99 protein-coding genes and 21 pseudogenes (2 of these 120 cut by a window edge) are annotated in these 110,580 nt (G+C 64.8%); 63 read left to right on the top strand and 57 right to left on the bottom strand.

All coding sequences use genetic code 11. From position 1 onward, the window contains the following. On the top strand, window positions 1-821 hold the 3' portion of the coding sequence (locus FOM02_RS14980; protein WP_027562830.1) for a prephenate/arogenate dehydrogenase family protein. Its footprint begins 115 nt before the window's first position; the window shows 821 of its 936 coding nt (coding positions 116-936); its start codon lies off the left edge, out of view; the stop codon is at window positions 819-821. Between the two features lie 122 nt (window positions 822-943). Here the strand turns inward: FOM02_RS14980 and FOM02_RS14975 are convergent, their stop codons facing one another. Continuing rightward, window positions 944-2,128 (bottom strand): DUF2125 domain-containing protein, encoded by a 1,185-nt coding sequence (locus FOM02_RS14975; RefSeq protein ID WP_027562829.1) that lies wholly within the window; start codon window positions 2,126-2,128, stop codon window positions 944-946. A 111-nt stretch (window positions 2,129-2,239) separates the two neighbouring features. Here FOM02_RS14975 and FOM02_RS14970 point away from each other — a divergent pair, with 111 nt between their 5' ends. After that, the gene (locus tag FOM02_RS14970) at window positions 2,240-2,845 is read left to right on the top strand and encodes a gamma-glutamylcyclotransferase (protein WP_027562828.1); all 606 of its coding nucleotides are present in this window, start codon (window positions 2,240-2,242) and stop codon (window positions 2,843-2,845) included. Here the strand turns inward: FOM02_RS14970 and FOM02_RS14965 are convergent. The 4 genes from FOM02_RS14965 to ftsE form a co-directional block, all read right to left on the bottom strand. After that, window positions 2,842-3,615, bottom strand: a complete 774-nt coding sequence (locus FOM02_RS14965; RefSeq protein ID WP_027562827.1) for a lysophospholipid acyltransferase family protein — start codon at window positions 3,613-3,615, stop codon at window positions 2,842-2,844. The two genes, FOM02_RS14970 and FOM02_RS14965, sit on opposite strands and share 4 nt — an antisense overlap. 11 nt (window positions 3,616-3,626) lie before the next feature. Continuing rightward, complete coding sequence (locus tag FOM02_RS14960; protein WP_027562826.1) at window positions 3,627-4,331, bottom strand: YdcF family protein; 705 nt, start codon at window positions 4,329-4,331, stop codon at window positions 3,627-3,629. Window positions 4,332-4,437: 106 nt separating this feature from the next. Further along, entirely contained in the window at window positions 4,438-5,406 is a 969-nt protein-coding gene (locus FOM02_RS14955; protein ID WP_027562825.1) for a cell division protein FtsX, read from the bottom strand. Beyond that, complete coding sequence (gene ftsE / locus FOM02_RS14950) at window positions 5,399-6,058, bottom strand: cell division ATP-binding protein FtsE (RefSeq protein WP_027562824.1); 660 nt, start codon at window positions 6,056-6,058, stop codon at window positions 5,399-5,401. The genes FOM02_RS14955 and ftsE overlap by 8 nt, the downstream gene beginning before the upstream one ends. Before the next feature lie 175 nt (window positions 6,059-6,233). On the opposite strand from ftsE, the gene FOM02_RS14945 reads away from it, so the two are divergent. Together FOM02_RS14945 and FOM02_RS14940 are read left to right on the top strand one after the other, a co-directional pair. Next, window positions 6,234-7,112 (top strand): MJ0042-type zinc finger domain-containing protein, encoded by an 879-nt coding sequence (locus FOM02_RS14945; protein WP_027562823.1) that lies wholly within the window; start codon window positions 6,234-6,236, stop codon window positions 7,110-7,112. Window positions 7,113-7,159: 47 nt separating this feature from the next. Next, entirely contained in the window at window positions 7,160-7,534 is a 375-nt protein-coding gene (locus FOM02_RS14940) for a response regulator (protein WP_027562822.1), read from the top strand. 148 nt (window positions 7,535-7,682) lie between these two features. On the opposite strand, the gene FOM02_RS14935 is transcribed toward FOM02_RS14940, so the two are convergent. Continuing rightward, the gene (locus tag FOM02_RS14935) at window positions 7,683-8,822 is read right to left on the bottom strand and encodes a DUF4175 family protein (RefSeq protein WP_027562821.1); all 1,140 of its coding nucleotides are present in this window, start codon (window positions 8,820-8,822) and stop codon (window positions 7,683-7,685) included. After that, window positions 8,810-10,735 carry a TIGR02302 family protein gene (locus FOM02_RS14930; RefSeq protein WP_027562820.1) on the bottom strand — a complete coding sequence of 642 codons (1,926 nt, stop codon included), beginning with the start codon at window positions 10,733-10,735 and terminating at the stop codon, window positions 8,810-8,812. The genes FOM02_RS14935 and FOM02_RS14930 overlap by 13 nt, the downstream gene beginning before the upstream one ends. A 166-nt stretch (window positions 10,736-10,901) precedes the next feature. Here FOM02_RS14930 and FOM02_RS14925 point away from each other — a divergent pair, with 166 nt between their 5' ends. The 3 genes from FOM02_RS14925 (at window position 10,902) to FOM02_RS14915 (ending at window position 14,507) form a co-directional block, all read left to right on the top strand. Beyond that, a complete protein-coding gene (locus FOM02_RS14925; RefSeq protein ID WP_027562819.1) occupies window positions 10,902-11,285 on the top strand; it encodes a carboxymuconolactone decarboxylase family protein in 384 nt (127 codons plus the stop codon). A gap of 248 nt (window positions 11,286-11,533) precedes the next feature. After that, complete coding sequence (locus tag FOM02_RS14920) at window positions 11,534-12,442, top strand: NAD(P)-dependent oxidoreductase (protein WP_265441853.1); 909 nt, start codon at window positions 11,534-11,536, stop codon at window positions 12,440-12,442. Between the two features lie 313 nt (window positions 12,443-12,755). Further along, on the top strand, window positions 12,756-14,507 hold the full coding sequence (locus FOM02_RS14915; protein WP_265441852.1) for a tannase/feruloyl esterase family alpha/beta hydrolase: 1,752 nt from the start codon (window positions 12,756-12,758) through the stop codon (window positions 14,505-14,507). A gap of 81 nt (window positions 14,508-14,588) precedes the next feature. Here FOM02_RS14915 and lysA read toward each other — a convergent pair whose 3' ends face one another. The 3 genes from lysA to argH form a co-directional block, all read right to left on the bottom strand. Continuing rightward, on the bottom strand, window positions 14,589-15,854 hold the full coding sequence (gene lysA, locus FOM02_RS14910) for a diaminopimelate decarboxylase (RefSeq protein WP_027562817.1): 1,266 nt from the start codon (window positions 15,852-15,854) through the stop codon (window positions 14,589-14,591). 23 nt (window positions 15,855-15,877) lie between these two features. Then, a complete protein-coding gene (lptM, locus tag FOM02_RS14905) occupies window positions 15,878-16,168 on the bottom strand; it encodes an LPS translocon maturation chaperone LptM (protein ID WP_027562816.1) in 291 nt (96 codons plus the stop codon). Between the two features lie 93 nt (window positions 16,169-16,261). Continuing rightward, a complete protein-coding gene (argH, locus tag FOM02_RS14900) occupies window positions 16,262-17,659 on the bottom strand; it encodes an argininosuccinate lyase (RefSeq protein ID WP_027562815.1) in 1,398 nt (465 codons plus the stop codon). A 100-nt stretch (window positions 17,660-17,759) separates the two neighbouring features. Here argH and tlpA point away from each other — a divergent pair, with 100 nt between their 5' ends. Beyond that, complete coding sequence (tlpA, locus tag FOM02_RS14895; RefSeq protein WP_027562814.1) at window positions 17,760-18,425, top strand: thiol:disulfide interchange protein TlpA; 666 nt, start codon at window positions 17,760-17,762, stop codon at window positions 18,423-18,425. A gap of 6 nt (window positions 18,426-18,431) precedes the next feature. Here the strand turns inward: tlpA and FOM02_RS14890 are convergent, their stop codons facing one another. The 6 genes from FOM02_RS14890 to FOM02_RS14865 form a co-directional block, all read right to left on the bottom strand. Next, window positions 18,432-18,626, bottom strand: a complete 195-nt coding sequence (locus FOM02_RS14890) for a putative motility protein (protein WP_027562813.1) — start codon at window positions 18,624-18,626, stop codon at window positions 18,432-18,434. A 207-nt stretch (window positions 18,627-18,833) separates the two neighbouring features. Beyond that, window positions 18,834-19,715: a 3-hydroxybutyryl-CoA dehydrogenase gene (locus FOM02_RS14885; RefSeq protein WP_027562812.1), complete on the bottom strand. Its 882-nt coding sequence runs from the start codon at window positions 19,713-19,715 to the stop codon at window positions 18,834-18,836. Between the two features lie 220 nt (window positions 19,716-19,935). After that, window positions 19,936-20,922, bottom strand: a complete 987-nt coding sequence (locus FOM02_RS14880) for an electron transfer flavoprotein subunit alpha/FixB family protein (protein ID WP_265441851.1) — start codon at window positions 20,920-20,922, stop codon at window positions 19,936-19,938. Continuing rightward, window positions 20,922-21,671, bottom strand: coding sequence for an electron transfer flavoprotein subunit beta/FixA family protein (locus tag FOM02_RS14875; protein ID WP_028146409.1), 750 nt, complete (start codon window positions 21,669-21,671; stop codon window positions 20,922-20,924). The genes FOM02_RS14880 and FOM02_RS14875 overlap by 1 nt, the downstream gene beginning before the upstream one ends. Before the next feature lie 181 nt (window positions 21,672-21,852). Further along, window positions 21,853-22,425 carry a cob(I)yrinic acid a,c-diamide adenosyltransferase gene (locus FOM02_RS14870; RefSeq protein WP_027562143.1) on the bottom strand — a complete coding sequence of 191 codons (573 nt, stop codon included), beginning with the start codon at window positions 22,423-22,425 and terminating at the stop codon, window positions 21,853-21,855. Between the two features lie 86 nt (window positions 22,426-22,511). Next, window positions 22,512-22,706 (bottom strand): twin transmembrane helix small protein, encoded by a 195-nt coding sequence (locus tag FOM02_RS14865; RefSeq protein WP_018646527.1) that lies wholly within the window; start codon window positions 22,704-22,706, stop codon window positions 22,512-22,514. A gap of 164 nt (window positions 22,707-22,870) precedes the next feature. On the opposite strand from FOM02_RS14865, the gene FOM02_RS14860 reads away from it, so the two are divergent. Next, the gene (locus FOM02_RS14860) at window positions 22,871-23,749 is read left to right on the top strand and encodes a YihY/virulence factor BrkB family protein (protein WP_027562142.1); all 879 of its coding nucleotides are present in this window, start codon (window positions 22,871-22,873) and stop codon (window positions 23,747-23,749) included. On the opposite strand, the gene FOM02_RS14855 is transcribed toward FOM02_RS14860, so the two are convergent. Further along, entirely contained in the window at window positions 23,691-24,953 is a 1,263-nt protein-coding gene (locus FOM02_RS14855) for an ATP-binding protein (RefSeq protein ID WP_027562141.1), read from the bottom strand. The genes FOM02_RS14860 and FOM02_RS14855 overlap by 59 nt on opposite strands. A 103-nt stretch (window positions 24,954-25,056) precedes the next feature. Next, window positions 25,057-25,392 (bottom strand): annotated as a pseudogene (locus tag FOM02_RS14850) (glutamate--tRNA ligase family protein); the annotation flags it as partial. 45 nt (window positions 25,393-25,437) lie between these two features. On the opposite strand from FOM02_RS14850, the pseudogene FOM02_RS46820 reads away from it, so the two are divergent. Next, window positions 25,438-25,641 (top strand): annotated as a pseudogene (locus tag FOM02_RS46820) (hypothetical protein); the annotation flags it as partial. A 102-nt stretch (window positions 25,642-25,743) separates the two neighbouring features. Further along, window positions 25,744-26,070, top strand: coding sequence for a LysR substrate-binding domain-containing protein (locus tag FOM02_RS14840; protein ID WP_231164421.1), 327 nt, complete (start codon window positions 25,744-25,746; stop codon window positions 26,068-26,070). Window positions 26,071-26,389: 319 nt separating this feature from the next. Here the strand turns inward: FOM02_RS14840 and FOM02_RS14835 are convergent. The 6 genes and pseudogenes from FOM02_RS14835 to FOM02_RS14810 form a co-directional block, all read right to left on the bottom strand. Next, window positions 26,390-26,575: pseudogene (locus FOM02_RS14835) on the bottom strand (DUF2274 domain-containing protein); the annotation flags it as partial. Between the two features lie 109 nt (window positions 26,576-26,684). Further along, window positions 26,685-27,110 (bottom strand): CopG family transcriptional regulator, encoded by a 426-nt coding sequence (locus tag FOM02_RS14830; RefSeq protein ID WP_027565186.1) that lies wholly within the window; start codon window positions 27,108-27,110, stop codon window positions 26,685-26,687. 6 nt (window positions 27,111-27,116) lie between these two features. Further along, window positions 27,117-27,332, bottom strand: a pseudogene (locus FOM02_RS14825) (conjugal transfer protein TraG); the annotation flags it as partial. A gap of 4 nt (window positions 27,333-27,336) precedes the next feature. Continuing rightward, window positions 27,337-28,255: pseudogene (locus FOM02_RS14820) on the bottom strand (relaxase/mobilization nuclease domain-containing protein); the annotation flags it as partial. Between the two features lie 217 nt (window positions 28,256-28,472). After that, window positions 28,473-29,645: pseudogene (locus FOM02_RS14815) on the bottom strand (GumC family protein); the annotation flags it as partial. Between the two features lie 276 nt (window positions 29,646-29,921). Continuing rightward, window positions 29,922-30,716 carry a class I SAM-dependent methyltransferase gene (locus FOM02_RS14810; protein WP_027563150.1) on the bottom strand — a complete coding sequence of 265 codons (795 nt, stop codon included), beginning with the start codon at window positions 30,714-30,716 and terminating at the stop codon, window positions 29,922-29,924. 394 nt (window positions 30,717-31,110) lie between these two features. Here FOM02_RS14810 and FOM02_RS14805 point away from each other — a divergent pair, with 394 nt between their 5' ends. Continuing rightward, window positions 31,111-32,139 carry a glycosyltransferase family 2 protein gene (locus FOM02_RS14805; RefSeq protein WP_027563149.1) on the top strand — a complete coding sequence of 343 codons (1,029 nt, stop codon included), beginning with the start codon at window positions 31,111-31,113 and terminating at the stop codon, window positions 32,137-32,139. A gap of 15 nt (window positions 32,140-32,154) precedes the next feature. Here FOM02_RS14805 and FOM02_RS14800 read toward each other — a convergent pair whose 3' ends face one another. Continuing rightward, the gene (locus FOM02_RS14800; protein ID WP_265442182.1) at window positions 32,155-33,051 is read right to left on the bottom strand and encodes a glycosyltransferase; all 897 of its coding nucleotides are present in this window, start codon (window positions 33,049-33,051) and stop codon (window positions 32,155-32,157) included. Between the two features lie 251 nt (window positions 33,052-33,302). Between FOM02_RS14800 and FOM02_RS14795 the strand changes: the two are divergent. From FOM02_RS14795 to FOM02_RS14785, 3 genes and pseudogenes are all read left to right on the top strand, one after another. Then, window positions 33,303-34,369: pseudogene (locus FOM02_RS14795) on the top strand (glycosyltransferase). A 39-nt stretch (window positions 34,370-34,408) separates the two neighbouring features. Beyond that, window positions 34,409-35,761, top strand: a complete 1,353-nt coding sequence (locus FOM02_RS14790) for an O-antigen ligase family protein (protein ID WP_027563146.1) — start codon at window positions 34,409-34,411, stop codon at window positions 35,759-35,761. Window positions 35,762-35,875: 114 nt separating this feature from the next. Continuing rightward, entirely contained in the window at window positions 35,876-37,018 is a 1,143-nt protein-coding gene (locus tag FOM02_RS14785; protein ID WP_027563145.1) for a GNAT family N-acetyltransferase, read from the top strand. Between the two features lie 4 nt (window positions 37,019-37,022). Here the strand turns inward: FOM02_RS14785 and FOM02_RS14780 are convergent, their stop codons facing one another. Further along, complete coding sequence (locus tag FOM02_RS14780; RefSeq protein WP_027563144.1) at window positions 37,023-37,562, bottom strand: RBBP9/YdeN family alpha/beta hydrolase; 540 nt, start codon at window positions 37,560-37,562, stop codon at window positions 37,023-37,025. 122 nt (window positions 37,563-37,684) lie between these two features. On the opposite strand from FOM02_RS14780, the gene FOM02_RS14775 reads away from it, so the two are divergent. Further along, complete coding sequence (locus tag FOM02_RS14775; protein ID WP_027563143.1) at window positions 37,685-38,161, top strand: Lrp/AsnC family transcriptional regulator; 477 nt, start codon at window positions 37,685-37,687, stop codon at window positions 38,159-38,161. A 108-nt stretch (window positions 38,162-38,269) separates the two neighbouring features. Then, the gene (locus FOM02_RS14770; RefSeq protein ID WP_027563142.1) at window positions 38,270-39,139 is read left to right on the top strand and encodes a protein-L-isoaspartate O-methyltransferase family protein; all 870 of its coding nucleotides are present in this window, start codon (window positions 38,270-38,272) and stop codon (window positions 39,137-39,139) included. A gap of 4 nt (window positions 39,140-39,143) precedes the next feature. Here the strand turns inward: FOM02_RS14770 and FOM02_RS14765 are convergent, their stop codons facing one another. The 4 genes from FOM02_RS14765 to FOM02_RS14750 all read right to left on the bottom strand — a co-directional run bounded on the left by FOM02_RS14765 (window position 39,144) and on the right by FOM02_RS14750 (window position 41,596). Next, complete coding sequence (locus FOM02_RS14765) at window positions 39,144-39,278, bottom strand: hypothetical protein (RefSeq protein WP_265441850.1); 135 nt, start codon at window positions 39,276-39,278, stop codon at window positions 39,144-39,146. 116 nt (window positions 39,279-39,394) lie between these two features. Further along, window positions 39,395-39,994 carry an NAD(P)H:quinone oxidoreductase gene (gene wrbA, locus FOM02_RS14760; RefSeq protein ID WP_027563141.1) on the bottom strand — a complete coding sequence of 200 codons (600 nt, stop codon included), beginning with the start codon at window positions 39,992-39,994 and terminating at the stop codon, window positions 39,395-39,397. Window positions 39,995-40,109: 115 nt separating this feature from the next. Beyond that, entirely contained in the window at window positions 40,110-40,808 is a 699-nt protein-coding gene (locus FOM02_RS14755) for a pirin family protein (protein WP_027563140.1), read from the bottom strand. A 35-nt stretch (window positions 40,809-40,843) separates the two neighbouring features. Beyond that, window positions 40,844-41,596 (bottom strand): SDR family NAD(P)-dependent oxidoreductase, encoded by a 753-nt coding sequence (locus tag FOM02_RS14750; protein ID WP_027563139.1) that lies wholly within the window; start codon window positions 41,594-41,596, stop codon window positions 40,844-40,846. A gap of 115 nt (window positions 41,597-41,711) precedes the next feature. On the opposite strand from FOM02_RS14750, the gene FOM02_RS14745 reads away from it, so the two are divergent. After that, the gene (locus FOM02_RS14745; RefSeq protein WP_027563138.1) at window positions 41,712-42,647 is read left to right on the top strand and encodes a LysR family transcriptional regulator; all 936 of its coding nucleotides are present in this window, start codon (window positions 41,712-41,714) and stop codon (window positions 42,645-42,647) included. Between the two features lie 61 nt (window positions 42,648-42,708). On the opposite strand, the gene FOM02_RS14740 is transcribed toward FOM02_RS14745, so the two are convergent. Next, the gene (locus FOM02_RS14740) at window positions 42,709-42,966 is read right to left on the bottom strand and encodes a hypothetical protein (RefSeq protein WP_027563137.1); all 258 of its coding nucleotides are present in this window, start codon (window positions 42,964-42,966) and stop codon (window positions 42,709-42,711) included. A 147-nt stretch (window positions 42,967-43,113) separates the two neighbouring features. On the opposite strand from FOM02_RS14740, the gene FOM02_RS14735 reads away from it, so the two are divergent. Both FOM02_RS14735 and FOM02_RS14730 read left to right on the top strand, forming a co-directional pair. Further along, window positions 43,114-44,100, top strand: coding sequence for a Bug family tripartite tricarboxylate transporter substrate binding protein (locus tag FOM02_RS14735; RefSeq protein ID WP_027563136.1), 987 nt, complete (start codon window positions 43,114-43,116; stop codon window positions 44,098-44,100). A gap of 95 nt (window positions 44,101-44,195) precedes the next feature. Continuing rightward, window positions 44,196-44,555 (top strand): hypothetical protein, encoded by a 360-nt coding sequence (locus tag FOM02_RS14730; RefSeq protein WP_027563135.1) that lies wholly within the window; start codon window positions 44,196-44,198, stop codon window positions 44,553-44,555. Between the two features lie 16 nt (window positions 44,556-44,571). Here FOM02_RS14730 and FOM02_RS14725 read toward each other — a convergent pair whose 3' ends face one another. The 3 genes from FOM02_RS14725 to FOM02_RS14715 form a co-directional block, all read right to left on the bottom strand. Next, window positions 44,572-45,402, bottom strand: coding sequence for an adenylate/guanylate cyclase domain-containing protein (locus tag FOM02_RS14725; protein WP_027563134.1), 831 nt, complete (start codon window positions 45,400-45,402; stop codon window positions 44,572-44,574). Window positions 45,403-45,561: 159 nt separating this feature from the next. Next, window positions 45,562-46,029: a YbaK/EbsC family protein gene (locus FOM02_RS14720; protein WP_027563133.1), complete on the bottom strand. Its 468-nt coding sequence runs from the start codon at window positions 46,027-46,029 to the stop codon at window positions 45,562-45,564. A gap of 39 nt (window positions 46,030-46,068) precedes the next feature. After that, window positions 46,069-46,800: a haloacid dehalogenase type II gene (locus FOM02_RS14715; RefSeq protein ID WP_027563132.1), complete on the bottom strand. Its 732-nt coding sequence runs from the start codon at window positions 46,798-46,800 to the stop codon at window positions 46,069-46,071. Window positions 46,801-46,982: 182 nt separating this feature from the next. Between FOM02_RS14715 and FOM02_RS14710 the strand changes: the two genes are divergently transcribed. The 9 genes and pseudogenes from FOM02_RS14710 to FOM02_RS14670 all read left to right on the top strand — a co-directional run bounded on the left by FOM02_RS14710 (window position 46,983) and on the right by FOM02_RS14670 (window position 55,735). Then, on the top strand, window positions 46,983-47,495 hold the full coding sequence (locus FOM02_RS14710; RefSeq protein WP_141263234.1) for a lipocalin-like domain-containing protein: 513 nt from the start codon (window positions 46,983-46,985) through the stop codon (window positions 47,493-47,495). Between the two features lie 29 nt (window positions 47,496-47,524). Further along, a pseudogene (locus FOM02_RS14705) lies at window positions 47,525-47,659 on the top strand (heme-binding protein); the annotation flags it as partial. A 516-nt stretch (window positions 47,660-48,175) separates the two neighbouring features. Next, on the top strand, window positions 48,176-49,396 hold the full coding sequence (soxC, locus tag FOM02_RS14700) for a sulfite dehydrogenase (RefSeq protein WP_265442181.1): 1,221 nt from the start codon (window positions 48,176-48,178) through the stop codon (window positions 49,394-49,396). Beyond that, window positions 49,383-49,925, top strand: coding sequence for a c-type cytochrome (locus FOM02_RS14695; protein ID WP_027563130.1), 543 nt, complete (start codon window positions 49,383-49,385; stop codon window positions 49,923-49,925). Before soxC ends, FOM02_RS14695 begins: the two co-directional genes overlap by 14 nt. A gap of 22 nt (window positions 49,926-49,947) precedes the next feature. Next, a complete protein-coding gene (locus tag FOM02_RS14690; protein ID WP_141263232.1) occupies window positions 49,948-50,604 on the top strand; it encodes a hypothetical protein in 657 nt (218 codons plus the stop codon). Between the two features lie 393 nt (window positions 50,605-50,997). Then, a complete protein-coding gene (locus FOM02_RS14685; RefSeq protein WP_027563128.1) occupies window positions 50,998-52,785 on the top strand; it encodes a vanadium-dependent haloperoxidase in 1,788 nt (595 codons plus the stop codon). A gap of 261 nt (window positions 52,786-53,046) precedes the next feature. Beyond that, window positions 53,047-53,592, top strand: a complete 546-nt coding sequence (locus tag FOM02_RS14680) for a hypothetical protein (protein ID WP_265441849.1) — start codon at window positions 53,047-53,049, stop codon at window positions 53,590-53,592. 636 nt (window positions 53,593-54,228) lie between these two features. Then, window positions 54,229-54,597, top strand: coding sequence for a hypothetical protein (locus FOM02_RS14675; protein WP_027563126.1), 369 nt, complete (start codon window positions 54,229-54,231; stop codon window positions 54,595-54,597). Between the two features lie 139 nt (window positions 54,598-54,736). Then, entirely contained in the window at window positions 54,737-55,735 is a 999-nt protein-coding gene (locus FOM02_RS14670; RefSeq protein ID WP_027563125.1) for an ABC transporter substrate-binding protein, read from the top strand. Between the two features lie 109 nt (window positions 55,736-55,844). On the opposite strand, the gene FOM02_RS14665 is transcribed toward FOM02_RS14670, so the two are convergent. Then, window positions 55,845-56,279: a winged helix-turn-helix transcriptional regulator gene (locus FOM02_RS14665; RefSeq protein WP_027563124.1), complete on the bottom strand. Its 435-nt coding sequence runs from the start codon at window positions 56,277-56,279 to the stop codon at window positions 55,845-55,847. An 85-nt stretch (window positions 56,280-56,364) separates the two neighbouring features. On the opposite strand from FOM02_RS14665, the gene FOM02_RS14660 reads away from it, so the two are divergent. Then, window positions 56,365-57,099: an SDR family NAD(P)-dependent oxidoreductase gene (locus tag FOM02_RS14660; protein WP_027563123.1), complete on the top strand. Its 735-nt coding sequence runs from the start codon at window positions 56,365-56,367 to the stop codon at window positions 57,097-57,099. Window positions 57,100-57,914: 815 nt separating this feature from the next. Here FOM02_RS14660 and FOM02_RS14655 read toward each other — a convergent pair. After that, window positions 57,915-58,799, bottom strand: coding sequence for an amidohydrolase family protein (locus tag FOM02_RS14655; RefSeq protein ID WP_027563122.1), 885 nt, complete (start codon window positions 58,797-58,799; stop codon window positions 57,915-57,917). 342 nt (window positions 58,800-59,141) lie between these two features. Here FOM02_RS14655 and ykgO point away from each other — a divergent pair, with 342 nt between their 5' ends. The 3 genes from ykgO (at window position 59,142) to FOM02_RS14640 (ending at window position 60,415) form a co-directional block, all read left to right on the top strand. Beyond that, entirely contained in the window at window positions 59,142-59,267 is a 126-nt protein-coding gene (ykgO, locus tag FOM02_RS14650) for a type B 50S ribosomal protein L36 (protein WP_006611362.1), read from the top strand. A 109-nt stretch (window positions 59,268-59,376) separates the two neighbouring features. Further along, a complete protein-coding gene (locus tag FOM02_RS14645; protein WP_027563121.1) occupies window positions 59,377-60,030 on the top strand; it encodes a tetratricopeptide repeat protein in 654 nt (217 codons plus the stop codon). Between the two features lie 124 nt (window positions 60,031-60,154). Then, a complete protein-coding gene (locus FOM02_RS14640; protein WP_027563120.1) occupies window positions 60,155-60,415 on the top strand; it encodes a hypothetical protein in 261 nt (86 codons plus the stop codon). 13 nt (window positions 60,416-60,428) lie between these two features. On the opposite strand, the gene FOM02_RS14635 is transcribed toward FOM02_RS14640, so the two are convergent. Beyond that, on the bottom strand, window positions 60,429-60,611 hold the full coding sequence (locus FOM02_RS14635) for a hypothetical protein (RefSeq protein WP_265441848.1): 183 nt from the start codon (window positions 60,609-60,611) through the stop codon (window positions 60,429-60,431). Window positions 60,612-60,941: 330 nt separating this feature from the next. Here FOM02_RS14635 and FOM02_RS14630 point away from each other — a divergent pair. Beyond that, window positions 60,942-61,897: pseudogene (locus FOM02_RS14630) on the top strand (alpha/beta fold hydrolase). A 118-nt stretch (window positions 61,898-62,015) separates the two neighbouring features. On the opposite strand, the gene cycA reads toward FOM02_RS14630, so the two are convergent. Further along, window positions 62,016-62,411 (bottom strand): cytochrome c-550 CycA, encoded by a 396-nt coding sequence (gene cycA, locus FOM02_RS14625; RefSeq protein ID WP_027563117.1) that lies wholly within the window; start codon window positions 62,409-62,411, stop codon window positions 62,016-62,018. 280 nt (window positions 62,412-62,691) lie between these two features. Here cycA and FOM02_RS14620 point away from each other — a divergent pair. Beyond that, a pseudogene (locus FOM02_RS14620) lies at window positions 62,692-64,184 on the top strand (FAD-linked oxidase C-terminal domain-containing protein). Window positions 64,185-64,235: 51 nt separating this feature from the next. On the opposite strand, the gene FOM02_RS14615 reads toward FOM02_RS14620, so the two are convergent. Next, window positions 64,236-64,571, bottom strand: coding sequence for a putative quinol monooxygenase (locus tag FOM02_RS14615; protein WP_027563115.1), 336 nt, complete (start codon window positions 64,569-64,571; stop codon window positions 64,236-64,238). A gap of 231 nt (window positions 64,572-64,802) precedes the next feature. Between FOM02_RS14615 and FOM02_RS14610 the strand changes: the two are divergent. The 4 genes and pseudogenes from FOM02_RS14610 to FOM02_RS14595 all read left to right on the top strand — a co-directional run bounded on the left by FOM02_RS14610 (window position 64,803) and on the right by FOM02_RS14595 (window position 69,198). After that, window positions 64,803-65,949 (top strand): annotated as a pseudogene (locus FOM02_RS14610) (FAD-binding protein). Beyond that, the gene (glcF, locus tag FOM02_RS14605) at window positions 65,946-67,268 is read left to right on the top strand and encodes a glycolate oxidase subunit GlcF (RefSeq protein WP_027563113.1); all 1,323 of its coding nucleotides are present in this window, start codon (window positions 65,946-65,948) and stop codon (window positions 67,266-67,268) included. The pseudogene FOM02_RS14610 and the gene glcF overlap by 4 nt, the downstream one beginning before the upstream one ends. Window positions 67,269-67,353: 85 nt before the next feature. Beyond that, on the top strand, window positions 67,354-67,728 hold the full coding sequence (locus tag FOM02_RS14600; RefSeq protein ID WP_027563112.1) for a hypothetical protein: 375 nt from the start codon (window positions 67,354-67,356) through the stop codon (window positions 67,726-67,728). Window positions 67,729-68,166: 438 nt separating this feature from the next. Then, window positions 68,167-69,198, top strand: coding sequence for a TorF family putative porin (locus FOM02_RS14595; RefSeq protein ID WP_027563111.1), 1,032 nt, complete (start codon window positions 68,167-68,169; stop codon window positions 69,196-69,198). A gap of 260 nt (window positions 69,199-69,458) precedes the next feature. Here the strand turns inward: FOM02_RS14595 and FOM02_RS14590 are convergent. Further along, window positions 69,459-71,220 (bottom strand): annotated as a pseudogene (locus FOM02_RS14590) (ABC transporter ATP-binding protein/permease). 318 nt (window positions 71,221-71,538) lie between these two features. On the opposite strand from FOM02_RS14590, the gene FOM02_RS14585 reads away from it, so the two are divergent. Then, window positions 71,539-73,203: an L-lactate permease gene (locus tag FOM02_RS14585; protein ID WP_027563109.1), complete on the top strand. Its 1,665-nt coding sequence runs from the start codon at window positions 71,539-71,541 to the stop codon at window positions 73,201-73,203. Window positions 73,204-73,437: 234 nt separating this feature from the next. Beyond that, window positions 73,438-73,836 (top strand): META domain-containing protein, encoded by a 399-nt coding sequence (locus tag FOM02_RS14580; RefSeq protein WP_027563108.1) that lies wholly within the window; start codon window positions 73,438-73,440, stop codon window positions 73,834-73,836. A gap of 102 nt (window positions 73,837-73,938) precedes the next feature. Here the strand turns inward: FOM02_RS14580 and FOM02_RS14575 are convergent, their stop codons facing one another. From FOM02_RS14575 to FOM02_RS14565, 3 genes are all read right to left on the bottom strand, one after another. Then, on the bottom strand, window positions 73,939-75,150 hold the full coding sequence (locus FOM02_RS14575) for a hypothetical protein (protein ID WP_027563107.1): 1,212 nt from the start codon (window positions 75,148-75,150) through the stop codon (window positions 73,939-73,941). Between the two features lie 144 nt (window positions 75,151-75,294). Beyond that, window positions 75,295-76,926 carry a chaperonin GroEL gene (gene groL, locus FOM02_RS14570; protein WP_027563106.1) on the bottom strand — a complete coding sequence of 544 codons (1,632 nt, stop codon included), beginning with the start codon at window positions 76,924-76,926 and terminating at the stop codon, window positions 75,295-75,297. A gap of 199 nt (window positions 76,927-77,125) precedes the next feature. Then, entirely contained in the window at window positions 77,126-77,422 is a 297-nt protein-coding gene (locus FOM02_RS14565) for a co-chaperone GroES (RefSeq protein ID WP_027546050.1), read from the bottom strand. A 313-nt stretch (window positions 77,423-77,735) separates the two neighbouring features. Here FOM02_RS14565 and FOM02_RS14560 point away from each other — a divergent pair, with 313 nt between their 5' ends. Beyond that, window positions 77,736-78,257 (top strand): hypothetical protein, encoded by a 522-nt coding sequence (locus FOM02_RS14560; protein ID WP_027563105.1) that lies wholly within the window; start codon window positions 77,736-77,738, stop codon window positions 78,255-78,257. Window positions 78,258-78,444: 187 nt separating this feature from the next. Here the strand turns inward: FOM02_RS14560 and FOM02_RS14555 are convergent, their stop codons facing one another. Further along, window positions 78,445-79,230 (bottom strand): protein phosphatase CheZ, encoded by a 786-nt coding sequence (locus FOM02_RS14555; protein WP_027563104.1) that lies wholly within the window; start codon window positions 79,228-79,230, stop codon window positions 78,445-78,447. 316 nt (window positions 79,231-79,546) lie between these two features. Between FOM02_RS14555 and FOM02_RS14550 the strand changes: the two genes are divergently transcribed. Beyond that, entirely contained in the window at window positions 79,547-80,359 is an 813-nt protein-coding gene (locus FOM02_RS14550) for a L,D-transpeptidase family protein (RefSeq protein WP_027563103.1), read from the top strand. A 167-nt stretch (window positions 80,360-80,526) separates the two neighbouring features. On the opposite strand, the pseudogene FOM02_RS14545 reads toward FOM02_RS14550, so the two are convergent. The 6 genes and pseudogenes from FOM02_RS14545 to FOM02_RS14520 form a co-directional block, all read right to left on the bottom strand. Beyond that, a pseudogene (locus tag FOM02_RS14545) lies at window positions 80,527-81,325 on the bottom strand (DUF2076 domain-containing protein). A gap of 125 nt (window positions 81,326-81,450) precedes the next feature. Then, complete coding sequence (locus FOM02_RS14540) at window positions 81,451-82,296, bottom strand: ChbG/HpnK family deacetylase (protein ID WP_027563101.1); 846 nt, start codon at window positions 82,294-82,296, stop codon at window positions 81,451-81,453. Beyond that, window positions 82,293-83,330 (bottom strand): glycosyltransferase family 2 protein, encoded by a 1,038-nt coding sequence (locus FOM02_RS14535; RefSeq protein WP_027563100.1) that lies wholly within the window; start codon window positions 83,328-83,330, stop codon window positions 82,293-82,295. Before FOM02_RS14535 ends, FOM02_RS14540 begins: the two co-directional genes overlap by 4 nt. 86 nt (window positions 83,331-83,416) lie before the next feature. Then, window positions 83,417-84,394 carry an ATP phosphoribosyltransferase gene (hisG, locus tag FOM02_RS14530; protein ID WP_027563099.1) on the bottom strand — a complete coding sequence of 326 codons (978 nt, stop codon included), beginning with the start codon at window positions 84,392-84,394 and terminating at the stop codon, window positions 83,417-83,419. Window positions 84,395-84,397: 3 nt separating this feature from the next. After that, window positions 84,398-85,549 (bottom strand): ATP phosphoribosyltransferase regulatory subunit, encoded by a 1,152-nt coding sequence (locus FOM02_RS14525; protein WP_028146508.1) that lies wholly within the window; start codon window positions 85,547-85,549, stop codon window positions 84,398-84,400. 190 nt (window positions 85,550-85,739) lie between these two features. Continuing rightward, complete coding sequence (locus tag FOM02_RS14520; protein ID WP_231164146.1) at window positions 85,740-85,955, bottom strand: hypothetical protein; 216 nt, start codon at window positions 85,953-85,955, stop codon at window positions 85,740-85,742. Between the two features lie 202 nt (window positions 85,956-86,157). On the opposite strand from FOM02_RS14520, the gene FOM02_RS14515 reads away from it, so the two are divergent. Both FOM02_RS14515 and FOM02_RS14510 read left to right on the top strand, forming a co-directional pair. Next, complete coding sequence (locus tag FOM02_RS14515; RefSeq protein WP_027563096.1) at window positions 86,158-86,664, top strand: hypothetical protein; 507 nt, start codon at window positions 86,158-86,160, stop codon at window positions 86,662-86,664. Between the two features lie 10 nt (window positions 86,665-86,674). Beyond that, a complete protein-coding gene (locus FOM02_RS14510) occupies window positions 86,675-87,682 on the top strand; it encodes a helix-turn-helix domain-containing protein (RefSeq protein ID WP_027563095.1) in 1,008 nt (335 codons plus the stop codon). 1 nt (window position 87,683) lies between these two features. Here FOM02_RS14510 and FOM02_RS14505 read toward each other — a convergent pair. Then, window positions 87,684-88,437, bottom strand: a pseudogene (locus FOM02_RS14505) (16S rRNA (uracil(1498)-N(3))-methyltransferase). Between the two features lie 210 nt (window positions 88,438-88,647). On the opposite strand from FOM02_RS14505, the gene FOM02_RS14500 reads away from it, so the two are divergent. Both FOM02_RS14500 and ubiA read left to right on the top strand, forming a co-directional pair. After that, window positions 88,648-89,310 carry a hypothetical protein gene (locus FOM02_RS14500; RefSeq protein ID WP_027563093.1) on the top strand — a complete coding sequence of 221 codons (663 nt, stop codon included), beginning with the start codon at window positions 88,648-88,650 and terminating at the stop codon, window positions 89,308-89,310. Further along, window positions 89,307-90,240 (top strand): annotated as a pseudogene (ubiA, locus tag FOM02_RS14495) (4-hydroxybenzoate octaprenyltransferase). The gene FOM02_RS14500 and the pseudogene ubiA overlap by 4 nt, the downstream one beginning before the upstream one ends. Before the next feature lie 114 nt (window positions 90,241-90,354). On the opposite strand, the gene FOM02_RS14490 reads toward ubiA, so the two are convergent. Continuing rightward, entirely contained in the window at window positions 90,355-90,873 is a 519-nt protein-coding gene (locus FOM02_RS14490; protein WP_027563091.1) for a DUF6101 family protein, read from the bottom strand. A 278-nt stretch (window positions 90,874-91,151) separates the two neighbouring features. Here FOM02_RS14490 and FOM02_RS14485 point away from each other — a divergent pair. The 6 genes and pseudogenes from FOM02_RS14485 (at window position 91,152) to lpxK (ending at window position 96,645) form a co-directional block, all read left to right on the top strand. Next, window positions 91,152-92,518: pseudogene (locus FOM02_RS14485) on the top strand (TldD/PmbA family protein). Next, on the top strand, window positions 92,505-93,320 hold the full coding sequence (locus FOM02_RS14480) for a 3'(2'),5'-bisphosphate nucleotidase CysQ (protein ID WP_027563089.1): 816 nt from the start codon (window positions 92,505-92,507) through the stop codon (window positions 93,318-93,320). The pseudogene FOM02_RS14485 and the gene FOM02_RS14480 overlap by 14 nt, the downstream one beginning before the upstream one ends. Window positions 93,321-93,381: 61 nt before the next feature. After that, window positions 93,382-93,630, top strand: coding sequence for a DUF4170 domain-containing protein (locus FOM02_RS14475; RefSeq protein WP_027563088.1), 249 nt, complete (start codon window positions 93,382-93,384; stop codon window positions 93,628-93,630). Continuing rightward, a pseudogene (locus tag FOM02_RS14470) lies at window positions 93,627-94,339 on the top strand (lysophospholipid acyltransferase family protein). The gene FOM02_RS14475 and the pseudogene FOM02_RS14470 overlap by 4 nt, the downstream one beginning before the upstream one ends. Continuing rightward, complete coding sequence (locus FOM02_RS14465) at window positions 94,302-95,636, top strand: 3-deoxy-D-manno-octulosonic acid transferase (RefSeq protein ID WP_092215338.1); 1,335 nt, start codon at window positions 94,302-94,304, stop codon at window positions 95,634-95,636. The pseudogene FOM02_RS14470 and the gene FOM02_RS14465 overlap by 38 nt, the downstream one beginning before the upstream one ends. After that, window positions 95,629-96,645, top strand: coding sequence for a tetraacyldisaccharide 4'-kinase (gene lpxK, locus FOM02_RS14460; protein WP_027563085.1), 1,017 nt, complete (start codon window positions 95,629-95,631; stop codon window positions 96,643-96,645). Before FOM02_RS14465 ends, lpxK begins: the two co-directional genes overlap by 8 nt. Before the next feature lie 302 nt (window positions 96,646-96,947). On the opposite strand, the gene FOM02_RS14455 is transcribed toward lpxK, so the two are convergent. Further along, window positions 96,948-97,145 carry a hypothetical protein gene (locus FOM02_RS14455; RefSeq protein ID WP_027563084.1) on the bottom strand — a complete coding sequence of 66 codons (198 nt, stop codon included), beginning with the start codon at window positions 97,143-97,145 and terminating at the stop codon, window positions 96,948-96,950. A 618-nt stretch (window positions 97,146-97,763) separates the two neighbouring features. On the opposite strand from FOM02_RS14455, the gene FOM02_RS14450 reads away from it, so the two are divergent. Next, window positions 97,764-98,072 carry a hypothetical protein gene (locus tag FOM02_RS14450; RefSeq protein ID WP_027563083.1) on the top strand — a complete coding sequence of 103 codons (309 nt, stop codon included), beginning with the start codon at window positions 97,764-97,766 and terminating at the stop codon, window positions 98,070-98,072. Window positions 98,073-98,208: 136 nt separating this feature from the next. Here the strand turns inward: FOM02_RS14450 and FOM02_RS14445 are convergent. Next, a pseudogene (locus FOM02_RS14445) lies at window positions 98,209-98,432 on the bottom strand (DUF2093 domain-containing protein). A 179-nt stretch (window positions 98,433-98,611) separates the two neighbouring features. Here FOM02_RS14445 and FOM02_RS14440 point away from each other — a divergent pair. Together FOM02_RS14440 and FOM02_RS14435 are read left to right on the top strand one after the other, a co-directional pair. Continuing rightward, window positions 98,612-99,293, top strand: a pseudogene (locus FOM02_RS14440) (dienelactone hydrolase family protein). Window positions 99,294-99,456: 163 nt separating this feature from the next. Further along, entirely contained in the window at window positions 99,457-99,606 is a 150-nt protein-coding gene (locus tag FOM02_RS14435) for a hypothetical protein (RefSeq protein ID WP_167336549.1), read from the top strand. A gap of 362 nt (window positions 99,607-99,968) precedes the next feature. Here the strand turns inward: FOM02_RS14435 and xseA are convergent, their stop codons facing one another. Then, on the bottom strand, window positions 99,969-101,585 hold the full coding sequence (gene xseA / locus FOM02_RS14430; RefSeq protein WP_027563079.1) for an exodeoxyribonuclease VII large subunit: 1,617 nt from the start codon (window positions 101,583-101,585) through the stop codon (window positions 99,969-99,971). A gap of 137 nt (window positions 101,586-101,722) precedes the next feature. Between xseA and FOM02_RS14425 the strand changes: the two genes are divergently transcribed. The 5 genes from FOM02_RS14425 to FOM02_RS14405 all read left to right on the top strand — a co-directional run bounded on the left by FOM02_RS14425 (window position 101,723) and on the right by FOM02_RS14405 (window position 106,243). Beyond that, entirely contained in the window at window positions 101,723-102,733 is a 1,011-nt protein-coding gene (locus FOM02_RS14425; RefSeq protein WP_027563078.1) for an alpha/beta hydrolase, read from the top strand. Continuing rightward, complete coding sequence (locus FOM02_RS14420; protein ID WP_027563077.1) at window positions 102,730-103,284, top strand: hypothetical protein; 555 nt, start codon at window positions 102,730-102,732, stop codon at window positions 103,282-103,284. Before FOM02_RS14425 ends, FOM02_RS14420 begins: the two co-directional genes overlap by 4 nt. A gap of 4 nt (window positions 103,285-103,288) precedes the next feature. Then, the gene (locus FOM02_RS14415; protein WP_027563076.1) at window positions 103,289-103,591 is read left to right on the top strand and encodes a winged helix-turn-helix domain-containing protein; all 303 of its coding nucleotides are present in this window, start codon (window positions 103,289-103,291) and stop codon (window positions 103,589-103,591) included. A 273-nt stretch (window positions 103,592-103,864) separates the two neighbouring features. Then, window positions 103,865-105,148, top strand: coding sequence for a phosphoribosylamine--glycine ligase (gene purD / locus FOM02_RS14410; RefSeq protein ID WP_027563075.1), 1,284 nt, complete (start codon window positions 103,865-103,867; stop codon window positions 105,146-105,148). Window positions 105,149-105,337: 189 nt separating this feature from the next. Then, entirely contained in the window at window positions 105,338-106,243 is a 906-nt protein-coding gene (locus tag FOM02_RS14405; protein ID WP_027563074.1) for an alpha/beta fold hydrolase, read from the top strand. Here the strand turns inward: FOM02_RS14405 and FOM02_RS14400 are convergent. Next, window positions 106,240-106,698, bottom strand: a complete 459-nt coding sequence (locus FOM02_RS14400; RefSeq protein ID WP_035730700.1) for a nucleoside deaminase — start codon at window positions 106,696-106,698, stop codon at window positions 106,240-106,242. The genes FOM02_RS14405 and FOM02_RS14400 overlap by 4 nt on opposite strands. A 120-nt stretch (window positions 106,699-106,818) precedes the next feature. On the opposite strand from FOM02_RS14400, the pseudogene FOM02_RS14395 reads away from it, so the two are divergent. Together FOM02_RS14395 and rsmD are read left to right on the top strand one after the other, a co-directional pair. Beyond that, a pseudogene (locus FOM02_RS14395) lies at window positions 106,819-108,759 on the top strand (pseudouridine synthase). Between the two features lies 1 nt (window position 108,760). After that, entirely contained in the window at window positions 108,761-109,315 is a 555-nt protein-coding gene (rsmD, locus tag FOM02_RS14390) for a 16S rRNA (guanine(966)-N(2))-methyltransferase RsmD (RefSeq protein WP_027563071.1), read from the top strand. 106 nt (window positions 109,316-109,421) lie between these two features. Here the strand turns inward: rsmD and mutL are convergent. After that, a pseudogene (gene mutL, locus FOM02_RS14385) lies at window positions 109,422-110,580 on the bottom strand (DNA mismatch repair endonuclease MutL); it runs 75 nt beyond the window's last position.

Below are 110,580 nucleotides of genomic sequence, written 5' to 3'. Positions count from 1 at the left end.
CGCGTTCGGAGAAGACGCGCGCGCGGGTGATGGAGCTCGGCATCGTCGACCACGTCGTGGCGACCAATGCGGAAGCGGTGAAGGACGCCGATCTCGTCATTCTCTGCATTCCCGTCGGCGCCTGCGGCGAGGTGGCGAAGGAGATCGCCGAGCACCTGAAGCCCGGCGCTGTGATCTCCGACGTCGGCTCGGTGAAGGGCGCGGTGGTCAGGGACATGGCGCCGCATCTGCCGAAGACCGTCCATTTCGTACCGGCGCATCCGGTCGCGGGCACCGAGCATTCGGGCCCGGATTCCGGCTTCGCCGAGCTGTTCATCAACCGCTGGTGCATTTTGACGCCGCCTGATGGCGTCGATGCGGCGGCGACCGATCGGCTGCGCGCGTTCTGGGCGGCGATGGGCGCCAAGGTCGAGGTGATGACGCCGGACCATCATGATCTCGTGCTCGCCATCACCAGCCACCTGCCGCATCTGATCGCCTACACCATCGTCGGCACCGCCGACGAGCTGGCGCAGGTGACGGAGTCAGAGGTGATCAAGTTCTCGGCCGGCGGTTTCCGCGACTTCACCCGCATCGCGGCGTCCGATCCGACGATGTGGCGCGACGTGTTCCTCGCCAACAAGGAAGCCGTGCTGGAGATGCTCGGCACCTTCACCGAGGATCTCGCCAAGCTCACGCGTGCGATCCGCCGCGGCGACGGCGAGGCGCTGTTCGACCATTTCACCCGCACCCGCGCCATCCGCCGCGGCATCGTCGAGATCGGCCAGGATTCGGCCGCAGCCGACTTCGGCCGGCCGCATGCGGCGCTGAAGAAGCCGTAAGCTCCGCCTGTCATTCCGGGGCACCCGAAGGGCGGGCCCGGAATCCATCGGGCCAAAACGCGTGCGGTGAAATGGATTCCGGGCTCGATGCTACGCATCGCCCCGGAATGACGACAAATCAATCAATACAGCGGCGGGATCTGGCCGACCTTGATCGGGCCGAGCAGCACGGCGCCGTCGACGAATTTCAGCGGGAAGCTGCGCGCCTTCTTGCCCTCCAGCGTGCTCTCGGTGCCGATCGAATTGATGCCGGCGGCAACGCCCGCGTTGGCGTTCTGCTTGATGACCTTACCGAGACCGGGCACGGCGCGGTCGAGCGCGCCAAAGAGATTGTTGAGGTCCTGCGATTTCACGCCGGGCGCGACGCGGTCGAGGGTCGCCTGCGGCACGCCCTCCTCCAGCATCTTCTCGATGCCGAGCGCGGGGATGACGCGCTCGAGGCCCGTCATCGTCATCTGCAATTCGCCGTCGAGCCGGCCATTGGCGGAGAGGCCGAGCGTGCCGGCCGCAACCGCGATCATCTCGCCCTGCTGGATGCGCGACTGCACGATCTCGATATGGCCGCCTGCGGCCTGGATCTCGCGGAAGCGCTGCGGCCAGGGCTTTGGCGTGAGGTCGGAAAGGCCCGTGATCTTCGCGCGCGTGTCGGCTTCGAACGGCTCGGCGAGCAAGGGGTGAACGCCCTGGATGCTGCCTTGCGCGACGTGGAGCACGGTCTCGATGACAGGGCGATCGGAGGTCGATCCGTCCGCCAGGCGCCCGTGCAGCTCGACCTGCTTGGCACGCGCGAGCGGCACCTGCACCGAATTGTCGAGCCTGTTGAGACTGGGATCGTCGAACACGAGGGAGGCACGGTCGGGCACGGCGGGCAGGCCGACCACGCTGCTGCGGCCCTTGCTCCAGTTCACCACGAAGGTGTTTTGCGTGATGCCATCGGTCAGCGTCGCCGGCGCGGAGAATTCGGCGATGACGTGCCTGGGATCGTAGACCTGGGCGACCACCAGGATGTTGTCGAGCCTCGCCGTGAACGGCGTCTTGCTGGCGTTCTGCGACACCAGGGCGACGCTGGCGCCGGAGCACTGCACCTCGAAGCGGAACGGGAAGCCGGCGATCGAGCGCTTGGCGCAATCATAGATACGGCCGGCCTTGGCCTCCTGCGCGCGCCAGGCATCGGCGGCCACCTCGGCCTGCGAGGCCGCAAAGAACCAGAAGCCGCTCCACGCGAGGGCGAGGATCAGGAGGAGAACGGGTGCGATGAAAAGGCGCCAACGGGAGCGCCGGCCTGCGGCAACGGTCATATCGGACATGCGGCGACCCCTTTGGCCCCAGATTTTGTCAAATGTAAGCGAGGTCCGGTCCCGCCGAAAGGCTGAGAATCCGCTTCGCTTGGGGGCCCGGTTCTGGTAGCCGTGCCCGAAATGTCGGAAATCACCCTCCCCTCCATCACCACAGCCAAAGGCGACCTCTGGGTGTTCGGCTATGGCTCGCTGATGTGGCGGCCGGGCTTCGAATTCGAGGAGCGCGTCCCTGCGCGGCTGGTCGGCGAGCACCGCGCGCTTTGCGTCTATTCCTTCGTGCATCGCGGCACGCCGGAGAAGCCGGGCCTGGTGCTCGGGCTCGACCGCGGCGGCGCCTGCCGCGGCATCGCCTTCCGCGTCGCCGAGACAAACCGCACCGACGTGGTCGCCTATTTGCGGGCGCGCGAGCAGGTCACCTCGGTCTATCGCGAGGTGATGCGCTCGGTGTGGCTGGAGAACGATGCGCGCCAGCGCGTCTCCGCGCTCGCCTATGTCGTCGACCGCGGCCATGTCCAATATGCCGGCCGGCTGTCGCTCGCCGAGCAGCACCGCCACGTGATCCAGGGCCACGGCCAGTCCGGCGCCAACCGCGACTACGTCACGGCGACGGTGAAGGCGATCGAGGCCGAGGGTTTTCGCGACACGCAATTGCATCAGCTCGCGACCATGCTGCATGGGGAAGCACATTCGCTGCACACGTCCGACGAAGACAGCGAAAACCGCTAGCTCGCAGACGGCGCATAGCTCGGCGCGGAGCCGATCAGTTGCTCCTGCTCTTTCCGCCCCGCTTCGACGAGGCGGCCGGTCGCGTCTTCGATCGCACTTTGCACGCGGGACAGAAACTCGTCCTTCGGCAGGCCAGGCGGCAGCGGATCGAGGAACTCCACCACCAGCGTGCCGGGATAGCGCATGAAGGTGCGGCGCGGCCAGAACAGGCCGGAATTGAGCGCGATCGGCAGACACGGCACACCACAGGACGAATAGATCTGCGCAAAGCCGGTCTTGTAATCGGGCGGCGCGCCCGGCGCGCGGCGCGTGCCTTCCGGAAAGATCACGAGCTGCTTTCCGCTGCGCACCGCCTCGCGCGCGCGCCGCGTCATGTCCAGCAGCGCCTTCACGCCGGCATTGCGATCGATCGCGATCATGCCGGTCTTGACCAGGAACTGGCCGAACACCGGGATCTGCATCAGCTGGCGCTTGAGGATGAAGATCGGGCGGTTGAAGAAGCCCGGCAACACGAACGTCTCCCAGAACGACTGGTGTTTTGCCACGATCAGCAGCGGCCCGGCCGGGATCTTCTCCGTGCCCCGGAATTCCACCTTGATGTTGCAGACCACGCGCATCAGGACCAGCGTCGCCTTCGCCCACCATTCTGCGACCGTCAGCATGGCGCGCGGCGGCAATGCGAAGGTCGGCAGCGCCACGATCGCGAGACACACCAGCACGGTGTAGAACAGCACGTTGAACACGAGCGAGCGCAGGAAAATCAGGAACATCGAGGGTCCGATCAATTGGCCTGTGCGGTGGCGGGCCGCTTCGGTTGCTGGCCCTGAGGCTGCTCCGACATCTCGGGCGAAAGGTCAATCCCGAAATCCTCCAGGCGGATCCTGATCTCGGCCGCGATATACTTGACATATTCGGACAGGAGCAGCCGCAAGGTGGACGCCGAGGTCCACCACGGCTCCTCGCGCCATTTCTCGCCGACGACCGCGAACGGGATCAGCGTCGTCTCCGGCATCGCGTGGGAGAACTCCACCAGCGCGCGCGGCATGTGATAGTTCGAGGTGACCACGATCAGCGACTTGAAGCCGCGCCCCTCGGCCCAGCGCCGCGCCTCCGCCGCGTTGCCGCGGGTCGAGACCGCGGTGCGGTCGAGATCGACGCAGCAATGCATGAAGGACTGGTTCTCCGGCAGAGTCCGGGAGATGTCACTCGCGGTCGAGGTCGGATGCACGCCGGAGATCAGCAGCCGCTGGCCGTAGCCGGCAGCCAGCAGCTCCATCGCGTCCGACACCCGCGAGGAGCCGCCGGTCAGGACCACGATGCCGTCGGCCTTGCGGCTAGGGGCGATCTCGGCGCCCCGCAGTTGCGACAGGAATGCGACAAAGCCCGCCGCCGCGCCGACGAAGGCGAACGCGATCGTCGAGACCAATGCCGCGCGCAGCCAGCCGCGCGGCAGTTTCGGCGATCGATCGTCGGCCTTTGAGGTCATGTGATATCGGTGATCCCTTCCCAAGATGATTTTAAGACGTTTTGAGGCGAAGTGGAGTCTCGTTTCTCACCCCTCTCCCCTTGTGGGAGAGGGAAGAAGAACGCACTCAATCAATGTCATTCAATGTCGCAAAAAGGGTCTGGCGCGAGGCAACCGCCGTGATGGCGCCGATCAGCACCGCCTGCACCGCGAGCACCACATAGCCTGACGGCCGCAGCGAGAAGGTGCCGAGCAACGCCGCGAACTGATCGCCGACGGGCGTGCCGGAGAACCAGCCGGCGATCGACTCGGAGAAGCCGAACAGCAGCATGGCGACGCCGCCACCGATCACGCCGCCCTCCAGCCCCAGGCGGAGGAAATGGCGCAGGAAGTGGTTGGCGATGTAGCGGTCGCCGGCGCCGACGAAATGCAGGACCTCGACGATCGGACGGTTCGCCGCCATGGCGCCGCGGGTCGCGAACGACACCGAGATGATGGTCGCGACGATGACGAGCGCGAGGATGCCGATGCCGGCGAGCACGGTGGCATTGGTCATCGAGCGCATGCGCTCGATCCAGGCGCGGTGATCGTCGACGCTGGCGCTCGGTGCCACCTGCGTCACGCGCGCGCGCAAGGCAGCGAGATCAAGCTGCGTGCCCGGCTGCACCCGCGCGATGATCATGCGCGGCACCGGGAGGTCGTCCATCGACAGGCCCGTGCCGAGCCAGGGCTCGAGCAGCTTGCCGCTCTCGTCCTTGCTGAACGGCTTGACCTCGACGATGCCGGCCTGCGCGCGCATCGCTTCGGTCACGGCCGCGGTGTCGCGATCGAGATCGCGCCCCGCTTGGGGACGGACCTGGATGGTGATCTCGCTTGCGACATCGGACTGCCATTCCGCGGCGGAGGCGCTGACCAGCAGCACTGTGCCCGTCGTCATCGACGCCAGGAACGTCATGATGGCGACGACGGCGACCAGCGCGCGGCCGTGGATCGACGCGCGCGGCACGATCGGCGACATGTTGCGCGCCTTGGCAGGAAGCTGCGGACGCTCCTGTCCAAGGTCGACCAGCACGCCGCGCTCGTCGGTCCTACTCATAGACGTGCAGCCGTCCCTGATGCAGCACCAGCCGCCGCGCCTCGTACTGGTCCATCAGGCCGATGTCGTGGGTGGCGATGATGACGGCGGTGCCTGACTTGTTGAGCTCGATGAACAGCCGCAGCAGGCGGCGGCCGAGCGTCGGATCGACGCTACCGGTCGGCTCGTCCGCGAGCAGGAGCTGCGGCCGCGAGATCACGGCGCGCGCGATCGCCGCACGCTGCTTCTCGCCGCCGGACAGGATCGGCGGCAATGCGTCCATGCGGTCGCCGAGCCCGACCCAGCGCAAGAGGTCAATCACCTCCTTGCGGTAGCTCGACTCGCTGCGGCCCATGACGCGGAACGGCAGCGCGACGTTCTCATACGTCGTCATGTGGTCGAGCAGGCGGAAATCCTGAAGCACGATGCCGATGCGCTTGCGCAGATCTGCGATCTCGTCCTTGCCGAGCTGCGAGATGTCGTTGCCGAACAGATTGACGAGGCCCCGCGTCGGCCGGTGCGACAGGAACAACAGGCGCAGCAGCGACGTCTTGCCGGCGCCGGACGGGCCGGTGAGGAATTGGAAAGAATGCGCCGGAATCTGGAAGCTGAGGTCGCGCAGAATCTCCGGCCCCAGTCCGTAACGCAATCCGACATTTTCGAACCGAACCAAGTTCAGCTCCGTTCGAGAGGGGGCCGCGCCGCGGCACCCCGCCACACGCGATCAAGGGGTTGTGCGACCGTTATGGTTTCCGGTTCGTTAACGGTCGCCTTGTAGCATTTGGAGTGCCCGGCTCTCCGCGCCCGGGACATCGTCAAGACCAGTCCGTGCATCAAGGCCCGTGTCCATGCATATCGTCTGCCCTCATTGTACGACATCCTACGCCATCAAGCTCGCGAGCCTTGGGACGAACGGACGCACGGTCCGCTGCTCCCGCTGCAAAGAGACCTGGGTCGCCTATGCCGATGATGCCATCGAGGAGGCATCCGTTCCGGCCATGGCCGCGGCCAGCGAGTCCGAGGACCAGTCCGACCTCGCCGAGCAGTGGAACTCCTACGCCAAGGACGACGGTGCCGTCGATACGCCGGTCGTCGACAGCCCCTCCATCGCCAGCGACTGGCCGGCCGACGAGGCCAAGGACATGGAGGACGAGTGGTCGGCGGCCGCCCGCGCCGCCGAAGAGGACGCCCTCGGTGCGCAGCACCAGTCCTGGTTCCGCGGCCTGTTCAGCCGCCGCGGCGCGCGGGTGAGCCGCCCGGTCCCCGCCGCGACGTCGCGTAAATCGCATTTCGGCCTGCCCACCGCCTGCGCCGCCATGGGCGCGCTGGTGCTGGCCCTGATCATCTGGCGCGGCGACATGGTACGGCTACTGCCGCAGACCGCCGCGTTCTACAAGCTCGTCGGGTTCGACGTAAACCTGCGCGGGCTCGCCTTCAAGGACGTCAAGCTCTCCAGCGAGACCGTGGACGGTAAGCAGGTGCTGGTGATCGAGGGCGTGATCGTCGGCCAGGGCAAGAAGCCGCTCGATATCCCGCGGCTGCGCTTTGCCGTGCGCGACGCGCAAGGCGCAGAGATCTACGCGTGGAACACCGTGCTGGAACAGACAGTGCTGCAACCCGGCGAGCGCGCCTTCTTCCGCTCGCGCCTGGCCTCGCCGCCGCCGGAGGGCCGCAACATCGACGTCCGCTTCTTCAACCGGCGCGACATCCCCGGCGGCAGCGTATAATTGATCTCGCGTATGCTCCACGGGAGGTTGGTCCCAAGGTTGGTCTCATGCCGAAAATCCTGATCGCCGACGACGAGGATTCGATGCGCCAGCTGGTGGCGCGCGCCATCGCCATGGACGGCCACGAGATCGTCACCGCGCAGGACGGCGCCGAGGCATTGGAGATCCTGACCCGCGAGGACGGCGCGTTCGACCTGCTGCTCACCGACATTCAGATGCCGGTGATGGACGGCATCGCGCTGGCGCTCTCCGCCGCGCGCGATTTCCCTGGCCTCACCATCCTGCTGATGACCGGCTTTGCCGACCAGCGCGAGCGCGCCTCGAACCTCAATGCGCTGGTGCATGACGTCGTGACAAAGCCGTTCTCGGTGGCCGACATCCGCACCGCCGTGGCGGACGCGCTAGCGGCGAAGAAGGGGTAGCGGGCCACGCCAGCCCCACACACCGGCGTCATGCCCCGGCGTGACCGGGGCATCCAGTACGCTGCGGCAGGTGTGGCGAGAGCGAGCTCTTGAACGATGGCCTCTGGAATACTGGATCGCCCACCTGCGCGGGCGATGACACCGTCCCTCAAAAATCCTTCAGCAGCCGCTCGATATAGTCGAGCTCGATCTGCGGGCGCGAGGGATCGCCGAGGCGGCGGCGGAGCTCTTCGAGGATGCGGCGGACGCGCTGCGCATCGATCTCGCCGGGGATCTTGACCGTGTAGTCGTCGCTGAGATCGCGGCCATGGAGCGGACGGCCGAGCGGATCGGTCTGGTTGCTGCCGTTCTGCTGACGGCCGGCGCGGTTGCCGGGGCCGTCGCCCTGGCCCTCGCCGTCGCCCTGCTGCATCGCTTCGGCCATCTTCTGCGCGCCCTTGCGCAAGGCCTCGAGGGCCTTGCCCTGGGAGTCCACGGCGCCGTCGGCATTGCCCTCGCCGAGCTTCGAGCCGGCGTCGCCCATGGCGCCGTCGGCAGCGTCCAGACCGCCATCGTCATCACCGTCCTGATCGCCATCCTGGCCGGGCTGCCCCTGGTCGCCCTGCTGACCCTGCTGGCCTTTCTGATTCTGACCCTTTTGCCCCTTCTGCATGAGGCCGCGCTTGGCGAGCTGGTCCTGAAGCTTCTTCAGGCGGTCGCGCAGCGCCTGCTGGTCCTGCTGCAGGTCGGACATCGACTGATCGCCCTGCTTGCCGCGCGAACGATCGCGCCGGGAGTCCTGACCCTGCTTGAAGGTCTTGTCGCGCAATTGCTGCTGCTTGCGGATCATGTCGCTGAGCTCGTTCAGCGCTTGCTCCATCTCGCTGTCGCCGGATTGCCCGGGCTGCGCCATCTGGAGGTTTTCCATGATCTGCGCCAGCTGCTCGAGCAGACGCTGGGCGGCTTCTTTATTGCCTTCGCGCGCGGCTTTCTCGATCTGCTTCAGGAGATCGTCGAGATCGCGCTGCGTTATGACGGAGCGATCGCGATTGGAGGACTGGCTGCGTTCGGTCGCGCGCTTGTATTCCTCGAGCCGCTGGATCGCATCGGACTGGTTGTTCAGGCTCTTGCCGGATTCCTTCTGCCGCAGGCTGTCGCCGGAATCCTGCATCGCCTTTTCCGCGCTGTCGAGCAGCGCGTCAGGATCCTGATCCAGCTGGGCAGCGGCAGGCACGACGCTTCCCAACAGGAAGGCGAAGCAGGCGATCGAGATCGCCTTCAAGACTGGCACGCGCGCTAGCTTCCGCATTTCCGGTCCCGCGTAAACTGGTTGGCCCCGTCCTCGCCCTTGTTGGCCCGGCTGTTCGCCGACTTCCGATAGGCCTGAAGCTGCTGACGCAAGGCGTCCTGCTGCTGCGCCAGCTCTTCGAGCTGCTCGGGCGTGGCTTGCTGGGTCTTCTGTCGCAGCTCGATCGCCTTGTCGAGGATGAGCTGAACCTCCGCAGGGAACGGCTGCCGGGCTCCGAGCGGATTCTGCTCGGCGCGCCGGGCGAGATCGCGCACCTTGCCGGCCATGGCCTCGCGCAGCTTCTGCGTCAGCACCCGGATCTCGTCCTCGCTGGCGCCGCGTTCCAGCGCGTGCTTGAGCGCGTCCTGCGCCGCGCGCAGCGCGGCGTTGACGCTGCCGGCGACGCCGTCGTCCTCGATGGTGGTCGCGAACGCCCACATGCTCGACACCACCTCGCGCAGCGCGTCATCGGTGCGGGCCGCCTCGAGCTGCGACGCCAGGCTGCGCAGGCCGAGATAGCAGCCGGCATCCGGCGTGAACAATTCGGGCGCGATCATCAGCGCGTCCAGCGCCGCGTAGACCTCGGAATTCTTGTTGGCGTCGAGCGCGAGGATGCGGCGCTGCTCGATCAGCGCGCGCGCGAGCGAGTTGGTGAACAGACGCTCGGGCAGGCGCATGTTGAAGGGGTCGCTCTTCGCCTCGTTGCCGGCCTCATCCTTCGCGGTCAGTGTCAGCGTCACGTCGGCGCCGGCATAGGGATCCTCGCTGAGGTCCTTCACCGTCTGGCCGACGCCGTTGCGGGTGCGCGCATTCGGCAGCACCAGCGGGAATTTCGGCGGCTGGAACAGCGGCCGCGCGGCCGCGCCATTCTTGCCGCCGTCCTTGGCATCGGCGGGACGCAGGCCGATTTGCGCTTCGGCGCCGGTGACGCCGTAATCATCCTCGATCTTGTAGGAGAGCTGGAGCCCGCCGCGGGCCTGACGCTCCGGATCCTTGGCGAGCGCGATGGTCGGCGGATGGTCCGGCGTCGCCGTGAAGGCCCATTGCGGTTGCCCCGAGGGCGCGCGAACATGCGCGTTGCCGTCGCCGGTGATGGCGAAATGCTTTTCGTTGGTGCCCTTGGGCGTGGCCTCGGTGGGAGCGACCTCCTTCAGGCCACCGGAGACGGTGACATCGAGGCTGCCGCCCGAGGAGCGCACGATCAGGGTCGAGCCGGCGGGAACGGCGAGCGGGCCCGAGGCCGGCAGCGCCGCAGCCTCCTTGTTGGCGGCAGACAGAATCACCGGCGGCTTGCCGGTGTAGAGCGGCGGGGTGACCCAGGCATCGACGCGGACATTCGTCGGCGCCAGCACACCGTTCCAGTCGAAGGCGGCACCAAGCCGCATCGCACGTTCGTCGCCGGCGGCGAAGAAGGTCGCAACCAGCAACACCATCACCAGCGCGCGCAGCGCCCAGGGATCGTGGACGGCGAGGCGCGGATGCGGCAGACCGGCGCGGATGCGCTTGAGCGAGGCCAGCGTGCGCTCGCGCTGCGCCTGCCACAACGCCTGCGCGACAGGATCCTGCGAGCTCAGCGTATCCGTCAGCGTGGTCGCCGGGCGGTGACGAATGCCGGAGCCGCGATCGAGCCGGGCGAGCGCCTCCTCGCGGCTCGGCCAGCGGAAACGAACCAGCGGCAACAGCGCGGCAATCGCGAGGCCGGCGAAAATGACGAGGCCGATGGCACGCGCGACGAACGGCAACGTCAGCCATAGCCCGGCCCAGGACAGGGCCAGGAACAGGCCGACGACGGTCAGAAGCCGCGCCAGATTTGGCCAGGCACGCTCCCACGCGATGGCATAAAGGGCCCGATCAAGGGCCTGCGCCAGCTTCAGCCGCGACAGAGCGTCACTGTTGCGGATCGGGTCTGACGGGTCGGGGGTGACGCCGTTCAATCAACTCTCCAGGTTGCCCGGTAGAGAAGCCTACCACAACGGCAGCACTGAGGCATCCGTTCCTGTACGGGAGACACCCCTTTTCCCGCATAACACGAGGACGTGACTGGCTTGATGCAACCCCGTAATTTCCGCGCCATCCCCGAGGGAGAGATGAGGAAACGCCATGGACAAGAAGATGCACGACAAGGGCCTGGAAGTCCGCAAAGCGGTGCTGGGCGAGACCTATGTCAACAATGCCCTGAAGAACGTTGATGATTTCAACCGCCCGTTCCAGGAGATGCTCAACGAATATTGCTGGGGCACGGTGTGGGGCCGCGAGGAGCTGCCGCGCAAGACCCGCAGCATGCTCAACATCGCGATGATCGCGATCCTCAACCGCCAGCACGAGTTTCGCGCGCATCTGAAGGGCGCGCTGACCAACGGCGTCACGCGCGACGAGATCCGCGAGATCCTGATGCAGGTCGCGATCTATGGCGGCATGCCCGCCGCCGTCGACAGTTTTCGCATCGCGCGCGAGGTGTTCGCGGAGATCGACGGGAAGGCGTGAAGGGCGAGCGAGGTCAGGGACGCAACGCCCTCACCTCCGTCGTCCCGGACAAGCGAAGCGCAGATCCGGGACCCATAGCCACAGGAAGATGTGGTTGCGGGGACTCGGAGTGAACGCTTCGGCACGACGACTCCTCCCTGTGGTTATCGGTCCCGGATCGGCGCGCGCCTAAGGCGCGCTTGTCCGGGACGACAGCGAGGATGGAACGAGAATCTTTCACAGCAACCAAGAAGAAACAAGGAAACACCATGGACATCGGATTCATCGGCCTCGGAAACATGGGTTTCCCGATGGCGCGGCGGTTGATCGAGGCCGGCCACAAGCTCGTCGTGTTCGACACGCGCAAGGAGGTCACGGACGGACTGGTGGCGCGCGGCGCAACGGCTGCGGCATCGCCGAAGGACGTCGCCGACCAGGTCGAGACCGTGATGGCGAGCCTGCCCTCGCTGCAGGCATCGCTCGAGGTCGCGACGGGCGCCAATGGCGTGATCGAGGGCAAGCGTGCAAAGCGCTTCATCGATCTCTCCACCGTCGGCTCGGCGATGGCAGTGAAAATTCACGGCTTGCTCGCCAAGCGGAACATCGTGCAGATCGACTGCCCGGTGTCCGGTGGCGTCGGCGGCGCCGAGAAGGGCACGCTGGCGGTGATGGTGTCGGGGCCGAAGGCCGAGTTCGAGCTGCTCAAGCCGGCGCTCGACGTGATCGGAAAAGTGTTCTTCATCGGCGAGAAGCCCGGCGCGGCGCAGACCATGAAGCTCGCCAACAATTTCCTGTCGGCCACAGCGATGGTGGCGACGTCGGAAGCGGTGGTGATGGGCGTCAAAGCCGGGCTCGATCCCGCCGTGATGATCGACGTCATCAATGCCGGCTCGGGCATGAACACCGCGAGCCGCGACAAGTTTCCGCGCTCGGTGCTGCCGCGAACGTTCGACTTCGGCTTCGCCACGGGATTGATGGTGAAGGACGTGCGGCTCGCGCTGGAGGAGATGAAGCACCTTGGCCTGTCGATGGAGGTTGCGGACGCGGTCGGACGTTTGTGGGAGACCGTGATAGCTGCGGAAGGCGCCGAGTCCGATTTCACCGCGGCGATCAAGCCGATCGAGAAGAAGGCGGGCGTCGTGGTCGGCGGGAAGACCGGCGGATTGGCCGGAAAGTAGTGTTGCGTTCTCCGCCGTCGTCCCGGGGCGCGCAAAGCGCGAACCCGGGACCCATAACCACAGGCGGGAGTTTGGCGAAGACTCGGAGTTCTCAGCGTCGCGCCAAACTCCTCCCTGTGGCTATGGGTCCCTGCGTTCGCAGGGACGACCAACTTTGTTGAGCCGGCGTCGCGCTCACCGTCGCCCCGCACAGCCCGCACAACCAAAACGCGAGCTTGCTGTTATTTGCTCTACGTCTCCATTCACCCTTGAGTTGTAATCTTTGTAAGTTATCCTGTCCTCTCTAGCCTGCAAAAAAATCAGGGAGGACGGAATGAAGCGTCATCGACACTTACTTGTCGGTGCGACCATGGCCCTGTTTGCCTGTGTCGCAATCGGTACTTCGCCCGCAATGGCGACGGCGTGCACTAATCTTCGATCCTTGCAACTCCAGCACACGGTGATCAATTCGGCGGACGACAACACGACCGGCACCTTCGTGCCGCCTGGCGCGAGCCCGATCACCGGCCTTCCCGCGTTCTGCCGCGTCACCGCGACCCTGGTCCCGAGTTCTGATTCCAGCATCAAGATCGAAGTCTGGCTGCCCGAAACCAACTGGAACGGCAGGTTCCTCGGCACCGGCGGCGGCGGCTTCCAAGGCGTGATCACCTATAGCGAGCTCGCCAGCGGCATCCAGGCCGGCTTTGCCGCGACCAACAGCGATCTCGGCACCGGGTCTTCGGGATGCAACCCGCTGTTCTGCGGCTCGGCCGGCAACATGGGCAATCCGCTCGCCATTCAATTCGGCGATCCGGCGGCGCCATCGACCGGCCTGTTCGGGCATCCCGAGCGGATCAAGGATTTCGGCTATCGCGCGATCCATCTGATGACCGTCCGCGGCAAGGAAATCGCCAACGCGTTCTACGGGCAGCGGCCGCAAAGGGCCTATTTCGCCGGCTGCTCGACCGGCGGCCAGAACGCCCTGATGGAGGCGCAGCGCTTCCCCAACGATTACGACGGCATCCTGGCGGGCGCAGCCGCGTTCAACCGCACCCACCTGCACATGGCCGGGCTCTACAGCTGGCAGAACGCGCATGCGACCCCGGGCCGGTTCATCCAGACCGGCCAGATGACGCTGATCAACCAGGCCGTGCTCAAGCAATGCGTCGGCCAGGACGGCGGCGCCAAGACCGACCAGTTCCTGACCGATCCGCGCGATTGCCGTTTCGATCCGAAGGTCCTGCTCTGCAAAGGTGGCAACGCGCCGCCTGCGTGCCTGACCTCGGAGCAGGTCACGACCATGCAGCGCTATTATGCCGGCACGATCGACCCGGTGAACGGGCAGATCATCAATCCGGGCTCCCAGCGCGGCAACGAGACCGACGACATCCGCGCACTTGGCCTCGCGTTCCAGGAGCGTCTCCCTGAGCCGGCCTTCGACGGCCTGTTCTACTGGGTGTTCGGCCCAAGCTTCGGCTATCCTTCAAGCCCAACCAATTTTGCCAATTTCGACTTCCACCACGACATCGCAAAAGTCGACGACCAGCTTGCGGCGGTGCTGAACGCAACCAGCACCGATCTCAGCGAGTTCCGCGAGCACGGCGGCAAGCTCTTGATGTATCACGGCTGGGCCGACCCGCTGATTCCGTCACAGAGCAGCATCAATTATTTCCTCGCGCTGGTGGGGAATGAAGGTCAGGGCTTCCAGCCGGTCGGGTTCTTCGATCATGACAACGGACATGGCAATGGACCTGGCAATCCGGCGCTGCGACGGACCCAGAGCTATGCGCGGCTGTTCATGGTGCCCGGGATGTATCACTGCTCGGGCGGGCCCGGTCCCAACACGTTCGATGCGCTCACACCGCTTGTCAAATGGGTCGAGGCCGGGGTCGCCCCGGACACGATCCTCGCCACCAAGTTCGTCGATGACACGCCGCCGGCGGTGCAGATGACGCGGCCGCTCTGCGTCTTCCCCAAGGTCGCGAAATACAACGGCAGCGGCAGCACCAGCATTGCCGCGAACTTCACCTGCATCACCGACGAGAACGACTTCAATCAGAAGCCGGCTCCGAAATACGGGCCGTGACATACAGGCAGGACCGGCAAGCACATGCTCGCCGGCCCTGCTATCCCTCAGATGCGGATTTTCGCGCGACGATGGCGTGGCTCACAGCCACGGCGCTGGCGTGTCCATCGCGATCAATTGCTCGACCTCCACGCGCGGGCGGACCACGGCGTATTGGTCGTCCTTCACCAGCACCTCGGGCACCAGCGGCCGCGTGTTGTAGGTGCCGGCCTGCACCGCACCGTAGGCACCCGCGGTCATGATGGCGAGGAGATCGCCCGCCTTCGGCGTCGGCAGCGTGCGGTCGAGCGCGAGATAGTCGCCGGTCTCGCAGACCGGGCCGACCACATCGGCCATGATGGTGGTGGCGCCCTTGGCCGGCTGCATCACCGGCAGGATATCGTGATGGGCCTCATACAGCGTCGGGCGGATCAGATCGTTCATCGCGGCATCGATAATGACGAAGTTCTTGCCGTCGCCGTGCTTCACATAGATCACCTTGGCGACGAGGATGCCGGCATTACCGACGATCATGCGGCCCGGCTCGAACATCAGCGTGCAGCCGAGATTGTGGCTGACGCGCTTGACCATGGCGGCATAGGCATCGGGCGCCGGCGGCGCGTCGCGGTCCATGTAATAGGGAATGCCGAGCCCGCCGCCGAAATCGACGTGGGAGATGTTGTGGCCGTCGCTGCGCAGCGTCTGCACGAATTCGGAGAGGATGCGGAACGCGGTCTCCATCTTGGACAGATCGGTGATCTGGCTGCCGATATGGACGTCGGTGCCGGTCACCTCGATGCCCGGCAGCTTGGCGGCGCGGGCATAGACCTCGCGGGCATAGGCGATCGGGATGCCGAACTTGTTCTCGGACTTGCCGGTCGAGATCTTTGCGTGCGTGCCGGCATCGACGTCGGGATTGACGCGCACGGAGATGCGCGCGGTCTTGCCCATCTCGGTCGCAAGGCGCGAGAGCAGCTCGAGCTCCGGCTCGGATTCGATGTTGAGGCAGAGGATGTCGGCGGCGAGCGCCGCGCGCAGCTCCGCCTCCGTCTTGCCGACGCCGGAGAACACGATCTTGCCGCCGGGAATGCCCGCGGCCAGCGCGCGCTTCAGCTCACCGCCGGAGACGACGTCGGCGCCGGCCCCGAGCTTGGCCAGCGTGCGCAGCACGGACTGGTTGGAGTTCGCCTTCATGGCGTAGCAGACCAGCACCTTCTCGCCGGCGAAGGCGTCGGTGAAGACGCGGTAGTGCCGCTCCAGCGTCGCGGTCGAATAGCAGTAGAACGGCGTGCCGATGGTTGCGGCCAGCTCGGACAGGTTCACCGCCTCGGCGTGCAGCACGCCGTTGCGGTAGTCGAAATGGTTCATGGCGTTGGCTCGGTTGCGCCAGCCTACCGGCTGGGTCTTTCGTCCAGGAGCGGGTCGAGGATAAACGATTTCTTGGTGCCCTTGGGCGCCGCCGGCGCAGCATCCGCACCATAGGTGGGGTTGAACACGCTCGGCGTCTTCTGGGCTTCGATCTCGGTGTCGGTCGGCGCTGCGATATTGGCCGTGGACGCGCTGGAGGCGGTCGGCGGCAGATCCAGCGGGCCCTTGCGGCCGCAGCCGGCCAGCGCGAGCGCCGTCAGGCTCAAGACAATGATGGCCCACCCCGAGCCGGCCGGGCGAAACTTTGACGTCACGACGAAATCCCCACTACGCGGCGCGCACCATACAGAGATTGGCGCGCTCTGGCGAGAGCCGGATGACCATGAAACATAAGCGAAATTTTGCCCTCAGCCCAATTTTCGCTCTTTTTCCAGCCGCTTCGCCCAGCTCTTTGCCTGCGACGCCACGTTCTTCGGCGCGGTGCCGCCGAAGCTGGTCCGGCTCTTCACCGACGATTCGACCGAGAGCACGGCGAGCACATCCTTGGTGATCTTGGGCTCGATCGCCTGCATCTCCTTGAGCGGCAGCTCGTGCAGCGCCACGCCGCCCTCGGCGGCCTTGGCGACGATGCGGCCGGTGACGTGGTGGGCGTCGCGGAACGGCATCTTCAGCGTCCGCACCAGCCAGTCGGCAAGGTCCGTCGCGGTGGCATAGCCCTCGCCCGCGGCAGCCTTCATCTTGGCCTCGTCGGGCACGAGGTCACGGACCATGCCGGTCATGGCGCGGATCGCCAGCGACAGCGCGGCAAAGCCCTCCATGGCGCCCTGCTTGTCCTCCTGCATGTCCTTTTGGTAGGCGAGCGGCAGGCCCTTCATCACGATCAGGAGGCCGTTGAGCGCACCGATGACGCGACCGGTCTTGGCGCGCACGAGTTCGGCGGCATCCGGATTGCGCTTCTGCGGCATGATCGAGGAGCCTGTGGTGAACTTGTCGCTGAGGCGGATCAGCCCGACCAGCGGCGAGGTCCAGATCACGATCTCCTCGGCAAAGCGCGACATGTGCACGGCGCAGATCGAGGCCGCCGACAACGTCTCCAGCACGAAGTCGCGATCGGAAACCGCATCGAGCGAGTTCGCCATCGGGCGATCGAAGAGAAGCGCCTTCGCGGTGGCATGGCGGTCGATCGGGAACGAGGTGCCGGCGAGCGCGGCGGCACCGAGCGGGGATTCATTGAGCCGCTTGCGCGCGTCCTGGAAACGGCCGCGGTCGCGCGCGGCCATCTCGACATAGGCGAGCAGATGATGGCCGAAGGTGACGGGTTGCGCGGTCTGCAGATGCGTGAAGCCGGGCATCACGGTGCCGGCATGCTCCAGCGCGCGCTCCACCAGCGCCTGCTGGAACTCCGCGAGCGCGGCGTCGGTCTCGTCGACGATGTCACGGACATAGAGACGGAAGTCGGTCGCGACCTGGTCGTTGCGCGAGCGCGCGGTATGCAGGCGGCCGGCGGCGGGACCGATCAGCTCGGACAGGCGGCTCTCGACGTTCATATGGATATCTTCGAGCGCGCGCTTGAACGTGAAGTCGCCCTTGCCGATCTCTGACAAGATCGTGTCTAGACCCTTGCCGATATTTTTCGCATCAGAAGCCGTGATGATGCCCTGGCTGGCCAACATCGCGGCGTGGGCCTTGGACGCGGCAATGTCCTGGGCGAAGAGGTGACGATCGACGTCGATGGAGACGTTGATCTCTTCCATGATCTCATCGGGACGTTCCGAGAACCGGCCGCCCCACATCTTGTTGCTCATGATCCCCTGCTCACGTCCTGCTTGCCGCATGTTTGCTGACAGCTGCCAGCCGTATTAAGAGGCCCCTGATAGCCATATCTGCGACCGGATGACAAACGATATGCTCGACAAGAAGCCCTCCGCCACGCGCCGGATCCCCATCGTCATCGCCACCGTCGTGGTCGGTGGCCTCGCCGGCTTCGCCGCGCTGTACGGGCTGGGCCTGAGCCGGGCGCCTTCAGGCGATCCGACCTGCAAGCCGGCGGTGGCCACGGCCCAGAAGATCGCCCCGCTCGCCCATGGCGAGCTGGCCGCCCTGACCATGGCCAGCGCGCCCCTGAAGCTGCCCGACCTCACCTTCGAGGATGCCGACGGCAAGCCGAAGAAGCTCTCGGATTTCCGCGGCAAGACGCTGCTGGTGAACCTCTGGGCCACCTGGTGCGTGCCGTGCCGGAAGGAGATGCCGGCGCTGGACGAGCTCCAGGGCAAGCTGTCGGGCCCGAATTTCGAGGTCGTGGCGATCAATATCGACACCCGCGACCCGGAGAAGCCGAAAACCTTCCTGAAAGAGGCCAATCTGACCCGGCTCGGCTACTTCAACGACCAGAAAGCCAAGGTTTTCCAAGATCTTAAGGCCATAGGCCGGGCGCTGGGCATGCCGACCTCGGTGCTGGTCGACCCGCAGGGCTGCGAAATCGCGACGATCGCCGGGCCGGCGGAATGGGCGAGCGAGGACGCGCTCAAGCTGCTCCGGGCCGCGACCGGCAAGGCCGCCGCGTCGCTTTAAGCGTTTTCAGGCCGTGACGTTGAGGTTGCCGCCGACGCCGGGGCCAACATTGGCGAGGGAGGGCTGACCGGCGCCAAGCAGCGTCAGGACCGTGGATTTCTCCATGTCCATGTTCTGCTTGGTCAGCGTCGCCGCGATATTCGATTGCAGCGCGCCTTGCTGTGCGGCCAGCATGGTGCTGACCATTGCCATCATGTCCATTACGCGAACCCTCGTACCGGGCGCAGCCTAGAGGCGAGCGGTTAACGGGACATGAATTGTCACTGGGCGGATGCACGTCCGCAGGGCGATAGTGCCGTAGGGTGGGCAAAGCGAAGCGTGCCCACCAATTCCATCGTGTGATCAAAAGGGGGACGGTGGGCACTGCGCTGCGCGCCTTTGCCCACCCTACAGTACTGGAGAATTGGATCAGCGCGTCGGAACCGGCTTGGCGCCGCGGTAGTCGTAGAAGCCGCGCTGGGTCTTGCGGCCAAGCCAACCGGCCTCGACGTATTTCACCAGCAGCGGGCACGGGCGGTACTTGGAGTCGGCGAGGCCCTCGTGCAGCACCTGCATGATCGACAGGCAGGTATCGAGGCCGATGAAATCGGCAAGCTCCAGCGGACCCATCGGATGATGGGCGCCGAGCTTCATCGCCGCGTCGATCGCCTCGACATTGCCGACGCCTTCATACAGCGTGTAGATCGCCTCGTTGATCATCGGCAGCAGGATGCGGTTGACGATGAAGGCCGGGAAATCCTCGGAGACGGCGACCTGCTTGCCGAGCTTGGCGACGAATTCCTTGGACGCATCGAAGGTCGCATCGTCAGTGGCGATGCCACGGATCAGCTCGACCAGCTCCATCAGCGGCACCGGATTCATGAAGTGAATGCCGATGAAGCGCTCGGGCCGGTCGGTGGCGGCGGCGAGCCGGGTGATCGAGATCGACGAGGTGTCGGAGGCGACGATCGCCTCCGGCTTCAAGATCGCGCAGAGCTCATGGAAGATCTTGCGCTTGACCTCTTCCTTCTCGACCGCGGTCTCGATCACGAGGTCGCAGTCGGCGAGGTCGTCCAGCTTCTCGGCGAGCTTGATGCGCGCGACCGCCTTGGCCTTGTCGTCCTCGGTCACGGCCTTCTTGGAGACCTGGCGTGCCAGATTGCCGTTGATGGTGGCCATGCCCGACTTGAGGCGGTCGGCCGAAACGTCGTTGAGCACCACGTCGAAGCCGGCCAGCGCCGCGACATGCGCGATGCCATTGCCCATCTGACCCGCGCCGATCACGCCGACCTTCTTGATCACTGCCGCCATAATGTCATCCACCGGAACGGCGCGCAGATCGCGCCCTGCCTATCCCCTGAGCCGGGAGGTCTGATTTGACCAGAAGCCGATTTAATCAGAACCCGGGCTCGAAACCTAGATTGGATCGCTTCGAAGGCGTGCCCCACGCCAAAGAAAACGCCTCGAAAAAGAAAAACCGGCCGGAGTTTATGCCTCCGGCCGGTGTTTTTAACGCGTTTACTTGCCGAGCTTACCGAGTTCGGCCGTCAGCTCCGGAACCGCCTGGTAGAGGTCGGCGACCAGGCCGTACGAGTTCGGCCGTCAGCTCCGGAACCGCCTGGTAGAGGTCGGCGACCAGGCCGTAGTCGGCGACCTGGAAGATCGGCGCGTCCTCGTCCTTGTTGATCGCGACGATCACCTTGGAGTCCTTCATTCCGGCCAGATGCTGGATCGCGCCGGAAATGCCCACCGCGACATAGAGCTCGGGGGCCACCACCTTGCCGGTCTGGCCGACCTGCCAGTCGTTCGGGGCATAGCCGGCGTCCACCGCTGCGCGCGAGGCACCGACGCCGGCGCCGAGCTTGTCGGCCAGCGGCTCGATGTACTTGGCGAAGTTCTCGCGGCTCTGCATGGCACGGCCACCGGAGACGATGATCTTGGCCGAGGTCAGCTCCGGACGGTCGCTCTTGGCGACTTCCTCGCCGACGAAGGTCGACAGGCCCGGATCGGCCGCCGCAGCAACGCTCTCGACCGGCGCGCTGCCGCCTTCACCGGCAGCGGCGAAGGTGGAGGTGCGGACCGTGATGACCTTCTTGGCGTCCTTCGACTTCACCGTCTGGATGGCGTTGCCGGCATAGATCGGACGCTCATAGGTATCGGGCGCGACCACCTTGATGATCTCCGAGACCTGCATGACGTCGAGCAGGGCTGCGACACGCGGCATCACGTTCTTGAAGCGCGAGGTCGCGGGCGCGACGATCGCGTCATAGGACGGCGCCAGCGAGACGATCAGCGCGGCCAGCGGCTCGGCGAGATCGTGCGCATAGGTCTCGCCGTCGGCGAGCAGCACCTTCTTGACGCCGGCGAGCTTGGCAGCGGCGTCCGCCGCGGCCTTGGCGTTCTGGCCGGCCACCAGCACCTCGACGTCCGCGCCGAGCGCGGCAGCCGCGGTCAGGGCCTTGTTGGTCGCATCCTTCAACGACGCATTGTCGTGTTCGGCAATCAGAAGCGTCGTCATCAGAGCACCCCGGCTTCGTTCTTGAGTTTCGACACCAGCTCGGCGACGTCCTTCACCTTGACGCCCGCCTTGCGGCCCGCCGGTTCAGTCGTCTTGAGAACCTCGAGACGCGCGGTGACGTCGACGCCGTAATCGGCGACGGCCTTCTCCGCGATCGGCTTCTTCTTCGCCTTCATGATGTTGGGCAGCGAGGCATAGCGCGGCTCGTTGAGGCGAAGGTCTGTGGTGACGATCGCCGGTCCCTTCAGCTTCACGGTCTGCAGGCCGCCGTCGACTTCGCGCGTGACCTTGAAGTCCGAACCTTCGACCTCGAGCTTCGAAGCGAAGGTCGCTTGCGACCAGCCGAGCAGCGCGGCCAGCATCTGGCCGGTCTGGTTGCTGTCGTCGTCGATCGCCTGCTTGCCGAGGATGATCAGGCCCGGCTGCTCCTCTTCAGCAACCTTCTTCAGGATCTTGGCGACGGCGAGCGGCTCGACGTTGCCCTCGGCCTTCACCAGGATGCCGCGATCGGCGCCCATGGCAAGACCGGTACGGATCGTCTCCGACGCCTGCGCCGGTCCGATGGAGACCACCACGACCTCGGTCGCCTTGCCGCCTTCCTTCAGGCGCAGCGCTTCCTCGACCGCGATCTCGTCGAACGGGTTCATGGACATTTTGACGTTGGCGAGTTCAACGCCCGATCCATCGCCCTTGACGCGGACCTTGACGTTGTAATCGACCACCCGCTTTACCGGCACTAAGACCTTCATCGATCCTCTTTCACTTGTAATCGACCACCCGCTTTACCGGCACTAAGACCTTCATCGATCCTCTTTCACTCAATTTAGGAGGGGGGTTATTCAACTGGCGCGGAACCTAAAGGCCTGATCCGGCCCGGTCAACGCGCGACAGAGCCAAATTTTAGACCTTAGAAATGCTGATCTCAATGGGTCAGCGGTTCTGGCCAGGAACCCAGAGCACATCGCCGGAGCCGTTATGGTTAGCGGCGCGGCTGGCCACGAACAGGAAGTCCGACAGGCGGTTCATATACTGGATGCCAGCGCTACCAACGGGCTCGCCGGGCTGCGCCGCCAGTTCCACGATTACGCGTTCCGCCCTGCGGCATATCGTGCGGGCGACGTGGAGGTAGGCCGCGGCCGGCGTGCCGCCCGGCAGCACAAAGGACGTCAGCGGCGCGAGCTTGTCGTTGAGTGCGTCGATGTCGCGCTCGAGCCGCTCGACCTGGCTCGCGACAACCCGCAGCCGCTCCGCTTTGCCTTCCCGCTCGGGCACTGCGAGATCGGCGCCGAGATCGAACAGATCGTTCTGGATGCGGCCGAGCATCGCGTCGAACTCGGGCATGTCACGGGTGTGCAACCGCACCACGCCGATTGCGGCATTGGTCTCGTCGACCGTGCCATAGGCCGCGATACGCAGATCATATTTCGGACGGCGCTCGCCCGAGCCGAGCGCTGTCGTGCCGTCGTCACCGGTCTTCGTATAGATGCGGTTCAATACGACCATATGGACCTCTTGTTTTAGGGCATGATCTTGTCGAAAAACCGCTTCACACTTTGCGCTAACGCGGCCCTTCGGGTCCGGATCATGTCCTATCGCCCCATCGCCCAGACCGCGGCCATCGCGATGACGATCGCCACGAACTGAAGCAGCACGCGCCAGCGCATCAGCTTCTGCGAGGTGTTGGGCGAGCCGCCGCGCATCATGTTGACGAGGCCGAGCAGCAGTACCAGCGCCACGGCGCCGACCGCGATCGGCAGGATGAAAGTACTCAGGATAGATGCCATTAGGGGGTGATAACACCGTGTGCGGCGGTCCGCCATGGCGTTGGCGATCTGGCTTTCAGGCCGAGAATGTCAGAAGCTAACGGCATGATTTCCGATTTGCGTCCGTCGTCGGCCGTCTTCGCCTCCCCCCGAGGGCGGGACGAGGGAGCAGTACAGGGCACACAGTGAAGGCAATCCGTACCATCTACAACGTCGTGGAGGACGCCTTCTACACGTTCCTGGCCGACGATGGCTGGGCGATCGCGAGCCACATCGCGCTGTCGACGCTGATGGCGCTGTTCCCGTTCCTGATCGTGCTGACATCGCTCGCCGGGTTCTTCGGCTCCAAGGAACTTGCCGACCAGGCCGCCAGCCTGATGCTGCAGGTCTGGCCCAAGCAGGTCTCCGATTCGATCTCGGGCGAGGTGCACGACGTGCTGACCACGACCCGCTCCGGCGTGCTGACCATCGGCGCGGCGCTGTCGGTCTACTTCGCCTCCAATGGCGTCGAGGCGTTGCGGGTCGCGCTCAATCGCGCCTATGCCGTGGTGGAGATGCGGCGCTGGTACTGGCTGCGTCTGGAATCGATCGGCTATACGCTGGTCGCCGCCTTCACCGCGCTCGCCATGGCGTTCCTGATCGTGCTCGGCCCGCTGCTCATCGAGGCGGCGCGGCGCCACATTCCGCTGTTCGTCGAATCCAACGAAAGCATCCTCACCTGGCTGCGCTACGGCATCACCATCGCCGCGCTGGTGGTAGCACTGTTCATCCTGCACGCCTGGCTGCCGGCGGGACGGCGCAGCTTCTTCCAGATCCTGCCCGGCATCGTGTTCACGATGGTGGCGTCGCTAATCTCGGGCGTCGTGTTCGGCCAGTACCTGGCGCGCTTCGCCAACAACTACGTAACGATGTATGCGGGGCTCGCCTCGGTGATCATCGCCCTGGTGTTCTTGTATTTCATCGCCGCGATCTTCGTTTACGGAGGCGAGCTCAACGCCGCGATCATCAAGTCGCGGCTTCCTCACGGCGTCTCGCTTCAAGCAGCGCAGTCGCTAAAGCCCTAGGCGACACGGGCTTGACCAGGAAGGCGTCGGCGCCGGCCTCGCGCGAGGCCACCTCGTCCTCGCCGCGGCCGGACACGCCGATGATGGGGATCTGGGCCAGCGGCGCCGGCATGGTGCGGATCCGCCTGATGGCCTCGATGCCGTCAATGCCCGGCAGCACCATGTCCATCAGCACCGCATCAAACGCGCCCTGCGCCAGCCGGTCGACCGCGTCCTCGCCGCGCCCGACGAACTCGGCATGATGGCCGAGCTCGGTCAGGATGGTGTTGAGCACGACGCGGCCGAACGGATTGTCCTCGACGCTGAGCACGCGCAGCGCAGCCATTGCATCCGCTTCACTGCCGTTCTTCGATCTGCGGGACCTTGCCGGCCCCGCCGCCTCCAGCGACACGGTCAACGTGAAGGTGGCGCCGCCGCCGCGGCGCGGCGCGACGGTGATGTCGCCGCCCATCGCGCGCGCCAGTTGCTTCACCGAGGACAGGCCGAGCCCGGCGCCGCCGAAGCGCGAGGCGATGGTGACGTTCGCCTGGGTGAACGGGCGGAACAGCCGCTTGATCTCGGCCATGGTGAGGCCGATGCCGCTGTCGGAGACCGAGAAGGCGACCCCGACCCTCCCCTTCGCCTTGTCGCTCTTCCTGCCCTTGGCGGGGCGCCAGGGCGCCACCGCGAGCGCCACACCGCCATGCTCGGTGAATTTGACGGCATTGTCGATCAGGTTCTCCAGCGCGGCGCGCAGCCGGACCGAGTCGCCGACCACGAGGCCCGGCAGCTTTCCGGAGATCTCGACCTCAGCCTGGAGGCCCTTGGCCGCGGCACGGCCAGCCAGCGAATCGCCGGCGCTGCGGGCGAGCGTCCTGAGGTCGAACAGGTCCTGGCGCAGCGTGTTGCCGCCCGTCCCTGTTCTGGCAGCGTCCACGAACAGCGTGGCGAGGCTCGCCAGATGCTCGGCGCCGGCCTTGATGGTGTCGGCCCAGCGCCGCTCCCGCTCGCCGAGATCGGAGGTCGCGAGCAGGTCGCTGATCGCGAGAATGCCGGTCAGGGGGGTGCGGACCTCATGAGCAAAGGCAGCGAGCGCGGCCTGGACCACGTCCGGCGCGTCCGCCTTGGTGCTGCGCTGACGCAACCGGCCGGCCGTCCCGGACTGCTTCCGAGGCGGTCGCCTGGACATCCGCGTGGTGCGCGCTGGGCGCGTTTTCGCCGCCATAACTCCCCTTCGAAGAACATCCTTCGAACCCCGGGCTCGCGGCAAGAATGGCACGGCGGAACACCTGGAGTCACGGCGGCGTTTGGCTAAACCCCAGAGAAACTTAACCTAATCCCACCAGCTGGCGGATACCGGCGGGTGTCATGCCGGCTGCGCGCAACTCGCGCAGGCCGGTCGAGCGGTCTGACTTCGACAGCTTCCGCCCCTCGCCATCGCGAATCAGGCCGTGGTGGCGATAGGCCGGTTGCGGCAGACCGAGCAGGGCCTGGAGCAGGCGGTGCACCGAGGTGGCATGAAACAGGTCCTGGCCACGCACCACCTCGCTGACGTCCTGGAGGGCGTCGTCGACGACCACGGACAGGTGGTAGCTGGTCGGGGTCTCCTTGCGGGCCAGGATGACGTCGCCCCAGGTCTCCGGCCGCGCCGGGACGGTGCCGCGGAAGTCCAATCTTGCATCGATGGCGACAGCTCGCATTAGACCAGGTTGAAAAGGCCGTCGTGTGAAGCGGCGGACGTTGTCCCACGCACGACCGCAGTAGCTCGCGCGCGTTCCGCGGTCCAAGGCGTTAATAATTTGCGAGGTGGGTGGGACGGTCGATGCGGGAAGCAAGCGAGTCTAAGAGCCGCAGAAGAACCTTCGATCAAGCACACCGTTCTCAGTCGCACAGTTAGCGAGCTCGAGCATCTCGTCGGAGCTTCTTTGTTCGAGCGCTCAAGCGGCGGGATCAAGCCTACTATCACAGGCCGAACGGTTCTCCGAATTGCACAGTCAATATTGGAGGAGCTTGACGTGCTCGTCGACGCCGGTCAGTCTAATGCTCGCGGTGACTCTGGCCACCTTGCCATAGGCTTCTGCACGTCCATCGCTAATGGAAAACTGCGGGATGCCGTAGCGGAATTCAAGAGACGGTTCTCGCAGATCGGGCTCGGAACGACAGAGCTCTCCCGTCTCCGCCTGATGACCACACTTCACAGCGGAGCCATCGATGTGGTCATCAGCCCGGGACGCCCACTTTCAAAAGAGACCAGCACGCTACGGCTTTGGAGCGAAAACATTGTGGCATTGCTGCCTCAGAACTACTGCCTTCTCGCGAAGTCATTTACTGGAGCGATCTAGTTAGTGAAACAAATCTCTTGAGCCAGCATGATCCAGGCCAGGAGCTGGAGGATATATTAGTCTCAAAGTTTCTTGCTCCAGATCGCCGTCCCTCGCTTTCGCGTCATAACGTCGGCCGTGGCGTTATCAAAAGTCTCGTAAGCATGGGAATGGGGCTGAGTCTGACAATCGAGTCCGATATCACAAAGACATTTGCCGGATTGGTATTTCGAGAACTGATGGACGGAACAGGGACAAGCCGGCTGAATTTCTATGCGCATTGGCGACCTGACAATGAGAACCCGGCTCTGAGGAATTTCCTCGATCTCCTTTCGGAGCGTTATTCTTCACCTCCGCGGGTCTTCTCCGACTGAATTGCCCGGCGCAGTTTCGCAAAGCCGCGGTCCGTGGCCATGAAGCGCGCCAGCATGGGTGCGATCAGCTTTGATGGATCGACGCTCTGCCGGCTTTCGCGCGCCAGAGCCTCCGCATAGGCGACGAGATCCCGATGGACTGACGCTGGAAGGCTCCCTCAGATGGGAGTGAATAGAAAGGGGACGGGATGACTTATCGCAACAAGCCCTTGCCGGCATCGTAGGACGGCGTAGAAAAAGAAGCGCTGGCGGAACGTTCAATCAAGCGTCGCTGCCCGGCTCGATACGCACGAAATCGTCCGGAATTTCGCGCAGGAAATTCTGACCCTTCTGCAAGCGGCGGCCGAGCGCTTCGACAAATCCTTCAAAGCGCTCGCGGCCCTTTGCCTGCGCGGCCGCCTGCGCGTCGTTGGGTAATGGCGGTGTGATCGTCAGCCAGAAGCGGATGAAGAGAGCTAGGGTCTCGGCCGTTAAACCAACGTCACGCTCGAGCCTCTGCATCTGACGCGACAGCCGATCAAGGCGCCGGGCAAACGCCGCTTCCCGCCTGTCCGCTCCGTCGGGCGAAAGAAAGCAGGCGACCGCAGCTTCCACGATGGAAGACCGGGATAGCTTCTTGCGATCGGCGAGCTCCGAGATCTGCTTCAGTAATTCTGGCGGGAAGTAGACGTTCATCCCGTCGCGCATATTGGCTCAGAGCTCCATACCGTCGTTTGGGTCCATGACGACTTGACGGGCAACACCGCGCATCTGTTGGCGTATGAGCCGGGTCTGACGGATGGCGTCCTCATCATCGTCAAGAACGGCAGCAAATTCCTCCGCCGGCGTCGGTTCGGTCGTCTCCTTGGCGATTGCGACGTGATCGGGGAGTTCAGGCTCACGACGCAGCCCGCTGTTCGCCGCAGCCTCGAGCAACCATCCATTCCCCCGGGGCGGGTGCCGCGGCAAGGCCCATCTTCTCCAGGTGCTGAAGGCGGCCGACCATCAGGCGTCGGATCTCGGGATCGGACTGGCCAGGGTTCTCGGGACGAAGATCGATAGAGCCGGTCTCATCTACCGCCAGCCGGATTTCCCGATCGAGCCGCGTCCATCGTTCCGCCGTGACTTCTCTCTCCATCGAATTCCGGATCTCGTGCTCAGGCTTTGGACCCAGTTCGATCGCGACCAATTCCTCGGCGCGTGAGCGAAGGCCCTGACTGATGTAGTCGCGGGAGATCACGAGATCCGTCCCCTTCTCATCTACTCCCCGAACGAGCAGATGGACGTGAGGGTTGTCGGTATTCCAATGATCGACAGCCACCCAATCGAGCCGCGTGCCGAGGTCGGTTTCCATTTGCCTGGCGAGGTCCCGCGTGAAGGCCTTGAGGTCGGTCATGTCACCGGCATCCTCTGGCGAGACGATGAACCTGAAATGATGCCGGTCGTCCTTGCAGCGTTCCGCGAAAGCCGCGCTATCGGCGCGGTCGCGGCCCTCATCGAACATCTCGGCCCGCTCGCCACTCCGGGTCACGCCATCGCGCTTCAGTTATGAAAGATGGGCTGTCAGCGGCGCCGAGCGGAAGGCTCTCCCTTTGTGACGAACCACGCGCGTCTTCACCACGACGCGCCGGGTTGGGCTGAATAATCTTGCGCGGCTGAACGCGAGGCGCCCGCGGCCGAACGTCGAGCGCCCGTAGGCCGCCAGACCGCCTGCCAGCCCCGGTCTGCCCCGAGTTATGTCCTGCCTTCTTCGCCGCCCGCAGCACCTGATTGATGAAGCTCTTTTGCTTCGGCGCGCGGGTACTGCGGATGCGCCCAGGCCGAATACGCAGGTCGCTGTCGCCCACGCTCACGGCAGGGCCTCCAAACTATCACAAGCACGCACAGTGCCGAAAACGCCTTTGATTGCCTTCGTCAAAATACAAGGCGCGGCACGCGCCCCGACCGACCGGCACGCCAGAACCCAAGCCATGCCAATGGCTTGCGGTTCGACCGGTGTGTTCCGTGCGCCGAAGGACACTGCGGTCGACTACGTCAAGCGCGTGATCGGGGCTGCCCGGCGACCGCATCTGCGGCCTGGCTGAGCTGGACGCTCTGCCGCTTCTGCGCTTCCAGCGCCCGGTTGAGCGAGGCCTCGTAGTCGCGGGCGCGCGTCAGATCGTTCTTGGCGGACTGGGCGAAGCGGTCGATCTCCTCGTTGATCGTGCGCTTGAGATCCTCGACCTGCTTCTCGGTCTGGCGCAGCGCCGGATGGCGCGGGCCGAGCTCGCCGGCCTGCTCCGCGTATTTCTTGCGGGCGTCGGCATATTGGGCGCGCAGGTTCGCGATGGTCGGCGATTGCAGCGCCTCGGGGATCGCGCCGGCATCTGCCGCCGTGCGCCGGCTGGCCTCGATCTGGTCGAGCCGCGCCTGCGCGTCCATCGTCGCCGCGCGGGCTGCCGACAGCCGCTGGTTGCTGGCGGAGAGCTGCTGGTCGCTGATCAACGCGTCCTGGGTGCCGACGAAATTGTTCTGGGCCTTGTAGGTGGCGAGCGTGGTTTCGGCGTTGCGCAGCCGCTCGCGCAGCTCCTTGAGGCGGCCGGAGAGATCGTTGGTGGCGCGCCGTGCGGCAGAGGCCTGCGAGTTGCGGGATTCCGTGAGGTAGGCGTTTGTCAGCGTGTTGGCGAGCATCGCTGCCTTCGCCGGGTCGGTCGACCAGACCTCGATGTCGACGATGAAGCTCTTCTCGGTCTTGCGGATGGTGATGTGCTTGTTCAGCGCCTCGAGCGCCCCGAGCTGCACTTCCCTGCTGTCCGCGGCCGAGGGCGCGCGGGGCTGAAGGCCGATCAGGCCGAGCAGCGACGACATCAGGCTCTTGCCGTCACTGCCGCCGAATTCGGGATCCTTGTCGAGGCCGGCCTGTTGGATCACCTGGAGCAGCACGCTGTTGGACGTGATCAGGCGCGCCTGGCTCTCCACCACCATGGCCATGCCGGAGACGTCCTGCGCCCGCGGCGTGAGCTCGCGATCGACCAGCTGCAGCTCGCGCGGATCGACATAGAGCTGGGCGGTGGCGGTGTAACGGGGCGTCATGCTCTTGCCGACGGCAACGGCGAGCGTCGCGCCGAGCAGGGCGGCCGCGGCAATCGCGACCTTGCGGCGCCAGAGCAGATGGGAAAGCTCCAGCACGCTGAAGCCGGCCTGAGGCTTCTGCCGCGGAGCCTCCGGCCTGGCGCGATCTATCGGCTGGTTATAGTCAAGCATGGTCCCCAGCTTTCATTCCAACGGCCGCGGGCTGAGGGGTTACTCTTCGCTTTACGCCACGCACCCGGGATATAGGTGCCCAATCAACGCAACAGGGAAAATTAACCATACTCATTGAGGGACTATTCACCGAAATGGCAAACAAAGCGTTTAAGCGCATGCTGCTCTTGAACGCGTCACCGCGATGCAGTCCCCCAGAGATTAATGGTTCGTTACCGCGCGCGAGCATGCCGCGAAGCTTTGCTTCTCCTGCGATGGCCTGCGCGCGCATGATTGTCACATCTTCCGCAGGATGACGTGATAGTCGCCGCGGCGGACATCGGTCCCGCGCGGCAGTACGGCATTCAGCACGGCGGCACCGGCATCGACCAGGGCTGCGAACAGCGGCTTGCGCCGGCGCATCTCGGGATAGCGCGGGCTCTCGACCTCGCGGCGGTAGATCATCTCGAGGCCGTTGGCGGCGGCGAAGGCTTCGAGCCGCGGCAGCGTCACCAGCGGATGGAAGAAGGTCGGGAACGGCGGCTCGCCGGGCAGCCCGGCATCCTTGATTCCGCGGATATTCCGGTAGAACCAGACGTGAAACCAGTGCGGCGAATATTTGGTGACGACACCGGACAGCGAGCGCGGATTGGGCGCGCCGATCAGGATCATGCCGCCGCGCTTGAGCGCGTCGCGGAAATTCAAGAGCGCAGCGTCGACATGGGGCAGATGCTCGATCACGTTGTAGCAGATCACGAGATCGAAGGCCTCACGGCCGAAGCGGTAGGTCTGCACGTCGCCGAGGATCGCTTCATCCGCGTAGGTGTTGTTACGAACCTGGTCCTCGTCGATGTCGACGACGGTGATCTTGCTGCGGCTCAGCAATTCCGGCGGCACGACGCTGCACGAGCCGCCGCCGGCTTCGTAGATCGCGAGTGGGCCCTGCGGCAGCTCGCGGCGCAGCGTGTCCTGCACGGCGAGCAGGCTGTCGCGCGCTTCGCCGGGCACGAGGTCGTGCAGCGCCGGCGCCTGTGCGGCGGCCGCGGGAAGGTGGGTGACTGTCGCGAAATCGATCGTGGCTGGCTTGTTCATTTTTTCTGACCGCGCTTGTTCTATTCAAATTTACAGGAAAAAACTCGCGAGCCCGAAGGGCAAATCCGATGCCGCGCCGCTTCACGCGTCACGGTGCTTACGTTCGGGTTAATGCGCACGGTCGTTAACTACGGCATTGTTCATGTCGGGCCGTCTTCGCGGCGATGGACCACGAATTGCAGTACCACGCACGCATGATTGCGCGGGAGAAACAGGCGAAAGCGGTTAAGTGCATTGGTACGGCGAGATGCGGCTCGGCGCCGTGTTGCGCATCCAGGCCGGGCGTTCATTTTGGGACGGATCCGTGCCGCGGCGATGTGCCGTCGCGGGACGGCGCCGATCCCGCGCGATCGAAGCAGGGCTTTTTCAATCTATCTCGGACATCTAGAACGTCATGACATTGATCCCGACAGACCTGTCAGCCACGCGTCTCCAGGATGCCGTGCGCGATCCCAACCGGGAGATCGCGGCGAGCTCCCGCGTCATCGACCTGTCGGTCGGCATCGTCGTCTGCATTCCCTGCTTCCGCCGTCCGCAGCATCTGCGGCTGACGCTGGACTCGCTCGTGAACCAGCGCACGCCGCGCTCCTTTGCCGTCGTCATGGTCGAGAACGATGCCGCGCGGCGCGAGAGCGCGCCGGTCGCCGCCGAGTATCTCGCCGACGGCAGGCTTCAGGGCATCTGCCTCGTCGAGAAGCGGCAGGGCAATTGCCAGGCGATCAACGCCGCGTTCGAGACGGCGCAGGCGCTGTTTCCCGCCGCGACCCGCTTCCTGATGATCGACGACGACGAGATCGCCTCGCCCGACTGGCTCGAGCTGATGGTCCGCACCGCGGAGGCGACCGGCGCCGACGTGGTCGGCGGGCCGGTGCTGCCCGTCTTCGAGGACGACAGCAGGCCGTGGCTCGCGCGTCATCCCGCTTTCTGTCCCGCCTACGATTACACCGGCGCGGTGCCGCTGATCTATGGCTGCGGCAATTGCCTGATCACGCGCGTGGCGTTCGAGCGGTTCGAGCGTCCCGCCTTCGACCTGCGCTTCAATTTCCTCGGCGGCGGCGACTGCGATTTCTTCGTGCGCTGCCGCGATGCCGGCATGACGTTTCACTGGACCGCGGAAGCGGTCATCACGGAGACCGTGCCGCAGAGCCGCACCAGCCTCAGCTGGATCGCCAAGCGCGGCCTGCGCATCGGCGCGATCAACTACCGTGTGCAGTCGAAGGCCGCGCAGAAGGCGGGGGCACGGGTTCGGGTATTTGCGCAGATGCTGGCGCGCTTGCCGCTATCGCTGCTTCGCTCCGCGCGCCTGCTCGCGACATCGAAAGCCGTCGTCGCCATGCATCCCACGCTGGTCGCGCTCGGCTCTCTGCTCGCGGCGTTCGGCATCGAGCCGAAGCCCTACGAGGCCTCGAAGATCGTATCCTGACGTGACGGTATCGGGTTAGATGCCGAAGCGGGCGAGGGCAGTTCTCGCCACGGCGCGCGGCAGCGCCTTGAGCGATCGCCGGCCGATCATCCCGAGATAGCCCAGGGCCTGGCGATATCGGCCGAAGCGCACCGCCTGCATCGCCGCATAGGTGACGAGATGGATCTCGGCGGCCCGGCGCAATCCGGCCGCGGTGCCCTCGGGCAGCCGCGCCAGGATCAGCCCGTCGTCGAACACGCGCGCGACCGCCGGGAAGAAATCCTGCGGCGTCCGCACCGCCGCGTTCATGGTGTTGGCGGTGTGCAGGCGATAGTCGAGCAGCAGCTTGGGCGCGAACTCGAATTCTCCGATCGCCGCGAGGCGGCACCAGCAATGCCAGTCCTCGCAATATCTGAGCGAAGTGTCGAAACCGCCGATGGCGCGGAAGGCTTCGGCACGCGCGAGCGCGATGCCGCCATTGACGATGAAGTTGCCGGCCGCGAGCCGCGCCAGCACGTCGCCGGAGGGCTTGCGGCGGCCTTTCAGCAGCTCGCGCCGGCCGATCTGCCGTCCCTCGCTGTCGATGGTGTTGTAGTCGCCGTAGACGAGAACCGCGCGGGGAGCGCGCGCGCCGAGATTGCGCGCGGCCGACACGCCGGCGGAATCGTTGGCCAGCAGGCGCAGCCGCGGGTCGCGCATGGCGCGAACGATTGCAACCGTGTCGTCCGACGAGCCGTCGTCCACGACGATCACCTCGCCGACCTCGCTCTGCGCCAGCGCGCTGACAAGGGTTTCGCCGATATAGGCCGCAACGTTCTTGGCGGGGATGACGACGGACACTGGCGCGGTCGGGCTCGCCGGCAGCGGCAGACGCACCGCTGGAGCGATGCGTGAAGAAGCCGGCAAATCGAGAACGTCTTCGGCGGTGATCAGAGCCACAGCTCGCCTTTAAGGATCCGTTAACCAGGGCGCATCTGTCGAACCGGAATTGCGATCGATCGCAACATCGGCCCGCTCGCGAATGATACTCGCATTACGGCCAAATCGTTGCCGCAAGGACCTGCGCGTCTGCGGTTTCGTCAATTAGCGTTAAGCCGATGGCATTAAGCCTGTGGCAAATTTGGAAGAGTGCGGCAGCCGGTCTCATGCGAGAATGCGCATCTGACTGCTCGCGGATGGATTCAGTGCCCGCAAAGACATTCGACTACGACTCCGATGCCATGGTCCTCAATCTCTTCTACGAGGACAAGGACGATCGCTGGTTTCCGGGCGACCGGCATCTGCGGCGCATGGCGCGCCGGATGCTGCTCGGCGAGCCGCGCATGAGCGGGCAGCTTCGCGTGTTCCTGAATCTTTGCGCGGGGCTCGACCGCCTCGGCATCCGCTACCGTGTCAACGACTACGGCTACATCGCGCAGCATCCAGGCGAGCTCGCCTGCATCATCGGCCGCACCTTCCTGCTCGACAAGTTCGCGTGGAAGAACCCGATCCTGCTCGGGGTTGCCGCGCACAATCATCCGCTCGACGACCCCGATTTGTTCAAGCGCCTGCCGGTGAAGAAGGTCGTGGTGCCCGGGCCGTGGTACGTCGACATGTACCGGCCGTACTGGCCCGACACGGAGGCCTGGCCGGTCGGCATCGACACCGATCTCTGGGCGCCGTCGCCCGCCTCCGACAAGACCGTCGACGTGCTGATCTACGACAAGGTCCATTGGGACCGCGAGCGCTATGCGCCCGAGCTGATCGAGCCGGTTCGCGCCCGTCTCGCCGAGGAGGGCCGCTCGTTCATCGAGTTGCGTTACGGCAGCTACAAGGAGGAGGACTACCAGGCCGCGCTGGCGCGCTCGCGCGCGATGATCTTCCTGTGCCAGAACGAGAGCCAGGGCATCGCCTATCAGCAGGCGCTGTCCTGCGGCGTGCCGGTGTTCGCCTGGGATCCCGGCGGTCCTTGGCGGGATCCCGATTATATCCGCACCGCGTCCAGTTCGGGCCGGTGTCCTCGGTGCCGTACTGGGACGCGCGTTGCGGCACGAGGTTTGCCGACGTCGCGGGCTTCGAGACGGGCTGGGACGATTTCTGGGCCGGATGCGCGGCCGACAGGTTCGATCCGCGCGGCTTCGTGCTCGACAATCTCACGCTGGAGCAGCGCGCGCTGCAATATTACGAGATCGCGCGGAGCATCGTGCGCCAGCAGGCGGTCCCGCAGACCTCAGGCCGAGTGGTTGACGAATGCTTAACAGGCATCGGCTAGAACCTGAACTTTCCCGGCTTCATCGACCTGCCTTGAGCCATGGATCGCAGCGCCGCTGACATGACCGACGTCGAGGCCCGATCGCTCGGTTACGCCTTCCGCGATGGGCTTGCGGGGCTGAACGCCGTGCAGGCGGCGCGATGTCTCGTCGCGATCGCAGCGCTGCTCCTCGTGCTGGTGACGCTCGATCCGTTTCCCGATTTGCGCAGTGAGGCCGCCACCACCGTCGTCGGCGGACGCATGGCGCTCGCCTATATCTCCTGGGGCCTGCTGGCTGCGGTGGCGGTGCTGTTCGTCGCCAGCACGGACGGGCCTTCGCTGAGGAGCCTGGTCACGCCGCTGCATCTCTGTCTCGTCGGCTGGCTGCTGGTCAACATCATCTTCTCCGAGAGCCGCGGCGTGTCGATCCAGCGCTTCGTGCTCGCCGCCAGCGTGACCTCGCTCGCGGTGCTCTTGCCGTTGCTGCCGCCGACCCAGCGCAGCTTCAATCTGTGCCTCGGCGGTGCCGCGCTCGTGCTGCTGGTGCTGTGTTATCTCGGCGTCTTCCTCGCGCCGCAATACGCGACCCACACCGCACTCGACATCACCGAGCCGATGCTGGCCGGCGACTGGCGTGGCAGCTTCGGCCACAAGAACGTCGCTTCGCCCGTGATGACCATCCTGGTCTATGTCGGCATTTACCTCACCGCCGTCGGCTCGTTCGTGATGGGGCCGGCGGTCGCAGCGCTCGCCGGCATCTTCCTGATCTTCACCGGCGGCAAGACCTCGTCGGTGCTGTGCCTTGCCATCTATGGGCTTGCATCGCTGGTCTATGTGACGCGGAGCCTGTGGCTGAAGCGGATCATCTGCTTCGTGCCGTTGATCGTGATGAACCTTTTGACGGTCGGCAGCGTCTTGAGCCCGGCGCTCGGCGCCATGACGCGGCAGCTTCCGCTGGATCCGACCTTCACCGGCCGTTCCGACATCTGGGAGTTCGCGCTCGCGGCCGTCGCCGAAAAGCCGGTCATCGGCCACGGCTACGCGGCGTTCTGGGACGACGTCACCGAACGGCAGACCGCCCAGGGCGCCGAATGGGCGACGAGCGCGGCGCACAGCCACAACAGCTATCTGGACCTCGCGGTCACCATCGGCTTGCCGGGACTGCTGCTCGTCATCCTCGTCTTCGTGCTCGCGCCGCTTGGCAATTTCCAGTCGGCCCAGGCCTATAGCCGCAGCGGCGCGCTGGCAAAACTGTTCCTGACCGTGTGGCTGTTCGGTCTCTACTACGGAACCACTGAAACTTTCCTGCTCGAGCGGCAGAATCCGATCTGGTTCATGTTCGCGCTCGCGGTCGCCGGCCTGCATTTCCTGGCCAGGTTCCAATGCGTTGATCAGATGAAACCCGAACGCTGACAGCTTGTCGCAGGGCCGTGGTGGGACCGGCTTAACGATAAGCAGCGACGTTGCTTGTGGTCTGCGGCAAAACATAATCTATCTGGAAACATTCAGTAATCGTATGTCCCGCGGATGACGTTTGTCAGCGTCGAGCAAGTCAACGGTCAGGTGTCCAGCGCGTCGGGAATCGCGGTCGATTTCGTGCGCGACTGGCGGCAGGCCGCATCGCGCCTGAGCGCAGGCCATCGCACCGCGTTCCAGCATGCTTACTGGCTCGGGCCCTGGTACGAGGCGTTCGGCGGCGGCGCGCCGCTGATCGCATTGATCTCCGATGCGGCGACGGGCAGGGACATCGCGGTGGTGCCGATGGTCAGCCATATCAGGCGCGGCATCCGCATCGTCGAATTTGCCGATTTCGGCGTCACCGACAACAACGCGCCGATCCTGGCGTCCGATGCAGCGCTGGACGCGGCGGCGATGGATGCGATCGGGGAGGCGCTCGTCGAGGCCTTGCGCCCGCTACCCGACGGCTTCGATCTGCTGCGCCTGAAGAAGATGCCGGCCCATGTCGGCGGCAAGGCCAACCCGCTGGTGTCGCTCGGCCGGATCGGCTCGAGCTCGCTCAATGGCAATCTCGTGCTGACCGGCGACCACTATGAGGCCTACCAGGCCTCGATCAAGCGCATGCAGATGCCTCGCTGCTGGCGCGTCTTCAGCCGGCACGCGGGCGCACGGTTCGAGATCGCCTCCGGTGTCGCGCGTGCACATGAGCTATTGGACGTGATGGATGCCCAGCAGCAGGCGCGCATGCGCAAGCTCGGCTCGCGCTTCGTCCTCAACGACGAGACCCATGCGAAATTCTATCGCGAGATCGCGCGCCAGGGTGTTGCGGATGGTTATGCCGTCATCTCGGCGCTGGTCTGCGACGAGGGCGTCGTCGCCACCACGCTCGGCGTCAGGCTGGGCGCGACCTATTTCCTCCTGCGCATCAGCCACGCCGGCGATCCATGGTCGAGCTGCTCGCCCGGTCTGCTCGTCACCGAGCGCACCATGGCCGCGCTGCATGCACAGGGCGTGCGCCGGTTCGATCTCAGCATCGGCAATCACGACTACAAGCGCCGCTTCGGCGCCGAGAAGGTGCCGCTGACCGATGTCAGCGTCGCGCTGTCCTGGCGCGGGCTCCCTTATGCCTTGCGCGACCATGCCGCGCAGGGCCTGCGCCGTCACCCGAGGCTTGCCGCCATCGCCACCCCGGCGCTGCGCAAGATGCGTTGACCCGTCATCGCGAAAGGCCTGCACTGAAGGCACCGAGCAACGCGCGGCCCTGCGGCCAGTCACCGAGCCCGCTCGACGCATTGATATGGCCGAGCGCGCCCAACACGACCAGCCCGGATTGCCAAGCGTGGGCTCGCTGCCGTGTCGTATCGATTTCGCCATAGGGATCGTCCGTGCTGGCAATGACGAGCGCGGGAAAGCGCAGTGCGCGGTCCGGTACGGCCTTGAACGCGGCAGCCTCCGCGGGAAAGTTGACGCCATCGGGATCGGGCACCGCAACCAGAAACGCGCCGGCGATGGCAGATGGCAAGCGGGCGGCCCAGTGCGCGACCAGCAGACAGGCGAGGCTGTGTGCCACAAGCACAGGCGGCTTCGCGCAGTGCCTGACCGCTTGCTCGAGCGATTGCTCCCAGTCGTCGAGATCGGGCTGGTCGAAGCTCGCCGGCTGAAATCGCGCGAAGCGCGCATCCTTGCGCTCCCAGAGCGTCTGCCAATGGGTGTCGCCGGAGCCGCCGAGGCCCGGCAAGGTGATGATGTCGTGCATGATCGTCCCGTGATATCTGAGATGGACGCGCAGTGTGGCCGGTCTGGGCGCTGCGTCACATGGCAAGTCATCGGCGCAATCGATCATCTGCCGATGATCTCAAGGCGGAATGGAGATTTTTCTTGGATCGTTTCGGGAGCATCGACGCCAAGGATCTGAAGATCCTGGAGGCGCTGCAAGCCAATGCGCGCGTGCCGCTGTCCGAGCTCGGCCGTTCGGTCGGGCTGTCCCAGCCGGCGGTCTCCGAGCGCGTCAAGCGGCTGGAGGAAGCCGGGATCATCAAAGGCTATGGCGCCCGGATCAATCCGCGTGCGCTCGGGCTCGGCCTGATGGCGCTGGTGCGCCTGCGCACCTCGCATGAGCACATCAAGACCTGCCTCAAGAGATTTGGCGAAATTCCGCACATCATCGAGGTCCACCGCGTGACGGGCGATGACTGCTTCGTGCTCAAGGTGCTCGTTCCCGCCCCGGAAGACCTCGAGACGATCGTGGATCGTATAGCCGGCTTCGGCACTGTGACGACCTCGCTGGTGCTGCGGAGCGAACCGCCACGGCCGATCGGCCGCGAGCTTGTCATGAAGAAAGCCGAGCGTCGCTGAGACGCGTCACAGCCGGCCGGTCATCGCATTGACACAAAGCTCGCGATTGCGTGGCGCTTCCGGCGATCGCAATCCTCGTGCTATCGTCGCTTCTCCCCCGGAGGCGACATGGAAGATCGTTCGGCTAAATATCGCGCATTCTATGCGCAGCTGATCTGCGCTGCGGCGAAAGCCGCGGATCCCCGGCTCGAACAGGCCTTCCGGACCGTCAGGCGCGAGCCGTTCGTCGGGCCCGGGCCGTGGTCGATCACGCTCGGCGGGCATCCTTATGTGGTCACGCCCGATGATGATCCTGCCTTCCTCTATCAGAACGCGCTTCTTGCACTGGATCCGGAGCGCGGCCTCAATATCGGCATGCCCAGTGCGCATGCATATTGGCTCAGCGGCTGTGCTGTCATGGAAGGTGAGACCGTCCTCCAGATCGGCGCGGGCAGCGGCTATTACACCGCGATTCTGGCGCATCTCGTCGGCCCCGGCGGCCGGGTCCATGCCTATGAGATCGACGAGCGCCTGGCGGCACTCGCACGCGACAATCTGAAGGACATCGCCCATGTCGATGTACGCGAACGTTCCGGCATCGCGTCGGACCTGCCCGCAACCGACGTGATCTATGTCTGCGCCGGCGCGGCGCAGCCGGCCACGGAATGGCTCGATGCGCTGCGCCCCTGCGGCCGGCTGGTGTTTCCCCTGGCGCCGGAAGGCATGCTCGGCGGCATGCTGATGATCACGCGCCCGGATGACGGCGCGATCTGGCCGGCGAAATTCCTCAGCCGGGCCCAGTTCATTGGCTGTGCGGGATTGCAGGATGAAGATGCCGCCCGCCGATTGGCCGAGGCGTTCGCGAAAGGATGGGAAAGCGTGCAGTCGTTGCGGAGGGAGGGCGCTCCGGACGAGACGTGCTGGTTTGCCGGTGAGGGCTGGTGGCTGTCGACGGCGCCGCCGACGGATTCAGTTCAGGTGGATATCGCGCAGGCCTAGCGCCTCACGATCCCGTGCATTCCGCGCAGTGCAGCCGGCCGCGCGAGGCGCGGAACAGGCTGCGGCAATACCAGCGCCGCGCCAGCGCCTGCGCGGGCTTGCGGATCATCTGCGCGATCAACAAGAGTTCGAAAGCCATTCGTATCGCTTTTGGTCGTACTATTCTGCCAACAGAGATGGGGCGGCATTCCCGAATGAGAATGCCGCCCGCGTCGCATCAGCCATGCAATCGGCCGCGCAGCTTAACCTTTCAGCTTAGCCGTGAAGTTTCTTGGCGGTCTCCGCGATCTGCCGGCCCTGATAGCGCGCGCCGGCGAGCTCGTTGGCGCTGGGCTGGCGGCTGCCGTCGCCGCCGGTGATCGTGGTGGCGCCGTAGGGCGCGCCGCCGGTGACCTCGTCGAGCTTCATCTGGCCGGCGAAGCCGTAGTTCAGGCCGACCACGACCATGCCGAAATGCAAGAGGTTGGTGATGATCGAGAACAGCGTCGTCTCCTGGCCGCCGTGCTGGGTCGCGGTGGACGTGAAGGCGCCGCCGACCTTGCCGTGCAGCGCGCCCTTGGCCCAGAGCCCGCCGGCCTGATCGAGGAAGTTCGCCATCTGCGAGGCCATGCGGCCGAACCGGGTCCCGGTGCCGACGATGATCGCGTCGTAATTGACGAGGTCTTCGATCTTGGCGATCGGCGCGGCCTGGTCGACCTTGTAGTACGAGGCCTTGGCGACTTCGGCCGGCACCAGCTCGGGCACGCGCTTGATGTCGACGGTCACGCCGGCCTCGCGCGCACCTTCGGCGACGGCATTCGCCATCGCTTCGATGTGGCCATAGGCGGAATAATAGAGGACGAGAACTTTGGTCATGGTGGTCTCCGGTGGGGGATTAGATGCGATTGGTTCGGTTGTTAGTTGTCGTTGCCGGGCTTGACCCGGAGATGGATGCCCGGCTCGAGGCCGGGCATGACGAGTTGTTGTGTTGTCACGCCGCGTCGACGAGCACGATCTCCGAATCCTCCAGCGCCGTGATCTTCAGCTTGTTCTCGTCGCGGATCGCGGCGCCGTCGCGGGCGTTGACGCGCACGCCGTTGATCTCGATCGAGCCCGCCGCCGGCACGAGATAAAGATGCCGTGCCTTCTGCGGCGCGTACTCGGCGCTCTCGCCGGCCTTCAGCGTGGTGGCGAGCACCCGCGCATCGGCGCGGATCGGCAGCGCGTCGGTGTCGCCTTCGATCCCGCTCGCGATCGTCACGAGCTTGCCGGAGCGGTTCGCCTTCGGAAACGGCTTCGAGCCCCAGGTCGGCTGTCCACCGCGCGCGGTCGGCTCGATCCAGATCTGGAAGATCCGCGTCTGCCTCGGCTCCAGATTGTATTCGGAGTGGCGGATGCCGCTGCCGGCGCTCATCACCTGCACGTCGCCGGCTTCAGTGCGTCCCTCGTTACCAAGGCTGTCCTGATGAGTGATCGCGCCCTCGCGCACATAGGTGATGATCTCCATGTTGGCGTGGGGGTGAGCCGGAAAGCCCGTGTTCGGCGCGATCTCGTCGTCGTTCCACACCCTTAAGGAGCCATGACCTATGTTGTTCGGATCGTAGTGGCTGGCGAAGGAGAAGTGATGCTTGGCCTTGAGCCAGCCGTGATCGGCGCCGCCGAGCTTGTTGAAAGGTCTGAGTTCGATCATTTGCGTAGTCCTTGGTTTGAACAAGCGAGCCTTGATCAGGCGTTGAAACCGCCGTCGACGTTGAGCACGGTGCCGGTGACGAAGGAGGCTTCCGGGCTTGCCAGGAAGACGACGCCGGCGGCGACTTCCTCGGGGCGACCGAAGCGCTGCAGCGCATGCTGCTTGCGCTGGGTCTCGGCGAACTCGCCGCCGTCCTTCGGGTTCATGTCGGTGTCGATCGAGCCGGGCTGCACCACGTTCACGGTGATGCCGCGCGGGCCGAGGTCGCGTGCCGCCCCCTTGGTGTAACCGACCACGGCCGCCTTGGTGGCGACGTAGTCGGCAAGGCCGGGGAACGAGGCGCGGTCGGCGAGCATCGAGCCGACCGTCACGATGCGGCCGCCTTCACCCATCAATTGCGAGGCGGCCCGGATCGCCGCGATCACGCCGTGCACGTTGATCTGATCCTGGCGGGCGAACGCTTCGGTGTCGGCCTTGGCATCGTCGATCGCACCACCGGCAGCGACGCCGGCATTGTTGACGAGGATGTCGAGATGGCCGAACTCCTTCGCGACATCATTGACGAGTTGCGTCACGTCCTTCGCCGAAGCTTGATCGGCCTTGAAGGCGCGGGCCTTCACACCCTTGGCCTTCAACTCGGCGACCACGGCCTCGGCCTTGTCGGGCGAGGCGACATAGCTGATGGCGACATCCGCGCCTTCATCGGCGAGAGCGCGGGCTGAGGCCGCGCCGATGCCGCGCGAGCCGCCGGTGACGAGGGCAACCTTGCCTGAGAGCTTCTTGGTCATTGGATTTCTCCAGTCCTGAATTTCTGATGACCCTTGGATAAGCCTCCGCCTGTGGTATAGAAATAGAAACTGTTGAAACGCATTGTTTCCCTAAATATCCTGATTGGACCGAGCTATGGCCAAACTCCCCGATTTCGAGGCGCTCGCGATTTTCGCAAAAGTCGTGGAATTACGGTCGTTTGCGGGGGCGGCGAGCGAGCTTGCGATGTCCAAGGCCACGGTATCCAAGGCCGTGACGCGGTTGGAAGAGCGGCTTGGCGCCCGGCTGTTCAACCGCACCTCGCGCCGGCTGGCATTGACCGATGCCGGCCACAAGCTCGCCGACCGCGCCACCCGCCTGCTCGCCGACGGCGAGGCGGCCGAGAACGAGGCGCTGGCGCAATCGGTGGCGCCGCGCGGCCTGGTGCGGCTCGCGGTGCCCATGACGTTCGGGATCAAGGCGGTGGCGCCGCTGTTGCCGGAATTCTTCGAGACCTATCCGGAGGTCTCGGTCGATCTGCATTTGAGCGATGCGACCGTCGATCTCATCGGCGAAGGCTTTGACATGGCGGTGCGGATCGCGCGGCTGCCGGACTCCTCGCTGATCGCGCGGCGGCTCTTCACGATGCCGCGCTTCACCGTGGCCGCGCCGTCCTATCTGAAGAAGCACGGACGCCCGACGCATCCGATGCACCTCGCCGAGCACAAATGCTTCAGCTACGCCTATCTCTCCACGCCCAACGTCTGGCACTACACCAATTCGGCCGGCGAGCAGGCGAGCGTGCGTCCCGGCGGCCAGCTCCGCGTCAACAATGGCGAAGCCGTGATGCCCTCGCTGCTCGCCGGCCTCGGCATCGCAGAGCTGCCTGAATTCATCGTCGGCGACGCCATCTCCTCCGGCGCCCTCGAAGTCATCTTGAAGGACTGGAAGCAGGCCGAAGGCGCCGTGCACCTCGTCACCCCGCCCGGCGGCCCGCGCCCCGCGCGCGTCGAGGCGCTCGGCGATTTCCTCGCGGCAAAGCTGCCGGGCACCTGCAAGCGGCGACCGCGGAAGGGCGGCAAAGCCGGATAGATAGGTGGGCACGGCGCTTCGCGCCTTTGCCCACCCTGCGACACCTCGCTTCTCGGCCTGACTACGGCACCTTCACGCCGTCGATCGCGGCGATGCGCAGGCTCGGTTTCAGCGTCTCTTCCAGCTGCGACTTCAATTCATGCACGCGCGGGTCGGTCGAGCGGGCCGCGCATACCGCGTATTGATGGACCGATTGCGCCAGGGCGCGCCGGGCCTCCGGCGTTCGCGTCAGGTCGGGCTTCGAAAGCCGCAGGACGATCGCCGCGAGATTCACCAGCATCTCGTCCAGCGCGACGTCGATGGTCGCAAGATTACGCATGACCCACTCCTGGCAGGGCAACAGCCGCTCCAGGGGATGCGTTCCCGGCCGGGCTGGACATGGTTAATGCCTGGTAAACGTCTTGTTCTTCCCAGTCGCCACGCTAGGCTGGGGTCGAAACAAGAAAAGTCAGGGAGGGGAGTTGCCATGGATCGACGCGATATCCTGCGCGCCGTTGCCGCATTGCCGTTGTTGCGGGCTGCATGGCCGGAGCCGGCCTTCGCGCAAGCCTATCCGGCGCGCAACATCACGCTGATCGTGCCGTTTCCGGCCGGCGGGCAGGCCGATCTTGCGGCGCGCCCCGTCGCGATGGCTCTGGAGCGGATCCTCGGCAAACCCGTGATCGTCGACAACCGCGCCGGCGGTGGCGGCGGCTCGGTCGGCAATGCCGCAGCGGCGCGCGCCGAGCCCGACGGCTATACGCTGCTGATGACGCTGTCCTCGCTCGCGGTGCTGCCCGAGGCCGACCGGCTGTTCGAGCGGCCGGTCGCCTACGAAGTCTCGCAGTTCATGCCGATCGCGCGCGTGCTCGCCGATCCCACCCTGCTCGCCGTGCCGGCCTCGGCGCCGTGGAAGACGGCGCAGGAGTTCGTCGAGGATGCAAAGCGACGGCCGGGCCAGATCACTTATGGCTCCTCCGGTCCCTACGGCACGCTGCATGTGGCGATGGAGATGTTTGCCGGCAGTGCCGACATCAAATTGCTGCACGTGCCGTTCCGCGGCGCGGGGCCGGCGCTGACCGCACTGCTCAGCGGCACGGTGCAGGCGATCGCCGCCGCACCCGGCACGCTGAAGCCGCAGGTCGACGACGGCAAGCTGCGCGTGCTCGGCAATTGCGGCGCCCAGCGCATCGCGAGCTTTCCTGACGTGCCGACGTTCCAGGAGCTCGGCTACAAGGACGTCGAGATGTACATCTGGGCCGGCTTGTTCGCGCAGAGCACGCTGCCTGCGCCGATCGCGGCCCGCCTGCGCGAGGCGATGGCGCAGGTGATGGCGAGCCCCGACGTGCTCAAATCGTTCGAGGCCTCGGGCAGCCTCGTCGCCTATCAGGACGCGCCGGCCTTCTCCGAATTCGTCGCGGCCGACAGCACGCGCCTGATCGCGGCGGTGAAGAAGATCGGCAAGGTGGAGTAGGTTCCAGCCGCACTTTCACATTTTTTTGTTGGTTCAGAACCTGACCGCGTCTCATTGATTGAGGACAAATCAAGAGAAGCGAGAAGGATTTGGACATGCGAACAGAGCGGATTGCGCTGGGTGTGGCGCTCGCGATCGGCGGCATCGTCGCGCAGGGCGCTGCATCCGCCCAGGAATATCGCGGCACCATGGAACAGCAGATGGCCTGCACGCCGGATGTGTGGCGGCTGTGCAGCGACCAGATTCCGGATGTGAACCGCATCGTGGCCTGCCTGCAACAGAACTCGCCGCAGCTCTCCAGTGGCTGCCGCGCGGTGTTCCGGTCCAACAACCAGGTGCAGCCGCAGCAGCAGGTGCCGCGTGGTCGTGCCGCGCCGCCGCCGCGCTATAACAATGCGCCGCCGCCACCTCAGCAGATGCAGCCGCCGCCGCCTTATGACAATGACGACGATTAGTGCTGCCTAGCCTGGTTCAGCGCTCCGGCTTGCTGTCCGATTGAGGTCGATGTCCAAGCGCCGTCCGCAAGACCACGGCAAAGAGAATGGCTGCGACTGGCCAATGGAACCAGATCTTATGGCCAGTGAAAAGATTGATCAGAATCAGGAAGGCCGACACCGTGAGTGCCACTGCAACCGGCCGGGGCAGCTTTCTGAGCCAAGCCGTGACGACATTCGTCGACGATGGTGCCACGCGCCTGTCTTCCATCCGCGGAGCACGCGCTCTTTCCAACGGCGTTGCGCTTCCCTCGATCGGGAAGCTCCCTTGCCCGGCGGTCCGGCCGCCAAGGGTCAGCCGGTAGCTGGTCAGGGGCGCAATGTTCTTCATGGGCCGCTGGCCGAGGCAGTCGAAGCCAACGGATAATTTGTTGTGCACCTGATCGTAGACGGAGCTCGAGATCACGACGCCGCCGGGATCAGCGAGTTCTTGCAGCCGCGATGCGATATTGACCCCGTCGCCATAGATGTCGGAACCATCAACCATCACGTCGCCGAGGTTGATGCCGATGCGAAACTGCATCGGGTTCGCCTGAGGCGCGTCCGAATCTTGACTGGAAATTTCCTGCTGAATCTCGACCGCGCACTGCACGGCCTCGACGACGCTGGCGAACTCGGCGATCACGGCATCGCCCCAGGTATTCACGATGCGGCCGTCATGACGCTCGACCAATCGCGCAATGGCGGTGCGGTAGCGGCGGAGCGTCTCCAACGTTCCGGTCTCGTCCGCTTCCATGAGACGAGAATAGCCGTACACGTCAGCGCACAGCACGGTGGTCAGTCGTCGTTTCACCTTGTCGTCGGTCATCGTCGCCATGCTAGCCTTCCTGACCGGCAAATGCATCAGGCATCGTATCCGGTGCCACCGTAGGCAACGACCGGTTGTGGCGCCAGGCCGTCTTAGCCCCGCAATGACTCGCTGCCAGCCAGGGTCCGCATGTCCGCGGCTGTCGAGGCCGGCGCCGCTTTAAGGCCGGTGCTCGCAGACGTCGACCCATTCGGCCGCGGTCAGCTCGGCCAGGCGATCGGGGGTGATGCGCACCGCGCTGTGGGTCGAGCCTGCGGCAGGAACGACGATGTCGAACGCCTTCAGCGAGACGTCGCAATAGATCGGCAGCGGTGATTTCAGCCCGAACGGGCAGACGCCGCCGACCTCATGGCCGGTGATGTCGGCGACCTCTTCCAGCCCCAGCATCTTCGGCTTGCCGCCGAACTGCGCCTTCACCTTCTTGTTGTCCATGCGCGAGGTGCCGGCCGCGACGATTAGGATCACGCGTTCGCCGACGCGCAAGGACAGCGTCTTGGCGATCATACCGGGCTCGACGCCATAGGCCTCGGCGGCCAGCGTCACGGTCGCCGAGCTGATCGGGGATTCCATGACGGAGATGTCGGGGGCTTTCTCGGCGAAGAAGGCGCGAACGGATTCCAGGCTCATTCCAGTCTCATGGGCGGGGCGGCGATCTCTGGGCGATCCCTAGATGATCCCTGGCAGCTCGGAGAGCGCGCGGACGCGGTGGTCCGGCGCAAAGCCAAGCTCGTCCATCTGGGTGCGGATCGCCTTGAACATGGTCAGCGGTGCCACGAGTTCGTTCTCGACGCAAGCCAGCGCCATTGCCTCGGGCGTGACGCGCTCGATCCAGGCGACGTTCAATCCAAACGACTTTGCGCCCGCCACGTCCCATGGATTGGAGGAGACGAACAGCACCTCGTTCGGTGCGGTGCCGAATGTCTCGCCGATCAGCTCATAGGCCTCCGGGCTCGGCTTGAAGACCTTCTTGGCATCGACGCTGACGGTGGCATCGAGCAGGCCGTCGAGCTTGGTGTTGCGCACCAGCGCATTCAGCATGTCCGGGCTGCCATTGGAGAGGATGGCGAGCTTTCGCGGTTTCAGGGCCGCCAGCGCTGCCGCCGCATCCGGATAGAGATCGAGGTGCAGGTACTTCTCGATGACGCGCTCGAACGCCTCGCTCTCATAGGCGAGGCCGACCATGCGCAGCGTATAGGCGAGCGAGTCGCGCGTGACGGCCTCAAAATCTTGATAGCGCCGCATCAACGAGCGCAGCCAGGTATATTCGAGCTGCTTGATCCGCCAGACCTGCGTGATGATCTCGCCGTAGCCCGGAAACGCGTCCTCGGTGATCTCGGCGACGGACTGGATGTCGTAGAGCGTTCCGTAGGCGTCGAACACGACGGCTTTGATGGTCATCGGCTGTCCTTCCCGGCAGTTGCGGTCACAAGAGATCCGCTTGGGGGAGTGCGCATAGTCGTCAGCTTACCAACCACAGCGGAAATCTGCCACTGCAAGTATGATCGGAGGCTTGTGACCCATTGCTGAAAATCGGAGCGCCGAGTAGCCTTGCCCACGTTGCCAAAGAGCAGGAGCGTCTCATGAACAGGCGTTATGCAATTGGACTCTGTGCGACGGTGTTGATTTCGGTTGTGACGTTCCCGAATAGTAGTGTTGCCCAAGTAAAGTCTCTTAAGGATCGGTTGGTTGGCACTTGGATTTACGTGTCCAGCACCGGGACGCGTGAGGATGGTAGCGCCGTAGAGCGGCCAAAGCTGCAAGGCGCTGTCACCTACGCCGCCGATGGTCACTTCCATTTCATTACGGTTCGCTCCGATGCTCCAAAGTATGCATCGGGCGATTCTGCACGGCCGTCCCCTGAGGAGGCCATGGCCATTGCGTCAGGTGTGGTTGCTTACACTGGGACATACACAGTCGACGAGAGCACGAAGACGATCCACGTCAACATCGAAACGAGCTCGTTTCCTAATTTGGTCGGAACGCCAAATCAACGTCGGATCGTGACATCGATTACGGACGATGAATTGAAGTTTACAAATCCACGCACCCCAGCTGGCATCACGCTGGAGCTGGTATTCAAACGGGCGAAATGACGATCTGGATTTCCGTTTGTCGCGACGTTCGTGGCGGATTGATTGTCGAAGCGGGCGGCTCGCTAGTCGGAGCCGTCGGTGTGTCTGGTGGGCCTGGCGGTGATGCTGACGAAGCCTGCGCTAGGGCCGGAATCGACGCCCTACGCGGCAAGCCGGAGTTTTAGGGCCGCTTGTCCGCCTCGGTGACAAAAAACCGCGAGCGCCGCATCGGCGAGCGCAGCCAACAGCCCTTCTCGGCGCGGCTGCGGCGTGACCTGCCTATTGGCCCATGGCTCACCCCAGCTCAGAGCGCCGCGAAGTCTGCTTCCTGATGGTGACCCGAACAGGGCCATGCAAGCTGGCCAAGGCCGCCTTTGACCCAACTCGGACATCAGAGACACTGGTTTTGACCAGAATGCTCGTGCGACATCCTTGCCAATTTGAAGGTCTTTTGGATGGGCGTAGTCTTCTTTAGAGCTGCTTTTCGAGACGGGACGTGCCGACGTCTCCGTTCGACGCGAATGGCAGTAATGCCGTCGGCAGGCATCACACTCTCAATAAAACCGACAGTCCTTTTGTGCCGGTCTCACGAGCACTGGCCGTGCGCGCGGACATGCGAGTTCATTTGACCGCAACGAAGGAGTGCTGCTCATGGTTGGAAAAACTCATCCCGAACCAGGCGATCGGGCGCCGGCAATGGAATTCTAAGCCGGCGCATTTTTCTTGAAGGCGCGCTCGCTGTTGGTGCGACCGGTGCGGGCCTGTCCTGCGGATCGGCGGAACAGCTTACGGTGCAGCCGTGGATGAAGGTGCCGGGTCCCGGATTTGCGGGCTACGGCCAGCCCTCACCGTTCGAGAGCAAGGTCGTCAAAGTCTTTCCGCCGCCCCCCAACCCGGCCGGTGTCGGCTCGTCACGCACGCCACTGCACATGCTCGAAGGAATGATCACACCATCTGGGCTGCATTTCGAGCGTAGCCATTCCGGCATCCCAGAAATCGATCCCGATCAACACCGGCTGGTGATCCATGGACTTGTGAAGCGCCCGCTTGTGTTTACGGTCGAAGCGCTGTCGCGCTATCCGATGCAATCGCGCATCGCCTTCATCGAGTGTGGCGGCAACAGCCAGGCGCTCAACGCGCCTCAGGCCCAGCCGCTCAATGTGGCGGCTATTCACGGCCTACTGGGTTGCGCGGAATGGACCGGTGTGCGGCTCTCCACGTTGCTCGACGAAGCTGGCATCGAACCTGAGGCGCGCTGGGTGATCGCCGAGGGGGCTGACGCCGCCGCCATGAGCCGCAGCATCCCGCTCACCAAGGCGATGGATGATGCGCTGCTCTGTCTCTATCAGAACGGCGAGCGAGTGCGGCCTTCGAATGGCTACCCGGTGCGGCTGTTGCTGCCTGGTTTCGAGGGCAACATGAACGTGAAGTGGCTGCGCCGGCTCAAGCTGACCGCAGGCCCCGCCATGACCAAAGACGAAACATCGAAATACACGATCCTACTCAAGGATGAAAAGGCTTGGCAGTTCGTGTTCCCGATCGAAGTAAAATCCGTCATCACGCGTCCGTCGCCGGGACTCGCGCTGAAGGGACCGGGATTCTACGAGATTTCCGGGCTCGCCTGGTCGGGCAACGGCAGCATCCGGCAGGTCGACGTGTCGGCTGACGGCGGACGAAGCTGGGCGCCGGCAGCTTTGCAGGGCCCGATCCTGCCAAAGGCGCCCGTGCGCTTCCGCGCAGCGTGGCAATGGAACGGCGGTCCCGCCGTGCTGCAGAGTCGCGCCACCGACGACACGGGCTTGGTGCAGCCAACGCGTGCTCAGTTCGCCGACGAGCGCGGCTTGCGTGGGGTCTACCACTACAACGCCATCGCAAGCTGGCGCATCGACGAGATGGGGGAGGCCAGCAATGTTTACGCTTAAACCCATTGCAGTAGTCTGCGTATCTATGCTGACCGTTGTACCGGCGGCCCTGGCCCAGGCCCCGCAGTTCGGGCAACCGATCGCGCCCCCCGACATCGCAGCGTGGGACATCAGCATCGGACCGGATGGAGCAGGTCTGCCGCCTGGTCGTGGCACCGCAATCGAGGGGGAAGCCATCTATGTAGCGAAATGTCAGGCCTGTCACGGCGAGAAGGGAATCAGCCCCAGTGTCGCGCTCGCTGGAGCGCTTGCCGGCGGCATGGGCACATTGGCGCCGGACAAAACACCGATAAAGACTGTGGGAAGTTTCTGGCCCTATGCAACAACGCTGTTCGACTACATCCGCCGCGCAATGCCATTCCAAGAGTCGAAATCGCTCACCGCGGACGAACTCTACGCGGTATCGGCCTATATCCTCAATCTCAACGGGATCGTCGGATCGAACGATGTGATCGACGCGCAGTCGCTGCCCAACGTGAAAATGCCGAACCGGGACGGGTTCATCCTGTTCCCGCGCAATCCGAAGTAAGGGGGCGGACCTTAGTCCACACATGGCCCATCGCGACCAACCCGATTTGGCCTCTTTATGTCGGCGAGGAGGGGCACAGCAGCCGATATTTGCTCAGTCGGAGTTCTTCGCTGTTTGCCTCCTATCGGACAGAGGACCGGGCGAACCGCACGAATGGATGGTGCGACTAATACTGCACAAGACGTTCATCGAAGCCGCCATCCTTCGCCTCGTACTTTTTAATCGAACCACCATGACCAGCCTGCTACTGCTGTTTGCGATGCTCTACGCCGCGTGCGGGCTGGTACTCAGCATCGTTGTGAATGCGGTGTCGTTCACCAGCGTACAACTCGGCGGAAATGCCTTGTTTCCAGTGCTTATGTGGGGAATCTTCCCGGCCTTTTTGTCGGTCATCCTCATCGGCATTTCGGAAAGGGAAGGGAAGATGCGTAGCGGTGTGGGTGAGGAGATCGATCATTGGGAGCTGGTATTTGCGGGGTGCCCCTCGTTGATGAAATATATCTTCTGGGTCTGTTTCGTTTATGCGTGGGCGATCGGTATCGTCCTCGCCATATTGCAAACCCACGAACCGAACCTGATTTGGCGCGGCGCCTCCGCTTTTTGGATGGCGTTCTATGCGTTGGGCCTTGCGTCGGTTACAGGCGCCTATCTCCGCCGCGGCGCGCCTCAAACGCCGTGAAGGGCGATGGCTCTCATTCCTCAATGTCGGTGATCTCTCAGGTGAGCTGCCCGACCAGTCCGCAAGCGCGTTAGCAGGTCCATCGATTTTCACTTTCTTGCTCGGATGTCGGCTCTTGGGCCCGGCGCTGACTTTCGCGCAGGGCGCCCAATGTCTGCTGCCGAGCGAGAAGCGGAACTAGGTCGCGCCGGGTAACGAGGGCAGCTAATGAGACCCATAGCTGACGCCGACGGTGGCCCCGGCCGGTGCACAATTGGTCTGCTCGACTCACCATTGATCTGAGTCAATCTCCTCAGTGTCCTCCCGGTGAAATGATTTCGACTGCAGCATGCAAGTAATCGGACGGCTCCGGCGCAATCCCGCCGAAACTTTCCCGCGAGGGAGGAGGCCTCCATGGCTGACCATGCCACCGTTCCAACTGAATTCTGCCTGGCGTCGCCGGGCCCGTCGACCGCGATCACTCGCCGCTCGCTGCTTGGCGGGACCGGCATTGCGGTTGGTGCCGCCGTGCTTGCGTCTCCGCCGAGCATGCCCGGGTTCGCCCCGGCGCTGGCGCAGCCTGCGAGCGCAAACGCCCGACCGCTCGACGAGGCATTCAAACACCGGGCCTTTGAAGTCCGCGGGGTCTGTGCGAGCAACAACGAGAAAATTCCCATCGCGCCCCACCCCGCGAATGGCGACGAGGCGCGCTACAGTAACAAGATCGGCTCCGATTCACGTGGCCTGCCGCACGACAAACGCGGCGAAGTGACACAGGAGGCTTGGCAGGCTCTCTATGCCGCCTGCCAGTCGGGCGATCCCGCCGATTTCGAAAAGATCCCGCTTGGCGGCACTCGCAAGCTGGTCAATCCCTTGGGCACGCTGGCAGTCAGTCTCAGCGGCATAAACGCAACTCAGATTGGAATACCCCCGGCACCGGCTCTTGCAAGTGCGGAGCGCGGCGGCGAGGCGGTCGAGGTATATTGGCAATCCCTGCTTCGTGATGTTCCGCTTACCGAGTTGCGCGACGACACCTCCAATCGGGACGTGCTTGTAGCAACCGAGGAGATCAACAAGCTTGCCGATTTCCGAGGGCCGAAGTCTGGTGGGCGGGTCACGCCCGGCACACTGTTCCGCGCCAATGCGCTTTATTTCGACGCAGGCGACCCGAAGGGCCGCTCCGTCACGCCTCCAGGCGTTTTGAACGGTCCGCTGATCTCGCAGTTCCTGCTCAGGGACGCGCCCTATGCCTCACAGTGGATCAGTGCTCAAATTCGTACCGCGTTGCCCGCCAGCGAATTCCTGACTGACTACGAGGAGTGGCTGGCGATCCAGAATGGCGCCGCACCGAAGCGCCAGTTGCAGTTCGACGCGACACCGCGATACATCACGACAGGAAGAGATCTCGCAGAGTATATCCACACTGGTCCGGCACTCGGGTGGGCGGCAGCGCTGCTCCTCGCAACCCCAGGAGGCGGGGCAGACAAGCGCTACTCCGGGATCTATCCACCGGCAGAGCCCGTGTCCTACCCCTCGAACCCGTATCGGAAATCGAAAACCCAGGGCCCCGGTGGTGGCACCTTCGGATTGCCCTACGTGCAGGCACTGCTCGCCACGGGGATCAGTAACTCCGTCCGCGCGTCTTATTGGCAGAAGTATTTCGTGCACAGGGCTGTGAGACCGGAAGCCTACGGTGCTCTGGCGCACCATCGCCTCGCCAATGGCGTGAGCGACTACCCGCTGCATGATGATTTCCTGAAATCGGAAGCCCTCGCTCGCAGCAAGGCCAAATACGGCACTTATCTGCTGTCGCAAACCTATCCGGAGGGCGCGCCCTTCCACTCCACCTATCCCGGCGGGGCCACGAGCGTTGGGGCCGTCACGGCTACCATATTGAAGGCGTTCTTCGACGAGAGCCGCGTCATCGCCAATCCGGTGCAGCCCGATCCGGCTGACCCGACAAGGCTCGTGCCCTATGACGGCTCACCGCTCACGGTCGGCGGAGAGTTGAACAAGCTCGCGGTGAATTTCGGTTTCGGACGGAATTGGGCGGGCATCCACTGGCGTTCCGACGCCTCCGCCTCAATGGCGATCGGTGAGGAAGTGGCTATCTGCATGTTGCGGGACGAGCGCGCCACCCTTCGCGAGCCGTTCGACGGCTTCTCCTTCACGCGTTTCGACGGCAGCCGCGTGACGATCTGACAGCAGACGGGCGGCGTGCCTGCCGTGCGGCGCCGGTGCACATGAGCGGAAGCGTTTATGCTCGACGGCCTGTCGGTGATGGCCCAGCGCCTCGCCTGCGAAATTGACGTTGGCCCGAAGGCGGCCTCGTTCTGATCACGATGCGCGTTGGATTGACCTGGCCCTTAACCCGTAACAGCCCTTGATCTGGCGCAATACCCTCCAACAGCGACCATGCATTCATTCTATGGGGCAGGCTTTAATGGATAGTGGAGAACGTCCATGAAGCAGATGAGTCTGGGCAAAGTTGCAATTGCAACCTCGGCCTTCGCGTGCGCGACGTTGCTCTCGTTCAGCTGGTCTGAACAGCGCGGTGTCTCGCTGTCAGTTGAGAGCGCGCAGGCGCGGATTGGTCGCCCATTGACACCCCTTAGCGGTGCCGGCGTTGCGCGTCGCCATTACCGGCGGGCTGCGTACGGCTACGGTGCTGGTGTGGTCGGTGCTGGCTTGGCGGCCGGCGCGATTGGGACGGCCGCGATAGCGGCCACCTCACCTTATGGGTACTATCGTGGCGGCCCTCATGTAGACGCCGGGTGGGGCTACACTGGCAATTATTATGGCAGCTACTACGGCAGTCCTGGCTACTACGACGGCTACGCCAATCGCAGCTACGTCACCGGGCGGCCAACGCTGTTTCCGCGCTACTACGGCAGCAGCTATGCAGCTGGCGGCTACCCTGCCGGCAATTACGACGGCTACGCCAACCGCAGTTACGTCACCGGACGACCGACGCTGATTCCACGCTACTACGGCGGCTGGAACTGGTGAAACGAAGGCTTTTGCGTTCGGAAGCGTCGAGCGGTCGCGCCTTGACAGGTCAAGCAATTTGAATCGCTTGATTTGGATCAAGCACGAAGATCTGGAAATCTCGCATGCAGAACCAGCAACTATCACTATTGGCGAGGACACTCTCATGAAAAAGATGAGCATGTTTGGCGCAATTTTGGTGGGAGCGACGATATTGTGCGCCGCCCCGATTTCGATTCAGTGGTCGCAAGAGAAGGGGTTGTCCGTATCGTCGGACAATGCTTCCGCCCGAGTAGGAAGACCGGCAACTGCAACGAGTGTCGCTGGCGTTGCGCGGAGAGCGGATCGACGGGCGGTGCGCCGCTGCGCAACGGGAGTTACCTGCTAGAGGTGATGTCAGCTTGTGACTCCAACCGGTCGACCCGGCATGTCCGCTAGAGTCCACTCTATGGGGTGAAGCGGGCTCGATATACTCAACCAGGGCTCCTCTGATGGTGACCCTAAGCGGGCATTACCTGACGCCGCCAAGGTCGTAACCCCTGCTTCGCTTCACTGCTCCAGGCAGGGAAGCTGCGAAGCCTTGCGCCGGATCAAAGGTGATTTTCTGGACCTGCGGAGCTCGCAAAGCAGGAACGTCCATTTGCAGGGGACTGAAAAATGAAGATTGCATTCTTATCGCTGGCCCTAGTGGGCCAACCGGTCCCGATACCGGTCTCTGATAAGGTTCCGGTGCTGAATGTGGAGGCGCTGTGCAAGGCAACAGTAGACGATGCCAAAGCACAGGGACTGACTGCCGTTCAGAGTTTCTCGGACTGCATGAAGGACGAAAAGCAGGCGCAACAACAAATAAGCACTTTGTGGGCGACCAGTCCCAGTGATGTTCGCAATCGTTGCGAGGGCGGCACTACGTCGATAGGGATGCAAAGTTACGTCGAACTGCTCACGTGTTTGCAGGCCGCAATTGTCTCAGCCCACCCCGAGCTTGTCCCTCCAAGGCAAGGAATCAGGGACCGTAATAAACAGTAGCTGGATGAAGGCCTGTTATCTTGGAAAGGCCGAGTCGGGCTCTGGCCCTAAGCTGCCTTTCCTCTTATGCACCTGAACGTCGGATACCGATGGGATTAGAAGCATATGTTAGACAGTCGCTCGGCCTGAGGGCGACGAAATGCGACGGCGCGAGTTCATAACGCTTGTCGGCAGTACGATGGTGGCGTTGCCGCTCGCAGCGTTGGCCCAGAAAGCGGGACGGACCTATCGCCTGGGTTGCTTGTCTCCGCATCCTCGCGATATTCAATTTAACGTACGTTTTTTCGACCAACTACGGCGCGCTGGTTTCATTGACGGCCAAAACCTCACGATTGATTACCGCGCCTTTGCATCTCAGATCGATCTGATTTCGCAACTCGCGGCGGAGCTGGTCATAGCCCAACCCGATGTCATCTATGCTGCTGGACCCGAGGCAGTTGGCGCCGTACAGCGGGCAACCAAGAGCATTCCTATCGTTGGGATCACAGGCGATATGGTCGGGGAGGGATTGGTAAAATCGTTCGCCCGGCCCAATGGCAATATCACGGGGATCAGCATTTTTGCTCCTGAGCTTGACGGCCTGCGACAGGACATCCTGATCGAAGCCGTGCCCGGGATTCGCCGCATGGCGGCTCTCGCCGACGACCTTTGGTTCGAACGCGTGGTGCAGGGACGGTTGCGAGGCGAGGCGAAGGTTCGCGCCCTGCAAGAGGCGGCGCGCGGACGCAACGTTGAGCTTTCAATCTATCGCGTCACCAGAGCTGAGGAGATTGCAGCGACTATCGATAAGGCACAGGCATCGGGGGCCACGGCGCTGAATGTTCTTAATTCCGGGATGCTCGACGGCAATGGTCCACTGATTATGGAACGAGTTGCAGCACTGCGCCTTCCAACCATGTATCAGTGGGGAGTGCGAGCCGAGCAAGGTGGCTTTATCGGCTACGGTCCATCCTCCGATCACTTGGCAGACCTGACTGCCCGATTCGCGGCGAGCCTTTTGCGCGGCACGATGCCTGCCGATCTGCCGGTCGAACAGCCGACGAAATTCGAGCTGGTAATCAACCTCAAGACCGCTAAGGCGATGGGTGTGACGGTTCCGGAGGTTTTGTTGGCGCGCGCCGACAAGGTGATCGAGTGAGACGATGCTCCGCATGAGTCTGCTTGTGGCCCAAGCCGGACTCAGGGCAAGCACCTCCAACGCGCTGCAATCCAGGGCGGAGCGGACCTCGGACGAAGAGCAGCGCGAACTAGACGGTCGGTGGACGTTCTCGCCGCGTCCAGGTCGCCCGCTCGGCGAAGACCTGGCTGACCTCAGCCATGTGCTCGGTGCCCCACGCGCAGAGCGGCACCAGCGCTTCGGCCAGGCTGTGGCCCAGAGGCGTGAGGCTGTAGTCCACCCGCGGCGGCACTTCCTTGTAGTCGGTTCGCTTCACGAGACAATCGGACTCCAACTCCTTGAGCTGCTGGATCAGCACCTTGTCGCTGACGTCGCGCACGGATCGCCGAAGCTCGCCGTAGCGGGTCGGCCCGCCCTGCGCGAGGAAGTACAGGATCAGCGGCTTCCACTTGCCGGCGACGACCCGCAGGGTCGCGTCGAGGCCGCAGGTGAAGCCGGGCAAATTCGGCGTGCAATTCTGGACGGAAGGTGAAGTCTGCGCCGGCGGTGAGATCGGGTCTGACATTTTTGGGCACTTACCAAAAGGTGCATACTTGTCGATAGGTGGGTACGCCGCCAGCTCAGTGCAACCTCAATGAAGGGAGCACATCATGAGCAGACTACAAGGCAAGACGGCAGTGGTGACCGGCGGCGGCACCGGCATCGGGCTTGGAGCGGCAAAACGGTTCGTCGACGAAGGTGCGTTCGTCTATCTCTTCGGGCGGCGGCAGGAGCCGCTCGATGCCGCCGTTGCTCAGCTGGGGCCCTCGGCGCGCGCCGTCAGGGGCTCGGTGACTGATCTGTCCGATCTCGACCGGCTGTATGCGGCGGTGAAAGCCGAACGGGGCGGGGTCGATATTCTGTTTGCCAATGCAGGGACCGGATCGTTCGCGCCGCTCGGCGAGATCACGGTCGAGCACTACGATCAGATTTTCGACGTCAACGTGAAGGGGCTGGTGTTCACGGTGCAGAAGGCTCTGCCGCTGATGACAAAGGGGGCGTCGATCATCCTCACCGGCTCGAGTACGGGCGTGATGGGGACGCCGCAGTTCAGCATCTACAGCGCGACCAAAGCCGCGATCCGCAATCTCGCGCGCAGCTGGGCGCAGGATCTGCGCGGCACCGGCATCCGCGTCAATGTGCTGTCTCCGGGGCCGACCAAGACCGAGCTGGCGTTGGAGGTCGTCGGCGAGGAAGCGTTCGATGCGCTCGGAAACTCTACGCCGATCGGGCGTGTGGGCGATCCCTCCGAGACGGGGGCCGTGGCCGCTTTCCTCGCATCCTCGGACAGCAGCTTCATGACCGGCGGCGAGGTCTTCGTCGACGGCGGCCTGGCGCAGGTCTGAGGCCTCGTTCACCTCTCCCGCTTGCGGGAGAGGTCGGCGCGTCCCGGGCGATGCGAAGCATCGTCCCGCGCGCCGGGTGAGGGCTTTCTCCTCTTGGTGATTGTCCCATTGTGGAAACACCCCCTCCCGCAAGCGGGAGAGGGTGTGCGCCTCCGTTGTAGCAATCAACCTGATCTCATCACGCTTTAGGCTCGGGCGTGTACTCATAAATCCGCGCGTCCGCTTTTGGGCCATGAGGGGACCAAGCTCGGGCAAGTCCGGGATGCCTGATCGTGCCCCTCAGCAGACATTGGCTTTGCAGTGCCCTAAATGGGCGACCTGCGCTTCAGCTTCGGTCGCTTGATCCAAGTCAACGTCTGGCAGTGATTGGGATAAGAGGCTCTCTCGTTTCTCGATGGGAGGAGCACATGAGGAATGTGGTCGGACTGCTCCTTGTTGGGTTAGCCGTCACCCCAGCATTGGCTCAGAAAGCGAAGGAGCAAACACCCAAGCAACCTACACTTATTGAGCAAGCACGACCGGGGGTCACCTACGAGGATTGCGTCACCCGATGCGAGAAATGCGGATCGGGTCTACATACAGATTGCGTTAGGAATTTTTGCACGGGCTATCCTCACCGAAAACCGGGAGCCGAGCCATTGCCTGTGGTTTGCCCGGAGACGGATTAGGGACCGTAATAAACAGTAGCTGGATGAAGGCCTGTTATCTTGGAAAACCGAGTCCGGTTGTGGCCCTTAGCCGTCCTCGGTCTTCGACGACGTGATGTCTGCTTTCAGAGGTCGAACAGACTCGCGCTGGAATTATGAGTACACACCCTAGATCCCCAGCAGTTTTCGTGCGTTCGCCTTCAACACCTTCGGCCGGATCTCGTCCCGGATCTCGATCTTGGCAAAATCCGACAGCCAGCGGTCCGGCGTGATCACCGGCCAGTCCGAGCCGAACAGCATCTTGTCCTGCAGGATCGAGTTGATGTAGCGCACCAGGATCGGCGGGAAGTATTTCGGCGACCAGCCGGAGAGGTCGATGTAGACGTTCGGCTTGTGGGTCGCGACCGACAGCGCCTCTTCCTGCCAGGGGAAGGAGGGGTGCGCGAGGATGATCTTGAGGTCGGGGAAATCGGCCGCGACGTCGTCCATGTACATCGGGTTGGAATATTTCAGCCGCATGCCCATGCCGCCGGGCATGCCCGAGCCGACGCCGGTCTGGCCGGTGTGGAACAGCGCGATCGCGCCGCCATTGTTGATCTCTTCATAGAGCGGATAGGCCATGCGGTCGTTGGCGTAGAAGCCCTGCATGGTCGGGTGGAATTTGAAGCCGCGCACGCCGTATTCCTCGATCAGCTTGCGCGCCTCGCGCGCGCCGAGCTTGCCCTTGTGCGGGTCGATCGAGACGAAGGGGATGAGGACGTCGAGATGGTCGGAGGCGATCTCCAGCATCTCCTCGTTCTTGTAGCGACGGAAGCCGGTCTCGCGCTCGGCATCGACAGGGAAGATCACCGCGGCGATGTTCTTGGAGCGGTAGTAGGCCGCGGTCTCCGGCACGGTCGGCGGATGCTTGTGCGGCGACTTGAAGTACTCCGCCATCTGCGCCTGGAAATCGTCATAGCCGTCGTCGGGATGGGTGCCGCAGGGCTCCTCGGCATGGGTGTGGATGTCGATGGCGACGACGTCGTCGATGTTTGGCAGCTTTAGCTTTGGCATTGGTGTCCTCCCGACGGGTTGGCAAATTGATTATATGATATAACGAATTTGGCAAGGCGTTGCCGGAGGTAAAAGCGCTGCCTGCAAAAGTCTTTGCTATGCCTGACCGCGACGGGACAAGATCGGGCCGATCCGGCCGTTTCTACTGTGCATGGGGTTGTTTTCAAGAATTTGCTGGCCCGGAACCGGGCAGTTAACATTGACATGACCTCCCGCCATGCCTTAAGAACCGCCCCGTCCCGGGCGGTCGGTCCGCCGGCGGGAAAAATCTCATTTTGCCACATTCGCGCGTGCCGAAACGGTAGTGCCGAACACGGCCTTTCGAACGTTCAGGATTCTGCCATGAAGGTCCGTAACTCGCTGAAGTCGCTGCGCGGTCGCCATCGCGCCAACCGCCTGGTCCGCCGCAAGGGCCGGGTCTATGTGATCAACAAGGTGCAGCGCCGCTTCAAGGCTCGCCAGGGCTGATATTGCCCTCGCGGTCGCCTTTCGCGCGCTCCCGCAAGACCACGGTCTCACACGAGTTTGACGCCGCCCCTGCTATGCAAGGGCGGCTTTGCGCGTTTAGACTTTGATGATGGCTGTGAGATTCCCTTTCGCGCGCACCCTCTCCATGGTGCTTGGTCTGGCCCTTGTGCTGGGAACCGCCGGGCTGGCTCCGGCCCTGGCGCAACAGGTTGAGCCGCCGCCTCCGCCCGGCAAGCAGAAGAAGCTTCCCGAGGCCCCGTCCAAGCTGCCCAAGGTCGATCGCAGCAAGAATCTCGATTTCCTGTTCGGCGCGCTGAAGGCTGCGCCTGACGAAGCCAGCGCCAAGCATGTCGAGGCGCGGATCTGGGCGATCTGGATCCAGACCCCGAGCGACACCGCGGCGCTGCTGATGTCGCGGGCCAAGACCGCGGTCGAGGCGCAGAAGATCGACATCGCGATCAAGCTGCTGGATTCGGTCATCAAGCTCAGGCCTGACTATATCGAAGCCTGGAACCGGCGCGCCACGCTCCACTACATGCAGAACGACTACGGCCGTTCGCTCGCCGACATCCGCGAGGTGCTGATCCGCGAGCCCCGCCATTTCGGCGCGCTCGCAGGGCTCGGCATGATCATGCAGGAGGTCGGCGACGAGAAGCGCGCGCTCGAGGCCTACCGCAAGGCGCTCGCCGTCAATCCGCACCTCGAGAAGATCCCCGAGCAGGTCAAGGCGCTGACCGAGAAGGTCGAAGGCCGCGATATTTAGCCGACAAGTCGATCAGTTCTTGAGCAGGTGCGGCGGCGGTGGATTAACCACGATAAGACGCACCGAGTGGCGAGGGGTATTGGCGCCACGGCCGCGGGCTTACCTTCATGGCAGGAGCACAGCCATGAAGCGTTTGATCCTTGCAGGTACATTGCTGCTGGCGTCGGGGACGGTGAGTCTCGCCGACGGGTTGTTCTGGGTGGTCGGCAACCGCGCCACTGGCAAGTGCAACATCGTGACCAGCAATCCCGTGATCGACGGTGACATCTGGTTCGGCGATGGTCCCTACAAGTCCAGGGACGACGCCAAGCTTGCCCGCTCGACCATCCGCGCCTGCCCTGCCGTCACCCCGGACGAGGAAAAGGACGAGGACAGCACCAACTAGGCCGACCGCGTCCCTAGTGCAGGACGCTGCCGCCGCGCTCCGTCAGGCCCTGATCGGCTGCCGCGGCGTAGGCCCTTGCCAGCTCCGCCTCGAGATGCTCGTTGATCAGGAGCAGCGCCCGCACGGCACCGCGCAGATCGCCATTGCAGCTCGCCACGATCTCGTCGATCGCAGTGTCGTTCGATCTGAAGCTCATCGAAAATTCTCCGGTTCAAACCAGGACATATCCTGCCGGCCGTTCCTCGCATCCCCTGAGGCTGCGAGGAGGATCGGCGCCCACCCGGGTCTTAATGGCGGAACCGACCATGGCGATTATATGGAAGGCGCGATGACGACTGCATGAAGCTGGTCCGAGGCTTGTGTGTCACGGGGGAATGGCGTTGATTTTGCTCGATTTTTTGGTTCGGCAATTATGCACATATCCACAGCCCCTCAATTGCGGTGGAAGCGCTGACGCGCTCCGGGCGAAACTGCTGCGTGCAAGACCCGTAATTACCCTGTGCCCTGGACCGTCCGGATTCTCCCCATGATCGTGATGTCAGTCGTGACGGCGCTGGTCCTGCTGGCGCTGGTCACGCAGGCCGGAATCGTGGCCGTGCAGCGCGCCTTTCCGCCGCAAGGCCGGATGATCGAGGTCGAGGGCGCAACGCTCCACGTCGTCGACATTGGTCCGCGCGAGGCCGGCCTGCCGATCGTGATGCTGCACGGCGCGAGCTCCAATCTCGAAGCGATGCGGCGTCCGCTCGGCGACATGCTCGCCAGGGAGCATCGCGTCATCCTGATCGACCGTCCCGGCCATGGCTGGAGCACGCGCGCGCGGCGGCAGGATTCGACGCCGGAGATCCAGGCGCGGATGATCGACGAGGTGCTTGGCAAGCTTGGGATCGAACGCGCGGTGTTCGTCGTGCATTCCTGGAGCGGGGCGCTTGGCGCGCGGATCGCGCTCGATCATCCGTCCCGCGTCGCCGGCCTCGTGATGCTCGCGCCGGTGACCATCCCTGGCGCGGCGGGGTCGGCCGCTACAACGAGATCATCGCAACGCCCGTGATCGGTCCGCTGCTCGCCTACACCATCACGCTGCCGCTCGGTTATTTTCTCGCCGAACCCGGCGCGCGCAACGTGTTCCTGCCGCAGATGATGCCGGATGGTTTCGTGCAGGACTCCGCAACGCCGCTACTGCTGCGCCCGCGCGAATTCATCGCCAATGCCTATGATCTGGTGACGCTGAAAGAGGCGGTGATTGCGCAAGCTCCACGCTATGGCGACATCAAAGCACCGGTCACCATCATCGCCGGCGAGCCGGACAAGACGGTGAAGACCAGCATCCACGCGCGCCCGTTCGCCGCGACGGTGCCGAACGCAAAGCTGATCGTGCTGCCCGATCTCGGCCACATGGTGCAGAACGCGGTGCCGGATCTGGTGAAGACGGAGATCGAGGCGATGATCGGGAGAATCGTCCCGGCGCAGGCGGCCGCCGACTAGAGCGTTTTCGAGCGGAGTGGATACCGGTCCGCGTGGAGAAAACGCGTCAAAGCGAAAAGCCGGAGCTTCGGGTCTGATTCAATCAGAACCGAAGCCTTAGCGGCCGCCGCTTGCAAGCTTACTGCTTGATCTTCCCGTCCTTGTCGAACTGCGAGACGAAGGCCCAGAGATTGTTGATCTCGTTCTCGTTCTTGATGCCGGCGAACGCCATCTTGGTGCCAGGGATCTTGGCCTTGGGGTCCTTGATGTATTCCTTGAACGTGGCTTCGTCCCAGGTGATGCCGGAATTCTTGTTCGCGTCCGAATAGCTGTAATCCGGCGCGGTGCCGGACTTGCGGCCGTTGAGGCCGTTGAGCTCGGGGCCGACCTTGTTCTTGGCGCCTTCGCCGATCGCGTGGCAGGCCAGGCATTTGTTGAATGACGATTTGCCGGCCGCGACATCCTGCGCCATCGCGGCGGGTGCGGCGGCGGTCACGGTGAGGATCATCAGTGCGCCAAAAGTCAGTTTTGTCATCGGGTGCTCTTCGTCTCTTCCCTGGTGGGTTTGGCCTGTTCAGTCTCTTGCCTGGTCGGCAGTCGTCGAACCCGCCGGTTTTGGCAGGCCCGCCCGGCTTGGACAAGCTTTGAAACCATGACAGGTTTCATGGCTGCCTACTTGTCCCAGAGCGAACTCGCAGGAGATCGCGGCTCCGACTTTCGGATGGCCTACCCAAACCCTCGCGGACGTGATTGATTTGGCGTGATAAATTGATCGTGCGGCGTGAGCCGGAAGGATATGCCATGAGGGATTTGACATGGCCATCATGATGCCTGCGAGCGACCAGGCGGTGCTTGCGCGCCGCGCTGAGATCGTGGCTGCATTGCGCGCAATCGTGCCTGGCGAGGGCGTGATCGATACGCCTGCCGAGATGCGGGCCTACGAATCCGACGGGCTGACTGCCTACCGGCAGCCGCCGATGGTGGTGGTGCTGCCCGATACCACCGAACAGGTCTCGCTGGTCCTGAAATATTGTGCCGGGCAGGGCATCAAGGTGGTGCCGCGCGGCTCGGGCACATCGCTGTCAGGCGGCGCGCTGCCGCTTGAGGACGGCGTGCTGCTGGGCCTTGGCAAGTTCAAGCGCATCCGCGAGATCGATTTCGACAACCGCGTGGTCGTCACCGAACCCGGCGTCACCAATCTCGCGATCAGCCAGGCGGTCGCGCATGCCGGCTTCTATTACGCGCCCGATCCGTCCTCGCAGATCGCCTGCTCGATTGGCGGCAATGTCGCGGAAAATTCCGGCGGCGTGCACTGCCTGAAATACGGCATGACCACCAACAACGTTCTCGGCTGCGAGATCGTGCTGATGAGCGGCGAGATCCTGCGCATCGGTGGCAAGGGGTGCGAGAATTCCGGTTACGATCTGATGGGCGTCATCACCGGCTCGGAAGGCCTGCTCGGCGTCATCACCGAGATCACGGTGCGCATCCTGCAGAAGCCGGAAACGGCGCGCGCGCTGATGGTCGGCTTTGCGCAGGTCGAGGCGGCCGGCGAATGCGTCGCGCGCATCATCGGCGCCGGCATCATTCCCGGCGGCATGGAGATGATGGACAAGCCGGCGATCCACGCCGCGGAGGCCTTTGTCCATGCCGGCTATCCGCTCGATGTCGAAGCGCTGCTGATCATCGAGCTCGACGGTCCCAAGATCGAGGTCGACGAGCTGATCACGCGCGTCGAGCCATCGCCAATGCTTGCGGCTCCACCACCTGCCAGATCTCGACCTCGGAGGCCGAGCGCAATTTGTTCTGGGCCGGCCGCAAGGCCGCCTTTCCCGCCGTCGGCCGCATCTCGCCCGACTATCTCTGCATGGACGGCACCATCCCCCGCGGCGCGCTGCCGAAGGCGCTGGCGCGCATCCGCGAGCTCGGTGAAAAGTACCAGCTCGGCTGCGCCAACGTGTTCCACGCCGGCGACGGCAATCTGCATCCGCTGATCCTCTACGATGCCAACAAGCCCGGCGAGATCGAGCGCGCCGAAGCCTTCGGCGCCGACATCCTGCGCGCCTGCGTCGAGTTCGGCGGCGTGCTCACCGGCGAGCACGGCGTCGGCATCGAGAAGCGCGACCTGATGCCGGACATGTTCACCGAGATCGACCTCAACCAGCAGCAGCGGCTGAAATGCGCCTTCGACGCGCAGGGCCTGCTCAATCCCGGAAAAGTGTTTCCGACCCTGCATCGCTGCGCCGAGCTCGGCCGCATGCATGTCCATGCCGGCAAGCTGGCCTTTCCGGACATTCCGCGGTTCTGAGCGGTCGTGCGGAGGGAAGGGGCCATGCAAGCCCTTCCCTCCGCAAGCCACTCACAGCAGCCCGTATTGCGCCCGCTCGCGCTTCGCCAGCAGCGGCAGCGCTTCGCCAGCGATGCAGGTCTTGAAATGCGCGCTCTCCTGGTGCGCCTTGAACGCGGCCTCGTCGCGGAACAGCTCGTAGAACAGGAACTGCGCCGGATTGTCCGTGGCCCGCGAGATCAGGAACAGCTTGACGCCGTCCTCGCGCTGCGCCTCGGGAAGGAAGCGGTCGAGGATCCCTGCGACCTTGTCGGCCTCGCCGGGCTTGGCCTCCCATTGCGCGACGACGAGCAGGCCGCCGCCATCGACGGCCTCGCTCAGGGATTTCTGCGTGGCATAGTGGTTCATGGCTCTCCTCCTTGCTGTTCGCCTTCAGTCTTGATCGCGATCGGTGTGCGAGCTTGTAGCGAGGGCCCGGACCGGCTTGGTTCGCCGGCCATCGAAGTGTCGATGTCGTGAACGCTTCGCATGATCGCAGCGTTGCGGTGGCCCGGCGCAGGATCACGAGCGCGCCGGCAATGGTCGCCGGCGTCACGCCGCATTTGATTTTGACGGCGAATTTCGCTACCGCCTTTTCCCGTGGACACGCTCAGGGTCAGAGACGCCAAAGACGTCGAAGAGGTGGTACGCGCGGCGATTGCCAATGAGCAGCCGCTCGAGATCATCGGTCATGGCAGCAAGCGCAGCATCGGGCACACCATGGCGACCAATGCCGTGCTCGACGTCTCCGCGCTCAATGCCGTCACCTCCTATGAGCCGAACGAGCTGATCGTCACGCTCCAGGCCGGCGCGCCGCTTAACGACGTGCTGTCGCTGATCGATGCCAAGAACCAGCAATTCGCCTTCGAGCCAATGAACACGGCGCCGCTGCTCGGCACGCCGGCGGTCGGGACCATCGGCGGCATGATCGCGGCAGGGCTCGCCGGTCCGCGCCGCATCAGGGCGGGCGGGGCCCGCGACCATCTGCTCGGGGCGCATGCCGTCTCCGGTTTCGGCGACAGCTTCAAGACCGGCGGCAAGGTGGTGAAGAACGTCACCGGCTACGACCTCTGCAAGCTGCTCGCGGGGTCCTGGGGCACGCTGTCGGTGATGACTGAAGTTACGCTGAAGGTGATGCCCAAGCCCGAGGCCGAGCGCACCCTGCTGCTGCGCGGGCTGGAGGATGCCGCCGCCAACAAGGCGATGACCGCGGCGCTCGGCTCGCCCTTCGACGTTTCAGCAGCCGCGCATCTGCCGAAATCGGCGTTCCGCGCCAAGACCGAGGGGCTCGGCGATATCGCCGGCCAGGGCGAGGCACTGACCGTGCTGCGGCTCGAGGGCATCACGTCCTCCGCCGCCCACCGCGCCGGCTCGCTGCGCGAATTGCTGGCGCCGTTCGGAACCGCGACGCTGATCGAGGACACGGCGTCTGCCGCGCTGTGGGCCGCCATCCGCGACGTGCTGCCGTTCGCGACCGGCCGACGTGATCTATGATTGGGGCGGCGGCCTGATCTGGGCGGCGCTGCCGCCGAAGGCCGACGCGCATGCGCCGATCGTGCGCCAGCGCGTGGACGCCTTTGGCGGACACGCCACGCTGATCCGGGCGGCCGAGAATGTCAGGCGCGATGTCGACGTGTTCCATCCGCAGGCGCCCGGCGTTGCGGCCCTGAGCGAGCGGGTGCGCGCCAGCTTCGATCCGAAGACCATTTTGAACCGGGGACGCCTGAGGCGGGGCGCTGCGGCATGAAGACCGAATTCTCACTGGCGCAGCTCGCCGACCCCGACATCGCGGAGGCCGACAAGATCCTGCGCGCCTGCGTCCATTGCGGCTTCTGCACCGCAACCTGTCCGACCTATGTGCTGCTCGGCGACGAGCTCGATAGCCCGCGCGGCCGCATCTACCTGATCAAGGAGATGCTGGAGAAGGACCAGGCGCCGACCGCCGAGGTGGTCAAGCATGTCGATCGCTGCCTGTCGTGCCTGGCCTGCATGACGACCTGTCCTTCCGGGGTGAACTACATGCACCTCGTCGACCAGGCCCGGGTCAGGATCGAGCAGCGCTATGAGCGCCCCCTGGCCGAGCGGCTGCTGCGCCAGGTGCTGGCCTTCGTCCTGCCGGATCCGCAGCGCTTCCGCATCAGCATGTGGCTGGCGCGGCTCGCGCGCCCGCTCGCCGTATTCCTGCCGACGCCGCGGCCGTCGGCGACGCCCGGCCTGATCCAGCGCCTCAAGGCGATGCTGGCGCTGGCGCCGAACCGGCTGCCGTCACCGGGGCCTGCTGCCGGTAGCGTGTTCGCGGCCCTCGGCAAGAAGCGCGGCCGCGTCGCGCTGCTCCAGGGCTGTGCCCAGCAGGTGCTGGCGCCGCGCATCAACCAGGCCGCCATCAGCCTGCTCACCCGCCACGGCATCGAGGTCGTGCTGGTCCGGGACGAGCAGTGCTGCGGTGCGCTGACCCATCACCTCGGCAACGACCACGATGCGTTGGCGCGGGCCCGCGCCAACGTCACGGCGTGGCAAAAGGAAGCGGCTGGCGAGGGGCTCGACGCCATCCTGGTGACGACCTCCGGCTGCGGCACCGTGATCAAGGACTACGGCTATCTGCTGCGCGAGGACACGGCGTTCGCGGCCGATGCGGCCAAGGTGTCCGCGCTCGCCAAGGACATCACCGAATACGTCGCCGGCCTCGGATTGGAATCGACTGCACGGCAAGACAACATCGTCGTCGCTTATCACTCCGCATGTTCGCTGCAGCACGGGCAGAAAATTACCGGCCTTCCGAAAGAATTGCTTTCCAAGAATGGATTCGTGGTGAAAGATGTCCCTGAGAGCCATTTGTGTTGCGGCTCGGCGGGGACCTACAACATTCTCCAGCCCGAGCTTGCGGGCAGGTTGCGCGATCGCAAGGTCGCCAACATCGCAAGCGTCAAGCCGGACATGATTGCCGCGGGCAATATCGGCTGCATGGTGCAGATTGCCAGTGGCACGTCAGTTCCGGTCGTACACACGATTGAGCTTCTCGATTGGGCTACGGGCGGGTCGCGGCCGGCATTGAACGCGCAGGTTTGAGCTTTCAAGGGCTGAGCTTTCGTCCGCAGGTGACGGCAGAACGACGCCCGATCGACCATTGTTCGGCGGCAACAGGAGGACCACGATGGCGAAAGCGAAGAAGAAGAAAAGCAAGAAGGCCAAAAAGGCCAAGAAGGTTGTAGCGGCGAAGAAGACCGCGAGGAAAGCAGCCAAGAAGTCCGCGAAGAAGTCTGCCAAGAAAGCCAAGAAGTCGGCCAAGAAAGCTGCGAAGAAGGCCGCGCCGAAGAAAGCTGCGAAGTCGGCCAAGAAGGCTGTGAAGCAGGCTGCGCCGAAGAAGGCTGCGAAGAAAGCAGCACCGAAGAAAGCGAAGGCAGCTCCCGCGCCAAAGCCGTCAGCGCCGGTGGTGGCGCCGGCTCCGGCTCCCGAGCCCGCCGCCGAGACGAGCTGGGCGATGCCTTCGTCTTCTGCGGAGCCGACGCCGGCCGACGGGCAAGGCTAGGCCGCAAGGCTGGCGTTGGGCTTGGTCCCAAGGTTCGGCGAAAGATTGGGGCCGCCCCAACGGCAACGAGCGACAACAGCAAAGGCCGCGGCAGTGATGCTGCGGCCTTTTTGCATCGTCATGCTGGTCGGGGCGGCGGTCGTTCTCGCCGTCAGCTTGATTCGTGGCGCAGACATCACTGCAGCTCGGTTCTCCGTAGTAACCCGGACCGCTCAATGCACTTTGGAATGCAAATAATGTGATCGAGAAGACACACAGCCTGACAACCTTTCGTGGAATCGCCAAAACGCCCAAAAAGTCGGCAGATGCCCGTGATTTTTGCTTCACGGTTTGCCGACCCCAATCCAAATTGCCGCAGTTACGAATTTTTGAAGTCAGATCGTCTGCCCCGGGGGGCTTCCGGGGGACTGGCTGGTAGAACTGGTGATGGGGATCGAAATGAAGAAAGTAGCTTTGTTGGCAACGGCGCTGGCAATGGTGACGGGTTCGGCTTTCGCGGCAGACATGCCGGTCAAGGCATTGAAGGCTCCGCCGCCGCCCGCCTTTGATCCTTGGGATGTCGCCTTCGGCGCGGGCATCATGAGCGACTACATCTTCCGTGGTGTCACCCAGTCGAACCACAATCCGTCGGTCGCGGCCTATTTCGAGCCGCGCTACAACGTCAACAAGGACCTCCAACTCTACGTTGGTACGTCCGCGGAGAGCATCTCGTTCCCGAACCGCGCTGCGGCTGAGGTCGATATCTACGGCGGTATCCGCCCGACCTTCGGCATGTTCGCCTTCGACTTCGGTATTTGGGGCTACCTCTATCCGGGCGGAAGCTGCTTCGGCTCGCAGGGCACCCTCGCTCAGGGCAATTGCGGCAGCAGCCTCGACAACTCCGTGGGCCCGATCGGCCTGCCGATCAACGGCAACTTCGCCAAGAAGGACGCGAGCTTCTACGAAGTCTATGCCAAGCTGAACATCAACATCAACGATCAGTGGGTGGTCGGCTTCAACGAGTATTACTCGCCGAACTTCCTGAACCTCGGCGCCTGGGGCAACTACTCTTCGATCACGGCCAAGTGGACCGCGCCCAGCACGACCTTCGGCGCCAGCGGCGTCGGCATGTACGTGTCGGGTGAATTCGGCCGTCAGTGGCTCGGGACCTCGGACATCTTCTACGGCATCGCGGGTGACCCCGTTTATGCCAACGGCATCAAGGAGCCCAGCTACAACACCTGGAACATCGGTGTCGGCTTCACCTACAAGGTGTTCACGCTCGATCTGCGCTACTACGACACCGACCTGTCGAAGGGCAATTGCAACGCCTTCACCAGCGACTTCTCGGCGACCAACGCCAGCCCCGGCTTCGTCACCCCGATCAACGGCGGTGCAAACGCAGCCACGGCGTTCGGCTCCAACTGGTGTAGCGCTACTGGCGTCGCCAAGCTCTCGGTCGACCTGACGGCGATGAGCAACCTGAAGTAAGTTCTTTCCGAGACGACTTAACGAGGGCGGCAGGGCAACCTGCCGCCCTTTTGCTTTGCGGCGTGGATGGCGTCTGTGAGAGCGCTCGGCCTGCATGGTTCGAGACGCGCCGCAGGGCGGCGCTCCTCACCATGAGGGTCTGGATCTTGCCGCGAGGACAGACCTCATCCTGAGGAGCCCGCCGGAGGCGGGCGTCTCGAAGGATGGCTGCAACGAAGTCCTGTCGAGGTTGCGTAGCCTCGGGATTGTCTGGGGCCACCTCAGCGCGCCGCGGTGGTCTCCGCCTGGGCCGCCTCGCCGCCCTTGCCGAGGACGTGGATATCGCCGTCCTTCACCATCATCACCTTGCGGGTGTGGAAGGCATCCAGCGTCGAGCGGTGGCCGACTCGAGACGATGGTGGCCTGCGGCAGCCTCTCCGCGAGCAGCCGGTACAGCCGGCCCTCGGAGGGCTCGTCGAGCGACGCCGTGGCCTCGTCCAGGAACAGATAGTCCGGCGCATGCAGCAGCGCGCGGGCCAGCCCCAGTCGCTGCTGCTCGCCGAGCGACAGGATCCGGTTCCAGTGACCGTCCTCGTCCAGCCGTTTCGCCAGCCGCGGCATGCCGACCGCGTTGAGCGCCTCCGCGATCTTCTCGGGCGCAACCGTGCCGTGCTCGGCGGGGTAAATGACAGCGTCGCCGAGCGGGCCGATCGGAAAATACGGCCGCTGCGGCAGCATCATCAGCCTGGCTTTTTCGGGAATGGCGATGCTCCCGGTGCCGAATGGCCAGATGCCGGCGATCGCCCGGAACAATGTCGACTTGCCGGCGCCGGATGGCCCACTCACCAGCACCCGCTCCGCCGGCTCGACCGTGAAGGCATCGGCGCTGACCAGCGGCTCGCCGTTCGGCAGCTCCACCAGCAACTGCGCAAGGGTGATCGCCTTGCCGTTCGACCGCGCAACGCCGATGGTCGGCTCGCGCGCGGCGATGGTAGCGGCGGAGCTGACCGACATCTCGAAGCCGTCGAGACGGGCGACGATGGCGCGCCATTCGGCGAGCGAGCGGTAGGCCGTGACGAAGAAGGACAGCGCATCCTGCACGCTGCCGAAGGCCGAGCCGGTCTGCATCATGTCGCCGAGCTGGATGCGTTTCGCGAAGTAGGCCGGAGCGACCACGACGTAGGGAAAGATTGTTGCTGCCTGACCATAGCTCGCCGTGAAGGCGGTGAGGCGCTTGGTCCGGCTCATGATCGCGTACCAGTTGGCGATGACGGAGCCGAAGCGGTGCAGCAGATGGCCTCGCTCGGCGCTCTCACCCTTCAACAGCGCGATCTGCTCGGAATTTTCGCGCACGCGGATCAGGTTGAAGCGGAAGTCGGCCTCATAGCGCTGCTGCTCGAAATTGAGGTTGATGAGCGGAGCGCCGATCCAGTGCGTCAGTCCCGTCCCGAGGATCGCGTAGACCATCGCGCACCAGACCAGAAAACCCGGGATGACGATATCTGTGCCGTAGATGTGCAGGGGGGCCTTGTTGGACAGACCCCAGAGGATGACGACGAACGAGGCCAGCGTCACGATCGAGGACAGCAGACCGAGGCCAAGGACGAGCGTTTGCTCAACGAAGTTCTTGACGTCCTCGGTGATACGCTGGTCCGGGTTGTCGGCCGGGTCGCCCTTGAGCTGCATGCGGTAATGCGTGGCGCCTTCGAGCCATTCGCCGAGATAGTGTTGCGTCAGCCATCGCCGCCAGCGGATCTGGAGCCATTGGTTCAGGTAAAGCTTGTAGACGGCCACTGCGACGTAGGTGAAAGCAAGGCCGATGAAGATCCAGACCTCCATGACGAACTCGTTGAGATCGTAGGCCTGGAGTGCGCTGTAGAACCGGTTCTGCCATTGATTGAGCAGCACGTTGATCGCCACCAGCGTCAGCTCCATCGCGATGACGACGCCGAGCAGGCCGCGGCCGGCCCATTTGTCTTCCGATCGGAAATACGGACCGGCGATTCGCCAGACGACCGCGAGCGTGGCGCTGATGTTCTTCACAGAGCAGGATCTCCTCGAGGGGGGTGTGCACAAGTGCCGGGAGTCAAATGGCTGCGGCCATGCGGAATTTGGCTGCGCTTAGACTAAAGTCGCAAGTTCTGCAATTTGCGTTGGCTTGTCGCGGCTCGCAACCTTAGCATGGGCTTTAACGGCGCGGGGTGGGGGCCTCCAGGATTTCGCGAGCTTGTGAGCGGACGGGAACCGCCGCACTTCGCGAGGAATTCGCGTCCTGCTCAGGGGTTATCTTTCCAGCGTCAAGCGGGTTTGGCCGTCCACGCAAGGCCGCCTGCCGCAACACATGCGTGGGGGAGGAAGACCATGTGGAATCAAATCTATGATCCGCTGCACAGCCCGGTGCTGTCGACGATCGCCGCGGCGGTGCCCGTCGTCACGCTGCTGGTCCTGATCGCGAGCGGCCGCGTCCAGGCGCATATCGCGGCCGTCATCGCCGTGATCGTGACCAACCTGATCACGATCTTCGTCTTCACCATGCCGGCGAACATGTCGATCCGGGCCTCGATCCTTGGCATCGTGACCGGCTTCTTCCCAATCGGCTGGATCGTCCTCAACGTCATCTTCCTCTACCAGGTGACGGTCTCCACCGGGCGCTTCGAGCTGCTCAAGCGCGCGGTCGGCGGCGTCACCGAGGACCGGCGGCTGCAATTGCTGCTGATCGCATTCTCGTTCGGTGCCTTCTTCGAGGGCGCTTCGGGCTTCGGCACCCCGGTCGCGATCACCGGCGCCGTCCTGATCGGCCTCGGCTTCTCGCCGCTCGCCGCATCCGGCCTGTCGCTGATCGCCAACACCGCGCCGGTGGCTTACGGCGCGCTCGGCACGCCGATCCAGGGCCTTGCCTCGGTGACCGGACTCGATCCCTACATCCTCGGCGCGATGGTCGGCCGCCAACTGCCGTTCTTCTCGCTGATCGTGCCGTTCTGGGTGGTGTGGGCGTTCGCGGGCTGGAAAGGCATGAAGGACGTCTGGCCGGCGATCCTGGTCACCGGCGTGTCGTTCGCGATCCCGCAATTCGTGATCTCGAACTTCATCAATCCCTGGATCGTCGACATCGGCGCATCGCTGATCTCGATGGGCGCGCTGATCCTGTTCCTGCGCGTGTGGCAGCCGCGGCAGCTCTGGCTGTCGCCGGCCCTGCGCGGCCACGATGAATCGGCCGCCACCATGGCGGCGGCGAGACCGCTCGACAAGACGCCGCTGACGCAGAGCGAGCTCTTCAGCGCACTGCTGCCGTGGATCATCGTCTGCGTCGTAATGCTGATCTGGGGCAACGGCGCCTTCAAGACCTGGGCGAACTCGATCTTCGTCTGGAACTATCCCGTTCCCGAGTTGCACCAGATGATCAACAAGGTGCCGCCGGTGGCGGCCAAGCCGACGCCGGAGGCCGCCGTGTTCGGCTTCACCTATCTCTCCTTCACCGGCACCGGCATGCTGATCGCGGCAATCATCTCCGGCTTCCTGATGGGCGTCGGCCCCGGCCGGCTCCTGACCGAGTACGGTCGCACCATCCGGCTCTGCGCGATCTCGCTGATCACGATCTCGGCGATGCTCGCAATCGGCACGCTGACGCGTCTGTCCGGCGTCGACGCCACGCTCGGTCTCGCCTTCGCCGCGACCGGCGTGCTCTATCCCTTCTTCGGCACGCTGCTCGGCTGGCTCGGCGTGGCGCTGACGGGATCGGACACCGCCTCCAACGTGCTGTTCGGCAATCTCCAGAGGATCACCTCCGAGCAGCTCGGCCTGTCGCCGGTGCTGATGGCGGCGGCGAACTCGTCCGGCGGCGTCATGGGCAAGATGATCGACGCGCAGTCGATCGTCGTCGCCTCCACCGCCACCAACTGGTACGGCCACGAAGGCACGATCCTGCGCTTCGTGTTCTGGCACTCGATCGTGCTGGCCTGCCTCGTCGGTGTGCTGGTGACGCTGCAGGCCTATGTCTGGCCGTTCACGGCAATGGTCCTGAAGTAGCGACATCGGCTTCGCTGCAAATCCCCGCGGGGTTCGCCCCCCGCGGGGATTTTTGCATCTGAAGCGTGATCCGGAAAAGTGCGCAGCGGTTTTCCGAAAGATCATGCTCAAGCAACAATCCAAAGCGAGATGACGATTCTTCCCTATCTCATCGCGCTTTAGTGTGGGCGAACCTTCTCAATGGCGCCGCCGTCTTATAGAAGGTGCCGCAAATCAGGTCGGTCGAGAGGTGTCATGGTTTCGTTCAAGCAGCTGGTGTGTGCGGCGGTTGCAATGCTCGCGATGTCTAGCCTCGCGCGCGCCGAGGAGGGGTTTCCGTTCGGCACCGAGCTGACGCTGGAGGCGCTGCCGCAAGCCGGCTCGAAGCGGATTCCCAACATCGAGATCGGCGACAATGGCGAGGTCGTGCTGGAGCTCTGGTGCAAGGGCGGCAAGGGCCAGTTCTCGGTCGCCGGCAACACCGTGATCTTCGTGCCCGGCCAGATCCAGGATCGCTCCTGTCCGCCGGCCAAGGCCCAGGCCGACGACGACCTCGTCGCGGCGCTCGGCAGCGTCGAAACCTGGAAGCGCCAGGGCGACGTGCTGACCCTGATCGGCCCGAAGCCGCTGCGCTTTCGCGCCAACGGGAATTGACCGTCAGGTCATTCCGGGCGACGCGTCAGCGTCGAACCCGGAATCTCGCGCTACAATCTCCAGATTCCGGGTTCGCGCTTTGCGCGCCCCGGAATGACTTCGTCACTTCCACACCGACTTGTCCGCGTCCCACCGCTGGCCCTTCAGCTCCTTGGCGAGCGCCTCGATCGAGCCGTTGTCGTCGGGCTGATCGCCTTCCTCGTCGGCGGAAGCGTCATCCGACAGATTGAGCTTGGCGCCGCTGCTCTCGTCGGCGGTGGTGGTCGAGGGGCTGCCGATCCACAGCATCAGCTTGTCGGTGGCGCCCGGCTTGTCGGGCGAGATCAGGCCTGCGACCTCGATCGTGTCGGTGAGCTCGAGCGCCGGGAAATCCTGGTTCGGCCGCTTGAAGACCAGCTTGAGCTTGCCGGTGGCCGGGTTGAAATTGTGCGACACCGGCTTGGCCGCGAGCGTCCTGCTCAGCACGCCGGCGAGGGCCGAAGCGAGCTTGTCGCGGTTGACCTTGTCGCCATCGCGCCAGTCGGCGGCGGGAATGCGGATGGTGCGGTCCATCTCGGTCATCCCCGCGGTCCAGCCGGCCGCGGTGACGCCGGGCATTGCCTTGAACTTTGACAGCAGCGCGGCCGCGCGCTCCGGATCGACCGACATGTTGATGGTCTGCTCGCCGGCGCGCAGCGCGTCGCAGCCGACCGAGAGGCTTGCCAGCGTCACCTCGATGTCCTGGCCCTTCAGGCTCTTCAGGAACTCGGTCGCCGCATCCAGCTTGACCTTGACCGCGATCGCCTCCGGCGAGACGTCGGTGAAGTCCTTCGGCTGCGGCGTGATGCCGTCGTCGGAGGTCTGGTTGTCCAGAAACTCCTTCTCGCTGAGATCGGAATTGTCCGGCGAGGTCACCTCGGTCACGGCCTGGCCAATCGAAATCTGGCCGCGGAATTCGAACGTGTCGCCGGTCGGCTTGCGCAGCAGCTTGACGCTGACCGGCGATTTCTCGCCGAGGCTCTGCGTCGTGCCCGTCAGGTTCTGGCCGGCGACCTGGAGATTGACGACGAAGCGGTCCTTGCGGTCGGAATTCTTCGCGACGGGATAGCAGACGTCCAGCACGGCCGCGGTGACCGTCTTGCCCTGGCGCGTTTCCTTCAGCACCACGTCGGCATTGCCGTCCATCAGCCCGTCGATCGAGGTGAAATAGCGCGTCTCGGTTCCGCCCGGCGCGGCGGCCTTCGGCGACAGTTTCATCTGGGCGGATGCGACCTCGGGCGAGGCGGCGAGCAGAGCCGCCAAGATCATCGTCGGGCAAACCAGAAGCGCGCGCATCGCCGAAATCCTCGAAGGAACAGAATCGGCCGCCACCGTAGTTGGTTTTGGCCGTCGGTTGAATTGCAAAGCGTCAGGGAGAGGATCGGCAAAAAAGAAGGCCGCCCGGAGGCGGCCTTCGTAACGCTGTAATGAAGGATGGGCTTAGAAGCCGCCCATGCCGCCGCCGGCGGGCATCGCGGGCGGAGCTTCCTTCTTCGGCATTTCGGCGACCATGGCCTCGGTGGTCACCAGCAGGCCGGCGACGGAGGAGGCGTCCTGCAGCGCGGTGCGGACCACCTTGGCGGGATCGATGATGCCCTTCTCGACCATGTCGACATAGTCCTCGTTCTGGGCGTCGAAGCCGAAGGTCTCGGACTTGTTCTCCAGGATCTTGCCGACCACGATCGAGCCTTCCACGCCCGCGTTCTCGGAGATCTGGCGGATCGGAGCTTCCAGCGCCTTCAGCACGATGTTGATGCCGGCCTGGACGTCCGCATTGGCGTTGGTGAGACGGCCCACCGCCTTCTTGGCGCGGAGCAGCGCGACGCCGCCGCCGGGGACGATGCCTTCCTGCACCGCGGCGCGGGTGGCGTTGAGCGCGTCCTCGACGCGGTCCTTCTTCTCCTTGACCTCGATCTCGGTGGCGCCACCGACGCGGATCACCGCGACGCCGCCGGCGAGCTTGGCAAGGCGTTCCTGGAGCTTCTCACGGTCGTAGTCCGAGGTTGTCTCCTCGATCTGGGCCTTGATCTGGCCGACGCGGGCCTCGATGTCGGGCTTCTTGCCGGCGCCGTTGACGATCGTGGTGTTCTCCTTGTCGATCACGACCTTCTTGGCGCGGCCGAGCATCTTCACCGTGACGTTCTCGAGCTTGATGCCGAGCTCTTCCGAGATCAGCTGGCCGCCGGTGAGGATGGCGATGTCCTCCAGCATGGCCTTGCGGCGGTCACCGAAGCCCGGCGCCTTGACGGCAGCGACCTTGAGGCCGCCACGGAGACGGTTGACGACCAGGGTCGCCAGCGCCTCGCCCTCGACGTCCTCGGCGATGATCACCAGCGGCTTGCCCGACTGCACCACGGCTTCCAGCACCGGCAGCATGGCCTGCAGGCCCGACAGCTTCTTCTCGTGCAGGAGGATGTAGGCGTCCTCGAGCTCGGCGGTCATCTTCTCGGCATTGGTGACGAAGTAGGGGCTGAGATAGCCGCGGTCGAACTTCATGCCCTCGACGATGTCCACCTCGGTGTCGAGCGATTTGTTCTCCTCGACGGTGATGACACCCTCGTTGCCGACCTTCTGCATCGCCTGGGCGATCATCTTGCCGATGGCGGCATCGCCATTGGCCGAGATGGTGCCGACCTGGGCGACCTCGGAGGAGGCGGCGACGGGCTTGGCGCGCTTCTCGATGTCCTTGACCACGGCCTGGACGGCGCTGTCGATGCCGCGCTTGAGGTCCATCGGGTTCATGCCGGCGGCAACCGCCTTGGCGCCTTCGCGCACGATCGCCTGGGCCAGCACGGTCGCGGTGGTGGTGCCGTCGCCGGCGAGGTCGTTGGTCTTGGAGGCGACCTCACGCACCATCTGGGCGCCCATGTTCTCGAACTTGTCCTCGAGCTCGATCTCCTTGGCGACGGTGACGCCGTCCTTGGTGATGCGCGGCGCGCCGAAGCTCTTCTCGATGACGACGTTGCGGCCCTTCGGGCCGAGCGTCACCTTGACGGCGTTGGCGAGAATATCGACGCCGCGCAGCATGCGGTCGCGCGCGTCTCCGGAAAACTTGACGTCCTTGGCAGCCATGGTCTGCAATCCCTCGTGTTGCGTGATGTGTCTTGTTTCGTGCGGTGCGGCGCTCTCTTCGTCATTGCCGGGCTTGACCCGGCAATCCATCCTCGTACGAAGAATGATGGATGCCCGGGTCGTCTAGCGCGAAGACGCGCTTCGCGCTTCTGCCCGGGCATGACGATGGAGTATTCAGCGGCCGTTCAGGCGGATGGCCTTAGGCCAGCACGCCCATGATGTCCGACTCCTTCATGATCAGGAGCTCTTCGTTGTCGATCTTGACCTCGGTGCCCGACCACTTGCCGAACAGCACGCGGTCACCCGCCTTGAGGTCGATCGGAATCAGCTTGCCGGTCTCGTCGCGGCCGCCGGGGCCGACGGCGACCACCTCGCCCTGGGACGGCTTTTCCTTGGCGGTGTCCGGGATGATGATGCCGCCCTTGGTCTTTTCCTCGGCGTCGATACGTTTGACCACGACACGGTCATGCAGCGGACGAAATTTGGATTTAGCCATGACGTTTCCCTTTGGAGGCTCGCTTCGGAAGTAGTGAAGTCGGTGGGGCGGCGCTGCCGTTCCTCCTCTTCCCGAGGATCGAACGGAGCGCTTAGCAATCGGGCTTTCCGAGTGCTAAGAGTGGCCCGGGAATATGGCTTGGCCGCGATCCTGTCAAGCAAAGGTGGTTAAGCGATTGGTGAGGCGGATATAGGATGGTGGCATTGGAAACTTGGTCGGGGCGCCGGCGTATTAAACGACGTCATTGCTCCGGCGGCAGTTTTGCGCTTGGCTGCGGGAGGGGTGCGGCCATGGTCTTGTTCGGGGGAATGCCATGATCAATTCAGCTCGCGCGCGCACGGTCGCCAATCTGGCCGCTGCCTCTGGCCTGGCGTTGCTGCTTGGCGCCTGCGGCGGCGGCATGAGCCTACCGTCCTTCTCGTCCTCCCAGCCGGCACCCGAGGCCGAGCCCGGCACCGGTCCTGAAATGCCGGCGAGCATCCGTGCCGACGAGATCGTCGGCCGCTGGGGTCTCGCCTCGTTCCAGAACCCGGCCGACCGCGCCCGCACCGAGGCCGCGGCGAGGGCCCAGTGCAAGAATCCCTACGTGATCACCGCCGGCTCCTCCGGCGGCGTGATCATGCATCTCGCCGACCAGGCGACCCCGCAGGAGCTGCGGCTGAAGGGCTCGCCCAGCGGCAAGAACTATATCGGACCGGCCGGCCCGACCCCCGGCGAGCAGGACCGTGAGATCGTCTCCTTCGACGGCCGCGTCCTGATCACCCGCTTCATCGACAAGGACGCCGCCACCCGCTACGGCAACATGGTCTACGTCCGCTGCGCGCCGCGGGCGTGATCATTCCTCTGTCGTTCAGGGGCACGCGAAGCGTGAACTATGGTGCGCGCTTGCGCACCTGAGAATCTCGAGATTCCGGGTTCGGTCCTGCGGACCGCCCCGGAATGACAGCGTGAGATAAATCCCCCAAAAAACAAAAACGCCGGCCCCAGGGCCGGCGTTTTTGCTTTATCCGTATCTGGTGCGCTCAGTCGAACAGCGCGTCGATGTCGTCCTGCGAGGCGTGGCCGACGTCGCCGGCGAGCTTCGGGCCGTTGAGGAGCTTCTCGTCGTCGCTGCGCTGGTCGACCGGCGCCGGCACATGGGCCTTGATCGCGTCGACGCCGCCCCAGATCTCCATCATCGCATTGATGTGCTGCTCGATGAACTTCATCGTGGTCATGACCTTGCTGATGCGCTGGCCGGTCAGGTCCTGGAAGTTGCAGGCTTCGAAGATCGAGATGACGCGTTCCTGGATGTCGTCGGCGAGGCGCTTCTGCTGGTCGGCCGAGTCCACCTTGGACATCGCGCTGGCGGCCTGGTCGATCGATTCCGCGGCTTCGAGGATCTGCTGGGTCGCCTGCTCGGTGCCGCCGACGACCGCGCCGAGCTCGCCATTGACCTTGGCCATCTCGCCGCCGTCGAAGCTCTTGCCGTGCAGCGTCGCGATCTCGCGCTTGGTGCGGTCGATGGCGTCGTGGATCAGGTCGAGCTCGACCTTCAGCTTCTCGCACTGCTCGATCTGCGCGCGGTAGGTCTCGAGCATGGTGCGGGCTTCGGAAAGCTCGTGGGCCGTGGACGCGTCGATCGCCGCCATGGCCGCGCTGCCGGACAGCGGGGCAGCCACAACGCCCTTGGCCATCTGTGCGCGGATCGCACGCAACTCCGCCATGATCTCGCTATGCATCGGGCCTGCCTCTTCGGTTACGTCAAGAATCGGCATCTCGCCACCGACGATATCTTCGACGCGAAAACGTTTGCGGTGAACAGCCATCAGGATACTCCCCCCACCTCACTCACGCGTCTTTGTAGGCAGAAGCGATTTAACACGAAGTTCACAGCCGGAACTGTGTTTGCAGACGCGCGCGGCGGCGCGCAAAGACGCGATTAACCATGCGCGCGCGGCATTCATCGAAAATAAACGCTGATCGCCAAATTGCAGCCTCGTGCACGACGTGGTGAATCGAAACGGCCTTTCCGTTTACCAAACAAAACGGCTTTTGCTCTTTATTGACCACGTCGAGGGGCGCGATCAGCCATCAGCTCTCCAAGACGCAAATGATCTAGACGAAACAGTACAGAGTACGTCGATGTTCAAGAAAATGTCTGTCGCGCTGCTCGGCAGCGCTTGCTCCGTCCTGGCCGGCGCGAACAGCGCGAGCGCCTTCGACAACACGGTGCCGAACGATCCGCCCGCGGTGCTCTACGCCCCGCAGGTGCCCCCCGCGCCGGTGCGCGTAGCCTCCAATTCGAACATGGGCGGCGGCTTCATCGAGTTCCTGTTCGGCGACGGTCCCGGCCGCGGTCCGGCCTACGCGCCGCAAGCGCCGGTCTATCAGCAGCAGCCCGGCTATTACGACCAGCGCCGCCTGCCGCCGATGGGCGAGCCGCAGATGCAGGGCGGATACCAGCAGGGCGCGCTCCAGCAGGAAGCGATCGATCCGCGGCAGCGTCCGTTCGATCCGAGATTCGAGAAACAGATCGTTGACTATAGCGGCAAGGAAACTGCCGGCACGATCGTGGTCGATACGCCGAACAAGTTCCTCTACCTCGTCGAAGGCAACGGCAAGGCGATGCGTTACGGCATCGGCGTCGGCCGTCCCGGCTTCACCTGGTCGGGGGTCAAGTCGATCACGGCAAAACGCGAATGGCCGGACTGGACGCCGCCGGCGGAAATGATCGCACGCCGTCCCGATTTGCCCCGGCACATGGAAGGCGGGCCGGAAAACCCGCTCGGCGCCCGCGCGATGTATCTCGGCTCGACGCTCTACCGCATCCACGGCTCCAACGAGCCCTGGACCATCGGCACCAACGTCTCCTCCGGCTGCATCCGCATGCGCAACGAGGACGTGATCGACCTCTACGGCCGCGTCAATGTCGGCACCAGGGTCGTGGTGATGTGATGTTCTTGCTTCGCCTCTCCCCGCTTGCGGGGAGAGGCTGCATTGCATCGGAGATGCAATGCGGGTGAGGGGGAGTCTCCGCGAGTCCAACTCTCACTCATTTTGCGGAGAGAGCCCCTCGCCCCAACCCTCTCCCCGTAAGAACGGGGAGAGGGAGAAGACCGGCCTCACGCGTAATCGCTGCCGCCATCGTCGCCGCCGCCGAAATCGCTGTCGTCGGCCATGTCCATGTTGCCGTCGTCGTGATCGTCGTCGTAATTCTGGTCGTTGTTGTCGCGATCATTCGAGGCCTGGTCGAAGAAGCCTTGCTGAGAATCCTGGCGAGAATCCCGGTTCGAGCCGACGTCGTTGAGGCCGGCATCGCGCGCGAGCGAGCCGCCGGACTGGTCGCTGCTACCGCCCCACGGGCTGCGATCGCCCAATGCGTTGGTGTCGCCAAAGGCCTGCTGGTGCCCGCCGCCCATCATGCCGCGGATGCTGGAGAGCAGCAGCGAGCCGCCGACGGCCGCCACCGCCGACCGGCGGGGCGCCATAGCCCGGAGCTTGGCCCTGACCCGGACCTTGTCCGTAAGCCTGACCATACGGCGGCTGGCCGTAGCCCGGCTGGGTCTGCTGCATCGCTTGGCCGGTGTTCCAGACCGGCCGCTGCTCACGCGGCGGCACGTTCGGAACGGAACCGTGCGACTGGCTGCCGCCGAACAGCGTGTCGCGCATGGTGTCCAGGAAGCCGCCGGACTGCTGCTGCTCGGGCGCATGGGCCGCTTCCAGCTCCTGGATGCGGTTATGGGCGCGCTTCAGTGCTTCGTCCTGTAACAACGTGGTCTGCACCAGGGCGTAGATCGCGCCGGGTGCCTTGCGCAGGCCGTCGGAGATCGCGGTGATCGCGTCGGGATCGCGCGGTGCATTTTCCAGTTTCGAAAGCCGGTCGAAAAGCTCGTCAACGAGCTGGCGTTCCTGCGGCGTCATGATCAATCTCCCTCGCGCAAACCAAGCGCGAGCAAGATGTAGGGTTCCATTATGGCCCCAACAGTGCCGGCCGGATTAAATTTCAGTATGCGACAAGCTGACCCGCGGCTTGTTTTCCGCCGGGTTCACCCCAGCGTGACGCCGCTGTCCGCCAGCAGGCGCGCGAAGGCATCGCTGGCAAGATACGCGTGCTCGCGCTCGCGGACGTCGGTCATCGGATCGAGGCCGGTGAGGACATCATCGACGAAACCGGGATGGCACATCACGAGGCCGCCGTCGGGGAGGCCTTGGAGGAATTGCCGCATCAACGCGCCGAAATCGGCCGCGCGCGTGAACTCATAGGCGCCGGCAAAGCCCGGATTGAAGCTGAGGCGAGCGCCACCCGCGCGGCGGCGGAATTGCGCGCTGAGGATATCGAGCACCATGGCCTTTGGGGAGGCGAGGCGCTGGGCCAGCGGCAGGTTGCGGCCGCCCTGGCGAACCCAGGCTTTCGGCGCGCCCTCGCTGACGGCATCGACAAAGCCGTCGCGCACCTGCGGAAAGAGCTGCACATGCTGGTGGCCGTCGACAAAGTCGGGCGCGCGGCCGAACGCTTCCACGAAGGCCGCCAGCTGCGCCTTCACCTCGTTGCGAAAGAATTCGCGGTCGAGCCGGCGTGCAAGCCCGGCGCGCAGCAGCTTTGGAAACGGCAAGAACATGTCGCCGTCGAGGGGGCGGAAGTGCATGGTGAGCGGCCGGAACGGCGCCGACAACGTCACGTGCAATCCGATAGCGCAGCGCCGGCTCGCCTTCACGGAGGCCTGGAGCGCTTCGACCTCGCTGCGTTCGATCGCGGGGCCGACCACCATCACCGAGGTCGCGTTGAGGCGGCCGCGTTCGATCAGGTCGCGGATGGCGCGGTTGACACCCGGGCTGATGCCGTAATCGTCGGCGCAGAGCCAGATCCGCCGCAGACTCGCGGCCGCGCTCATTCGGCCGCGGTCCTCTTGGCGGCGTCATCGGCCTCGAAATGCTTCTCGCTGTGCTCGGCGACGAAGTAGATCGGGCGTGCCTTCAGCTCGGAGAGGATCTTGCCGATATATTCGCCGACGATGCCGATCATGATCAGCTGCACGCCCCCGATCGTCATCAGGCCGACCACGAGCGAGGGATAGCCGGGCACCTGCTTGCCTGTGGTGAACACCTCCCAGAGGATTGACAGGCCGAACAGGAAGGCGATGCCGGCGAGGATGACGCCGAGCAGGCTGGCGAAGCGCAGCGGCGCCACCGAGAACGAGGTCAGGCCCTCGATGGAAAGACCGAGCAGGCGCGCGGCATTGAAGGTCGTGACGCCATGGGCGCGGGGCGCCGGCTCGTAATCGACGCGGATCTGGCGGAAGCCGATCCAGCTGGCGAGGCCCTTGAAGAAGCGGTTGCGCTCCGGCAGCTGCCGCAGCGCCGTGACCGCGCGCGGCGAGAGCAGGCGGAAGTCGCCGGCGTCCTCCGGAATCTTCTGGCGCGCGCCCCAGTTGATCAGGGCGTAGAAGCCGTGCACGGCGAGCCGCCGCAGGAAGGTTTCGTTGTCGCGATGCGCCTTGGCGGTATAGACGACGTCATAGCCGTCTTCGATCCAGTGTCGCACCAGCTGCTCGATCAGGGCCGGCGGATGCTGGCCGTCGCCGTCCATGAACATCACGGCGCCGAGCCGGGCATGGTCGAGGCCGGCCATCAGCGCCGCCTCCTTGCCGAAATTGCGCGACAGCGACACCACCTGGACGTCGATCGCGTCGGCCGGCAGCGAACGGGCGATCGACAGCGTCGCATCCGCGCTGCCGTCGTCGACATAGACGACCTCGCAGGACAGCCGATAGCGCTGCCGCAGCGTCCTGGCGAGATCGCAGATGCGCTGGTGCAGGGCGGCAAGGCCCGCCGCCTCGTTGTAGACGGGGACGACAATCGACAGCCCCTTCGCGGCGGCGCTGCTTGGGGTGGTTGTCAGGCCGGAAACGTCAGAGCCCAGCGTCATCGATTAGGGTTCCAGAGGCGATCAAGTCTTCTCAACAGCATATGGTAGCTGCCGTTTGCTGTCGCTACGCTGAACGAACCTGAGGCTCACCGCCGCAGGAACGCCTCGAGTTTGGCGAACAGCGGGTTCTCCCGGTCGAACACATAGTCGAGCGAGACCACCGAGACGGTCTCGGCGCCGTGCTCGCGCAGGAAGCTGGCGACCGCATAGAGCTGGCCCGGCGGGCAGTGCAGCGTCAACATGCCTGACGAGGTCGGGCCGCCGAACGGGGCCTCGACGCCGAACCGGGTGTGGGCTTCGCCGAGCAGCGCCGCGTCGCACTGGCGGAAGCGGGTGCGGACCTCGCGGTATTTGTTGGCCCGCGCCCTTGCGGCGATGTGGTCGAGGATGACGCGCGCGGTCTCGCGCGCCTGCGACGACCAGTCGGCGTCCTTCGACGCCACCAGATTGGCCTGGCTGCGCAGCATCACGCCGTCGTCGAGCACCCGCAGGCCGTTGGCGGCGAGCGTGGCTCCCGTGGTGGTGATGTCGACGATCAGCTCGGCGCTGCCGGCCGCCGGCGCGCCTTCGGTGGCGCCCGCGCTTTCGACGATGCGGTAATCGGTGATGCCATGCTGCGAGAAGAACGTGCGGGTCAGGTTGATGAACTTGGTCGCGACCCGCATCCGCATGTGATGCTGCTCGCGGAAGCCGGTGGTGACGTCGTCGAGGTCGGCCATGGTGCGGACGTCGATCCAGGCCTGCGGCACCGCGACGACGACGTCGGCATAGCCGAAGCCGAGGCCCTCGATCAGCGACACGCGCTTGTCGGCGTCCGCGATGTTCTCGCGCACCAGGTCCTCGCCGGTGACGCCGAGATGCGCAAAGCCGCGGGCGAGCTGCGCGGCGATCTCGCTGGCCGAGAGATAGGCGACCTCGACATTGTCGAGGCCTGCGATGGTGCCGCGATAATCGCGTGCGCCGCCGGCCTTCGACAGCTTGAGGCCGGCGCGGGCGAAGAACGCTTCGGTGTTTTCCTGAAGGCGGCCCTTGGAGGGAACGGCCAGAACGAACGGCGCGCTCATGACTTAAGCTCCCACCTTGCGGCCGATGCGGCTCAGCGCATCGATCCAGACCGAGAACCCGACGGCGGGGATCGGCTCGGCCGATCCAAGCTGGGTCATCAGCCCGTCATAGCGGCCGCCGGCGACCAGCGGCTCGACGCCGTTGCCGCGGTGATGCAACTCGAATTCGAAGCCGGTGTAATAGTCGAGGCCGCGCCCGAACGCTGTCGAGAAGCGCGTCTGCTTCACGTCGATTCCGCGCGCCGCCATGAAGCCGACCCGGCTCTCGAACTGGTCGATCGCGGCAGACAGATCGAGCTTCGCATCCGCGGTGAGCGCGCGCAGCTCGGCGATGGCGTCGTCCGGATTGCCTGATATCGACAGGAAGCGCTTGAGCACGGCGATCGCCTCGCGCGGCAGCGCGCCGCCCTTCAGCGTCGATTGCTCCAGGAAACGATCAGCGATCTCCGCCGTGGTGCGGCCGCCGACATTTGTGGTGCCGGCGATCGACATCAGATCGGTGACGAAGGCCAGCGCCGCCTTGCGGTCGGAGCCGGCGAGTGCGGCGAGCACGCCCTCATATTCGCTGCGGGTCGCGGTGGCCGCGGCCGCCAGCTTCTCCAGATCTTTCTCCAGACTGATCTTGCGGTTGAAATCCTTGACCAGGCGGCGGCGCCAGACCGGAAAAAGGTTCAGCGCGTCGAGCAGCGCATTGAACAGCGCGACGTCGCCGGTGCGGATCTCGACATCGCGGACGCCGAAGGCCCCCGTGGCCTCCAGCGCCAGCGCCAGCATCTCGGCGTCGGCCGCGGCGCGGTCCTGACGACCGAACGATTCGATGCCGGCCTGAAGGAATTCGCTGGCCTGGCCGCTGCGGTAGCGGAACACCGGACCGAGATAGCTGAACCCCGCCGGCTGGCCGGCCTGGCTAGATGCGAGGTAGTCGCGGGCGACCGGAATGGTGAGGTCCGGCCGCAGGCAGAGCTCCTCGCCGGAGAGGTCCGTGGTCAGGTACAGGCTCTTGCGGATGTCCTCGCCGGAGAGGTCGAGGAACGGCTCGGCCGGTTGCAGGATCGCGGGCTCGGCCCTGACATAGCCGGCCTGCGCGAACGACAAGAGCAGCGTATCCGCCCAGGCGGCGGAGCCGGCAGCATTTGAGGTGGCAGTCGCGGTCATCTCAGGGTCCATCGTCCCGGTGGAACCGGGCAAGGCAAGGGGGAGGCGAATTGGCGCAGCCCTTAGCATGGCCCGAAAGCGGTTTCGACCTCCAATGGATCAATCCCTTAACGGCTTTGGAGCTGGAAGGACGCGATCTCGCGGAAAGTGTCTCAGGTAATTTAATACCTGAAAACGAGAGGTCTGGCTTTCATTCGGTTTGGCCAGCGACGTCTATGGACCCATCGTCAGGCAATGCGCCGGTGGAAGCGAAGACAAGCCCTGCTGCTTCCAGCACAGCGTGATCTGCGAGCTGCTCGGCAAGCTCGAGAATTCTGTGCCTTTTGCCCGGGTCCCTTATGCCGAGAAACGCCTTGATCAGCCCGAGTTCCTCGCGCCGCCGCATCTCCAATGCATCGTCGTCCATGGTCAGGTCGTCCCCAGCGGCAGCCTCATTGCTGGTCGCTGATTTTGTGCGTCGCATGCGACTCGCCGCCGCAACCGCAGGCTCGACCTCACATTGAGAAATTGAGTGCGGCGGGCAAGTCGTCGCATACTCATTTTGGGTATGGCGGATCATTCATCTGCTGCCGCCCTTCGTTTACAATGTAAATATTGGTTTCCGATTCATGCGCAATACTTCAGATGTTATCCGGGCGGTCTCGCGGCATACGCTGGCCTATATGCTGTTTTCGATCAGCGAGATGTTCCGGCATTACGACGAGTTCGATCCGCTGGACCTTCTGATCGTTCATGCAATTCTCAACGCGAATGTCATCAATGTGATGAACGACCCGTCGCTGGACGAGAGCTTCTCCAGCATTCATGCGGTCGAGCCGGATGCGATCAAGCAAGGTGTGTCTCGGGCGGCACTCTCTCGCTTCCTCAGCCTGCCGCTCGAGACAGTTCGCCGTCGCGTGACAGGACTTAAGAAACGAAAGATTCTCGCCGAGACCAAGGCCGGGCTCATCGTGACCGAGCAGAACGCTTTCAGGTTTGGGAACAATCACGAACTGCAGAAGACCAATATGCTGTTGCTGACCAAACTGCTGCGCGATCTCAAGCGCTCCGGCATCAACGGGCCGGACGATCTGCGCGTCCGCAAGGGCGCTACATCCACGAGGAAGGCGAAATAAGCGGCGGGATATGGATCGAAGCCATCTCAACATCGCTCGCGATGGAGCGCAAAAAATAGCGGCGAACGGCGGGCTGTCTTTTCAGGGGCTGAGGCCATCCGCTGCCCTCGAGCTTCAATCGTACGACTTCGATCATTTCGGCGAAACCGAGCGATATGCCGGCGCGTCCAGCATGCCGCTGTCTGTCGGGACAACTGCCATCATGCGCGCCAGGCTTAGCCTGCCAAACATGACTCTCTCGCTGGTGAAGACGTTCCCGCGGATCATTCGCGGTTATGACCTGGCCCATGCCGTCGCCGTGGTGGTTCCGATGGATCATGTGACCGCGACCCGGATCAACGGGCGGACGATTGGCAGCTCGATCGTGATTCTAAAGGGAGCGTCCGATTGCCTGGTCTATGAGCCCGAGGGGCGCCTGATAGGTGTTGCATATTTCAGTGCGCCCGGGCGCGAGCCTTGGGGACAATTGAGCGACGGCTATCACCTGCTGAATGCGGCACCGGGCATGCTCGCCTCTCTGCGCGGCTTGATCTCCACGACGCTTGAAACCGCAGCCTATGATCCAGACGTCCTGGACGAGCCGGCCTCGCGAGCCGTCGTCGAGCAATCGCTGCTCAGCACCGTGGATGCCGCAATCCGGACCAGCGTGACTAGTGCGGCTGCTCCATCCCTGACGAATCGCTATCGGCAGATCGTCGTGGACATGGAAGAGTCGATACGGCGCAATCTGATGATCTGGCCCAAGACCACCGAACTGGCAGAGCAGGTGGGCGTGTCGGTTCGGACCCTCCAGAGCGCGACGCTGGCCATTTGCGGCATGAGCCCGAATCGCTACAGCCGGGTGTTGCGCCTTTGGTCGGTGCGCAAGCAGCTGCGCGTCGGCCCGGCAGCGCGCAGTGTGAAGTCCTGCGCGATTGCGCATGGCTTCTGGCATCTGAGCGAGTTCGCGGCGAGTTACCGGGCAGCCTTCGGGGAACTGCCGTCCGAGACCTTGCAGCGGTCGCTGCGAGGGGAATAGGCTAACCGCCGCCCCAATCGCCCAGCACCGCTTGCACCAGCGCCAGCGCTGCCACCGCGGCGGTGTCGGCCCGCATGATCCGCGGACCCAGCGCCAGCCGCAGGATCTTGGGCTGCCGCAGCAGCAGGGCCCGCTCTTCTTCGGCAAAGCCGCCTTCGGGACCGATCAGCACGTCGACGCCGTGGCCGGCCGCCTCGCGCGCGTTTTTGCAGGTTCTGGACAGGATTTTGGACGTCTGCCGCTTCATCGCAGAAGATCAGCAGCCGATCGGCGGGGCGCTGGCTCAGGTAGCGCTCTAGCGGCACCGGCTCGGCGACACCGGCGATGCTCAGGATGCCGCATTGCTCGGCCGCCTCGACCACATTGGCGCGCATCCGCTCGGTGTTGACCCGGGAAGCCTGGGTGAACCGGGTCAGGACTGGTTGCAGCGTCGCGGCACCCATCTCGATGGCCTTCTGGACCATGTAGTCGAGCCGGGCATGCTTGAGCGGGGCGAAGACGTAGGCGAGGTCGGCCAGACGGTCCTGGGGCCGGGTCTGCTGCAGGATCACCAGCCCATCCGGCCGCTTGCGGCCCTCGATGGCGGCCTGCCACTCGCCGTCGCGGCCGTTGAAGGCCAGAACTTCGGCCCCGGCGGCCAGCCGCAGCACATTGCCGAGATAATTGCTCTGGTCGCGGTCGAGCGCGACCCTGGCGTCCTGGGCCAGGGGAGCGTCGACGAACAGGCGGGGGGCGCGGAAATCGTGGGAAGGCATGGTTCGAAGGTCCGATTTGCCGGCTTTCTTAACCGAAAGCAGCACTTTCGGGGTAAATATCGCCACTTTGGTGCGTCCCGACGCCGCGCTCTTGCCCTATTCGACGGGTTGTTAAGGGCCGGCGGGAATCGTAAATACGCGAGCACGCTGGTTGCGCTTCAATTGGGAAGACGCCGAGCCCCGTAAGCTCCTGCCGGAGAGACTGTCTTGATGATCCGTCATTTGATGGTTCCGATCACTGTCGCCATGATCAGCCTGGGCGCCGCGGGCGCCTATGCGCAAAGCGCCTTCCCGGCGCCGCTACCGAACCAGGCTGCGAGCAGCTCGGCCTTTCCGCCCGTGAACGGCTCGGCGCCGACCGCCTCTGTCGGCGCGGCACCGCAATCCTCGTTTCCCGTGAATGGCGCTGCGCCCATTGGCGGCGCCGGCGCCTTCAGCGCCGCTCCGCCGACGCAGGCCGGTTCCGGTGAGGACTGCATGAAGGCGTTCTTGCCTCTGCGCGAGGAGGCCGAAAAGCGCGGCAAGCTGATCAAGGCCGCGAGCGACCGTCACGCCCCGCCGGACGAGGCCTGCAAGCTGATCCGCAATTTCAGCCAGGCTGAAACGAACATGCTCAAATACATCGAGAAGAATTCCGCCAAATGCGGCATCCCGGCACAGGTCGGCGCGCAGATGAAGGAAGGCCACAAGAACACCGAAGCCATGACGACGAAGGTCTGCAACGTCGCGCAGCAGATGCAGCAACAGCAGGCGCGGCCGGCCGGTCCGTCGCTGAGCGAGGTGCTGGGGTCTGGTTCTGCGCCTGAAGCCAATGCCGGCAAGAAGGGCGGCAGCACCTTCGACACGCTCAACGGCAACGTCCTCACCCGATGAGCGACACATCCGCCCGTGTTGCCGATTCCACCGGCAACTGGGTCGATACGCTCGCGCCGCATTGGGCGCGACCTTACTTGCGCCTGTCCCGCTTCGATCGTCCGATCGGCTCCTGGCTCTTGTTGATGCCGTGCTGGTGGTCGGCCGCGCTCGCGAGCGGCATGGCGCACGACGTCCGCCGCCTGCCGCTCACCATTGTGCTGTTCTTCATCGGCGCCTTTGCGATGCGCGGGGCAGGCTGCGCCTGGAACGACATCACCGACCGCGACCTCGACGCCAGGGTCGAGCGCACCCCGCTCGCGGCCGCTGCCCGCGGGGCAAATCACCGTGAAGCAGGCGCTGGCCTTCCTGGTCGCGCTGGCGCTGGTCGGCCTCGTCGTGCTGCTCCAGTTCAATCGCTTTGCCGTCGTGACCGGCATCGCCTCGCTCGTCGTTGTCGCCGTCTATCCCTTCATGAAGCGCGTCACCTGGTGGCCGCAGGTCTTCCTCGGGCTCGCCTTCTCCTGGGGCGCGCTGATGGGCTTTGCCGTCACCTTCGGCCGCATCGACATCACCGCGCTGGTGCTCTATGCCGGGTCGATCGCCTGGGTGATCGGCTATGACACGATCTACGCGCATCAGGACGCCGAGGACGACGCGCTGATCGGCGTCAAATCCACCGCGCGCCTGTTCGGCGCGCACACGCACCAGGCCTTGATCCTGTTCTACGGCCTCGCGGTGGTGCTGATCGGTGTCGCGCTGGCATCAGGTGATGTGCGCTGGCCGGCATGGCTCGGGCTTACGGCCTTCGCCGCGCACCTCGCCTCGCAGATCGTGCGCCTCCGGATCGACGATCCCGAGCTGTGCAAGCGCCTGTTCTATTCGAACAAGCACGCGGGCCTGCTGCTGTTTGCGGGATTGCTGACGGACGCCGTGATGCGGGCGGCGTGACGCCGTAGGGTGGGCAAAGGCGCCCTTGCGCCGCGCCCACCATCTTTCCGAGAAAAAGATAGACGAGGTGGGCACGCGTCGCTTTGCCCACCCCACGGCACCTGTGAGTGCCGTTCAATTCCGCGCGATGATCTCGTGTTCGCCGAGATGAACCGGCAGCTCGCGCGCGACGCCGGCGCGGCGGCGCATCAAGAATTTCGGACGGCGGGTGCGGATCGCGTTGGCGCGGCGACGGCGGGCTGCGGGCTTGCGCGCGCCTTCGTCGAGCTGCGGCAGCGCGAAAAGCTCGCTCCAGATCGCCCAGGCCTCGTTGAGTTCTTCGCCGTCGGCGCTGACCTGCAGCGGAACGGAGAGCGAGGGATCGCGATGCACGAGGACGAGCGCCTGCGCCTCGTCATTGCCGCGCAGCGCAACGCCGACGAAGTCGCTGACGCGCACGTTGATCGCCATCTGCATGCCGCGGACGGCACGGCGCAGCACGACGCGTTCGCGATGAAGCTCGATCTGCCGGGTGTAACCGTCGGCGCGCGGATCGTGCGCATCGAAGCGGACCGGAAGGGAAAGAGGGTCGAGCCGCAAGGAGCGGCTCGACCCGGCGGGAGCGACCCCGCTTGTTGATGTTTGACGCCTCACGGCTTTCATTCTCCCCGCCGAGATTATGTTCCCGGTCGATGCGAGGACCTTAGCGCGTCCATTTCCGAAACCGCTTAAAAAGGCTGGTTAATCCAACCTCACCGCCGCGCATGATTGACAAGACCTTGGCGCGCATGATTGACGAGACGTTGCCTTGGACGTGCGAATCTGAGCCTTTTGCGGGCTGAAAACGCTTGAAGTCCGCACCATTTGGGCACATCTGGTGGTCACGGCGCCTGTCGCCCCGAAACCTCCCGCGCCCCAACAGGATTTCGTTTGTGAACCCTTCACCAAGCTCGACGCTTTCGCCTAAAGCCAATCGCGATCTGTTCGATCAGTCCGCGCTGTCCGATCTCGCACAGCGGCTGGTGGAGGCGGCGAGGCGCGCCGGCGCGGATGCGGCCGATGCGGTCGCGGTGCGCGGCGTCTCGCAAGGCGAGGAATCCGAGCGGTCCGAGGGCGACGATGTCGGCCTGCGCGTGCTGGTCGGCCAGCGCCAGGCGGTGGTCTCGACCAACGACGTCAGCGGCGATGCCGTGACCAAGCTCGCCGAGCGCGCGGTGGCGATGGCGAAGGTCGCGCCATCAGACAAATATGTCGCCTCGCCGATCCCGCGCTGCTCGCGCGCGACTTCCCCGATCTCGATCTGCTCGATCCCGACGTGCCCGCATCTTCAGAGCTCGAGCGCCGCGCGCTGGCTGCTGAAGCCGCCGCGCTCGCCGTGAAGGGCGTGACAAAATCCGGCGGTGCGTCGGCATCGGCCGGCATGGGCGGCATGGTGCTCGTCACCTCGACCGGCTTCCACGGCTCTTATTTGCGCTCCAGCCAGGGCATCTCGGCCACCGCCATATCAGGCGAAGGCACCGGCATGGAGCGCGACTACGACTTCACCTCGGCGCCGCATGGCGCCGATCTGCTGTCGCCGGAGGTCGTCGGCCGTTCCGCCGGCGAGCGCACGGTGGCGCGCTACAATCCGCGCAAGGTCGAGACCTGCAAGGTGCCCGTCGTGTTCGATCCGCGCGTTGCCGGCTCGCTGGTCGGCCATCTCGTCGGCGCCATCAACGGCGCCTCGATCGCGCGCAAGACCAGCTTCCTCAAGGACAAGCTCGGCCAGCAGCTGTTCGCCAAGAACATCCGCATCATCGACGATCCCTTGCGCAAGCGCGGCCTGCGCTCGCAGAGCTTCGATGCCGAAGGCGTCGCAGTGAAGCGGACTGCGCTCGTCGACGAGGGAGTGCTGACGACCTGGCTGCTCGACTGCGCCACCGCGCGCGAGCTCGGCCTCGTCACCACCGGCCACGCCCATCGCGGCGTCTCGTCCTCGCCCTCGCCGGGGCCGTACAATCTGCATCTCGAGCCCGGCACACCGACGCCGGCCGAGCTGATCTCCGACATCAAGCAGGGATTCTACGTCACCGATTTGATCGGCTCGGGGGTCAACGGCGTCACCGGCGATTACAGCCGCGGCGCCTCCGGCTTCTGGATCGAGAACGGCGAGATCACCTATCCCGTCAGCGAGGTGACGATTGCGGGCCACCTGTTCGAGATCTTCAAATCGATGCAGCCGGCCAACAATCTGGAGTTCCGCTACGGCATCAATGCGCCGACGGTGCGCATCGAGGGTTTGACGCTTGGCGGACGTTGACGCGCACTCCCTCGAAACCATCCTGACGCGCGATGCGGCGCTGCTGAAAGACACGGTGCGGGAGGCGGGCAGCCTCGCGCACTCGATGTTCCGCACCGAGCTGAGGAAGTGGATCAAGGGCGCGTCCTCGCCGGTCTCGGAAGCCGACATCGCCGTCAACGACCTGCTCGAGGCGCGCCTGCGCTCGGCGACTCCAGGCTATGGCTGGCTGTCGGAGGAGAGCGCCGACGATTCCACGCGGCTGTCGCGGCGGCTGACCTGGGTGGTCGATCCCATCGACGGTACCCGCAACTATCTCAACGGCCATGACGAATGGTGCGTCAGCGTCGCGCTGGTCGAGGATGCCGCGCCGGTGCTGGCCGCGGTGTACGCGCCGACCACCAACGAGTTCTTCTTCGCGGCCCGCGGCCAGGGCACGACGCTCAACGGCAAGGCCGTGCGGGCGGCGGGCGGATCGGCGCTCGACTTCTCCCGCGTCGCCGGCCCGAAGCCGATGGTCGAGCGGCTCAATACCGCCGGCGGCGACATCAAGCTGCATCCGCGAATCGGCTCGCTCGCGCTGCGCCTGTGTCGGGTCGCCGATGGCGTGCTGGATGCGGCTTTTGCGGGCGGCAACAGCCATGATTGGGACCTTGCGGCGGCCGATTTGATCGTGCAGGAAGCGGATGGTAGGATGAGCGACCTCTCCGGAGATCCCATCCTCTATAACCGCCGGGAAGTGGCGCACGGGGTGCTGGTGGCAGCGGGTCGCGATCGTCATGCGAGCATTGTCGCGCATCTTCGAAACCGCCCCTTAGCCTGAAGCGCTTTCGTCGTGCTTGTCGAACACTGCTTTGCCGGGCAGCCCGTTAGGAACAGAATCCATGTCAGATAGTGCCCCGCAACAATTGCTGCATCTCGTCATCGGCGGCGAGCTCGTCGATCTCGAGCACAACACCTTCAAGAACCTGGACGACGTCGAGATCGTCGGCCTCTATCCGAACTATGCGACCGCCCACGCCGCCTGGCGGGCCAAGGCGCAGAGCACGGTCGACAACGCCCAGATGCGCTATTTCATCGTCCATCTGCACCGGCTGCTCGACCCTACCCAAGAATCGAAGCCGGCGCGTTGAAGAAACTGCTTCGCAATACGCTGCGAAGCAGCTGGTTTCAGCGTGCGTCGGGGTCCTGGCGGCCGAATATCTGCGCTTTGTCTGGCGGACCAACAAGTTCACGTTCGATCCGCCCGACGTCTATGACATCGTCGAGCCGCAGATCCCGGCGATTTTCGCATTCTGGCACGGCCAGCATTTCCTCACCCCGTTCATCAAGAACAAGGACTCCTACAAGGCCAGGGTCCTGATCTCGCGGCACCGCGACGGCGAGTACAATGCGATCGCCGCCGAGCGGCTCGGCATCGGCACGATCCGCGGTTCCGGCGACCATGGCGGCGCCTTCCACCGCAAGGGCGGTGTCGGCGCCTTCAAGGAAATGGTGCGGACGCTCGAGGACGGTTGTAATGTCGCGCTGACCGCCGATGTCCCCAAGCGCGCGCGCGTGGCCGGGCTCGGCATCATCATGCTGGCACGGGAATCGGGGCGGCCGATCATGCCTTTCGCGATGGCGACCAGCCGATTCATCCGGCTCAAGAACTGGGACCGTACCACCATCAATTTGCCATTCGGGCGGGGCGCATTGGTCGGCATCAAGGAAATCCACGTTCCGCCGGACGCCGACGCGGCCATGATGGAAACCCTGCGGCTCGAGCTGGAAGAGACGCTGAACGAGGCGACCCGCCGCGCCTATGCGCAGCTCGGCCGTCCGGGACCCGCAGATGGCTAGTTCGCTTCCGATGACGCTGCGGATGTATCATCGCCTGGCGAGCGGCCTGGTGCCGCTGGCGCCTGCGCTGATCAAGCGGCGGCTGAAGCAGGGCAAGGAGGATCCCGCGCGCGTCGGCGAGCGGCGGGGCCTTAGCCAAGACGTCCGTCCGCACGGTCCGCTGGTCTGGATCCACGGCGCCAGCGTCGGCGAGGTCCTGGCCGCGGCCGCGCTGATCGAGCGCCTGCGCGACCTCAACCTGCGCATCCTGCTCACCTCGGGCACCGTGACCTCTGCGGCCGTCGTCGCCAAGCGCTTTCCGCCCGACGTCATCCATCAATACGTGCCCTATGATTCGCCGCGCTACGTCGCGCGCTTCCTCGACCATTGGAAGCCGTCGCTGGCGCTGTTCATCGAATCCGACCTGTGGCCCAACCTGATCCTGGCGGGCGCAGCGCGCCGGGTGCCGATGGTGCTGATCAACGGGCGGATGTCGCCGCGCTCCTTCCCGCGCTGGCGGCGGATGTACGGCACCATCTCGGCGCTGCTGTCGCGGTTCGACATCTGCCTAGCGCAATCGAAGGTCGATGCCGAGCGCTTCTCCGCGCTCGGCGGCCGCGACGTCGTCACCACGGGCAATCTCAAGCTCGACGTTCCCGCGCCGCCGGCCGATCCCGCGAGGCTGGAGCGGCTGATGGCGATGACGCGCGGGCGTCCGATCATCGTCGCGGCCTCGACCCATCCGGGCGAGGACGAGATGCTGGTCGCGGCCCATCGCAGCCTCGCCGGTTTCTTTCCGCAACTCCTCACCGTGATCGTCCCGCGCCATCCGGATCGCGGCTCCTCGATCGCAGGGCTGATCACGGCATCCGGCCTGAAGCCCGGCTTGCGTTCGCGCGAGGAGCTGCCGACCGCCGCGACCGACGTCTATGTCGCCGACACCATGGGCGAGCTCGGCCTGTTCTATCGCCTCTCGCCGATCGTCTTCATGGGCGGATCGCTGATCCGCCATGGCGGGCAGAATCCGATCGAGGCGATCAAGCTCGGGGCCGCGATCGTCCATGGCCCGCACGTCTTCAACTTCGCCGACGTCTACGAGGCGCTCGATGCGAGCGGTGGCGCGCGTCAGGCCGACACGCAGGAAGTGCTGGTCAAGCAGCTCGGCCAGCTCCTGGCCGATCCCACCATGCGCGACAAGATGCAGCGCGCCGGCAGCGGCGTGGTGGATCAGCTCGGCGGCGCGCTCGACCGCACCATGGGCGCACTCGAGCCGTATCTGCTGCAGCTGCGGATCGAGATGGGAGCGGCCAATGCGTGAGCCGGCCTTCTGGTACCGGCCACGTTCCCCGAAGTCGCATCTTTTGAGTCCGTTGGGCGCGCTCTACGGCGCCATCACCGCGCGCCGCATGGCGCGCAAGGGCTTTGACGCCGGCATTCCCGTGATCTGCGTCGGCAATTACCATGTCGGCGGTGCCGGCAAGACGCCGACCGTGCTGGCGCTGACCAAGCTGCTGCGCGAGCTCGGCGAGACGCCGGTGGTGCTCAGCCGCGGTTATGGCGGACGGCTTCAGGGCCCGGTGATGGTCGATCGCGCGCGTCACACTGCCGCCGACATCGGCGACGAGCCGCTGATGATGGTGCGCGACGTGCCCGTCGCGGTCGCGCGCAACCGCGTCGACGGCGTCGCGCTGGCGAAGTCGCAAGGCGCCACCGTGATCCTGATGGATGACGGCTTCCAGAACCCGCATCTGATGAAGGATGCATCGCTGATCGTGATCGACAGCGAGCGCGGCCTCGGCAACGGCAAGGTGTTTCCGGCCGGCCCCCTGCGCGCGCCGCTGAAGACGCAGCTCGCGCGCACCGACGCGCTGGTGCTGATCGGCGACGGCCATGCCGCGGACGATGTCGCGGCCGAGCTCGAAAGGCGCGGCAAGCCCAGGCTGCGCGCACGCTTGACGCCGGATACGGCTTCCGTCGGGCAGCTCGCCGGCAAGTCCGTTTTCGCGTTCGCCGGCATCGGCGATCCCGAGCGCTTCTTCCGCAGCTTGCGCGCCTGCGGCATCGATGTTGCCCGCACGCGCCCCTTTGCCGATCACCACAGGTTTTCGCACGACGAGCTCGCCCTGCTTGCGGCGGACGCCCGACGCGAGCAGCTCACGCTGGTGACGACGGAAAAGGACCTCGCGCGCCTGCGCGGCCGCGGCGATGTGCCAGGCGGCATCGTGCCGTTCGCCGTGCAGCTCTCCTTCGACGATCCGGCAACGCTGCGGCAGCTGATCAGCAATCACCTCTACAAGGCGCGCGAGCGGCTGTTTTCCAGGCGATGATTTTGTAGATCGCGTAGGGTGGGCAAAGCGCAGCGTGCCCACCATCAGGAACATCTGGGTTGAAAGTGAGAGTCGTGGGCACGCTTCGCTTTGCCCACCCTACGGCGTCACGGCTGCAATCTCGGTTCAGCACTTGGTCGTGCTCACCACGCACCAACGGCAATCATTCCGATAATGGTCAGGCACGAGGCGCAGGCCACCATGAAGGTATAGCATTCGGGTGTATTCATCGCTTCCTCCCAAACTGCAGCCAATTGCTTGGCCATTGCTACGCGGGAGAGATCACCGGTCTTCGAGCCGCTTCAATGCGGCGCGTTGCGGCCGGTCTTGTGGTGCGCCTTCGTCTCATTCTCGTCACCCTGATCCGCCGGATGACGATCGGCATCGAGAGCCTCGAAGCGTTCTGTTGCGATCAGAAGCTGTTTGCGCATTTCAGCGAGACGGGCGCGGCAATATTCACGATACAGCAGGTCCAATATGGTGGGCATGAACACCCCCATCGGTTGGTATTCGATTGACTGATATGCCGCCGCGAATTTTCGAGGTGATCCTAGCCCGTCAGATGGCTCTTCGATATGAGCCCGTTCACAGACTGCGCCAATTCCAATGCTCAACGGCTTTTGGTTGACTTGATTGTCTGCGCGATAAAAGCAACAGGGCCAATTACCTAACATGCATGTTAGCAGCCCTGTGTTTCACCAAGATTTCGTCAAACAACTTAAGCGCGCCGAATTGCAACAAAGAATCCAACTACAGCGCGAAATGACTCACCATTGAGTGCACGCGCTATTCGATGCAACGCAGATCGGCATGATGAGATCATTTGTCTGTGAGACCGGCGGTGCGAGCGCGCGCGAACACCGTCGGGACGCCGGCACATTCGTCGCCATGCCCTGGAGATCGGCTGCATCGCCAGCGGCTGGAGCATGATCCGGAAAAGTGCGCAGCGGTTTTCCGAAAAGATCATGCTCAAACAATAACCTGAAGCGCGATGACGATTCATCCTGATCTCATCGCGCTTTTAGGGCGGCTGCGCTCTTGCCATCGTGTCGCAGCCTGCCATTCAGGCGACATTCATCGCAAGGCGCCTATCGATGTCAGACGATCGGGAGAATTCGATGAGATTGCCGTCCGCAGCCTTCGCCGCGAGCCTTGTGTGTCTGATCATTGCGCCGGTGCTGGCGCAAACGCCGGCGCCTGCACCAAGTCCGACCGCCACCGTGCCGGTTCCCGCGACCAAGCGCGTGACCTGTCTTGCGACGACGCAAAACTTTAAGGGGCAGGAGAAGCGAGACCAGATGCAGCTCTGCATGGCGCAGGCGCGGCTCGATTGCCTGAAGCAGGCGATCGATCAGAAGGTCGTCGGCGAAGCGCGCAAGAGTGCGATCAAGACTTGCGTGGGCACGGATGGTCCCGAGCCACAATAGCGGAGCGATGCTGCGATCTCGATATCGTAGGGTGGGCAAAGCGAAGCGTGCCCACGTTGTTCGTTGCTGCCGTGGAGAGATGGTGGGCACGGCGCTTTGCGCCTTAGCCCACCCTACGAGATCTACGAAATCACGCTCACGGCTGCTTCAGCGCGCCCGGAAAGTGCGCTGCAGCACGGCAGCGGGCGTGGCGTAGGCTTCCTGCAAATCGACGCTCCAGTATTTCAGCTCGTCGAGCGGGATGCGCGTGTCGGTGATGGCACAGCGCACGAAGGTCCCCGGCGAGATCACGCGGAAATCGCCGTCGAGATACTGCACCTGCGCTTCGCCATGGCCCGAGGGGCCGAACTTGTTCAGCACGGTCGAAAGTCTCCGTGGAGGGGGCCGCTTCCTGGGAGAACCCGGGAGGGCACGATGTGTTGGACGGGATGTAGCATAGATAGGGTGGCTTGTCCGCCCGTTAAACCCACCGGTTTGTGATGTTTTGCCGCCGTTTTCGCGTGATAGTGCTGGGCCGAAGGATTTTGACGCAGACACCGATGCGCCTTCGACTGACCGCCCTGTTCCTGATGCTGCTGATGCCGGCCGCGCATGCGTCGCCGGCGCCGCAGCAGGTCGACATTCCGCTGTCGTCGGGCGTGCTGCATGCGCAGCTCTACAAGCCCGAAGGCGACGGGCCGTTTCCGACCGTGATCGCGCTGCATGGCTGCGGCGGCCTCGGCAACCATTCAGAACCAGTGCTGCCGCGCTATCGTGACTGGGCCGAGCGCCTGCTCAAGGCGGGCAATGCCGTGCTGCTGCCCGACAGCTACGGCTCGCGCGAGCTCGGGCCGCAATGCCGCGTCAAGGAGATGCACGTCAAGGCGCGGCCGCGAGCGCGCGGATTTCCGCGCCGCCATCGCGTTCTATCCCGATTGCCGGATTTCCGCCGGTCTGGGGTGGAGCACGCGGGTGCCGACCCTGGTGCTGATCGGCGGCAATGACGATGTCTCCTCGCCGCCGGCCTGCCGCCAGATGGTGGACGGCGCACACGGCCGCAGCGCGCTCGCACGCATCGTGGTCTATCCCGGCGCCTATCACGACTTCGACCGCGCCAACACGCCGCTGCACGCGGCCGCTGCTAGCGGCGACGCCGCCGCCCCAGAGCACGGCCATCTCGGTACGGATTCCGAGGCGCGCGCGGAGTCGCAGAAGGAAGTCGCGGAGTGGCTGGCGCGGTAAGCGGGGCCGCCCGAGGAACAATGAGAGGCGGACAGCCCCGCATCGACCACCGCCCTGCACGGAGCCTGATGGCCGACCGGGAATCTACGGATCGCGCGCCTTGCGAGTTTCAACAGGTGATCGCGCCATCTTTCGACCACGATGTCGATTAAACGCAATCCTCATGCGCAACCGCATCACTCTCTTCGCTTCCGCCCTGATCGTCTTCACCGTCGCGGTCTTCCTGTTCGAAGCCCATGCCGGCGCACCGATGCGCGCGCCGGACCATTGCGGCTTCTGGACCACGATCGACGCGGGATTGTCCTGCCGGTAGGGCGGGCCCTATCAATTTCCGTCACCCTGAGGTGCTCGCCTCTTCGGCGAGCCTCGAAGGGCGACGGCCCGGCTGCATCTCGGCCGTTCATCCTTCGAGGCTCTCTGCACGATGCTGCGCCTCGCGCAGCTCGCACCTCAGGATGACGGGTCTGATATGACGAGCTGCGTAGGCCACATGCATCTCCACACATTCGCTGTCATCGCCCGGCTTGACCGGGCGATCCAGTATTCCGAGGCGTCTGTGATTCACCGAGAAGCCGCGGCGTACTGGATTCCCCGCCGGAGCCTGTCATCGGGCTCGCCGAAGGCGAGACCCGGCGGCGGGGAATGACAGCGAGGGCGCAGCGCCACCCTCGCGCCTCAGAACAAGCTGCCCTGATCCACCGGCTTGCGCTTCGGCGCGGGCTTTGTGTCCTGCGTGGCCGGCTTTGCTTGCGCCGGCGCGCGCTTTGCCGTTGGCACGGTGCGATCCGCATCCGCGGTCGCGCCGACGCGGCCATCGGCGAACTCGATCTCGACACGTGCGCCGGGACCGATCGAGTCCGCCGCATGCACGGGATGTCCCCCCTCATCGCGCACCAGCGCAAAGCCGCGCGCGAGCACGCTGCGATAGGACAGCGCCGAGAGCAGCTTGCCGCTGTTCTCGACGCGGGTATCGAGCCGGTGCAGCAGCGTTGCCAGCGCGCGCTGTGCGCGCTCGGCCAGCCGATGCGTGCGCTCGCGCTGGCGGGCAATCGCGTTGCGCTGCGCCTGTGCATTCGACAGCTTTGAGGCGCGCAGACGCACCTCCAGCCCAGCAAAGCGGTCGCGCCGCTGCCGCAGCAGCGAGCGTGCGGACAGCCCCAGCCGCTCGCCGCAGACGGTGAGGCGATGATCGGCCTGCGAGATCTGGCCGTGCAGGACGCGCAGCGTCAGTTTTGAACTGGCCGCGGTGAACCTGCGGAAATGCGCATGCGTGTTGGCCTTGAGGCAGCGGGGCAGGGACGCGCCCGCCGAATCCAGCCGCTGCCGCGGGATCGCCAGCAGATCACCTGCCGCCGGCAGCGCGCGCGCGGCGGCACGCAATTCGCTACGACGGCTCTCCTGGGCGCGCTGCCAATAGGCGCGGGTGCGGCGACCGAGATCGGCGACCTCGACGAACAATTCGCTACGCACGGGGACAGCCATCTCCGCCGCCGCCGTCGGCGTCGGCGCGCGCTTGTCGGCGACGAAGTCGATCAGCGTGATGTCGGTCTCGTGGCCGACCGCGGAGATCAGCGGGATCATGCTCTCGGCTGCCGCGCGTACCACGATCTCCTCGTTGAACGACCAGAGATCCTCCAGCGAGCCGCCGCCGCGCGCCACGATCAGCACGTCGGGCCGCGGGATCTTGCCGCCCTCCGGCAGCGCGTTGAAGCCGCGGATCGCGGCCGCGACCTGCTCGGCCGAGCCTTCGCCCTGGACCTTGACCGGCCACACCAGCACGCGGCGGGGGAAGCGGTCCTCGAGCCGATGCAGGATGTCGCGGATCACGGCGCCGGTCGGCGAGGTCACGACGCCGATCACCTCCGGCAGCCATGGCAGGAGCTGCTTGCGCGCCTCGTCGAACAGGCCTTCGGCGGCGAGCTTCTTCTTGCGCTCCTCCATCAGCGCCATCAGCGCGCCGATGCCGGCCGGCTCCAGGGCCTCGATGACGATCTGGTATTTCGAGGAGCCCGGATAGGTCGTGAGCTTGCCTGTCGCGATGACCTCGAGCCCCTCCTGGGGCTTGAAACGCATGCGCCCGTGCACGCCCTTCCAGATCACCGCCTCGATCTTGGCGCTCTCGTCCTTGAGCGCGAAATAGCAGTGCCCGGAGGAGTGGGCGCCGCGAAAGCCGGAGATCTCGCCGCGGACCCGGACATGGCCGTAGGTGTCCTCCACCGTCCGCTTCAGGGACTGTGAGAGCTCGGAGACGGTGAATTCAGGCGCGTTGTGAAGTTGTTCCGCAGGCGGCATCGGCAATCGATTCGGCATTTTGGGGTCGGACTCGACGTTAAGGATTTTCGCCGCGCAGTGCCAATCCGGGGATTGATCGAAAGAGTACTCTGTATTATAGAGTTCTCTATTGACGATGAGTTTTACGGAGTCCGGCCATGGCGATGCAATTGCTGCGAGGTGCTCTGAGCCTGCTGAAATGGGGCCTGTGCGCGATCGGTGCCGTGGCGCTGATCTTCACCGCCCTGATCGCGACCCCGCTGGAGCGGCCGCCGGAGCTGCACTCGGTGTCCGACTCCCGCAAGGGCGTCGACATGACGACCCTGCCGGCGCTGGAGCGCTTCCAGGCCCGTGACGGCACCTGGCTGGGTTATCGCCATTACGCGGCGGGCGGTTCGGCCACCGCGCGCGGTGCGATCTTCATACATGGCTCGTCCGGCTCTTCCGGCACGGTCAATCACGCCTTGACGGCGGCGCTCGCCACGCACGGCGTGGAGACCTGGGCGCTGGACACGCGCGGTCACGGTGCCTCGGGCACGCGCGGCGATATCGGCTACGTCGGCCAGCTCGAGGACGATCTCGTCGATTTTGTCGCCCATGTCCGCAAGAGCGCGCCTGATCTGCCGCTGACCCTGATCGGCCATTCCGCCGGCGGCGGCTTCTCGCTGCGCATCGCCGCCACTCCGATCGTGCAGGACCTGTTTGTCCGCACCGTGCTGGTCGCGCCCTATCTCGGCTATGACGCGCCGACCAACATGCCGCATTCCGGCGGCTGGGCCAGCGCCGACATCCCGCGCTTCCTCGGCCTCGCCGCGCTGCGCAAGCTCGGCATCGACTGCTGCGCGCAGCTCCCGGTGCTCGCCTTCGCGGTGCCTGCGAATTCGGAGCGCTTCCTCACGCCGACCTATTCCGACCGCCTGATGCGCAACTTTGCGACGCGCGGCTATCGCCTCGATCTGCCGGCCGTGACGCATCCCATGACGATCTTCGGCGGCGCTGAAGACGAGATGATGATCTCCGGCAAATATGCCGAGACCGTGCAGGCCATCAGGCCATCCGTCGACGTCAAGCTGATCGAGGGTGTCAACCACATGGGCATGGTCACCAATCCGAAGGCGGTCAACGCGATCGCCGAGGACGTGGCGACGCGGGGAGCGAACCAGTCATGATCAACAGCAAGGAGGCCACTGCCGCGCTGGCCGAGATCGACGACATCGTCCAGCGCGTGCGGCAGTCGCGCATCTACGATCTCGCCAGCGAGATGATGATCATGTGGGGCGTGCTGGTGTTCGTCGCCAACATGGCGACCTGGCTGTGGCCGCACGGCGCTTATTACTATTGGTTCGCCGTCTACGTCTTCGGCATCGCCGGCTCGTTCGCGATCAGCACGATGAACCAGACTGCGACCGGGGTTCGCAGCTTCGACATGCGGATGCTGCTCGCCTTTGTGATGTTCATCGCCTTCGGCTTCCTCTGCGCGCACGTGCTCGGCCATTTCACGCCGCGTCAACAAGGCACGTTCTGGACCATCTATTTCATGCTGTTCTATGCGCTGGCAGGGCTGTGGTTCGGCACAGCCTTCGTCGTGATCGCGCTCGCGATCACCGCGCTGACGCTGATCGGTTATTTCTTCGCCACCGGCGATGCCTTCCTGCCCTGGATGGCCGTCGTCAACGGCGCCGGCCTGATCGTCGGCGGCCTCTGGATGCGGCGGAGCTAGCGCCATGGCCGAGCTCGACGACATCATCCACCAGCCGTTGCGCTTGAAGATCATGGCCGCCCTGAATTCGCTGCCGACCGCCGCCGCGGGTCTCGAATTCTCCCGCCTCAAGAAGCTCACCGGTGCCACCGACGGCAATCTCGGCGCCCATATCGAGACCTTGGCCAAGGCCGGCTACGTCTCGGTCGACAAGGCCTTCGTCGGCAAGAAACCGCAGACTACCGTCACCGCTACGGCAGCCGGCCGCGGCGCCTTCGCGCGGCACGTCGCGACGTTGCAGGAGATCATTGCGGGGAAGCAGGTGTAGACGCGATCGTCATCGCGGTGCGGCTTGCTGTGCCCTCTCCCCTTGCGGGAGAGGGCATTTCCGCTGGTAGACACAGGCTCGCTCGGGTGAGGAGTTCGCGGATGCAACCCCTCATCCGGCGCGCATTCGCGCGCCACCTTTTCCCGCAAGGGGAGAAGGGGCAGCGGAGCAAGCCGCCCCGGAATGACGGGGAGCGTCAGGCGTTTCCCCTTGAGGCCCGCCCCGATTCGTGCGACCTCCGCCCCCAGCAAAACCCCTTATTCTGAGCCTTCGATGCACATTCTCCTGCTCGGTTCCGGCGGCCGCGAACATGCCCTGGCGTGGAAGATCGCAGCCTCTCCCCTCGTGACCAAATTCTGGTGTGCGCCCGGCAATGCCGGCATGGCGCGCGAGGCGGAATGCGTGGCGCTCGACATCGCCGACCATGCCGCCGTGATCGAGTTCTGCAAGAAGAATGCGGTCGAGCTCGTGGTGGTCGGCCCGGAGACGCCGCTCGCCGCCGGCATCGTCGATGATCTCTCGGCCGCCGGTATCAAGGCGTTCGGTCCGAACAAGATCCCGGCCCAGCTCGAAAGCTCCAAGGGTTTCACCAAGGCGCTCTGCACCGAATTCGGCATTCCGACCGGCGCCTACAAGCGCTTCACCAAGCCTGAGGATGCGCGCGACTACGTCAACAGCCAGGGCGCGCCGATCGTCGTCAAGGCTGACGGCCTTGCCGCCGGCAAGGGCGTCGTCGTCGCCAAGACCGTGCGCGAGGCCGAGGACGCCATCGCCATGATGTTCGAGGGCGCTTTTGGCGAGGCCGGCGCGGAGGTCGTGATCGAGGAGTTTCTGCCCGGCCGCGAGATCAGCTTCTTTGCGCTGTGCGACGGCGAGACCGCGATCCCGCTCGCCTCGGCGCAGGACCACAAGCGCGTGTTCGACCATGATGTCGGCCCGAACACCGGCGGCATGGGCGCCTATTCGCCGACGCCGCTGGTCACGCCCGCGATCCACGATGCGATCATGGCGAAGATCATCCTGCCGACGGTCGCCGGCATGAAGCAGCGCGGCACGCCGTTCCGCGGCATCCTCTACGCCGGCATCATGCTGACCACGCAGGGGCCGAAGCTGTTCGAGTTCAACGTGCGCTTCGGCGATCCCGAGTGCCAGGTGCTGATGCTGCGCATGATGTCGGACATCGTGCCGGCGTTCATCGCCGCCTGCGACGGGGAGTTGAAGCATTTCGATCTGCGCTGGTATCCGGAATCCGCGCTGACCGTGGTGATGGCGGCGAAGGGCTATCCCGGCGACTACCAGAAGGGCACGCGCATCGAGGGGCTCGATGACGCAGCCAAGGTGGAGACCGTCGAGATCTTCCACGCCGGCACGGTCGAGAAGGACGGTGCGATCCTCGCCAATGGCGGCCGCGTGCTCAATGTCTGCGCGCTCGGCAAGACTGTCACAGAGGCGCAGAGCCGCGCCTATCAGGCCGTCGACCGCATCAACTGGCCGGACGGCTTCTGCCGCCGCGACATCGGCTGGCAGGCGGTGGAAGCGGAGAAGGCCAAGGGCTGACAGGCTTTTTGCCGCTGCGCGCGCAAAGATCTTCGCGCCATCGCGCCGCCACACCGACATTCCAAAAATGCGTAGTCGGCCGTTGGACTTAGCGTCCTCTGCCGATCACACCGTGCTACTGTGCATGGGGTTGTTTTCGACTTTCATGTCGAGGCGCCCTCGCGACCGACCAGACAAGGATGCAGAAAGATGTCCGATCTCGCCGACCTCTATCCCGGCTTCGCCTCGGAATGGATCAACACCTCCTTCGGCCGCATCTTCGCCCGTGTCGGCGGCAGCGGCCCGCCGCTGCTGCTGCTGCACGGCTTCTCCGAGACGCATGTGATGTGGCACCGGGTGGCGCCTGAGCTTGCCGACAGGTTCACGCTGATCATCGCCGATTTGCCCGGCTATGGCTGGTCCGACATGCCCGAGAGCGATGCCCTGCACATCCCCTACAGCAAGCGCGCGATGGCGAAAGCCATGGTCGAGGCGATGGAGCGGCTCGGCCACGTGCACTTTGCGCTCGCCGGTCACGACCGCGGTGGCCGCGTGTCGTATCGCCTAGCGCTCGATCATCCCGGACGGCTGTCGAAGCTCGCCGTGCTCGATATCCTGCCGACCTATAATTACTGGGAGCGGATGAACCGCGCCTATGCGCTGAAGATCTATCACTGGACTTTTCTGGCCCAGCCCGCGCCGCTGCCGGAGACGCTGATCTCGGGCAATGGCGAGTTCTTCCTGCGCTTCAAGATGGCGAGCCAGACCAAGTCGAAGACGCTGGATGCGATCGACAAGCGCGCGCTCGAATATTACCTCGCCCCGTTCCGCGACCCCGCACGCGTCCATGCGATGTGCGAGGATTACCGCGCCGGCGCCTATTTCGACTACGACCTCGACAAGGCCGATTTCGAGGCCGGCAAGAAGATCACGGTGCCGATGCTGGCGCTGTGGGGCAATGCCGGCATCGCGCAGGCCGCCGCGACGCCGCTCGATACATGGAAGCAATGGGCGACCAACGTCGACGGCATGCCGGTGGATTCCGGGCACTTCCTCACCGAGGAGAACCCGGATGTGACCGCGAAGGCGCTGCGCGAGTTCTTCCTCGCGCCTTAGCGCCGCTCCCGGAAGAACTCCTTGAGCAGCCGCGCCGCCTCGCTCTCGCCGACGCCGGAATAGACATCCGGGGCGTGGTGACAGGTCGGCGAGGCGAAGAACCGCACGCCGGATTCGACCGCGCCGCCCTTGGGGTCGGCGGCGCCGTAATAGAGCCGGCGCACCCTTGCAAAGGAGATCGCGCCCGCACACATGGTGCAGGGCTCCAGCGTCACGTAGAGGTCGCAGTCGACGAGGCGCTCGCTGCCGATTTTCCTGGCCGCCTCGCGCAGCGCAACGAGTTCGGCATGGGCGGTGGGGTCATGGTCGGTCAGCGTCCGGTTGCCGGCGGTGGCGATGACCTCGTAATCGCGGACCACCACGCATCCGATCGGAACTTCGCCCGCTTTTCCGGCATTTTCGGCCGTCTTGAGCGCCAAATCCATGAAAGAGGGGGCTTTCAAGCCTCGTATCATCCAAAGAAACCTGCTAGTAGCTGCGCCTTCAGCAGAAGTGCTTACCGGTTTTGCCTGAGCATGCGGCTCGGAACGAGCGCGCGCACTGCTCCCGCGCCGCCTCCTTAAGTGAGATTATTCATGCCTCGCGACAGCGACAAAGACAACGATTCCCGCGGCCGGCGAGGCCCGGCCAAAGGCAGCCGCAGCGGCAAGCCGCGCGGCCCGAGAAGAAGTTCGCCAAGCGCGGCTTCGAGGGCAAAGCGACCGCGACAGCCGTCCGCCCCGTGGCGACCGCGACAGCCGGCGCGATGACCGCGGCGGCGAAGGCCGCGGCGAGCGCCAGCTTCAAGCCGCGTGGCGACGTCCCTTCTCCGATCGCTCCTCGCGCGATGGCGAGAAGCGGCCGTTCAAGCCGCGTGGCGACCGCCCGTCCTATGGCCGTGACGACCGTCCGCCGCGCAGCCGGGATCGCGACGAGTCGCGGCCGGCCGGCCGGTCCGGTGGTGAGAGGAAGTTCGGCGAGAAGCGGCCCTATGCGCCGCGCGGCGAGCGTCCCGAGCGCAAGTTCGACGGCGAGCGGAAGTTTTCGCGGGGCGGCGACCGTGGAGATCGCGGTGACCGTCCGCGCGATCGTGGCGAGCGCGGCGATTCCAAGCCGTGGCAGAAGCGCGATGCGGCCCGCGCGGCGACCGTCCGCGCAAGTCCTTCGACAAGGATTTCGGCGCCGCGATCGCGGCGACGAGAAGCCCTGGCGTCAGCGCGACGACCGTCGTGAGGGTGGTCGCGGCGGCGAGGACCGTCCGCGTTTCTCGCGACGCCGCGACGAGGGCGGTGATGATCGCCCGCGTTTCTCGCGTCCGCGCGAGGAGCGGTCCGGTGACGATCGTCCGCGGTTCAACCGCTCGCGCGAGGGGCGGCCTGAGGGCCGCATGGACTGGCAGGAGCATCCGCGCAGCGAGGGCCGCTTCCGCGACCGTCCACGCCGCGACAACGAGGACGACAGCAGGATCTTCGAGAAGCGTCCGGCCTTCGGCGGCCGCGGCGCCTATCGCGAGCGCGATCGCGATTTCGAGGGGCGGCCGCGCCGCGACGAGGCGCCGAAGCCGAAGAAGACCGGCGAGCGCATCGCCAAGGCGCTGGCCCGTGCGGGCCTCGCCTCGCGCCGCGACGCCCGAGGAGATGGTCACGCAGGGCCGCGTCACCGTCAACGGGCGTGTCATCAACTCGCCCGCGCTCGACATCACGCAGAACGACGTTGTCCTGGTCGACGGCAAGCCGTTGCCGCCGCGCGAGCGCACGCGGCTGTTCCTCTACCACAAGCCGCGCGGGCTGATGACGACGCATGACGACCCCGAGGGTCGTCCGACCGTGTTCGACAATCTGCCCGAAGGCCTGCCGCGGCTGATCAGCGTCGGCCGGCTCGACTTCAACACGGAAGGCCTGCTGCTGCTTACCAACGACGGCGGTCTTGCGCGCACGCTCGAGCTGCCCGACACCGGTTGGCTGCGCCGCTACCGCGTCCGCGCCCATGGCGACGTCACCCAGGCGCAGCTCGACGCGCTCAAGAGCGGCATCGAGGTCGAGGGCGTCAAATACGGTCCGATCGAAGCGACGCTGGAGCGCGACCAGGGCGCCAATGTCTGGCTGGTGTTCGCGATCCGTGAGGGCAAGAACCGCGAGGTGCGCAACGTCTGCGCCCATCTCGGCCTCGAGGTGAACCGGCTGATCCGCGTCTCCTACGGCCCGTTCCAGCTCGGCGAGATCCCCGAAGGCCAGGTCGACGAGATCAAGTCGCGCGTGCTGCGCGAGCAGCTTGGCGACAAGGTGATCGAGAAGTCGGGCGCCGAATTCGACGCGCCGTCGAAATCCTCGCGCGTCGACGACGCGCCGAGCGAGAAGAAGCCCGCCAGCAAGCGCGCCGTGATCGCCGACCGCAAGGGCCGCCGCGTGCTGGTGCAGCGCACCGGCAGCGAGGAGGCGCGCGAGCGCAACGAGATGGAGGCCAACGGCTACGGCCCGCCGCGCCGTCCCAAGCGCGGCTATCACGGCAAGCGCGACCTGACGCCGCGGGAGGATTAGCTTGCGCGTCGTCGGCGGCAGGTTGAAGGGGCGCAATCTCGCCTCACCGTCCTCGCGCGACATCCGCCCGACGGCGGACCGTCTGCGCGAGTCCGTGTTCAACATCCTCGTGCACGCCTATGACGATCCGATCGAGGATGCGCGCGTGCTCGATCTCTTCGCCGGCACCGGCGCGCTCGGCATAGAAGCCTCGTCACGCGGGGCGAAGTTCACGCTGTTCGTGGATAACGGCGCGGAGGCGCGGGCGCTGCTGCGCAACAATGTCGAGACGCTCGGCCTCGGCGGCGTCACCAAAGTCTATCGCCGCGATGCCACCGATCTCGGCCCAGCGCACCCCGTCGAGCCATTCTCGCTGGTCTTCCTCGATCCGCCCTATGGCAAGGGCTTTGCGGAGAAGGCGCTCGCGTCCTTGCGTGACGGCGGCTGGCTGACATCGGGCGCACTGCTGGTGGTGGAAGAGGCGAGAGCCGCGCAGTTCGTGACGCCGGAAGGGTTTGAGGAGCTGGAGCGGCGGGCGTACGACGACACCGAGTTCGTGTTTTTGAAGAGGCCTTAGCGCCGGTGCCGTAGGGTGGGCAAAGGCGCAACGCGCCGTGCCGACGAACTTTCCATGATCGTGATAGGTGGTGGGCACGCTTCGCTTTGCCCACCCTACTGCACCGTCACCGCCGCCCGAACAGCTTCTCCACGTCCGACAGCTTCAACTCGACATACGTCGGCCGGCCGTGGTTGCACTGGCCGGAGTTCGGCGTCTCCTCCATCTCGCGGAGCAGAGCGTTCATCTCCTCCGGGCGCAATCTGCGGCCGGCGCGCACCGAGCCGTGGCAGGCCATGGTGGCGGCGACGTGCATCAGGCGGCGCTCGAGAGGCAGAGCCTCGTCCCATTCGGCCATATGCTCGGAGAGATCGCGCAGCAGCCCGCCAGCGTTGGTCTTGCCGAGCAGCGACGGCGTCTCGCGCACCGCGACCGCGCCAGGGCCGAAGGATTCGATCGCTAGGCCAAATGACGCAAGTTCATCGCTGCGCTCCAGCAGGCGCTCCACGGTGGCCTCGTCCATCTCGACGATCTCGGGGATCAGGAGAATCTGCCGCTGCACGCCGTTGGCCGCCAGTGAAGCCTTGAGCCGCTCATAGACGATGCGCTCATGCGCGGCATGCTGGTCGACGATGATGAGGCCGTCGCGGGTTTGCGAGACGATGTAGGTCTCGTGAATCTGCGTGCGCGCCGCACCGAGCGGGCGGTCGACAAGGTCAGCCACCGGCTGCGTCTCGAACCTGATGTCCGCGCTGGGCGCGCCCGACATCGAACGCCACCGGCGCGCGCTCCTCGCCCGCAAGCGTGAAGGCGACGTCGGGCCGTGCCATCGCAAGGCGTCGCACCACCTCGCGGATCGCCTCCGCCTCGGTGCGGTCGGTTTTCAGGAACTTCAGCCGGGCCGGCGTCGCGTAGAAGAGGTCGTTGACCTCGACGCGCGTGCCATGCGCCAGCGCCGCCGGCATGATCTCGGACTTGTCGCCGCCCTCGACATTGAGCGCCCAGGCATGCGGCTCGCTCGCGTGCCGCGTGGTGATGGACAGCCGCGCCACCGAACCGATCGAGGGCAGCGCCTCGCCGCGGAACCCAAGCGTGCGGATCTGGAGCAGATCCTCGTCGTCGAGCTTGGAGGTCGCGTGGCGCTCGACCGCGAGCGCCAGGTCTCTAGCGGTCATGCCGCTGCCGTCGTCGGTGATGCCGATCCGCCGTCGTCCGCCGCCATCGGTGAAGACGTCGATCCGGCTCGCGCCGGCGTCGATGGCGTTCTCGACGAGTTCCTTGACCAC

This window comes from Bradyrhizobium sp. SEMIA (assembly GCF_014844175.1).
Classification (GTDB): Bacteria; Pseudomonadota; Alphaproteobacteria; order Rhizobiales; family Xanthobacteraceae; genus Bradyrhizobium; species Bradyrhizobium arachidis.
The sequence above is the reverse complement of the archived record's forward strand: the minus strand, read 5'-3'. Positions and strand labels throughout refer to the sequence as shown.

What these genes read in the sequence shown, in the direction of transcription:
- FOM02_RS14975 (WP_027562829.1), bottom strand. Translation starts at nt 2,128, where the DNA reads ATGTCCGATATGACCGTTGCCGCAGGCCGGCGCTCCCGTTGGCGCCTT.
- FOM02_RS14970 (WP_027562828.1), top strand. Translation starts at nt 2,240, where the DNA reads ATGTCGGAAATCACCCTCCCCTCCATCACCACAGCCAAAGGCGACCTC.
- FOM02_RS14965 (WP_027562827.1), bottom strand. Translation starts at nt 3,615, where the DNA reads ATGTTCCTGATTTTCCTGCGCTCGCTCGTGTTCAACGTGCTGTTCTAC.
- FOM02_RS14960 (WP_027562826.1), bottom strand. Translation starts at nt 4,331, where the DNA reads ATGACCTCAAAGGCCGACGATCGATCGCCGAAACTGCCGCGCGGCTGG.
- FOM02_RS14955 (WP_027562825.1), bottom strand. Translation starts at nt 5,406, where the DNA reads ATGAGTAGGACCGACGAGCGCGGCGTGCTGGTCGACCTTGGACAGGAG.
- FOM02_RS14945 (WP_027562823.1), top strand. Translation starts at nt 6,234, where the DNA reads ATGCATATCGTCTGCCCTCATTGTACGACATCCTACGCCATCAAGCTC.
- FOM02_RS14940 (WP_027562822.1), top strand. Translation starts at nt 7,160, where the DNA reads ATGCCGAAAATCCTGATCGCCGACGACGAGGATTCGATGCGCCAGCTG.
- FOM02_RS14935 (WP_027562821.1), bottom strand. Translation starts at nt 8,822, where the DNA reads ATGCGGAAGCTAGCGCGCGTGCCAGTCTTGAAGGCGATCTCGATCGCC.
- FOM02_RS14925 (WP_027562819.1), top strand. Translation starts at nt 10,902, where the DNA reads ATGGACAAGAAGATGCACGACAAGGGCCTGGAAGTCCGCAAAGCGGTG.
- FOM02_RS14920 (WP_265441853.1), top strand. Translation starts at nt 11,534, where the DNA reads ATGGACATCGGATTCATCGGCCTCGGAAACATGGGTTTCCCGATGGCG.
- FOM02_RS14915 (WP_265441852.1), top strand. Translation starts at nt 12,756, where the DNA reads ATGAAGCGTCATCGACACTTACTTGTCGGTGCGACCATGGCCCTGTTT.
- lysA (WP_027562817.1), bottom strand. Translation starts at nt 15,854, where the DNA reads ATGAACCATTTCGACTACCGCAACGGCGTGCTGCACGCCGAGGCGGTG.
- argH (WP_027562815.1), bottom strand. Translation starts at nt 17,659, where the DNA reads ATGAGCAACAAGATGTGGGGCGGCCGGTTCTCGGAACGTCCCGATGAG.
- tlpA (WP_027562814.1), top strand. Translation starts at nt 17,760, where the DNA reads ATGCTCGACAAGAAGCCCTCCGCCACGCGCCGGATCCCCATCGTCATC.
- FOM02_RS14890 (WP_027562813.1), bottom strand. Translation starts at nt 18,626, where the DNA reads ATGGACATGATGGCAATGGTCAGCACCATGCTGGCCGCACAGCAAGGC.
- FOM02_RS14885 (WP_027562812.1), bottom strand. Translation starts at nt 19,715, where the DNA reads ATGGCGGCAGTGATCAAGAAGGTCGGCGTGATCGGCGCGGGTCAGATG.
- FOM02_RS14880 (WP_265441851.1), bottom strand. Translation starts at nt 20,922, where the DNA reads ATGACGACGCTTCTGATTGCCGAACACGACAATGCGTCGTTGAAGGAT.
- FOM02_RS14875 (WP_028146409.1), bottom strand. Translation starts at nt 21,671, where the DNA reads ATGAAGGTCTTAGTGCCGGTAAAGCGGGTGGTCGATTACAACGTCAAG.
- FOM02_RS14870 (WP_027562143.1), bottom strand. Translation starts at nt 22,425, where the DNA reads ATGGTCGTATTGAACCGCATCTATACGAAGACCGGTGACGACGGCACG.
- FOM02_RS14865 (WP_018646527.1), bottom strand. Translation starts at nt 22,706, where the DNA reads ATGGCATCTATCCTGAGTACTTTCATCCTGCCGATCGCGGTCGGCGCC.
- FOM02_RS14855 (WP_027562141.1), bottom strand. Translation starts at nt 24,953, where the DNA reads ATGGCGGCGAAAACGCGCCCAGCGCGCACCACGCGGATGTCCAGGCGA.
- FOM02_RS14830 (WP_027565186.1), bottom strand. Translation starts at nt 27,110, where the DNA reads ATGCGCGACGGGATGAACGTCTACTTCCCGCCAGAATTACTGAAGCAG.
- FOM02_RS14810 (WP_027563150.1), bottom strand. Translation starts at nt 30,716, where the DNA reads ATGAACAAGCCAGCCACGATCGATTTCGCGACAGTCACCCACCTTCCC.
- FOM02_RS14805 (WP_027563149.1), top strand. Translation starts at nt 31,111, where the DNA reads ATGACATTGATCCCGACAGACCTGTCAGCCACGCGTCTCCAGGATGCC.
- FOM02_RS14790 (WP_027563146.1), top strand. Translation starts at nt 34,409, where the DNA reads ATGGATCGCAGCGCCGCTGACATGACCGACGTCGAGGCCCGATCGCTC.
- FOM02_RS14785 (WP_027563145.1), top strand. Translation starts at nt 35,876, where the DNA reads ATGACGTTTGTCAGCGTCGAGCAAGTCAACGGTCAGGTGTCCAGCGCG.
- FOM02_RS14780 (WP_027563144.1), bottom strand. Translation starts at nt 37,562, where the DNA reads ATGCACGACATCATCACCTTGCCGGGCCTCGGCGGCTCCGGCGACACC.
- FOM02_RS14770 (WP_027563142.1), top strand. Translation starts at nt 38,270, where the DNA reads ATGGAAGATCGTTCGGCTAAATATCGCGCATTCTATGCGCAGCTGATC.
- FOM02_RS14765 (WP_265441850.1), bottom strand. Translation starts at nt 39,278, where the DNA reads ATGGCTTTCGAACTCTTGTTGATCGCGCAGATGATCCGCAAGCCCGCG.
- wrbA (WP_027563141.1), bottom strand. Translation starts at nt 39,994, where the DNA reads ATGACCAAAGTTCTCGTCCTCTATTATTCCGCCTATGGCCACATCGAA.
- FOM02_RS14755 (WP_027563140.1), bottom strand. Translation starts at nt 40,808, where the DNA reads ATGATCGAACTCAGACCTTTCAACAAGCTCGGCGGCGCCGATCACGGC.
- FOM02_RS14750 (WP_027563139.1), bottom strand. Translation starts at nt 41,596, where the DNA reads ATGACCAAGAAGCTCTCAGGCAAGGTTGCCCTCGTCACCGGCGGCTCG.
- FOM02_RS14745 (WP_027563138.1), top strand. Translation starts at nt 41,712, where the DNA reads ATGGCCAAACTCCCCGATTTCGAGGCGCTCGCGATTTTCGCAAAAGTC.
- FOM02_RS14740 (WP_027563137.1), bottom strand. Translation starts at nt 42,966, where the DNA reads ATGCGTAATCTTGCGACCATCGACGTCGCGCTGGACGAGATGCTGGTG.
- FOM02_RS14735 (WP_027563136.1), top strand. Translation starts at nt 43,114, where the DNA reads ATGGATCGACGCGATATCCTGCGCGCCGTTGCCGCATTGCCGTTGTTG.
- FOM02_RS14730 (WP_027563135.1), top strand. Translation starts at nt 44,196, where the DNA reads ATGCGAACAGAGCGGATTGCGCTGGGTGTGGCGCTCGCGATCGGCGGC.
- FOM02_RS14725 (WP_027563134.1), bottom strand. Translation starts at nt 45,402, where the DNA reads ATGACCGACGACAAGGTGAAACGACGACTGACCACCGTGCTGTGCGCT.
- FOM02_RS14720 (WP_027563133.1), bottom strand. Translation starts at nt 46,029, where the DNA reads ATGAGCCTGGAATCCGTTCGCGCCTTCTTCGCCGAGAAAGCCCCCGAC.
- FOM02_RS14715 (WP_027563132.1), bottom strand. Translation starts at nt 46,800, where the DNA reads ATGACCATCAAAGCCGTCGTGTTCGACGCCTACGGAACGCTCTACGAC.
- FOM02_RS14710 (WP_141263234.1), top strand. Translation starts at nt 46,983, where the DNA reads ATGAACAGGCGTTATGCAATTGGACTCTGTGCGACGGTGTTGATTTCG.
- FOM02_RS14695 (WP_027563130.1), top strand. Translation starts at nt 49,383, where the DNA reads ATGTTTACGCTTAAACCCATTGCAGTAGTCTGCGTATCTATGCTGACC.
- FOM02_RS14690 (WP_141263232.1), top strand. Translation starts at nt 49,948, where the DNA reads ATGGCCCATCGCGACCAACCCGATTTGGCCTCTTTATGTCGGCGAGGA.
- FOM02_RS14685 (WP_027563128.1), top strand. Translation starts at nt 50,998, where the DNA reads ATGGCTGACCATGCCACCGTTCCAACTGAATTCTGCCTGGCGTCGCCG.
- FOM02_RS14680 (WP_265441849.1), top strand. Translation starts at nt 53,047, where the DNA reads ATGAAGCAGATGAGTCTGGGCAAAGTTGCAATTGCAACCTCGGCCTTC.
- FOM02_RS14675 (WP_027563126.1), top strand. Translation starts at nt 54,229, where the DNA reads ATGAAGATTGCATTCTTATCGCTGGCCCTAGTGGGCCAACCGGTCCCG.
- FOM02_RS14670 (WP_027563125.1), top strand. Translation starts at nt 54,737, where the DNA reads ATGCGACGGCGCGAGTTCATAACGCTTGTCGGCAGTACGATGGTGGCG.
- FOM02_RS14665 (WP_027563124.1), bottom strand. Translation starts at nt 56,279, where the DNA reads ATGTCAGACCCGATCTCACCGCCGGCGCAGACTTCACCTTCCGTCCAG.
- FOM02_RS14660 (WP_027563123.1), top strand. Translation starts at nt 56,365, where the DNA reads ATGAGCAGACTACAAGGCAAGACGGCAGTGGTGACCGGCGGCGGCACC.
- FOM02_RS14655 (WP_027563122.1), bottom strand. Translation starts at nt 58,799, where the DNA reads ATGCCAAAGCTAAAGCTGCCAAACATCGACGACGTCGTCGCCATCGAC.
- ykgO (WP_006611362.1), top strand. Translation starts at nt 59,142, where the DNA reads ATGAAGGTCCGTAACTCGCTGAAGTCGCTGCGCGGTCGCCATCGCGCC.
- FOM02_RS14645 (WP_027563121.1), top strand. Translation starts at nt 59,377, where the DNA reads ATGGCTGTGAGATTCCCTTTCGCGCGCACCCTCTCCATGGTGCTTGGT.
- FOM02_RS14640 (WP_027563120.1), top strand. Translation starts at nt 60,155, where the DNA reads ATGAAGCGTTTGATCCTTGCAGGTACATTGCTGCTGGCGTCGGGGACG.
- FOM02_RS14635 (WP_265441848.1), bottom strand. Translation starts at nt 60,611, where the DNA reads ATGAGCTTCAGATCGAACGACACTGCGATCGACGAGATCGTGGCGAGC.
- cycA (WP_027563117.1), bottom strand. Translation starts at nt 62,411, where the DNA reads ATGACAAAACTGACTTTTGGCGCACTGATGATCCTCACCGTGACCGCC.
- FOM02_RS14615 (WP_027563115.1), bottom strand. Translation starts at nt 64,571, where the DNA reads ATGAACCACTATGCCACGCAGAAATCCCTGAGCGAGGCCGTCGATGGC.
- glcF (WP_027563113.1), top strand. Translation starts at nt 65,946, where the DNA reads ATGAAGACCGAATTCTCACTGGCGCAGCTCGCCGACCCCGACATCGCG.
- FOM02_RS14600 (WP_027563112.1), top strand. Translation starts at nt 67,354, where the DNA reads ATGGCGAAAGCGAAGAAGAAGAAAAGCAAGAAGGCCAAAAAGGCCAAG.
- FOM02_RS14595 (WP_027563111.1), top strand. Translation starts at nt 68,167, where the DNA reads ATGAAGAAAGTAGCTTTGTTGGCAACGGCGCTGGCAATGGTGACGGGT.
- FOM02_RS14585 (WP_027563109.1), top strand. Translation starts at nt 71,539, where the DNA reads ATGTGGAATCAAATCTATGATCCGCTGCACAGCCCGGTGCTGTCGACG.
- FOM02_RS14580 (WP_027563108.1), top strand. Translation starts at nt 73,438, where the DNA reads ATGGTTTCGTTCAAGCAGCTGGTGTGTGCGGCGGTTGCAATGCTCGCG.
- FOM02_RS14575 (WP_027563107.1), bottom strand. Translation starts at nt 75,150, where the DNA reads ATGCGCGCGCTTCTGGTTTGCCCGACGATGATCTTGGCGGCTCTGCTC.
- groL (WP_027563106.1), bottom strand. Translation starts at nt 76,926, where the DNA reads ATGGCTGCCAAGGACGTCAAGTTTTCCGGAGACGCGCGCGACCGCATG.
- FOM02_RS14565 (WP_027546050.1), bottom strand. Translation starts at nt 77,422, where the DNA reads ATGGCTAAATCCAAATTTCGTCCGCTGCATGACCGTGTCGTGGTCAAA.
- FOM02_RS14560 (WP_027563105.1), top strand. Translation starts at nt 77,736, where the DNA reads ATGATCAATTCAGCTCGCGCGCGCACGGTCGCCAATCTGGCCGCTGCC.
- FOM02_RS14555 (WP_027563104.1), bottom strand. Translation starts at nt 79,230, where the DNA reads ATGGCTGTTCACCGCAAACGTTTTCGCGTCGAAGATATCGTCGGTGGC.
- FOM02_RS14550 (WP_027563103.1), top strand. Translation starts at nt 79,547, where the DNA reads ATGTTCAAGAAAATGTCTGTCGCGCTGCTCGGCAGCGCTTGCTCCGTC.
- FOM02_RS14540 (WP_027563101.1), bottom strand. Translation starts at nt 82,296, where the DNA reads ATGAGCGCGGCCGCGAGTCTGCGGCGGATCTGGCTCTGCGCCGACGAT.
- FOM02_RS14535 (WP_027563100.1), bottom strand. Translation starts at nt 83,330, where the DNA reads ATGACGCTGGGCTCTGACGTTTCCGGCCTGACAACCACCCCAAGCAGC.
- hisG (WP_027563099.1), bottom strand. Translation starts at nt 84,394, where the DNA reads ATGAGCGCGCCGTTCGTTCTGGCCGTTCCCTCCAAGGGCCGCCTTCAG.
- FOM02_RS14525 (WP_028146508.1), bottom strand. Translation starts at nt 85,549, where the DNA reads ATGACCGCGACTGCCACCTCAAATGCTGCCGGCTCCGCCGCCTGGGCG.
- FOM02_RS14520 (WP_231164146.1), bottom strand. Translation starts at nt 85,955, where the DNA reads ATGGACGACGATGCATTGGAGATGCGGCGGCGCGAGGAACTCGGGCTG.
- FOM02_RS14515 (WP_027563096.1), top strand. Translation starts at nt 86,158, where the DNA reads ATGCGCAATACTTCAGATGTTATCCGGGCGGTCTCGCGGCATACGCTG.
- FOM02_RS14510 (WP_027563095.1), top strand. Translation starts at nt 86,675, where the DNA reads ATGGATCGAAGCCATCTCAACATCGCTCGCGATGGAGCGCAAAAAATA.
- FOM02_RS14500 (WP_027563093.1), top strand. Translation starts at nt 88,648, where the DNA reads ATGATCCGTCATTTGATGGTTCCGATCACTGTCGCCATGATCAGCCTG.
- FOM02_RS14475 (WP_027563088.1), top strand. Translation starts at nt 93,382, where the DNA reads ATGTCAGATAGTGCCCCGCAACAATTGCTGCATCTCGTCATCGGCGGC.
- FOM02_RS14465 (WP_092215338.1), top strand. Translation starts at nt 94,302, where the DNA reads ATGCGCAGCTCGGCCGTCCGGGACCCGCAGATGGCTAGTTCGCTTCCG.
- lpxK (WP_027563085.1), top strand. Translation starts at nt 95,629, where the DNA reads ATGCGTGAGCCGGCCTTCTGGTACCGGCCACGTTCCCCGAAGTCGCAT.
- FOM02_RS14455 (WP_027563084.1), bottom strand. Translation starts at nt 97,145, where the DNA reads ATGGGGGTGTTCATGCCCACCATATTGGACCTGCTGTATCGTGAATAT.
- FOM02_RS14450 (WP_027563083.1), top strand. Translation starts at nt 97,764, where the DNA reads ATGAGATTGCCGTCCGCAGCCTTCGCCGCGAGCCTTGTGTGTCTGATC.
- FOM02_RS14435 (WP_167336549.1), top strand. Translation starts at nt 99,457, where the DNA reads ATGCGCAACCGCATCACTCTCTTCGCTTCCGCCCTGATCGTCTTCACC.
- xseA (WP_027563079.1), bottom strand. Translation starts at nt 101,585, where the DNA reads ATGCCGCCTGCGGAACAACTTCACAACGCGCCTGAATTCACCGTCTCC.
- FOM02_RS14425 (WP_027563078.1), top strand. Translation starts at nt 101,723, where the DNA reads ATGGCGATGCAATTGCTGCGAGGTGCTCTGAGCCTGCTGAAATGGGGC.
- FOM02_RS14420 (WP_027563077.1), top strand. Translation starts at nt 102,730, where the DNA reads ATGATCAACAGCAAGGAGGCCACTGCCGCGCTGGCCGAGATCGACGAC.
- FOM02_RS14415 (WP_027563076.1), top strand. Translation starts at nt 103,289, where the DNA reads ATGGCCGAGCTCGACGACATCATCCACCAGCCGTTGCGCTTGAAGATC.
- purD (WP_027563075.1), top strand. Translation starts at nt 103,865, where the DNA reads ATGCACATTCTCCTGCTCGGTTCCGGCGGCCGCGAACATGCCCTGGCG.
- FOM02_RS14405 (WP_027563074.1), top strand. Translation starts at nt 105,338, where the DNA reads ATGTCCGATCTCGCCGACCTCTATCCCGGCTTCGCCTCGGAATGGATC.
- FOM02_RS14400 (WP_035730700.1), bottom strand. Translation starts at nt 106,698, where the DNA reads ATGATACGAGGCTTGAAAGCCCCCTCTTTCATGGATTTGGCGCTCAAG.